Origin of the sequence: Pseudomonas sp. R25(2017) (assembly GCF_002112565.1) — a bacterium.
Classification (GTDB): Bacteria; Pseudomonadota; Gammaproteobacteria; order Pseudomonadales; family Pseudomonadaceae; genus Aquipseudomonas; species Aquipseudomonas ekonensis.
The window spans coordinates 165,927-270,791 of sequence record NZ_NEHZ01000009.1 but is presented as its reverse complement, the minus strand read 5'-3'; the positions used below and the strand labels follow the sequence as shown (position 1 = coordinate 270,791).

At 66.2% G+C, this 104,865-nt stretch carries 79 protein-coding genes, 1 tRNA gene, 1 rRNA gene and 1 pseudogene (1 of these 82 cut by a window edge); 57 read left to right on the top strand and 25 right to left on the bottom strand.

Going from position 1 to position 104,865, the window contains the following annotated elements:
* The first annotated feature begins 159 nt into the window (after positions 1-159).
* From rrf to CAG31_RS29000, 3 genes and pseudogenes are all read left to right on the top strand, one after another.
* Positions 160-275 (top strand): 5S ribosomal RNA (rrf, locus tag CAG31_RS14510).
* A 224-nt stretch (positions 276-499) separates the two neighbouring features.
* Positions 500-1,597: pseudogene (locus CAG31_RS29005) on the top strand (cache domain-containing protein); the annotation flags it as partial.
* A gap of 69 nt (positions 1,598-1,666) precedes the next feature.
* A complete protein-coding gene (locus CAG31_RS29000) occupies positions 1,667-2,452 on the top strand; it encodes a methyl-accepting chemotaxis protein (RefSeq protein ID WP_371856107.1) in 786 nt (261 codons plus the stop codon).
* Between the two features lie 127 nt (positions 2,453-2,579).
* Here the strand turns inward: CAG31_RS29000 and CAG31_RS14500 are convergent, their stop codons facing one another.
* The 5 genes from CAG31_RS14500 to CAG31_RS14480 all read right to left on the bottom strand — a co-directional run bounded on the left by CAG31_RS14500 (position 2,580) and on the right by CAG31_RS14480 (position 9,665).
* Complete coding sequence (locus CAG31_RS14500) at positions 2,580-3,047, bottom strand: SRPBCC family protein (RefSeq protein WP_085582212.1); 468 nt, start codon at positions 3,045-3,047, stop codon at positions 2,580-2,582.
* Positions 3,048-3,074: 27 nt separating this feature from the next.
* Entirely contained in the window at positions 3,075-6,488 is a 3,414-nt protein-coding gene (locus CAG31_RS14495; RefSeq protein ID WP_085582210.1) for a non-ribosomal peptide synthetase, read from the bottom strand.
* Positions 6,489-6,501: 13 nt separating this feature from the next.
* Entirely contained in the window at positions 6,502-7,431 is a 930-nt protein-coding gene (locus CAG31_RS14490; RefSeq protein WP_085582207.1) for a diiron oxygenase, read from the bottom strand.
* Positions 7,428-8,204, bottom strand: a complete 777-nt coding sequence (locus tag CAG31_RS14485) for a DUF3050 domain-containing protein (RefSeq protein ID WP_170930083.1) — start codon at positions 8,202-8,204, stop codon at positions 7,428-7,430. Before CAG31_RS14485 ends, CAG31_RS14490 begins: the two co-directional genes overlap by 4 nt.
* A gap of 750 nt (positions 8,205-8,954) precedes the next feature.
* Complete coding sequence (locus CAG31_RS14480; protein WP_085582203.1) at positions 8,955-9,665, bottom strand: GntR family transcriptional regulator; 711 nt, start codon at positions 9,663-9,665, stop codon at positions 8,955-8,957.
* Positions 9,666-9,861: 196 nt separating this feature from the next.
* Here CAG31_RS14480 and lapG point away from each other — a divergent pair, with 196 nt between their 5' ends.
* Together lapG and lapD are read left to right on the top strand one after the other, a co-directional pair.
* Entirely contained in the window at positions 9,862-10,554 is a 693-nt protein-coding gene (gene lapG / locus CAG31_RS14475; protein WP_085582201.1) for a cysteine protease LapG, read from the top strand.
* 14 nt (positions 10,555-10,568) lie between these two features.
* The gene (gene lapD / locus CAG31_RS14470) at positions 10,569-12,515 is read left to right on the top strand and encodes a cyclic di-GMP receptor LapD (RefSeq protein ID WP_085582199.1); all 1,947 of its coding nucleotides are present in this window, start codon (positions 10,569-10,571) and stop codon (positions 12,513-12,515) included.
* A gap of 78 nt (positions 12,516-12,593) precedes the next feature.
* Here lapD and CAG31_RS14465 read toward each other — a convergent pair whose 3' ends face one another.
* Entirely contained in the window at positions 12,594-12,932 is a 339-nt protein-coding gene (locus CAG31_RS14465) for a tryptophan synthase subunit beta (RefSeq protein ID WP_085582197.1), read from the bottom strand.
* A 146-nt stretch (positions 12,933-13,078) separates the two neighbouring features.
* Positions 13,079-25,111, bottom strand: coding sequence for a retention module-containing protein (locus CAG31_RS14460; protein WP_085582195.1), 12,033 nt, complete (start codon positions 25,109-25,111; stop codon positions 13,079-13,081).
* Between the two features lie 359 nt (positions 25,112-25,470).
* Between CAG31_RS14460 and CAG31_RS14455 the strand changes: the two genes are divergently transcribed.
* From CAG31_RS14455 to CAG31_RS14405, 11 genes are all read left to right on the top strand, one after another.
* Positions 25,471-26,823, top strand: a complete 1,353-nt coding sequence (locus CAG31_RS14455; RefSeq protein WP_085582193.1) for a TolC family outer membrane protein — start codon at positions 25,471-25,473, stop codon at positions 26,821-26,823.
* 34 nt (positions 26,824-26,857) lie between these two features.
* Positions 26,858-29,014 (top strand): type I secretion system permease/ATPase, encoded by a 2,157-nt coding sequence (locus CAG31_RS14450; protein ID WP_085582191.1) that lies wholly within the window; start codon positions 26,858-26,860, stop codon positions 29,012-29,014.
* Positions 29,004-30,371: an HlyD family type I secretion periplasmic adaptor subunit gene (locus CAG31_RS14445; protein ID WP_085582189.1), complete on the top strand. Its 1,368-nt coding sequence runs from the start codon at positions 29,004-29,006 to the stop codon at positions 30,369-30,371. The genes CAG31_RS14450 and CAG31_RS14445 overlap by 11 nt, the downstream gene beginning before the upstream one ends.
* A 298-nt stretch (positions 30,372-30,669) precedes the next feature.
* On the top strand, positions 30,670-31,557 hold the full coding sequence (locus tag CAG31_RS14440; RefSeq protein ID WP_085582187.1) for a TauD/TfdA family dioxygenase: 888 nt from the start codon (positions 30,670-30,672) through the stop codon (positions 31,555-31,557).
* Positions 31,558-31,575: 18 nt separating this feature from the next.
* The gene (locus CAG31_RS14435; protein ID WP_085582185.1) at positions 31,576-32,601 is read left to right on the top strand and encodes an ABC transporter substrate-binding protein; all 1,026 of its coding nucleotides are present in this window, start codon (positions 31,576-31,578) and stop codon (positions 32,599-32,601) included.
* Between the two features lie 5 nt (positions 32,602-32,606).
* The gene (locus CAG31_RS14430; RefSeq protein WP_085582183.1) at positions 32,607-33,467 is read left to right on the top strand and encodes an ABC transporter ATP-binding protein; all 861 of its coding nucleotides are present in this window, start codon (positions 32,607-32,609) and stop codon (positions 33,465-33,467) included.
* 20 nt (positions 33,468-33,487) lie between these two features.
* The gene (locus tag CAG31_RS14425; RefSeq protein WP_085582181.1) at positions 33,488-34,354 is read left to right on the top strand and encodes an ABC transporter permease; all 867 of its coding nucleotides are present in this window, start codon (positions 33,488-33,490) and stop codon (positions 34,352-34,354) included.
* Between the two features lie 182 nt (positions 34,355-34,536).
* Entirely contained in the window at positions 34,537-35,454 is a 918-nt protein-coding gene (locus tag CAG31_RS14420; protein ID WP_085582179.1) for a LysR family transcriptional regulator, read from the top strand.
* A gap of 157 nt (positions 35,455-35,611) precedes the next feature.
* The gene (locus CAG31_RS14415; protein WP_085582177.1) at positions 35,612-37,135 is read left to right on the top strand and encodes an MFS transporter; all 1,524 of its coding nucleotides are present in this window, start codon (positions 35,612-35,614) and stop codon (positions 37,133-37,135) included.
* Between the two features lie 18 nt (positions 37,136-37,153).
* Positions 37,154-38,224, top strand: a complete 1,071-nt coding sequence (locus CAG31_RS14410; RefSeq protein ID WP_085582175.1) for an HlyD family secretion protein — start codon at positions 37,154-37,156, stop codon at positions 38,222-38,224.
* Positions 38,221-39,753 carry an efflux transporter outer membrane subunit gene (locus CAG31_RS14405; RefSeq protein WP_256575529.1) on the top strand — a complete coding sequence of 511 codons (1,533 nt, stop codon included), beginning with the start codon at positions 38,221-38,223 and terminating at the stop codon, positions 39,751-39,753. The genes CAG31_RS14410 and CAG31_RS14405 overlap by 4 nt, the downstream gene beginning before the upstream one ends.
* Positions 39,754-39,844: 91 nt before the next feature.
* Here the strand turns inward: CAG31_RS14405 and CAG31_RS14400 are convergent, their stop codons facing one another.
* Positions 39,845-40,150: an XRE family transcriptional regulator gene (locus CAG31_RS14400; RefSeq protein ID WP_085582173.1), complete on the bottom strand. Its 306-nt coding sequence runs from the start codon at positions 40,148-40,150 to the stop codon at positions 39,845-39,847.
* Positions 40,143-40,508, bottom strand: coding sequence for a type II toxin-antitoxin system RelE/ParE family toxin (locus CAG31_RS14395; RefSeq protein ID WP_085582171.1), 366 nt, complete (start codon positions 40,506-40,508; stop codon positions 40,143-40,145). Before CAG31_RS14395 ends, CAG31_RS14400 begins: the two co-directional genes overlap by 8 nt.
* Positions 40,509-40,677: 169 nt before the next feature.
* Between CAG31_RS14395 and CAG31_RS14390 the strand changes: the two genes are divergently transcribed.
* Genes CAG31_RS14390 through CAG31_RS14375 form a run of 4 tightly spaced genes read left to right on the top strand, consistent with a single transcriptional unit; the run spans position 40,678 to position 45,383 of the window.
* Complete coding sequence (locus CAG31_RS14390) at positions 40,678-41,460, top strand: efflux RND transporter periplasmic adaptor subunit (protein WP_085582169.1); 783 nt, start codon at positions 40,678-40,680, stop codon at positions 41,458-41,460.
* A complete protein-coding gene (locus CAG31_RS14385; protein ID WP_085582167.1) occupies positions 41,457-42,776 on the top strand; it encodes an efflux RND transporter periplasmic adaptor subunit in 1,320 nt (439 codons plus the stop codon). Before CAG31_RS14390 ends, CAG31_RS14385 begins: the two co-directional genes overlap by 4 nt.
* Positions 42,777-44,873 carry a biotin/lipoyl-binding protein gene (locus CAG31_RS14380; RefSeq protein WP_085582165.1) on the top strand — a complete coding sequence of 699 codons (2,097 nt, stop codon included), beginning with the start codon at positions 42,777-42,779 and terminating at the stop codon, positions 44,871-44,873.
* Between the two features lie 12 nt (positions 44,874-44,885).
* A complete protein-coding gene (locus tag CAG31_RS14375; protein WP_085582163.1) occupies positions 44,886-45,383 on the top strand; it encodes a GNAT family N-acetyltransferase in 498 nt (165 codons plus the stop codon).
* 12 nt (positions 45,384-45,395) lie between these two features.
* On the opposite strand, the gene CAG31_RS14370 is transcribed toward CAG31_RS14375, so the two are convergent.
* From CAG31_RS14370 to CAG31_RS14345, 6 genes are all read right to left on the bottom strand, one after another.
* Positions 45,396-47,582: a lipase family protein gene (locus CAG31_RS14370; protein WP_085582161.1), complete on the bottom strand. Its 2,187-nt coding sequence runs from the start codon at positions 47,580-47,582 to the stop codon at positions 45,396-45,398.
* An 11-nt stretch (positions 47,583-47,593) separates the two neighbouring features.
* Complete coding sequence (locus tag CAG31_RS14365; RefSeq protein WP_085582159.1) at positions 47,594-48,367, bottom strand: hypothetical protein; 774 nt, start codon at positions 48,365-48,367, stop codon at positions 47,594-47,596.
* The gene (locus CAG31_RS14360) at positions 48,364-49,218 is read right to left on the bottom strand and encodes a DUF4123 domain-containing protein (RefSeq protein ID WP_085582157.1); all 855 of its coding nucleotides are present in this window, start codon (positions 49,216-49,218) and stop codon (positions 48,364-48,366) included. Before CAG31_RS14360 ends, CAG31_RS14365 begins: the two co-directional genes overlap by 4 nt.
* Positions 49,215-51,296 (bottom strand): type VI secretion system tip protein VgrG, encoded by a 2,082-nt coding sequence (locus CAG31_RS14355; protein WP_085582155.1) that lies wholly within the window; start codon positions 51,294-51,296, stop codon positions 49,215-49,217. The genes CAG31_RS14360 and CAG31_RS14355 overlap by 4 nt, the downstream gene beginning before the upstream one ends.
* 147 nt (positions 51,297-51,443) lie before the next feature.
* Positions 51,444-51,755, bottom strand: coding sequence for a hypothetical protein (locus CAG31_RS14350; protein WP_085582153.1), 312 nt, complete (start codon positions 51,753-51,755; stop codon positions 51,444-51,446).
* Between the two features lie 55 nt (positions 51,756-51,810).
* Positions 51,811-52,398: a phage tail protein gene (locus CAG31_RS14345; protein ID WP_085582151.1), complete on the bottom strand. Its 588-nt coding sequence runs from the start codon at positions 52,396-52,398 to the stop codon at positions 51,811-51,813.
* 233 nt (positions 52,399-52,631) lie between these two features.
* On the opposite strand from CAG31_RS14345, the gene CAG31_RS14340 reads away from it, so the two are divergent.
* The 6 genes from CAG31_RS14340 to CAG31_RS14315 all read left to right on the top strand — a co-directional run bounded on the left by CAG31_RS14340 (position 52,632) and on the right by CAG31_RS14315 (position 65,277).
* Positions 52,632-54,218 (top strand): glycosyltransferase family 39 protein, encoded by a 1,587-nt coding sequence (locus CAG31_RS14340; RefSeq protein ID WP_085582149.1) that lies wholly within the window; start codon positions 52,632-52,634, stop codon positions 54,216-54,218.
* A 149-nt stretch (positions 54,219-54,367) separates the two neighbouring features.
* Positions 54,368-55,204: a sulfotransferase gene (locus tag CAG31_RS14335; RefSeq protein ID WP_085582147.1), complete on the top strand. Its 837-nt coding sequence runs from the start codon at positions 54,368-54,370 to the stop codon at positions 55,202-55,204.
* Positions 55,205-55,256: 52 nt separating this feature from the next.
* Positions 55,257-61,940 (top strand): Ig-like domain-containing protein, encoded by a 6,684-nt coding sequence (locus tag CAG31_RS14330; RefSeq protein ID WP_085582144.1) that lies wholly within the window; start codon positions 55,257-55,259, stop codon positions 61,938-61,940.
* A 41-nt stretch (positions 61,941-61,981) separates the two neighbouring features.
* A complete protein-coding gene (locus tag CAG31_RS14325) occupies positions 61,982-63,496 on the top strand; it encodes a TolC family protein (protein WP_085582142.1) in 1,515 nt (504 codons plus the stop codon).
* A gap of 15 nt (positions 63,497-63,511) precedes the next feature.
* Complete coding sequence (locus CAG31_RS14320) at positions 63,512-64,297, top strand: aspartyl/asparaginyl beta-hydroxylase domain-containing protein (protein ID WP_085582140.1); 786 nt, start codon at positions 63,512-63,514, stop codon at positions 64,295-64,297.
* Positions 64,285-65,277 carry a sulfotransferase family protein gene (locus CAG31_RS14315; RefSeq protein WP_085582137.1) on the top strand — a complete coding sequence of 331 codons (993 nt, stop codon included), beginning with the start codon at positions 64,285-64,287 and terminating at the stop codon, positions 65,275-65,277. The genes CAG31_RS14320 and CAG31_RS14315 overlap by 13 nt, the downstream gene beginning before the upstream one ends.
* On the opposite strand, the gene CAG31_RS14310 is transcribed toward CAG31_RS14315, so the two are convergent.
* Positions 65,243-66,001 carry a slipin family protein gene (locus tag CAG31_RS14310; RefSeq protein WP_085582135.1) on the bottom strand — a complete coding sequence of 253 codons (759 nt, stop codon included), beginning with the start codon at positions 65,999-66,001 and terminating at the stop codon, positions 65,243-65,245. The two genes, CAG31_RS14315 and CAG31_RS14310, sit on opposite strands and share 35 nt — an antisense overlap.
* Before the next feature lie 2 nt (positions 66,002-66,003).
* Positions 66,004-66,534 (bottom strand): NfeD family protein, encoded by a 531-nt coding sequence (locus CAG31_RS14305; RefSeq protein ID WP_085582133.1) that lies wholly within the window; start codon positions 66,532-66,534, stop codon positions 66,004-66,006.
* 193 nt (positions 66,535-66,727) lie between these two features.
* Between CAG31_RS14305 and CAG31_RS14300 the strand changes: the two genes are divergently transcribed.
* Complete coding sequence (locus CAG31_RS14300; protein ID WP_085582131.1) at positions 66,728-67,189, top strand: aminoacyl-tRNA deacylase; 462 nt, start codon at positions 66,728-66,730, stop codon at positions 67,187-67,189.
* Positions 67,190-67,304: 115 nt separating this feature from the next.
* The gene (locus CAG31_RS14295; protein ID WP_085582129.1) at positions 67,305-67,550 is read left to right on the top strand and encodes a DUF2789 domain-containing protein; all 246 of its coding nucleotides are present in this window, start codon (positions 67,305-67,307) and stop codon (positions 67,548-67,550) included.
* A gap of 3 nt (positions 67,551-67,553) precedes the next feature.
* On the opposite strand, the gene CAG31_RS14290 is transcribed toward CAG31_RS14295, so the two are convergent.
* Together CAG31_RS14290 and CAG31_RS14285 are read right to left on the bottom strand one after the other, a co-directional pair.
* Positions 67,554-67,835: a type II toxin-antitoxin system RelE/ParE family toxin gene (locus CAG31_RS14290; RefSeq protein WP_085582127.1), complete on the bottom strand. Its 282-nt coding sequence runs from the start codon at positions 67,833-67,835 to the stop codon at positions 67,554-67,556.
* Positions 67,832-68,110, bottom strand: a complete 279-nt coding sequence (locus CAG31_RS14285) for an antitoxin of toxin-antitoxin stability system (RefSeq protein WP_085582229.1) — start codon at positions 68,108-68,110, stop codon at positions 67,832-67,834. Before CAG31_RS14285 ends, CAG31_RS14290 begins: the two co-directional genes overlap by 4 nt.
* Positions 68,111-68,298: 188 nt before the next feature.
* On the opposite strand from CAG31_RS14285, the gene CAG31_RS14280 reads away from it, so the two are divergent.
* The 11 genes from CAG31_RS14280 (at position 68,299) to pgaD (ending at position 82,379) form a co-directional block, all read left to right on the top strand.
* The gene (locus CAG31_RS14280) at positions 68,299-68,727 is read left to right on the top strand and encodes a MarR family winged helix-turn-helix transcriptional regulator (protein WP_085582227.1); all 429 of its coding nucleotides are present in this window, start codon (positions 68,299-68,301) and stop codon (positions 68,725-68,727) included.
* On the top strand, positions 68,724-70,796 hold the full coding sequence (locus tag CAG31_RS14275) for an FUSC family protein (protein WP_085582125.1): 2,073 nt from the start codon (positions 68,724-68,726) through the stop codon (positions 70,794-70,796). The genes CAG31_RS14280 and CAG31_RS14275 overlap by 4 nt, the downstream gene beginning before the upstream one ends.
* Positions 70,793-71,002 carry a DUF1656 domain-containing protein gene (locus CAG31_RS14270; RefSeq protein ID WP_085582123.1) on the top strand — a complete coding sequence of 70 codons (210 nt, stop codon included), beginning with the start codon at positions 70,793-70,795 and terminating at the stop codon, positions 71,000-71,002. Before CAG31_RS14275 ends, CAG31_RS14270 begins: the two co-directional genes overlap by 4 nt.
* Complete coding sequence (locus CAG31_RS14265; RefSeq protein ID WP_085582121.1) at positions 70,999-71,886, top strand: HlyD family secretion protein; 888 nt, start codon at positions 70,999-71,001, stop codon at positions 71,884-71,886. The genes CAG31_RS14270 and CAG31_RS14265 overlap by 4 nt, the downstream gene beginning before the upstream one ends.
* Positions 71,883-73,325, top strand: a complete 1,443-nt coding sequence (locus CAG31_RS14260) for an efflux transporter outer membrane subunit (protein WP_085582119.1) — start codon at positions 71,883-71,885, stop codon at positions 73,323-73,325. Before CAG31_RS14265 ends, CAG31_RS14260 begins: the two co-directional genes overlap by 4 nt.
* 91 nt (positions 73,326-73,416) lie before the next feature.
* A complete protein-coding gene (locus CAG31_RS14255) occupies positions 73,417-74,052 on the top strand; it encodes an NADH:ubiquinone oxidoreductase subunit N (protein WP_085582117.1) in 636 nt (211 codons plus the stop codon).
* A gap of 191 nt (positions 74,053-74,243) precedes the next feature.
* A complete protein-coding gene (locus CAG31_RS14250) occupies positions 74,244-75,749 on the top strand; it encodes a YdgA family protein (RefSeq protein ID WP_085582115.1) in 1,506 nt (501 codons plus the stop codon).
* Positions 75,750-76,001: 252 nt separating this feature from the next.
* Complete coding sequence (gene pgaA / locus CAG31_RS14245) at positions 76,002-78,482, top strand: poly-beta-1,6 N-acetyl-D-glucosamine export porin PgaA (RefSeq protein ID WP_085582114.1); 2,481 nt, start codon at positions 76,002-76,004, stop codon at positions 78,480-78,482.
* 12 nt (positions 78,483-78,494) lie between these two features.
* The gene (pgaB, locus tag CAG31_RS14240) at positions 78,495-80,492 is read left to right on the top strand and encodes a poly-beta-1,6-N-acetyl-D-glucosamine N-deacetylase PgaB (RefSeq protein WP_085582113.1); all 1,998 of its coding nucleotides are present in this window, start codon (positions 78,495-78,497) and stop codon (positions 80,490-80,492) included.
* A 1-nt stretch (position 80,493) separates the two neighbouring features.
* Positions 80,494-81,849: a poly-beta-1,6-N-acetyl-D-glucosamine synthase gene (pgaC, locus tag CAG31_RS14235; protein ID WP_085582111.1), complete on the top strand. Its 1,356-nt coding sequence runs from the start codon at positions 80,494-80,496 to the stop codon at positions 81,847-81,849.
* Complete coding sequence (pgaD, locus tag CAG31_RS14230) at positions 81,846-82,379, top strand: poly-beta-1,6-N-acetyl-D-glucosamine biosynthesis protein PgaD (RefSeq protein WP_085582109.1); 534 nt, start codon at positions 81,846-81,848, stop codon at positions 82,377-82,379. The genes pgaC and pgaD overlap by 4 nt, the downstream gene beginning before the upstream one ends.
* Here pgaD and CAG31_RS14225 read toward each other — a convergent pair.
* Positions 82,372-83,901, bottom strand: a complete 1,530-nt coding sequence (locus CAG31_RS14225; protein WP_085582107.1) for an FAD-dependent oxidoreductase — start codon at positions 83,899-83,901, stop codon at positions 82,372-82,374. The two genes, pgaD and CAG31_RS14225, sit on opposite strands and share 8 nt — an antisense overlap.
* Before the next feature lie 139 nt (positions 83,902-84,040).
* Between CAG31_RS14225 and CAG31_RS14220 the strand changes: the two genes are divergently transcribed.
* The 5 genes from CAG31_RS14220 to CAG31_RS14200 all read left to right on the top strand — a co-directional run bounded on the left by CAG31_RS14220 (position 84,041) and on the right by CAG31_RS14200 (position 87,904).
* On the top strand, positions 84,041-84,601 hold the full coding sequence (locus tag CAG31_RS14220) for a YbhB/YbcL family Raf kinase inhibitor-like protein (RefSeq protein WP_085582105.1): 561 nt from the start codon (positions 84,041-84,043) through the stop codon (positions 84,599-84,601).
* Between the two features lie 87 nt (positions 84,602-84,688).
* The gene (locus CAG31_RS14215) at positions 84,689-86,389 is read left to right on the top strand and encodes a VWA domain-containing protein (RefSeq protein WP_085582104.1); all 1,701 of its coding nucleotides are present in this window, start codon (positions 84,689-84,691) and stop codon (positions 86,387-86,389) included.
* Positions 86,390-86,418: 29 nt separating this feature from the next.
* Positions 86,419-87,000, top strand: coding sequence for an RNA polymerase sigma factor (locus tag CAG31_RS14210; protein ID WP_170930288.1), 582 nt, complete (start codon positions 86,419-86,421; stop codon positions 86,998-87,000).
* Positions 86,997-87,617, top strand: a complete 621-nt coding sequence (locus CAG31_RS14205; RefSeq protein WP_085582099.1) for a hypothetical protein — start codon at positions 86,997-86,999, stop codon at positions 87,615-87,617. Before CAG31_RS14210 ends, CAG31_RS14205 begins: the two co-directional genes overlap by 4 nt.
* Complete coding sequence (locus CAG31_RS14200; RefSeq protein ID WP_371856105.1) at positions 87,614-87,904, top strand: hypothetical protein; 291 nt, start codon at positions 87,614-87,616, stop codon at positions 87,902-87,904. The genes CAG31_RS14205 and CAG31_RS14200 overlap by 4 nt, the downstream gene beginning before the upstream one ends.
* A 76-nt stretch (positions 87,905-87,980) precedes the next feature.
* Here the strand turns inward: CAG31_RS14200 and CAG31_RS14195 are convergent.
* Positions 87,981-88,057: transfer RNA gene (locus CAG31_RS14195), tRNA-Arg, on the bottom strand.
* Positions 88,058-88,256: 199 nt separating this feature from the next.
* Between CAG31_RS14195 and CAG31_RS14190 the strand changes: the two genes are divergently transcribed.
* The 6 genes from CAG31_RS14190 to CAG31_RS14165 all read left to right on the top strand — a co-directional run bounded on the left by CAG31_RS14190 (position 88,257) and on the right by CAG31_RS14165 (position 93,921).
* Entirely contained in the window at positions 88,257-88,484 is a 228-nt protein-coding gene (locus tag CAG31_RS14190) for a RebB family R body protein (RefSeq protein WP_085582097.1), read from the top strand.
* A complete protein-coding gene (locus tag CAG31_RS14185) occupies positions 88,481-89,023 on the top strand; it encodes a hypothetical protein (protein WP_085582095.1) in 543 nt (180 codons plus the stop codon). The genes CAG31_RS14190 and CAG31_RS14185 overlap by 4 nt, the downstream gene beginning before the upstream one ends.
* Positions 89,024-89,055: 32 nt before the next feature.
* Complete coding sequence (locus CAG31_RS14180) at positions 89,056-89,340, top strand: RebB family R body protein (RefSeq protein ID WP_085582093.1); 285 nt, start codon at positions 89,056-89,058, stop codon at positions 89,338-89,340.
* A 318-nt stretch (positions 89,341-89,658) separates the two neighbouring features.
* Complete coding sequence (gene gabD / locus CAG31_RS14175) at positions 89,659-91,101, top strand: NADP-dependent succinate-semialdehyde dehydrogenase (RefSeq protein ID WP_085582091.1); 1,443 nt, start codon at positions 89,659-89,661, stop codon at positions 91,099-91,101.
* A gap of 190 nt (positions 91,102-91,291) precedes the next feature.
* Positions 91,292-92,569, top strand: coding sequence for a 4-aminobutyrate--2-oxoglutarate transaminase (gene gabT / locus CAG31_RS14170; protein WP_085582089.1), 1,278 nt, complete (start codon positions 91,292-91,294; stop codon positions 92,567-92,569).
* 140 nt (positions 92,570-92,709) lie between these two features.
* Positions 92,710-93,921: a response regulator gene (locus tag CAG31_RS14165; RefSeq protein ID WP_085582087.1), complete on the top strand. Its 1,212-nt coding sequence runs from the start codon at positions 92,710-92,712 to the stop codon at positions 93,919-93,921.
* A gap of 57 nt (positions 93,922-93,978) precedes the next feature.
* Here CAG31_RS14165 and CAG31_RS14160 read toward each other — a convergent pair whose 3' ends face one another.
* Both CAG31_RS14160 and desA read right to left on the bottom strand, forming a co-directional pair.
* Positions 93,979-94,968, bottom strand: a complete 990-nt coding sequence (locus CAG31_RS14160) for a sensor domain-containing diguanylate cyclase (protein WP_085582085.1) — start codon at positions 94,966-94,968, stop codon at positions 93,979-93,981.
* Between the two features lie 229 nt (positions 94,969-95,197).
* Positions 95,198-96,382: a delta-9 fatty acid desaturase DesA gene (desA, locus tag CAG31_RS14155; protein ID WP_085582083.1), complete on the bottom strand. Its 1,185-nt coding sequence runs from the start codon at positions 96,380-96,382 to the stop codon at positions 95,198-95,200.
* Between the two features lie 146 nt (positions 96,383-96,528).
* Between desA and dibA the strand changes: the two genes are divergently transcribed.
* From dibA to CAG31_RS14125, 6 genes are all read left to right on the top strand, one after another.
* Entirely contained in the window at positions 96,529-98,448 is a 1,920-nt protein-coding gene (gene dibA / locus CAG31_RS14150; RefSeq protein ID WP_085582081.1) for a phosphodiesterase DibA, read from the top strand.
* 259 nt (positions 98,449-98,707) lie between these two features.
* Positions 98,708-98,890, top strand: a complete 183-nt coding sequence (gene oscA / locus CAG31_RS14145; protein WP_085582079.1) for a sulfur starvation response protein OscA — start codon at positions 98,708-98,710, stop codon at positions 98,888-98,890.
* A gap of 136 nt (positions 98,891-99,026) precedes the next feature.
* The gene (locus tag CAG31_RS14140; protein WP_085582077.1) at positions 99,027-100,040 is read left to right on the top strand and encodes a sulfate ABC transporter substrate-binding protein; all 1,014 of its coding nucleotides are present in this window, start codon (positions 99,027-99,029) and stop codon (positions 100,038-100,040) included.
* A 144-nt stretch (positions 100,041-100,184) separates the two neighbouring features.
* Positions 100,185-101,003 carry a sulfate ABC transporter permease subunit CysT gene (gene cysT / locus CAG31_RS14135; protein WP_085582075.1) on the top strand — a complete coding sequence of 273 codons (819 nt, stop codon included), beginning with the start codon at positions 100,185-100,187 and terminating at the stop codon, positions 101,001-101,003.
* A 13-nt stretch (positions 101,004-101,016) separates the two neighbouring features.
* Positions 101,017-101,889: a sulfate ABC transporter permease subunit CysW gene (gene cysW / locus CAG31_RS14130; protein ID WP_085582073.1), complete on the top strand. Its 873-nt coding sequence runs from the start codon at positions 101,017-101,019 to the stop codon at positions 101,887-101,889.
* Between the two features lie 3 nt (positions 101,890-101,892).
* A complete protein-coding gene (locus CAG31_RS14125) occupies positions 101,893-102,882 on the top strand; it encodes a sulfate/molybdate ABC transporter ATP-binding protein (RefSeq protein WP_085582071.1) in 990 nt (329 codons plus the stop codon).
* A 93-nt stretch (positions 102,883-102,975) separates the two neighbouring features.
* Here CAG31_RS14125 and CAG31_RS14120 read toward each other — a convergent pair whose 3' ends face one another.
* Positions 102,976-103,500, bottom strand: coding sequence for a DUF962 domain-containing protein (locus CAG31_RS14120; protein ID WP_085582069.1), 525 nt, complete (start codon positions 103,498-103,500; stop codon positions 102,976-102,978).
* A gap of 85 nt (positions 103,501-103,585) precedes the next feature.
* Here CAG31_RS14120 and CAG31_RS14115 point away from each other — a divergent pair, with 85 nt between their 5' ends.
* Positions 103,586-104,269 carry a Crp/Fnr family transcriptional regulator gene (locus CAG31_RS14115; RefSeq protein ID WP_085582067.1) on the top strand — a complete coding sequence of 228 codons (684 nt, stop codon included), beginning with the start codon at positions 103,586-103,588 and terminating at the stop codon, positions 104,267-104,269.
* A 107-nt stretch (positions 104,270-104,376) separates the two neighbouring features.
* On the opposite strand, the gene CAG31_RS14110 is transcribed toward CAG31_RS14115, so the two are convergent.
* On the bottom strand, positions 104,377-104,865 hold the 3' portion of the coding sequence (locus CAG31_RS14110; protein ID WP_085582065.1) for an AraC family transcriptional regulator. Its footprint extends 516 nt past the window's final position; 489 of the gene's 1,005 nt are visible here — the last part of the coding sequence; the start codon falls outside the window, past its right edge; its stop codon occupies positions 104,377-104,379.

Sequence of the window (104,865 nt, the reverse complement as noted above, 5' to 3'; positions counted from 1 at the left end):
ATCGCCGATGGTAGTGTGGGGTTTCCCCATGTGAGAGTAGGTCATCGTCAAGATTAAATTCCGAAACCCCAACTGCGAAAGCGGTTGGGGTTTTGTTTTAAGTAGAAGTCACCGATTTTCGCTGACACGTTACGCTGTAACGGGTTGGCCACAGAATTTCTTGACGACCATAGAGCGTTGGAACCACCTGATCCCATCCCGAACTCAGAAGTGAAACGATGCATCGCCGATGGTAGTGTGGGGTTTCCCCATGTGAGAGTAGGTCATCGTCAAGATTAAATTCCGAAACCCCAATTGCGAAAGCAATTGGGGTTTTGTCTTTTCCGGGGCATGAAAATCCCGGACACCCGAAGATTCCGCCCTTCCGCCTGGCGGGAATCTGGCTGATATGCCATTCATTTTGTACAAAGCCCTAAGTTTTCTGCGCTCCGTGCCGAAAGACTGATGAGACATGCGTGCACCAAAGTAGAGCAGCCGCAGAAACGTTGCCTGCCAGCTAATGGAAACTGAAATCACACGGAATGTTGCATCTGGAACGCATCCCCACTTTTGGCATAAGAAGTCCCATGAAATGAATCTCAAGTTCAGCCATAAAATCCTCTTGGCCGCCTCGGGCGTCGTGGTGCTGGCGTTCGCGCTGTTCACCCTCTACAACGACTACCTGCAGCGAAACACCATTCGCCAGAACCTCCAGTCCTCCGTGCAGCAGGCCGGCGACCTGACCGCCAGCAGCGTGCAGAACTGGATGAGCGGGCGGATCCTGGTACTGGAGAACCTCGCGCAGAACGTCGCCCACCAAGGCAAGGGCGCCGACTTCCCGGGCCTGGTCGATCAGCCGGCCTTCACCTCGAACTTCCAGTTCACCTACGTCGGCCAAGCCAACGGCGTATTCACCCAGCGTCCGGACGCGAAGATGCCGGATGGCTACGATCCGCGTCAGCGCCCTTGGTACAAACAGGCCGTGGCCGCCGACAAGACCATGCTCACCCCGCCGTACATGGCTGCCGTCGGCGGCCTGGTAGTGACCATCGCCATGCCGGTGAAGAAGAACGGCGAGCTGCTCGGCGTGGTCGGTGGCGACCTGAGCCTGGAAACCCTGGTGAAGATCATCAACTCGGTGGACTTCGGCGGCATCGGCCACGCCTTCCTGGTCAGCGCCGACGGTCAGGTGATCGTCAGCCCGGACAAAGATCAGGTGATGAAGAACCTGAAGGACATCTACCCGAACTCCAGCGTGCGCATCGAGAAGGGCAACCAGAACGTGGTGCTCAACGGCCAGGAGCGCATCCTGTCGTTCACCCCGGTCAGCGGTTTGCCGAATGCCGAGTGGTACATCGGTCTGTCGATCGACCGGGACAAGGCCTACGCCGCCCTCGGTCAATTCCGCACGTCGGCGCTGATCGCGATGTTCATTGCGGTGGCGGTGATTGCCGTGCTGCTGAGCCTGCTGATCAACGTGCTGATGCGTCCGCTGATCACCATGGGCCGCGCGATGCAGGACATCGCTCAGGGTGAGGGCGACCTGACCCGCCGTCTGGTGGTGGAGAGCAAGGACGAGTTCGGCGAGTTGGGCAGTTCGTTCAACCAGTTCGTGGAGCGGATCCACGCGTCGATCTCCGAAGTCTCCTCGGCGACCCGTCATGTGCATGACCTGTCGCAGCGGGTGATGACCGCGTCCAATGCCTCTATCGTCGGCTCCGACGAGCAGAGCGCCCGCACCAACAGCGTGGCCGCGGCCATCAACCAGTTGGGCGCTGCAACCCAGGAGATCGCCCGCAACGCCGCCGACGCTTCGCAGCACGCCAGCGGCGCCAGCGAGCAGGCCGACGACGGCCGTCAGGTGGTCGAGCAGACCATTCAGGCCATGACCGAGCTGTCGCAGAAGATCAGCCTGTCGTGCGAGCAGATCGAAACCCTGAACGCCAGCACCGACAACATCGGCCACATCCTCGACGTGATCAAGGGCATCTCCCAGCAGACCAACCTGCTGGCCCTCAACGCGGCGATCGAGGCGGCCCGTGCCGGCGAGGCCGGACGCGGTTTCGCGGTGGTGGCGGACGAAGTGCGCAACCTCGCCCACCGCACCCAGGAGTCGGCGGAAGAGATCCACAAGATGATCACCTCGCTGCAGGTCGGTTCGCGTGAAGCGGTCAGCACCATGAACGCCAGTCAGGCGTCCAGCGAGCAGAGCGTGGAGGTGGCGAACCAGGCCGGCCTGCGGTTGATCAGCGTGACCAAGCGCATCGGCGAGATCGACGGCATGAACCAGTCGGTGGCTGCGGCGACCGAAGAGCAGACCGCCGTAGTGGAAACCATCAACATCGACGTCAACCAGATCAACCTGCTGAACCAGCAGAGCGTGGCCAACCTCAACGAAACGTTGAAGGATTGCGATGCACTGTCGCAGCAGGCCAACCGGCTGAAGCAACTGGTGGACAGCTTCAAGATCTGATTGCCCGGGGCTTTCGGTCAATCGCGAGCAAGCCCGCTTCCACACTGGATCTGTGCCGTACGCACAGCCTCTGTGGGAGCGGGCTTGCCCGCGAAAGCGGCGGTTCAGTCACCACCGCCATGAAGCCTTACGCAAGCAGCTTCAACACATTCCCCATCGCGTCATCGGCGAACCCCTGCACGAAGTCCTTGAACCCCGGCAGCGCCTCGGCGCCACCTGAAGCGGGTTCGGCGATGATCGTCCAGGTCGCCCGTGCCTTGCCCTCTCCCAGCGATTCCACGTTCATCGCCGCCCACAGGTTGGCCACGCCCAGGGTGTTGTAGATGGTCGTCCAGGTCATGCTCCGCGCCTGCTCGTCGCGGGAGTTGAGTTGCTCGACCACCACGTTGCCGTCCTTGAAGAACTTCTTGCGCAGTGACGACACGCCTTCGCCGGTCATCTCGATGTGCGACAGCGCCGGGATGAAGCGGTGGAAACCGGCGAAGTCGCCGACCACCGCCCACACCTGCGCGGCGTCCGCCGGCACGTGCACCGAGGACACGACGTGGCAGCCGTGGGGGTTCTTGATCAGGGTGTCGGGTTGCAGTGTGCTCATGGTGTTGCTCCTTGCTGTTGGGATGGTTCAGATGAAATTGATTTCTTTGAGGTAATCGCAGCCGCGCCGCAGCAGCGCCGGTGACTTTTCCGGGTAGCGCGCGCCCATCTGCCGCACGCCGGCGTGGGCGTTGGCGTGGCCGATCAGGGAGATGTCGCCGATGTCTTCCTCGAAACCGTTGAGGTAGAAGCCGAGCACGCCGAACAGCGCGTTGTCGGCATCGACCCGGCCCAGCTGCCGTTGCCAGTCGCTGACGCTGACCAGCGAAAACTCACGGCCGGTCTCACGGAACGACGCCACGTAGGCGTCCCAGCTCAGCGGTTCGGGGTTGTGCAGGTTGAACACCGCCCGTTCGGCCGAGTGGCGGCTGGCGTGGAAGGCGATGAAGCGGGCCAGGAAGTCCACCGGCATCAGGTCGAAGTTGAGCGCGAAGGCCGGCACCTGGCCCAGCTGGATCGAGCCTTTGAGCATCAGCATCAACCGGTTCTTGTGCGGCTGGCAGACGCCGCTTTGGCTGTTGAAGCTGATGTTGCCGGGGCGGTACAGGTTGACCCGCACCCCACGCTCGCGCGCCCGTTCGAGCAGGCGCTCTCCGACCCATTTGGACAGGTTGTAGCCGTTGCGGATGTAGATCGGCGGCGTGGGCGCGGCAGGCAGCTCCAGCACCCGGCCCTCGGCGTCGACGGTGCTGGAGGCCGACAGGGTCGAGACGAAGTTGAACACTTTCTTGCTGCGGCCTTCGCATAGCCTGAGCAGCTCGAAGATCGGTTCGACGTTGTCCGCCGCCAGCGACTCGTAATCGAGCACGTGATTGACGTTGGCGGCGTTGTGCACCAGGGCGCCGAACTCGCGGTCGAGCCGTTCGTAGTCCTCGTCGGACAGCCCCAGCTGCGGCCGAGCGATGTCCGCCGCGTACACCCGCACCCGGCTCAGGTCCAGATGCTCAAGCCGGTTTTCCCGCAGCGACTGGGCGAAGCGTTGCGCCGCCGTCTGCCCGCCGCCGTCGCGCACCAGGCACGCCACTTCGCCGGCACCCCAGCCCAGCAGCGCCTCGACGATGTGCACGCCGACAAAACTGTTGGCGCCGGTGACGATCACCTTGTGCACATCGCCCATTCGGCTGATCGGCAGGGGCTCGATGTCCAGCGTGCGTTCGGCGTCGGCCATGGCCTGGGCGCTGAGCACGGCGCTGTCGTCCGTGCCGCGCACCAGGGTGGCGAGCTTGGCGATGGTCGGCCGTTCGATGAAGCGGTTGATCGAGATGCTGCGGCCGAATTCCTCGCGCAGGCGCAGCAGCATGCGCGACAGCAAGATCGAATGGCCGCCGAGGTTGAAGAAGCTCTCGTCGGTGGAAATGTCGTCGGCCGGCAGTTCCAGCAGTTCGGCCCAGATATCCAGCAGCAGCGCTTCGTCGGCGTTGGCCGGCAGGCTTTTCGGGCCGCTGTCCTGGACGCTCACCGGCCGCTCCAGCAATGCCTTGCGGTCGACCTTGCCGTTGCTGGCGTAGGGCATGTCCGCCAGTTCAGTCCAGGCCGCCGGCTGCATGTAGTCCGGCAGGAACTGCCGGGCGTGGGCCTTGAGTGCTTCGCGGGCCTCGCCCGGTCGCTGCTCCTGCGGCTGGGCGAGGAAGGCCAGGATCCGCCGCTGGCTGTCGATCACCACCGTCACCTGGCGGTACAGCCGGCTTTCGCGCAGGCAGCGCTCGATCTCTTCCGGCTCGACCCGGAAGCCGCGGATCTTCACCTGATTGTCGCGGCGCCCGCACAGCTCGATGCCGTGCGCACCCCATTTGGCCATGTCGCCGCTGCGGTAGGCGCGCAGGGTTCGGCCGTCCGGCAAGGCCAGTGTCAGGTAGCGCTCGGCGGTCTGCTGCGGGTTGTTCAGGTAGCCCAGGCACACGCCGGGGCCGACGATGAACAGTTCGCCGACGGTCTGTTCCTCCACCGGTTGCAGGTCGTCATCGAGGATCAGCACCTGGCTGTTGGCGATCGGCCCGCCGAGGGTGCGGTTGCTGTCGCCCGGCTGCAGGGGCCGGGCCGTGATCAGCACCGTGGCTTCGGTGGGGCCGTAGAGGTTGTGCAGTGTGCCTTGGCGGGTCAGTTGCTCGATCACGAACGGTTCGCAGACGTCGCCGCCGGTCATGATCTGCCCGACGCCTTGCAGTTGCTCCAACGGCAGGATGCTCAACAGCGCCGGCGGCAGAAACGCGTGGCTCAGTTGCCGGCGACGGATCAGCGCCACCAGTTGCAGCGGATCGCGGCGCTGGTCGACGTCGGGCACCACCAGTTCGGCGCCTTCGAGCAGGGTGGGGAATATGTCGATCAGCGACGAGTCGAAGCTCAACGAGGAGAACTGCAGCACCCGGCTCTGCGCGTCGAGCCCCACGTAGTCGGCGTACCACGCGGTGAAGTGGGCGAGGTTGGCCTGGCTCAGCAGCACGCCTTTCGGGTGCCCGGTGGTGCCCGAGGTGTAGAGCGCCATGCACGGTGCCTCCAGCGCGGGGCGCTGCAGCATTAGCGGTTGCCCAAGCTGTGCGTCGGTCGGGTCGATGCCGCTGACGTCCAGCCCCGGCATCGATCCGCTGAGCGGATGCGCGCCGTCGTGCAGCAACAGCACCGCCCCGGCGTTCTCCAGGATGTACTGCTGACGCTGCAACGGGTGGCTGGGTTCGAGCGGCAAGTACACCGCGCCGCTGCCGAGAATCGCCAGGATCGAGGCGAACAGCTCGCGGCCCTTGGGCAGGCAGAGGCCGACCACCCACGGTTGCGGGCGCTGTTCGAGCAGCGGCTGCAGGCGTTGGCGGATCGCCCGGCTGTGCACGTGCAACTGGCCGTAGCTGACCGACTGCTCGGCCAGGTGCAGCGCCGGTCGCTGGGCGTGGCGGATCAGGCTCTGTTCCAGGCGCTCGATCATCGGCGCCTGCGCCTGTTGCAGCAGCGCCGGGTCGGCCGTGGCGTTGAGGCGGTGGACGTAGGCCAGCCCGTCGAGGAACGTCAGGCTTTCCACCTGCTCGAAGTCCGGCGCGTCGGCCGCCGGCGCATGCCGGAAGTACTCTGCGTCGCGGGAGAGCCGGCTGACCAGCAGGGCCACCTCATCCACGATCTGCGCCAGTGTCCGTCGGCGCAGGCTCTGACCGTTGCCGGACGGCTCGTCTGCCATGGGCACACGGCTCAGCAGCCGCGTGCCGTGCAGGCACAGCAGGTCGAGGGTCGGCAGGCCGCCGGTCCCTGCCGTGCCGATGCCCAGGCGCAGGGACAGATGGGGTGTCGGGCCGAAGTCCTGCGGCGCGCAACCGTCGTCGATCACCAGATCCGCCGCCGGTCGCGGCTGCGCATGGCCATGCTTGAGCAGAACCTGTGAATGACCGTGTTGTTCAAGTTCCTGCGCCAGGTCGGTCATGGCCTGGCTGCAGCCGATCAGCAAAATGTCGAGGCGTTTCATGACGCTCTCCTCTTCAGATCAGGTAGTCGCGCAGGGCGTGCTGCACGCAGGGCGTGTCGAGCAGCGAGCTGTTGTGGAAAAACCGCACGATGTTGCCCACCAGCGGGTGGTGGCGGTTTATCGGGAACGCCAGCCCGGCCATCTCGTCCTTGAGTGAACGGCGCACGGCAGCGCTGACCGGCAAGGCGTCGATCAGGCGCAGGTCGAAGGCCTTCTGGATGTCGTTGGTCAGGTAGTGGCCGATGAACACCGGCAGGATCTGCGCGATGCATTCGCGGTCCGCTTCGCTCGCGGTGTGCCAGTAGATGCGCACCATGCGCGCCCAGAAACTGGAGTGACGGCCCTCGTCGAGCAGGTGGTCGGCCATCAGGCCCTTGATCGACGGCTTGACCGTGTCGTCCCGGGCGAACGCCGCCACGTCGCCGGTCACGGTGTTTTCGGCGATGGCCACGCAGATCAGTTCCACCGCATCGCGCAGGTGCTCCGGCGCCAGGGCCACGGCGGCCGGAATCGCCCGGCTCAGTTCGATCTCGTCGGGCAGGCCGATGGGTTCGATGCCGGTCATGGCCACGGTCTGCTGCATGAAGTCCATCGCCACCAGCGCGTGATAGTCCTCGTCCACCACCACGGTCATGGCGTCGTAGCGGCAGGCGAACGGGAAAGCCACGGCGAAGCGGTTCTTGGCGATGTTGCGGGCGGTCTTGTCGACGATCTCAGTCTCGAAGATCACCACGTCGTTGATGAACTTGTACAGGGTCTGCACCAGGGCGAAGTCACGCTGCTCGGGGCACTCGCGCAGGAAGGTCTCGCTCAGCACCAGCGGCTGGCGGCTGAGGGGATAGATCAGGCGCTCGTCGTTCTCCACCACCCGGCGCGGGCGGGTGCGGATGGTGGCGCGGCTTTCCCAGGCGTCGGCGAAGGACTGGTAGTCGGCGGCGTTCATGGCGTCACCTCCGCCAGTGGCTCATGCAGGCTCTGGCGCAGGCCGTCCCACAGGGCGATGCGGCTTTCCACAGCGGCCAGGGCGCTGGCGTAGACTTCGGCCTCGCGCTGCGGATCGCCCTCGACCAGCCGCGCCAGCAGTTGCTCCGCCGCAGGGCCGTGGTCTTCGGAATCGACTTCGATGTGCCGCTGCAGGTAGTAACGGAAGGTCGGGGCCTGGTCGGCGCCGATGCCCCAGGCGTCGAGCATGCGCTGGAACATGGTCGGGATCACGCTCTCGCGACCGTGCAGGAACGCGGCGGCGACGCTGTGCCCCGGGGCATGCAGCGCGGTGTGCAGGGTGTCGCGGACGAACTGCGCGGCGGCCGGATCGACCTCGACGCTCTGCAGCGCCACCTCATAGCTCACGCCTTCCTGCTGCAGCGCGACGAAGCGTTCCACCGCCGTGGTGTCCGCGCCGACTTCGCGCATGGCGTCCAGGTACAGTTCGAAATGGCTGTAATGACCGTGGGCAGGTCGGTCGTCCGACTCTTCGCCGAGCACGATCTCGTTGATCAGCCGCGCGGCGTGCGGATCCCGTGGCGGCAGCCAGGGCAAGCGGGTGCAGGTCAGTTCCTGCTGCAGGCGTTTGGTCAGCGACATGAAGTCCCAGACGGCGAACACATGGGACTCCATGAACCGGCGCAACGCCGTCAGGGAGTCAATTTCGGAAAAGATCGGATGGACGCTGAGTTCGGCTTTCTTCAGGGAAAGTTGTTCTTTTGTTGGCATGATTACGAGCCTCTAGCTTATAGGGATATAGGGACTGGTCAAACAATGGCTAACAGCGGTGAATATCTTTTTCTCGGCGAGCGATAGCCTCATTCGGTTCGATGAAAGTTGAAGTTGAATATCGATCGCCTGGAGCAGGTCGACGGCGCGGGGCCTCTGTCTTTTAGGTCTCCAGGGCCTGGCTTGACGGGACACGATGGCGCCCGATTGCCCGGCACATAAAAAGCTAATACATCACAAAACAACTTAACAAGTTTATTTTTAATTATTTTAAGTTGACTGTTTTTAAAGTATGAGCAGGCCCGGTAAAACTTTTGATTTGAGTTTTACATGGGCGTAGTTGCTCCTTTCGGCAATAAATGGCCAAAATTGATTAATAAGAGTGAATGCCTCACTCGAAGCAACTTTCTAACTGGATGAATGAAGTGGTCTGAGGGGATGAAGTTGGGCTGAAACGGCGCCGTCGCTTCCTTTTCCCGTTACAAGGCTCCTTCCGTAGGTTCCTGGTGCGGGGACTGCGCCGACGGCGCGTCGCCCGTTCTTGATTCGGTTGGCGGTTCAAGGGTGCGCGTAATTCGGCGTCGCCGCTATCGTCGAAAGTGACTTGCTTGCGGTGCGAATTTCGGGCGGGTTGAAGTTGGGTGGGGAGGTTAGAGCGCAGGCGCCGAAGTGCCACGGCAATTCACCGTGGCGGGCGGGGGGATTTGTAAGCGGGTGATTCGCCGGGCCGATTGGCAGGCCCGGCGCAAGGGGTCAGCGGGCGGTCTTGCGGTTTTGCGCGGCGGAACTGGCCAGGTAACGGGTGATGACCTCGACGCCGCGGTTGAGGTGCTGCTCCAGCAGTTTCACCGCATGGTCGGTGTCGCGCTCACGCACGGCGTGCAGCAGCGCCCGGTGATCGTCCTGGGACAGCTTGCCCAGGCCCATGGCTTCGAGGTTGAAGCGCAGGAAGCGCTCCTCCTCGTTCAGGCCGTCTTCCACCAGGCGCAGCAGGCGACCGTTGGCGGCCTTGCAGTACAGCGCCATGTGGAACAGCCGGTTGAGCCGGCCGATCTCGGTGTAGTCGTGTTCAGTTTCCAGCTCATCGATGTAGCCGGCCGCACGGTCGTGATCGGCTGCCGTGAGCAGGGGCACCGACTGGCGCAGCGCCTCGGACTCCAGCAGGATCCGCAACTCGTAGGTTTCCGTGGCGTCGCCCTGGATCAGCGGCGCGACCACGGCCCCCTTGTGGGCCACCACGCTGAGCAGGCCTTGGGCTTCCAGTTGGCGCAACGCCTCGCGCACCGGCATGCGGCTGACGCCGAACAGGTCGGCCAGATCCTGCTGGCGCACGGCGGTGCCGCAAGGCAGGCGGCCGTCGAGGATCGCCGAACGCAGGGTCTCTTCGATGATCGAGCGCGCCAGATGCGCGGGAATCGGCCCGTCGACCTTGATGCTGTGCAGCGGCTTGGGCTTCTGTGTCACAACTACGCACCCTGAATGACTACGGAATTTGGATCCAAAGGACACTAGTGATTGCTCTACAGGTTGTCAAACCATGTCGAGGAATCCCGTCACCCCTTGAGTTTAGCGCGGCGGAGATGATCTCAGGGTGCCATTGTTTTTTGCTGGGCTAACCTTCACCATCAGACGCTTTCCTCCCTGCCCTGGATGCCTTGCATTGGCGGTAACTTTCGCGATTCCACGGATTGCGCGCCGGCTGGCCTGCGCGTTGCTGCTGGCCGGCGCCATGCTGGGCGGCCTGCATGCCGACTGGGACTTTTCCGCGATCAGCCGCAAGGCCACGGCGCTGTACGGGCCGCTGGGCGCCGGGCAGCAGCGCATCGATGCCTGGCAGAACCTGCTGGCCACGCAAAAGCAGGTCAGCGAGGCGGACAAGCTCAAGGTGGTGAACCTGTTCTTCAACAAGCAGATGCGCTACGTCGAGGACATCGACCTGTGGCACGAGGTCGACTACTGGGAGACGCCCATCGAAGCGCTGTGGAAGGGTGCCGGGGATTGCGAGGACTATGCAATCGCAAAGTATTTCAGCCTGCGTCACCTGGGGGTCTCCAGTGACAAATTGCGCATCACCTACGTCAAGGCCCTGCGCCAGAACCGCGCGCACATGGTGTTGACCTACTATGCCTCCCCCGACGCCATGCCCCTGGTGCTCGACAGCCTGATGGACCCGATCAGGCCGGCGGCCGAGCGGACCGATCTGCTGCCGGTCTACTCTTTCAACGCCGAGGGTCTGTACCTGCCGGGGGCCAAGGGCAACAAGAAGGTCGGTGACACCAAACGCCTGTCGCGCTGGCAGGATGTGCTGAAGAAAATGCAGGCCGAAGGATTCCCGGTCGAGACGACTAACTAGGAGCACGCGCTCAGATGTCCTTGTTCAAACAGCTGTTGATCGCTATCTGTCTGTTCCTGGTGGTCGCCTTCACCGGCAGCTTCATGGTCAGCCTGGAAAGCTCGCGCACCCAGTACGTCAACCAGTTGCGTTCCCACGCCCAGGACGCCGCCACGGCGCTGGCGCTGTCGTTGACGCCGAACATCGATGACCCGGCGATGGTCGAGCTGCTGGTCAGTTCGATTTTCGACAGCGGATACTACTCCAGCATCCGGGTGGTGGATCTGAAGACCGACAAGGCCATCGTCGAGCGCAGCGGCATTCCGGCCGTCACCAATGTGCCGGAGTGGTTCGTCAGGCTGATCGGCCTGGAGCCGGCCGGCGGCGACGCGCTGGTCAGCCGTGGCTGGGAGCAGGCGGCGCGGGTCGAGGTGGTCAGCCACCCGATGTTCGCCCTGGCCAAGCTGTGGCAGAGCGCGCTGGGCAGCCTCGGCTGGCTGCTGGTGTGCGGCGCCGTCAGTGCGGTGCTCGGCGCCTTGCTGCTGCGCCGGCAGCTGCGTCCGCTCGATTACATGGTCAAGCAGTCCCACGCCATCGCCCGCCGCGAATTCCTCAGCCTGCCGGAGCTGCCGCGTACGCCGGAGCTGCGCCGGGTGGTGCTGGCGATGAACCAGATGGTCGAGAAGCTCAAGGCGCTGTTCCAGGAGCAGGCCGAACGCAGCGAGAAACTGCGCACCGAGTCCTATCAGGACAACCTCACCGGCTTGGCCAACCGGCGCTATTTCGAGATGCAGCTCAACGCCCGGGTGAGCAACCCGGAGCAGGCCAGCTCGGGCTATCTGCTGCTGTTGCGGGTCAAGGACCTGGCCGGGCTCAACCAGCGCCTGGGCGGGCAGCGCACCGATGAATTGCTGAAGGCGGTCGGCGAGCAGCTGTCCCGCGAGTGCGCCAAGTACCCGGAAACCCAAAATCTCGTGACGCGGATCCGTGGCGGTGAATTCGCCGTGCTGGCGCCGGGCCTGACGCGCGAAGAAGCGCTGCAATTGGCGCAGAGCCTCGACAACGCCTTGAGCAGCCTGCACGCGACGGGCGCCACCGACGTGGCCGCTGTGGCCTCTATCGGCGTGGCGCCGTTCGCCCACGGCGACTCGCCGCAGGCGGTGCTCAGCCTCGGCGACCAGGCGCTGGCCCAGGCCGAAGGGCAGGGCGAGCAGAATTGGGCCTGCCTCGACCAGAGCGTGGCGGCGGAGGTCGGCGACGACCACCACGCCTGGCACCGCTTGCTCGACCAGGCGCTGAACCAGCGGCGTTTCGAGCTGTTCTTCCAGCCCGTGGTGGCGGCGCAGGACACGCAACTGGTGCTGCATTACAAAGTGCTGTCGCGCCTGCTCGACGAACAGGGCCAGACCATTCCCGCCGGCCGCTTCCTGCCGTGGCTGGAGCGCTTCGGCTGGACCGCGCGGCTGGACCGTCTGATGCTTGAGCGGGTGCTGGAGCAGATGGCCGGGCATGAGGAGTCGCTGGCGCTGAACCTGTCTTCGGCGACCCTGGCCGACCCCCAGGCGCTGAACAAGGTGTTCGAGATCCTGCGGGCCCATTCCGACCTCGGCCCGCGCCTGACCCTGGAGATCGGCGAGGAACAATTGCCGGAGCAGGCGGTGCTGGAGCAACTGACCCGACGCCTGCGCGAGCTGGGCTTCTCCCTGAGCCTGCAACGCTTCGGCGGGCGCTTCAGCATGATCGGCAACCTGGCGCGGCTGGGGCTGGCGTACCTGAAGATCGACGGCAGCTACATCCGGGCGATCGATCAGGAAGGCGACAAGCGCCTGTTCATCGAGGCGATCCAGCGGGCCGCCCACAGCATCGACCTGCCGCTGATCGCCGAGCGGGTGGAGACCGAAGGGGAGCTGTCGGTGATTCGCGAGATGGGGCTGTACGGGGTGCAGGGGCAGCTGTTCGGTGAGCCCGCGCCCTGGAAGTGAGGCTGGAGGGATTCGGCGTCCCGAAGGACGCCGTCGCCAGCAGGCTGGCTCCCACCCAACGCAAGACGAACGGCCAAGTCAGATCAGGCCGGGCTCGTCCTCATTGATCAACTGGCTCAGGCCGCCCAGCGCCTCACGGGCCTGGGAGCGGTCCATCAGTTTGGCCTGGGCCGCTTCCGGCAGGTCGGTGACGCGGATCACGCCCTTCTGGGTCAGCACCTGAATCAGGTCGTCGAGCACCCGGATCATTTCCAGGTCGCTCTGCTTGAGCTGCTTGAGGCTCTTTTCCACCGCCGCGTTGGCGAACCATTCCTGGATTTCGACATGGTCGGCCGGCAGCGTTCCCGTGGCCTCGGCGTAGGCTGCCGCCTCCACGCGGATCAACTGGCCCTGCGCATCGCGTTGCACGTAAAACATTGAGCGTCCCTCGGAAATGAACCGGCGTCGTGCTGTCAGCAGCATAGCCAACTGCACGGGAGTATGCGGTCAGACGATGAAATCGTCACGGCCAGGCTGGCGGCAAACGTGACGGCCGCCCCGAAGGGGGCGGCCGTTTCCGTTCATCAGCTGTTGTTGTGGTCGATCTTGATGGTCGGGTCGCTGCCGGCGATCAGGTTGTGGATGTTGGCGCTCGACCAGTTGTTGCCCTCCAGCTTGATCGTCACGTCGGGCGTGGCCGCCGCCGCGTCGCCGGAGTTGAACTTGCCGGCCGAGCTCACCTGCAGCGACGACACGCCGTCGACCGTGGTGATCTTCAGGAAGTTGTCGATGGTGCTGCCGCTCTCGCCCTGCAGCAGATCGCGCAGGTCGATGCGGTCGCCTTCGCTGGCCTTGAAGTCCTTGATCACGTCGTTGCCGGTGTCGCCCGCCTTCCAGACGAAGGTGTCGCCGCCGGATCCGCCGATCAGGATGTCGTTGCCCTGGCCGCCGATCAGCGTGTCGTTGCCGGTGCCGCCCAGCAGGATGTCATTGCCCTTGCCGCCGTCGAGCAGGTCGTTGCCGCCCGAGCCGAACAGGATGTCATTGCCGGCGCCGCCCAGCAGGGTGTCGTTGCCGTCGTGGGCGCCGGACACATCGAACGCCTGGTAGTGCTCGGTGATGTACTGGTGCACGTTGCTGGTGGTGACCTTGCTGACGTCCACCCCGGTCTGCTGCGCCACGAAGGCCTGCATGGCCTGGTAGCCCTCGCCGGCGATGCCGTTGAAGCTCACCAGGTCGCCGAACAGGATGTCGTTGCCGTCGCCGCCGCTGACGGTGTCGTTGCCCGGCATCGTCGCTTCGGTGTGGCCGATGATCGAGTTGGCCAGGTCCTTCGGATCGATATTGGTCTGCGGCGTCTTGTCCGAGTCGTACGGCTTCAGGTCGTTGAGGCTGACCCCGCTGTTGATGCCGATGGCTTCCACGTTCGACAGGCCGCCCAGCAGCGCGAAGGCGCTGTTGGCGTTGTCGGTGGTGGCCGACGAGGTGCTGCTGCCGCTGCCTGCCAGGTTCGACAGCTCATAGGTGCCGTCGCCCTGGGCGTGGATGGTGCCCAGGTTGCTCCAGTTCCAGTTGCCGTTCTTCAGCGTCTGCAGGACCACGCTGCCGGCGCTGTTGATGCTCAGGTAGTGGCTGCTGTCGATGTAGGTGGCGAAGCTGTCGCCCAGCTTGTAGTTGCTGGTCTTCACCACGTCATCGAGCTTCACGTTGCCGTACAGCGTCGGGTTGGTCTGCTCGCCGCTCTGGTAGTAGGTCGGCTGGCCGTCGGTGATGAAGTAGGTGAGGTTCTTCGCACCGGTGTTGGCCACCGCGTCGGCGCTCTGGAAGAAGTTGGCCGTGGCCTTGAACACGTCTTCGTAGTTGGTGCCGCCGCCGGACGACATCGAGTCCAGCACGGCCTTGAGCTGGGTCAGGGCGTTCGGGTCGTTGAGGTTCACCGACACCGACTTGTTGACCTGGGTGTCGAAGTCCACCAGGAAGATGTTCACCGTGCCCGAGTTGCTGCCCAGGCTGTTCTTGAGGGTGTTGAACACCGACGTCAGCGAGTCCTTGGCCGCGTTGATCGAGGAGGTGCTCATGCTGCCCGAGGTGTCGACCATGAACGCGATGTTGTAGTTGGTGCCCGGCACCACGGTCAGGCCGCCGATGTCGGCGACCATGATGTCGTTGCCGTCGGTGCCGGTGAAGGTATCGTCGCCGGAGGTGGCGACCACCGCGTTGTAGACCGCCGGCACCACAGTCACCGGAATGGTCGCGGTGGTGCTGGCCGAGCCGCCCACGGCCTCGGTGGAGGTCGAGGTCACGGTCAGGTTGAACTGGCCGTTGTAGTAGGTCGGCGGGGTCACGGTCAGGCTGCCCAGGTTCCAGCCGGTGACGTTGGCCTCGCCGTTGGCGGCGGTCACGGTGAAGCTGTGGCCTGCGCCGTCGCTGAGCACCGAGCCGACCGGCGCGCCGCTGATCTTCACGCTCAGGGTCTCGGAGCCGTCGGTGTCGGTCAGCGCGGTGGTGATCGCCGACAGTTTCACGGTGGTGCCTTCGGCGCCGGTGTTGAGCTTGTAGCCGTCGTAGTAGCCTTCGCCGTTGCTGCCGTGCAGGTCGGAGACGGTCACGCCGGCGTTCACCAGGTCCTGCACGCCGGTGTAGATCGGCACGCCGGCGCTGCTCAGGTCGATCGGCGCGCTGCCGTTGACCGACAGGTTGACGTCGTAGCTGCCCGGGCCGCTCTGGTTGTGGTGGTAGATGTCCAGGGTGTAGTAGCCGCTGGTGGTCGGGGTGAACGAACCGTTGAGGTTGCCGCCCGCGCCCCACGTGGTCGAGGCCACGCTCTTGCCGCCGATGGTCACCAGCAGGCTGTCGTCGCCGGTGCCGGTGAAGGTGTAGGTCTTGCCGGCTTCGAGGTAGATCAGGCCGGAGGTCTTCGACGCGGTGCCGGCGGTGACGCTGCCGTTGGACTGCACGTTGTCCACGGTGCCGCTGGAGTTAGGCGTGCCGGCGCCGTCGATCACGTTCTTCAGCGTGGTCGGGTCTGCGCCGTTGCCGCTGGTGCCCAGGCCCGACAGGCCGGTCCAGACTTCCTTGACCAGGCCGGTGGACTTCACGCTGTTGTCGGCCACGCCCAGGGTCGGCGCATCCGCCACCGGCGTGATGTCGATCTTGACGGTGCCGGTGTTGCCCAGCAGTTGGCCGTCGGTGGGCTGGAACTTGATTTGCGCGTAGTCGGCCTGATTGTTGCCCATGCCGGTGCCGCCGTAGCCGTTGACGCCCGATTCGTTGGCGTCCGGCATGAAGCGCAGCTTGCCGGCGTCGATGTCGGCCTTGCTGAAGGTCTGGTTGGTGGCGACGTCTTTCCAGGTCGAGCCGTCCAGGTACTGCAGTTTGCCCTCGCCCGGCAGCTGGGTGATCTTCACGCCCAAGCTGCTGGCCGGGCTGTCCACGTCGCTGACGCCGAAGGTCGACCAGCCGAGGATCAGCGGGGTGTCTTCGGTGCCGGTGACATTGACCGGCGCCGCCACCGGCGCATCGTTGACCGCCACCACGTTGACCGTGGTGGTCGCGGTGTTGGAGTAGTTGCCGCCGTCGGTCACTGTCACGGTGATGATGCGCGGCACGGTGCTCGGGTCTTCGCTGCCGTTGGTGAAGGTGATGTTCTTGATCTGCTGCATGTAGTCGGCCAGCGTCGCGTTGCCCGACAGGGTCAGTGTGATCGAGCCGTCCTTGCTGTTGGCGTTGATGGTGATGCCGTTGACGCTGTTGCCCAGGTTCAGCGCATCGCCCGGCTGACGGTTGGTCAGCACGATGGTCGCACCGGTCAGCATGGTGCTGTCCGGGTCGGTGATGCTGATGTCGGTGTCGGCGATCGACACGCCCGCGCCCGGGGTGTTCTCGGTGAACGTCACCTTGTAGTCGGCCCCGGTGGCGCCGCTGGAGTTGTTGGCGTCCAGGTCGATGACCGGCGGTGCGTCGTTGTCGATGATCGACGTGCTGACGCTGCCGTTGGTGGTGCTGACCGCCAGGTTCTCGAAGTTGCCGCCGGTGGCCGAGTCGATCTTGACCACGAAGTTCTCGGTGCCTTCGGTGATCTTGTCGTCGATGGTCGCGACGTTGAAGGTCGCCGTGCTGGCGCCGGCCGGGATCTTCACGGTGTACACGCCGGTGAAGTCCGAACCGTCGGCGGCGGTGCCGCTGTAGACGATCTTCAGGGTGACTTCGGTCTGCGCCGGGTGGGTCAGGCTGACGGTGTAGCTGGCGGTCTGGCCTTCGGTCACCGAGGTGCTGCCGCTGATGCTGACTTCGGTCGTGTCGATGGTGTCGGTGACACTGGTCACCGCTGGCGTGTTGCTGGTCACCAGATTCTCGAAGTTGCCGCCGGTGGCGTTGGTGATCGTCGCCTGGACGGTGCCGGCGTCTTTGTACACGTCGTCAGCTGGAGCAGGAACGGTCACCGTGCCGGTGGTTTTGCCGGCTTCGATGGTGATGGTGGCGCCGTTGCTCAACGTCACGGTCACTGGGGTGCCGGCGGCGTTGGTCAGGGTGGCGGTATAGACGATAGATCCACCCTCGGCCACGGTGCCCGTCGCGCTGAGCGTCAGGTTGGTGGTGTCGACGGTGTCGGTCACGGTGGTGCTGACCGGGGTCTTGTCGGCCACCAGGTTCTCGTAATTGCCGCCGCTGACGTTGGTGATTGCGTTGGTCAGCGGTGCATGGCCGTTGAGCGCGTCGTTAGGCGCGGTGGTGGTCACGGTGCCTGTGGTCTTGCCCACTTCGATGGTGATCGACTGGCCGTTCGCCAGGGTCACGGTGACAGGAGAACCGGTGACCGGTGCGCCGACGGTGGCGGTGTAGGTGACGGTGCCGCCTTCCGCTGCCGTGCCGGTCGCGGTGAGCTTCACGGTGGTGGTGTCGATGGTGTCCGTGACGCTGGTCACGGCTGGGGTGTTGCTGGTCACCAGGTTTTCGAAGTTACCGCCGGTGGCGTTGGTGATCGTGGCCTGTACGGTGCCGGCGTCCTTGTAGACGTCGTCGGCCGGGGCTGGGACGGTCACGGTGCCGGTGGTTTTGCCGGCTTCGATGGTGATGGTGGCGCCGTTGCTCAACGTCACGGTCACTGGGGTGCCGGCGGCGTTGGTCAGGGTGGCGGTGTACACGATCGAGCCGCCCTCGGCGACCGAGTTGGTGGCGCTCAGGGACAGGTTGGTGGTGTCGACGGTGTCGGTCACGGTGGTCGAAACCGGCGTCTTGTCTGCAACCAGGTTCTCGTAGTTGCCGCCGCTGACGTCGGTGATCGCGTTGGTGAGCGGCGCGTGGCCGTTCAATACGTCGTTCGGCGCGGTGGTGGTCACGGTGCCGGTGGTCTTGCCGACTTCGATGGTGATCGACTGTCCGTTGGACAGGGTCACGGTGACTGGCGAGCCAGTCACTGGCGCACCCACGGTGGCGGTGTAGGTGACGGTGCCGCCTTCCGCTGCCGTGCCGGTCGCAGTCAGTTTCACCGTCGTGGTGTCGATGGTGTCGGTCACTTGGGTCACGGCCGGCGTAGTGCTCGGCACCAGGTTCTCGAAGTTGCCGCCGGTGGCGTTGGTGATCGTCGCCTGAACGGTGCCGGCATCCTTGTAGACGTCATCGGCCGGCGCAGGGACGGTCACGGTGCCGGACGTCTTGCCCGCTTCAATCGTGATGGTCGCGCCGTTGCTCAGGGTCACGGTCACCGGGGTGCCCGCCGCGTTGGTCAGGGTCGCGGTGTAGGTGATCGAACCGCCCTCGGCGACCGAATTGGTGGCGCTCAGGGACAGATTCGTGGTGTCCACGGTGTCGGTGACGGTGGTCGAAACCGGCGTCTTGTCGGCGACCAGGTTCTCGTAGTTGCCGCCGGACACGTCGGTGATCGCGTTGGTCAGCGGTGCGTGGCCGTTCAACGCATCGTTCGGCGCGGTGGTGGTCACGGTGCCGGTGGTCTTGCCGACTTCGATCGTGATGGTCTGGCCGTTGGACAGGGTCACGGTGACCGGCGAACCGGTTACAGGAGCGCCTACTGTCGCGGTATAGGTGACGGTGCCGCCCTCGGCCACCGAAGTGTCCGCCGTCAGTTTCACGGTCGAAGTATCGATGGTGTCGGTGACGTCGGTCACGGCTGGTGTGGTGCTCGGCACCAGGTTCTCGAAGTTGCCGCCGGTGGCGTCCTTGATGGTCACTTCGACCTTGCCGGCGTCCTTGTAGACGTCGTCGGCAGGGGCCGGAACGGTCACGGTGCCGGACGTCTTGCCCGCTTCGATGGTGATGGTAGCGCCGTTGCTCAGGGTCACGGTCACCGGGGTGCCGGCCGGATTGGTCAGGGTCGCGGTGTACACGATCGAACCGCCTTCAGCCACGGTGCCCGTTGCGCTCAGCGTCAGGTTGGTGGTGTCCACGGTATCGGTGACGGTAGTCGAAACCGGCGTCTTGTCGGCGACCAGGTTTTCGTAGTTGCCGCCGGATACGTCGGTGATTGCGTTGGTCAACGGAGCGTGGCCGTTCAGCGCATCGTTCGGCGCAGTGGTGGTCACGGTGCCGGTGGTCTTGCCGACCTCGATGGTAATCGACTGGCCGTTGGCCAGGGTCACGGTGACAGGCGAACCGGTCACTGGCGCACCGACGGTGGCGGTGTAGGTGACGGTGCCGCCTTCGGCCGCCGACTCGGTCGCCGTCAGCTTCACGGTGGTGGTGTCGATGGTGTCCGTGACGCTGGTCACGGCCGGCGTGGTGCTCGGCACCAGGTTCTCGAAATTGCCGCCGGTGGCGTCCTTGATGGTCACTTCGACTTTGCCGGCGTCCTTGTAGACGTCATCGGCCGGAGCAGGGACGGTCACGGTGCCGGACGTCTTGCCGGCCTCGATGGTGATGGTGGCGCCGTTGCTCAGGGTCACGGTCACCGGAGTGCCGGCCGGGTTGGTCAGCGTGGCGGTATAGATGATCGAGCCGCCCTCGGCCACGGTTCCGGTGGCGCTCAGGGACAGGTGGGTGGTGTCGACAGTGTCGGTCACGGTGGTGCTGACCGGGGTCTTGTCGGCCACGAGGTTTTCGTAGTTGCCGCCGCTGACATCGGTGATCGCGTTGGTCAACGGTGCGTGACCGTTCAACGCGTCGTTCGGCGCGGTGGTGGTCACGGTGCCGGTGGTCTTGCCGACTTCAATCGTGATGCTCTGGCCGTTGGCCAGGGTCACGGTGACAGGCGAACCGGTCACTGGCGCGCCCACGGTGGCGGTGTAGGTGACGGTGCCGCCCTCAGCCGCCGACTCGGTCGCCGTCAGTTTCACCGTGGTGGTGTCGACGGTGTCGGTGACTTCGGTGACGGCCGGCGTGGTGCTTGGCACCAGGTTCTCGAAGTTGCCGCCCGTTGCATCCTTGATCGTGACCTCAACCTTGCCGGCGTCCTTGTAGACGTCGTCGGCAGGCGCCGGAACGGTCACGGTGCCGGTGGTCTTGCCGGCTTCGATGGTGATGGTGGCGCCGTTGGACAGGGTCACGGTCACCGGGGTGCCGGCCGGGTTGGTCAGGGTCGCGGTGTAGACGATCGAACCGCCCTCGGCCACGGAACCGGTGGCGCTCAGGGACAGGTTGGTGGTGTCGACGGTGTCGGTGACGGTGGTCGATACCGGGGTCTTGTCGGCGACCAGGTTCTCGTAGTTGCCGCCGCTGACGTCGGTGATCGCGTTGGTCAGCGGTGCGTGGCCGTTCAACGCATCGTTCGGCGCGGTGGTGGTCACGGTACCGGTGGTCTTGCCGACCTCGATGGTGATCGATTGGCCGTTGGCCAAAGTGACCGTCACAGGAGAGCCGGTGACCGGCGCGCCCACGGTGGCTGTGTAGGTGACGGTGCCGCCCTCAGCCGTCGACTCGGTCGCCGTCAGTTTCACGGTGGTGGTGTCGACGGTGTCGGTGACTTCGGTCACGGCCGGAACGGTGCTCGGCACCAGGTTTTCGAAGTTGCCGCCGGTGGCGTCCTTGATCGTGACCTCAACCTTGCCGGCGTCCTTGTAGACGTCGTCGGCAGGGGCCGGAACGGTCACGGTGCCGGACGTCTTGCCGGCCTCGATGGTGATGGTCGCGCCGTTGGACAGGGTCACGGTCACCGGGGTGCCCGCTGGGTTGGTCAGCGTGGCGGTGTAAACGATCGAACCGCCCTCGGCCACAGTGCCGGTGGCGCTGAGCGTCAGGTCAGTGGTGTCGACGGTGTCGGTCACAGTGGTGCTGACCGGGGTCTTGTCGGCGACCAGGTTCTCGTAGTTGCCGCCGGACACGCCGGTGATCGAGTTGGTCAGCGGTGCATTGCCGGCCAGGGCGTCGTTCGGCGCGGTGGTGGTGATCGTGCCGGTGGTCTTGCCGACTTCGATGGTGATGGTCTGGCCGTTGGCCAGGGTCACGGTCACCGGAGAACCGGTCACTGGCGCGCCGACGGTGGCGGTGTAGGTGACGGTGCCGCCTTCCGCTGCCGTTTCCGAAGCGGTTAGCTTCACGGTGGAGGTGTCGATGGTGTCGGTGACTTCGGTGACGGCCGGAACGGTGCTCGGCACGAGGTTTTCGAAGTTGCCGCCGGTGGCGTCCTTGATCGTGACCTCAACCTTGCCGGCGTCCTTGTAGACGTCGTCGGCAGGCGCGGGGACGGTCACGGTGCCGGTGGTCTTGCCGGCCTCGATGGTGATGGTCGCGCCGTTGCTCAACGTCACGGTCACCGGCGTACCTGCCGGGTTGGTCAAGGTCGCGGTATAGACGATCGAACCGCCCTCGGCCACGGTGCCGGTGGCGCTGAGCGTCAGGTCGGTGGTGTCGGCGACATCGGTCACGGTGGTGCTGACGGGGGTCTTGTCGGCCACCAGGTTCTCGTAGTTGCCACCGGAAACACCGGTGATCGCGTTGGTCAGCGGCGCGTTGCCGGCCAACGCGTCGTTCGGCGCGGTGGTGGTGACGGTGCCGGTGGTCTTGCCGACTTCGATGGTGATCGACTGGCCGTTGGACAGGGTCACGGTGACAGGCGAGCCGGTCACTGGCGCGCCGACGGTGGCGGTGTAGGTGACGGTGCCGCCCTCGGCCACCGACGTGTCGGCCGTCAGTTTCACGGTCGAGGTGTCGATGGTGTCCGTGACTTCGGTGACGGCCGGCGTGGTGCTCGGCACCAGGTTCTCGAAGTTGCCGCCGGTGGCGTCCTTGATGGTCACTTCGACTTTGCCGGCGTCTTTGTAGACGTCGTCGGCCGGCGCAGGGACGGTCACCGTGCCGGAAGTTTTGCCGGCTTCGATGGTGATGGTGGCGCCGTTGCTCAACGTCACGGTCACTGGGGTGCCCGCTGCGTTGGTCAGGGTCGCGGTGTACACGATCGAACCGCCTTCAGCCACGGTGCCCGTTGCGCTCAGCGTCAGGTTGGTGGTGTCCACGGTGTCGGTGACGGTGGTCGAAACCGGTGTCTTGTCGCCCGCGAGGTTTTCGTAGTTGCCGCCGGACACGTCGGTGATCGCGTTGGTCAGCGGCGCATGGCCGTTCAACGCGTCGTTCGGCGCAGTGGTGGTCACGGTGCCGGTGGTCTTGCCGACTTCGATGGTGATCGATTGGCCGTTCGCCAGGGTCACGGTGACCGGAGAACCCGTCACAGGCGCGCCCACGGTAGCGGTGTAGGTGACGGTGCCGCCTTCAGCCGCCGACTCGGTGGCGGTCAATTTGACGGTGGTGGTATCGACAGTGTCGGTGACGTTGGTCACGGCCGGAACGGTGCTCGGCACCAGGTTCTCGAAGTTGCCGCCCGTGGCGTCTTTGATGGTCACCTCGACCTTGCCGGCGTCCTTGTAGACGTCATCGGCCGGCGCCGGAACGGTCACGGTGCCGGACGTCTTGCCGGCCTCGATGGTGATGGTCGCGCCGTTGCTCAGCGTCACGGTGACCGGAGTGCCGGCCGGATTGGTCAGGGTTGCGGTGTAGACGATCGAACCGCCTTCGGCCACGGTGCCGGTGGCGCTGAGCGTCAGGTCGGTGGTGTCGGCGACATCGGTCACAGTAGTGCTGACCGGCGTCTTGTCGGCGACCAGGTTCTCGTAGTTGCCACCGGAAACACCGGTGATCGAGTTGGTCAGCGGCGCATTGCCGGCCAGGGCGTCGTTCGGCGCGGTGGTGGTGACGGTGCCGGTGGTCTTGCCCACTTCGATGGTGATCGATTGGCCGTTCGCCAGGGTCACGGTGACAGGCGAACCGGTCACTGGCGCACCGACGGTGGCGGTATAAGTGACAGTTCCGCCCTCGGCCACCGAAGTGTCCGCCGTCAGTTTCACGGTCGACGTGTCGATGGTGTCGGTGACTTCGGTCACGGCCGGTGTGGTGCTCGGCACCAGGTTCTCGAAGTTGCCGCCGGACGCATCCTTGATGGTCACCTCGACCTTGCCGGCGTCCTTGTAGACGTCGTCGGCAGGCGCGGGGACGGTCACGGTGCCGGACGTCTTGCCGGCCTCAATGGTGATGGTCGCGCCGTTGGACAGGGTCACGGTCACCGGGGTGCCGGCCGGATTGGTCAGGGTTGCGGTGTAGACGATCGAACCGCCTTCGGCCACGGTGCCGGTGGCGCTGAGCGTCAGGTCGGTGGTGTCGACGGTGTCGGTGACGGTGGTCGAAACCGGCGTCTTGTCGGCCACCAGGTTCTCGTAGTTGCCGCCGGAAACGTTGGTGATCGAGTTGGTCAGCGGCGCATTGCCGGCCAACGCGTCGTTCGGCGCGGTGGTGGTGACGGTGCCGGTGGTCTTGCCGACCTCGATGGTGATCGATTGGCCGTTCGCCAGGGTCACGGTCACCGGCGAACCGGTCACGGGTGCGCCCACGGTGGCGGTGTAGGTGACGGTGCCGCCCTCAGCTGCCGACTCGGTGGCGGTCAGCTTCACGGTGGTGGTATCGACAGTATCGGTGACCTCAGTGACCGCCGGAACGGTGCTCGGCACCAGGTTCTCGAAATTGCCGCCGGACGCGTCCTTGATGGTGACCTCGACCTTGCCGGCGTCCTTGTAGACGTCGTCGGCCGGGGCTGGGACGGTCACGGTTCCGGTGGTCTTGCCGGCTTCGATCGTGATGACGGCGCCGTTCGACAGGGTCACGGTGACAGGCGTCTGGGCCGCGTTGGTCAGGGTCGCGGTGTAGGTGATCTGGCCGCCCTCGGCGACTGAGCCGGTGGCCGACAGGCTCAGGCCGGTGTTGTCGATCGAGTCGGTGACGGTGGTGGTCGCCGGCGTGGTGCTCGGCACCAGGTTCTCGAAATTGCCGCCGGTGGCGCCGGTGATGGTGGTGCTGACGGTGCCGCCGTTGTTGTAGACGTCGTTCGGCGCGGTCGACACGTTGACGGTGCCGCTGGTCTTGCCGGCTTCGATGGTGATGGTCGCGCCGTTGGACAGGGTGACGGTCACCGGCGTCTGCGCCGGGTTGGTCAGGGTGGCGGTGTAGGTGATCTGGCCGCCTTCGGTGACGCTGCCGGTGGCGGTCAGCGTCAGGCCGGTGGTGTCCTTGGAGTCGACGATGGTGGTCACGGCCGGCGCCGGGTTCGGCACCAGGTTCTCGAAGTTGCCGCCGCTGGCGCCGGTGATGGTGGTGGTGACGGTGCTGCCGTTGTTGTAGACGTCGTTCGGCGCGGTCGGCACGTTGACGCTGCCGGTGGTCTGGCCGGCGCCGATGGTGATGGTCGAGCCGTTGGACAGCGTGACGGTCACCGGTGTCTGCGCCGGGTTGGTCAGGGTGGCGGTGTAGGTGATCTGCCCGCCTTCGGTGACGCTCGGCCCGGCCGTCAGGGTGACGGTGGTGGTGTCGATGGTGTCGGTGACCTGGGTGGTGGCCGGGGTGGTCGGCGTGGTCACGGTGATGCCGTTGCCGCCGGTGGTGCCGGTGACGGTCACGTCGATCTGTTTCGGGTCGTTGTAGACGGTGTCGTTCGGGGCCAGCGGCACGTTGACGGAGCCGGTGGTGGAGCCGGCCGGGATCACGATCACCGAACCGTTGGACAGGGTGACGGTCAGGTCGGTCAACGGTGCCTGGGTCACGGTCGCGGTGTACACCAGCACGCCGCCGGCTTCGGTGATGGTCGGCGTGGCGCTGAGGGTCAGGGTCGAGTCGCGCAGCGCGTTGGTGGTGGTGTCGGTGGTTTGCCCGCCGGTGGTGTTCTGGGCGGCCTGGCCGGCGCCGCCGATGCCGGCGGTCGGGAAGCCGATGGTCGGATCGACGCGGCCTGCGGTCGCATCGAGCATCACGAAGCTGTGGCCGCCGCCGGCCGCGCCGCCCGAGCCTGCGGCGCTCGGGCCTGCGGCGGTGGCTTCAAGGGCGGTGGTCGGGTCGGCGCCGGCGGCGATGGCCTGCTGCAGCTCTTCAACGGAAGGCGCCGCTTGCGCGGTGGCCTCGGCCAGGTCGGTGCTGGAGTCCGGAGCGTTGGCGCTCCACTGCGTGTCGCGGCCCAGGTCGAGAGTGCGGCCGTCGGCCAGCTCCAGGGACACCGCGCCGGCGACGCCGGTGTCGACCTGATCGCCGGCGAACAGCCGGTCGCCTTCAACGAGCACGCGGCGCACGCCTTCCGGCGACACCACGAATACCTGACCGACAATGCTTTTGACGATGGCAACAACACTGCTCATTGAAGACTCTCCGGGTGTCACGTTCAGTTGACTTCCATAGACCTGATGGTTCTTAGCCGATTCAGTCTGGACGTACTTTCAAATAAATGGGTGAAACATGTTTGACGCTGATCTGTGTCAATATTTTGGCTAGATTCTTTCGCTATTAACTTTATGCCAAACTATTGACCTTCTGGGAGCCATCCTAAACAATCGCCCCGGTAATGTCACATTGATATTTATGCGGCGACCCGTCCGTCAGCGTGTGACCCAGTTCCGGTTTTCAACTTTCCGACATACGGTCATCACGGTTGCCATCTTCCGACGCAGCACCCCCTTTTGCTGTGATTCAAGACAAGAAGTCCTGGGAAACACTCACCATGCGTTCGCACCTGTTCAAGGCTTTACCCTTCGCCCTCGCCGCCTCTTTCGCACAAGCGCAAACCCTGCCACAAGCCATGCAGCAGGCGCTGGATGTCCATCCGGAGATCCAGGCAGGGGTCAATAGTCGATTGGCTGCGGATTATCAATTAAAGGCGGCAAAAGGTGGATACCTGCCCAAGGTCGATCTGCTCGGCGGTTACGGCCGCGAAGGCACCGACAGTGTCACCACCCGCGCCAACGGGGGCGGCAACCACTGGGAGACCCTGAACCGCAGCGAGTCAAGTTTGCGTCTGTCGCAAATGGTCTTCGACGGTTTTGCGACGTCCAGCGAAGTCGGGCGTCAACAAGCCACCGTCAACTCCCGTGCCTATTCCTTGCTCGGCATTTCCGAGCGTACCGCGCTGACCGTGGCCCAGGTGTACCTGGACGTACTGACCCGCCGCGAGTTCGTGCGCCTGGCCGAGGAAAACCTCAAGAGCCACCAGCGCATCTACGACCAGATCCAGCTGCGCACCCAGCGCGGCGTCGGCAGCGGCGCCGACCTCGACCAGGCCGAGGCGCGGATGGCCCAGGCGCGCAACAACCTGATCACCGAGCAGACCAACCTCGCCGACGCCGAGACCAACTACCTCAGCGCCGTCGGCCAGATGCCCGACCAGTTGGAGCGCCCGGCGCCGTTCATGGCGATGCTGCCGGCCAACCTGAACGAAGCCCGCGCGCAGATGCTGGAGAACAGCCCGATCCTGCGGTCGGCCGAGTCCGACATCGCCGCGGCCGAGAAGCAGTACGAAACCGCCAAGTCGACCTTCTACCCGCGCTTCGACGCCGAGCTGGGCCGCACCGCCGACAACGACCTCGACGGCCAGAACGGCCACAACAACGAATGGCAGGCCATGCTGCGCATGCGCTTCAACCTCTATTCGGGCGGCAGCAACAAGGCCGACCTGGAATCCAAGGCCTACCTGTCGAACCAGGCGCTGGACATCCGCAACAACGCCCTGCGCCAACTGAACGAAGAACTGGGCCTGGCCTGGAACGCCCTGAACAACGCCAACGCCCAAGTGCCGATCGCCCAGCAGTACGTCGATCACAGCACCGCCGTGCGCACCGCCTACCAGCGCCAGTTCAGCCTCGGCGAGCGGACCCTGCTGGATCTGCTCGACAGCGAGAACGAATTGTTCACCGCTTCGCGCCGTCTGGCCGAGATCAAGAACATTCAGTTATTTACTCAATACCGAATCAAGGCGACCATGGGCGAGTTGCTCAAGAGCCAGGGAGTGGTCGCACCGATGGCGTCCGTCGTGCAGAACGACGTGAAGCCCAAGGTCCAACTGCCCGGGATGAATTGAGTTGTCCCCTTTCAATCGTTAAAGAGTGTCGAGCGTGGAATCAGAAGTCAGTCGAGTTCAACTCAGCCATGATCCACGCGCGATGCACGACGACCCGCTGCTGGACGGTCTGCTCGCCCTGTGCATGCTGCACCAGAAGCCCGCCAGCGCGGCGATGCTCACCACCGGCCTGCCGCTGCCCAAGCAGCGCCTGAGCGTCGAGCTGCTGCCCCGTGCGGCGGCCCGCGCCGGCCTGCAGGGGCGGGTGCTGCAACGCAAGCTGGAAGAGATCCCGGCCATCGCCATGCCGGCGCTGCTGCTGCTCAAGGACGGCCGCAGCGCCGTCCTGCTCGGCTGGCAGGACGACGGCCAGGCCCGGGTGCTGCTCAGCGAAAGCGACGGCGGCGAATCCCTGGTGGGCCGCGACCTGCTGGCCGACGACTACACCGGCAAGGTCTTCTTCGCCCAGCCCCAGCACAAGTTCGACGTCAACCACGGCACGCTGATTCCCCGGGCGCGCTCGTGGTTCCGCGACACCCTCAAGCGCTCGCGCTGGCTGTACGCCGACGCCATCGCCGCCAGCCTGCTGATCAACATCATCGCGATGGCCGCGCCGCTGTTCGTGATGAACGTCTACGACCGCGTGGTGCCGAACCAGGCCGAGGCGACCCTGTGGGTGCTCGCGCTGGGCATCACGGGGGCCTACCTCTTCGACCTGATCCTCAAGAGCCTGCGCAGCCTGTGCCTGGATCTGGCCGGCAAGAAAACCGACCTGATCATCTCCGCCACGCTGTTCGAGCGGATCGTCGGCATGGCCATGAAGTACCGGCCGGCGCGGGTCGGCAGCTTCGCCCAGAACATCCATGAGTTCCAGAGCCTGCGCGACTTCCTCGCCTCGCTGACCCTGACCAGCGTGATCGACCTGCCGTTCACGATCCTGATCTTCATCGTGATCGCCATCCTGGGCGGGCACCTGGTGTGGATTCCGGTGCTGGCCTTCCCGATCGCCCTGGCCATCGGCTACGCCCTGCAGAAACCGCTGGTGGCGACCATGGAGCGCACCATGGCGCTGGGCGCCGAGCGCCAGTCGAGCCTGATCGAGACCCTCGCCGGCCTCGACGCGGTGAAGGTCAACAACGCCGAGAGCGAGCGCCAGTACCAGTGGGAGCAGACCATCGGCACCCTCAGCCGCCTCGAGCTGCGGGTGAAGATGCTGTCCGGCCTGGCGATGAACATCACCCTGCTGATCCAGCAGTTGGCGGGCGTGGTCATGATCGTCTTCGGCGTGTACCAGATCATCGCCGGCAACCTGAGCATGGGCGGCCTCATCGCCTGCTACATGCTCAGCGGCCGGGCGCTCAGCCCGCTGGCGTCGCTGTCGGGCCTGCTGACCCGCTACCAGCAGGCGCGGGTGACCATGACCTCGGTCGACCAGATGATGGAGCTGCCCCAGGAGCGCAATTTCGAAGAGCGCCCGCTGAGCCGCAAGGTGCTGCAGGGCGCCATCGAGTGCCGCCAGCTCAACTTCACCTACCCGGAGCAGCAGAACCCGGCGCTCAAGGGCATCAACCTGGTGGTCCGTCCCGGCGAGAAGATCGGCATCATCGGCCGCAGCGGTTCGGGCAAGAGCTCGCTGGCCAAGCTGCTGGTGGGCCTGTACCAGCCGGACGACGGCGCCCTGCTGGTGGACGGCGTGGACATCCGCCAGATCGACGTCAGCGAGCTGCGCTACAACATCGGCTATGTGCCTCAGGACATCCAACTGCTGGCCGGCACTCTGCGCGACAACCTGATTTCCGGCGCCCGCTACGTCGAGGACGAGCTGGTGCTGCAGGCGGCCGAGCTGGCCGGCGTCCATGAGTTCGCCAGATTGCACCCCAAAGGCTACGAACTGCAGGTCGGCGAGCGCGGGCAGAACCTGTCCGGCGGCCAGCGCCAGAACGTGGCCCTGGCCCGTGCGCTGCTGCTCGACCCGCCCATCCTGCTGCTCGACGAGCCCACCAGCGCCATGGACAACACCGGCGAGGAGCGCCTCAAGCAACGTCTGGCGGCGGTGATCGAAAACAAGACCGTGGTGCTGGTGACGCACCGGGCGTCGCTGCTGTCGCTGGTGGATCGCCTGCTGGTGGTCGACCGTGGCCAGATTCTCGCCGACGGCCCGAAGGCCGCGGTGATGGAAGCGTTGAAGAAGGGGCAGATCAGTGTTGCTTAAGTCGGGTGTCAAGGAATCGATCCGCCGCTACTTCAAAGGCTCCGCGTCGTTGCAGGGCCAGCCGCTGCCGGAGGTCAACAAAGCGCTCATCGAGGACGCGCCGAGGGTGGTGCGCCTGACGATCTGGGCGATCATCGGCTTCTTCCTGTTCCTGCTGCTGTGGGCCAACTTCGCGGTCATCGACGAAGTGACCAAGGGCGACGGTAAGGCGATTCCGTCGTCGAAGATCCAGAAGATCCAGAACCTCGAGGGCGGGATCGTCTCCGAGCTGTTCGTCAAGGAAGGCCAGATCGTCGAGGCCGGCGCGCCGCTGATCCGCCTGGACGACACGCGGTTCGCCTCCAACGTCGGCGAGACCGAGGCCGACCGGCTGTCGATGCTGCTGCGGGTCGAGCGCCTGAGCGCGGAGGTCGAGGACCGTCCGCTGAACTTCCCCGAGGACGTGCTCAAGGCCGTGCCGGGCCAGGCGAAAAGCGAAGAGTCGCTGTACCTGAGCCGCCGTCAGCAGTTGCATGACGAGATCGGCGGGTTGCAGGAACAGCTGATCCAGCGCCAGCAAGAGCTGCGCGAGTTCACCTCCAAGCAGGCGCAGTACCGTCAGCAGCTGGGCCTGCAACGCCAGGAAATCAACATGTCCGAGCCGCTGGTGGCCCAGGGCGCGGTGTCGCCGGTCGAAGTGCTGCGGCTCAAGCGCGCCGAAGTGGAGACCCGCGGCCAGCTCGACGCCACCACGCTGGCGATTCCGCGGGCCGAATCGGCGATCAAGGAAGTTCAGCGCAAGATCGACGAGACCCGCGGCAAGTTCCGCAGCGAGGCGCTGACCCAGCTCAACGAGGCGCGCACCGACCTGAACAAGGCCCAGGCTACCGGCAAGGCGCTGGAGGACCGGGTCAGCCGCACGCTGGTCACTTCGCCGGTGCGGGGCATCGTCAACAAGATGCTGGTCAACACCATCGGCGGCGTGATCCAGCCGGGCAGCGACCTGGTGGAGATCGTGCCGCTGGACGACACCCTGCTGGTGGAAGCCAAGATCCGTCCGCAGGACATCGCCTTCCTGCATCCGGGGCAGGATGCGACCGTGAAGTTCACCGCCTACGACTACACCATCTACGGCGGCCTGAAGGCCAAGCTGGAGCAGATCGGCGCGGACACCATCACCGACGAAGACAAGAAAACCACCTACTACGTGATCAAGCTGCGCACCGAGCGCAGCCACCTCGGCACCGACGAGAAGCCGCTGCTGATCATTCCGGGGATGGTGGCGTCGGTGGACATCATCACCGGCAAGAAGACCGTGCTGAGCTACCTGCTCAAGCCGATCATCCGCGCGCGGGCCGAGGCCTTGCACGAGCGGTAGGCCATTGCCACAGGGGCAGCGCCCGACGCCGATCCCCTGTGGAAGCGAGCCTGCTCGAGAACGCGTCTGTCCAGGCACCGCATCCGGTGGGTCTGTGACAAGAACCGCCGCTGTCCCCAATCGCCATATCGTTATTCATTAACGGTATTTAAATTTCAATTTTTATACCGATAAAGTCACACCCCTGCGTACCTGCCGACCAATCGGCGCGCCGCACGACACGAACGAACACGCAATCCAGCGTGAGTTTCTTGATCGACGCGCGCGCCCTTGAGCGTGCCGTATGTGGGAGTGATTTATGTCCGCCGCCACCGCCTCACCCGGCATCGCGCCGCAACCCTTTGAAGTTCGCCCGTTCGCAGGCGCCGTCGGCGCCGAAATCATCGGCCTGGACCTGGCCCGTCCGGTCAGCGATCAAGACTTCGCCCGCATTCACCGCGCCCACCTCGATCACCACGTGGTGGTGTTCCGCGACCAGCGCATCACCCCGCAGCAACAGATCGACTTCAGCCGCCGCTTCGGCGTGCTGCAGATCCATGTGCTCAAGCAGTTCCTGTTGGCCGGTCACCCGGAAATCCTCATCGTCTCCAACATCGTCGAGAACGGCCAGAACGTCGGCCTGGGCGATGCCGGCAAGTTCTGGCACTCCGACCTCTCCTACAAAGAACTGCCGAGCCTGGGTTCGATGCTGCACGCCCAGGAACTGCCGTCCGAAGGCGGCGACACCTTGTTCGCCGACATGCACAAAGCCTGGGACAGCCTGCCGCAAGCGCTGCGCAACGCGGTTGAGGGCCGTTCGGCGGCGCATTCCTACACCGCCCGCTACAGCGAGACCAAATTCGAAGGCAACTGGCGCCCGACCCTGACCCCGGAGCAACTGGCCCAGGTCGCGGAAGTGGTGCACCCGGTGGTGCGCACTCACCCGGAAAACGGCCGCAAGGCGTTGTTCGTCAGCGAAGGCTTCACCACCCGCATCGTCGGCCTGCCGGAGGATGAGAGCCGACAGCTGCTGGCCGAGCTCTACGCCCACAGCGTCCTGGCGCAGAACATCTACCGCCACCGCTGGCAGCCCCACGACCTGGTGTTCTGGGACAACCGCTCGCTGATCCACCTGGCCGCCGGCTGCCCCGCGCACCTGCGCCGCAAGCTCTACCGCACCACCATCCAGGGCGACGCGCCTTTCTGAATTGCCGGAGAACCGATCATGTCCAAACGTCTTCCATTCGCGCCGCTGGCCGCCGCCATCGGCTTGGGTTTCAGCCTGATCGCCGGCAGCCTGGCGGCGCCGTCCGTGGCCCATGCCGAAGGTGAGATCCGCATCGCCGAACAGTTCGGCATCGTCTACCTGTTGCTCAACGTCGTGCGCGATCAGGGCTTGATCGAGAAGTACGGCAAGCAGGAGGGGATCGACATCAAGGTCGACTGGACACAGCTGTCCGGCGGCGCGGCGGTCAACGATGCGTTGCTGTCCGGCTCCATCGACATAGCCGGCGCCGGCGTCGGCCCGCTGCTGACCATCTGGGACCGCACCCACGGCAAGCAGAACGTCAAGGCCGTGGCTTCGTTGGGTAACTTCCCGTATTACCTCGTGAGCAACAATCCCCAGGTCAAGACCATCGCCGACTTCACCGAAAAGGACCGCATCGCGGTGCCGGCGGTCGGGGTCTCGGTGCAGTCGCGGTTCTTGCAGTACGCAGCGGCCAAGCAGTGGGGCGACAAGGAATTCAACCGCCTCGACAAGTACACCATCGCCGTTCCGCACCCGGACGCCACCGCTGCGCTGATCGCCGGCGGCACCGAGCTGACCGGGCATTTCTCCAATCCGCCGTTCCAGGACCAGGCCCTGGAGAACCCCAACGTCCACGTCGTGCTCAATTCCTATGACGTGCTCGGCCCGAACTCGCCGACCGTGCTGTTCGCCACCGAGAAATTCCGCAACGACAACCCGAAGACCTACAAGGCCTTCGTCGAAGCCCTGACCGAAGCGGCGCAGTTCGCCCAGAACGACAAGGGCGCGGCGGCGGACACTTACCTGCGCGTGACCAAGGCCAAGATCGACCGCGCTGCGCTGCTGAAGATCATCGACAACCCGCAGTTCGAGTTCAGCGTCACGCCGAAGAATACCTACCCGTTGGCCGAATTCCTCTACCGTGTCGGCGCGATCAAGAACAAGCCGGACTCGTGGAAGGATTACTTCTTCCAGGACGCCAAGCCGCTGCAGGGGAGCTGACCGCCATGAACGCCCCTTTGCAAGGCCACACGGCCAGCAACCGCGCCGCCGGCACTGAAGCGCTGCTGGCGGTCGATCAGGTCAGCCTCGAATACCGCACGCCGCAACGGGTGGTGCGGGCCACCCACCAGGTCAGTTTCGAGGTCGATCCGGCGGATCGCTTTGTCCTGCTCGGCCCCTCCGGCTGCGGCAAGTCCACGCTGCTCAAGGCGGTGGCCGGGTTCATTGCGCCGCGCGAAGGCGAGATCCGCCTGCAAGGCCGGCGCGTGGAGGCGCCGGGGCCGGACCGGATCGTGGTGTTCCAGGAATTCGATCAGCTGCCGCCGTGGAAAACCGTGAAGCAGAACGTAATGTTCCCGCTGCTGGCCTCACGCACGCTGAAGAAAAGGGAAGCGCAAGAGCGCGCCCTGCATTACCTGGAGAAGGTCGGCCTGGCGGCGTTCGCCGATGCCTATCCGCACACCCTGTCCGGCGGCATGAAGGCGCGGGTGGCGATTGCCCGGGCGCTGGCGATGCAGCCGAAGATCCTGCTGATGGACGAGCCCTTCGCCGCGCTGGATGCGCTGACCCGGCGCAAGATGCAGGAAGAGCTGTTGCGGCTCTGGGAAGAGGTGCGCTTCACGCTGCTGTTCGTCACCCACTCCATCGAGGAGGCGCTGGTGGTCGGCAACCGCATCCTGCTGCTGTCGCCGCATCCGGGCAGGGTGCGGGCCGAGGTGCACAGCCATCAGTACGATCTGCACAGTCTGGGCGGCATCGCGTTCCAGGAGTCGGCGCGGCGCATCCACCGTCTGCTGTTCGACGAAGGCCAGTCGCCGGAGACCGCGCAGGTCTTGGACTTCACCGACATCCGCATCGCCTATTGAGCGGCCAGGAGCATTGCCCGATGAACCCTTCATCTTCTTCGCGTCATGAGTTCGAAACGGTGCTGGAGCCGCTGACCCGTGTGCCGGTCGAGCGCGAACTGGCGCTCGGCCAGCGGTTGTGGCAGCAGGGTTGGCTGCGCAAGAGCATCATCCTGCTGGTGCTGGCGGTGCTTTGGGAGGCAGTCGCCCGGGTGCAGAACAACGATCTGCTGCTGCCGAGTTTCCTGCAGACCGCCCACGCCCTGTACGACGGCCTGCTCAGCGGCGAGCTGCCGGGCAAGGTGTGGATCTCCCTGCTGGTGTTGCTCAAGGGTTACCTGATCGGCATCGTGCTGGCGTTCGCCCTGACCACCCTGGCGGTCTCGACCCAACTGGGGCGCGACCTGTTGAGCACGCTGACCTCGATGTTCAACCCGCTGCCGGCCATCGCTCTGCTGCCGCTGGCGTTGCTGTGGTTCGGCCTGGGCCAGAACAGCCTGATCTTCGTGCTGGTGCATTCGGTGCTGTGGGCGCTGGCGCTGAACACCTATGCCGGTTTCCTTGGCGTGTCGGAAACCCTGCGCATGGCCGGGCGCAACTACGGTCTGAAGGGCATGCGTTTTGTGCTGTCCATCCTGATTCCGGCGGCGCTGCCGTCGATCCTCGCCGGCCTGAAGATCGGCTGGGCGTTCGCCTGGCGCACCTTGATCGCCGCTGAGCTGGTGTTCGGCGCCGCCAGCGGCAAGGGCGGCCTGGGCTGGTACATCTTCCAGAACCGCAACGAGCTGTACACCGACAAGGTGTTCGCCGGGCTTGCGGTGGTGATCCTGATCGGGTTGCTGGTGGAGAACCTGGTGTTCGATACGCTGGAGCGGGTGACCGTGAAGAAGTGGGGAATGCAACGCTAGGTGCCGGGTGCCCGGACTGGCCTCATCGCCAGCAGGCTGGCTTCCACAGGGTTCTGCTCCGATGCAAATCCATTGTGGGAGCCAGCCTGCCGGCGATGGCGTCTGTGCAACCGCCGCCGATCCTGAAGCATGTCTGCTAGCATTGCGTGGAAATCAATCCTGATCGGCCATGAGTGCTTGCGATGCAACTCCCGGACATGAACCTGCTGGTCTCCCTCGACGCCCTGCTCAACGAAGGCAGCGTGGTCGGCGCGGCGCGGCGGATGAACCTCAGCCCGGCGGCCATGAGCCGCACCCTCACGCGGATCCGCGAGGCCATCGGCGACCCGGTGCTGGTGCGTGCCGGCCGGGGCCTGGTGCCCACGCCCAAGGCGCTGGAGCTGCGCGAACAGGTGCGCGATGTGGTCGAGCGGGCCGCGCTGCTGTTCCGCTCGGCGGACACCGTGGAGCTGGGCACCTTGCGCCGGCGCTTCAGCATCCGCGCCAACGATTTTTTTGTCGGCGTCTATGGCGGCAAGCTGTTCGATACCCTCGACCGTCAGGCGCCGCACTGCGAGTTGCGCTTCGTCCCCGAGGGCGACGGCGACGATGAGGCGCTGCGCGAAGGGCGGATCGACCTGAGCGTGAGCAACACCCGCCCGGTGATGCCGGAGGTGAAGGTGCAGAACCTGTTCTCCACCCACTTCGTCGGCCTGGTGCGCGAAGACCATCCGTTGTTCGACGCTGAAATCACCGCCGAGCGCTACGCCGCGTTCTCCCACATCAGCATGTCCCGCCGGGGCATCGCCCGCGGCCCCATCGACACGGCGCTCAACGCCTTGGGGCTGGAGCGGCGGGTGGCGGTGATCGCCCCGAGCTTTCACGCCGCGATGTTCGCCTTGCCGGACTCCGACCTGATCCTGCCGGTGCCCCGGGAAGCCTTGCTGAGCGTGCGGCGGCTGGGGCTGAAGCTGCGTCCCTTTGACTTGCCGATCCCGTTGCCGACCCTGATGCTGACCCAGGCCTGGCACCCGCGCTTCGACAAGGATCCGGCCCACCGCTGGCTGCGCGAGACCCTCAAGGCGTGCTGCGACGAGACCTGGCGTGCCGCGCGGCCCTGAGCGCACCTGATCCGTAGGGGCGCCATCGCCAGCAGGCTGGCGCCCACAACGCAAACGGTTGCGTCAGATGCACTTATAAGCTGTCGATAAGTCAGTTTTCGTCAACATTAAGCCTCACTACCATGCTCCGGTATTCAATCAACCGGAGTGTGCGTTCATGACATCCCTGACGGTGCCGGCCCCTGGGGCCGCGACCGCTGCGGCGCCGGTGTTCGGAGCGCGGATCATCATCGGCCTGGTCGGTGTGCTGCTGGCGGTGCTGGTGTCGGGCCTCAACGAAATGGTGACCAAGGTCGCCCTGGCCGACATCCGCGGCGCCCTGGGCATCGGCTACGACGAAGGCACCTGGCTCGTCGCCAGCTACACCGCGACCTCGGTGGCGGCGATGGCGTTCGCGCCGTGGTGCTCGGTGACGTTTTCGCTGCAGCGTTTCACCCTGTGCGCCATCGCTGTGTTCACCCTGCTCGGTGTGCTTTGCCCGTTCGCCCCCAACTACGAAAGCCTGCTGCTGATGCGCACCCTGCAAGGGCTGGCCGGCGGCGCGTTGCCGCCGATGCTCATGACCGTGGCGCTGCGTTTCTTGCCGCCCGGCGTCAAGCTCTACGGCCTGGCCGGCTACGCGTTGACCGCCACGTTCGGCCCGGGCCTGGGCACGCCGCTGGCCGGGCTGTGGACCGAGCACGTCGGCTGGCAGTGGACGTTCTGGCAGATCATCGTGCCGTGCCTGATCGCCATGGCCGCCGTGGCCTACGGCTTGCCGCAGGATCCGCTGCGCCTGGAGCGCCTGAAGGCGTTCAACTGGAGGGGCCTGCTGCTGGGGTTTCCGGCGATCTGCATGCTGGTGATCGGGCTGCTGCAAGGCAATCGCCTGGACTGGTTCGAGTCGGACCTGATCTGCGGCCTGCTCGGCGCCGGTGCGCTGCTGCTGGTGGCGTTCCTGGTCAACGAGTGGTCGCAGCCGATCCCGTTCTTCAAATTGCAGATGCTGGGCATCCGCAACCTGTCGTTCGCCCTGCTGACCTTGGCCGGGGTGCTGGTGATCCTGCTGGCGGTGATCCTGATCCCTTCCAGCTACCTGGCCCAGGTGCAGGGTTACCGCCCGGTGCAGACCGCGCCGATCATGCTGCTGGCGGCGTTGCCGCAACTGATCGCGCTGCCGCTGGTGGCGGCGCTGTGCAACCTGCGCTGGGTCGATTGCCGCTGGGTGCTGGGGCTTGGCCTGAGCATGCTGGCGCTGTCGTGCCTGGGCGGCTCGCAGCTGACGTCGGCGTGGATCCGTGACGATTTCTACGTCCTGCAATGGCTGCAGATCTTCGGGCAGCCGATGGCGGTGCTGCCGCTGCTGATGCTCTCCACCGGCAGCATCACGCCGCTGGACGGACCGTTCGCCTCGGCCTGGTTCAACACCGTGAAAGGCCTGGCGGCGGTGATCGCCACCGGGGTGATCGAGGCGCTGACCACCGCGCGGCTGCATTTCCACTCGACGATGCTGGTGGACCGCCTCGGCAACTCGCCCCTGGCCGAACCCGACGGCGCCGGCCTCGCCCACCGCCTGCACGAGCAGGCGGTGGTGCTGACCTCCTCGGATCTTTACCTGTGCATGGCCGGCGTCGCGGTGGCGCTGATCCTGCTGATTTTCTGGCTGCCGACGCGGATCTTTCCGCCCCGTGCGCCGACCTGACTGGAACTGAAGGTTTTTATGACGACTCAAGCAAAGCAAAAACTCGCGGTCGCCGTGGCGGCCGCATTGGCCGTCGGCGTGCTGCTGCACCTGGCGGTGCCGGGCCTGTTCGGCAAACGCACCCAGCAGAACACCAACGACGCCTACGTGTCCGCCGACTACACCCTGGTGGTGCCGCGGGTGGCGGGGTTCATCAAGCAAGTGCTGGTGGAGGACAACCAGCAGGTCAAGGCCGGGCAATTGCTGGCGCTGATCGACGACCGCGACCTGCGCGCCGCCGCCGAAGCCGCCGATGCGCAGACCCAGGTCGCCCGTGCGCAACTGCAGAACGCCAAGGCCACCCTGGAGCGCCAGGCGTCGGTGATCGCCCAGGCCCAGGCCTCGGTGGTGGCGGCCAAGGCGGAAATGGCCTTCGCCCAACAAGAATTGAACCGCTACAGCCACCTGGCCGGCGTCGGGGCCGGCACCGTGCAGAACGCGCAGCAGGCGCGCACCCGCATCGATCAGGCCACGGCGCGGCTGGACACCGCCACGGCGGTGCTGGCGGCGGAACGCAAGCAGGTGGAGATTCTCACCGCCCAGCGCGATGCCGCCGACGGTGGCCTGAAACGCGCGCAGGCCGCGCTGGAGATCGCCAGCTTCGACCTCTCGTACACCCGCATCACCGCGCCGCAGGACGGCATGATCGGCGAGCGCGCCGTACGGGTCGGCGCCTACGTGACGCCGGGCAGCAAGCTGCTGGCGGTGGTGCCGCTGCAGCAGGCCTACGTGGTGGCCAACTTCCAGGAAACCCAGTTGACCGACGTGCAACCGGGGCAGGACGTGCAGGTGCGGGTCGACAGCCTGGGCGGCGAAGCCCTGAACGGGCGCGTGGAAAGCATCGCCCCGGCCACCGGCGTGACGTTCGCGGCGGTGAAGCCGGACAACGCCACCGGCAACTTCACCAAGGTGGTGCAGCGGATTCCGGTGAAGATCCTGCTGGAGCCGGGTCAGCCGTTGGCCGAGCGGCTGCGGGTGGGCATGTCGGTCGAGGCGAGCATCGACACCGACAGTTCGGTGACGGCGGTGCGTGAGGTGACCCAGCGATGATCACTGTCGACCCGGCCGGCGCCTGCGCGAACGGCCTCGCACACATCGCCCTGCGGGAGCGGGCCTCCTCGCGGATTGGCCAGTGGCCGCTACGCCTTTCGAGCGTTCTGCTCGTCGTCAGTCTCAGCGCCTGCACCGTCGGCCCGGACTTTCGCAAACCGGAGGGCGTGCAGATCGGCGAATGGGCCCAGCCCGCCCGGACCGCCCCGAGCCAAGCGGTGGCCGAGCCCCTGAGCGAACGCTGGTGGGAGGTCTTCCACGACCCGCAACTCTCGGCCCTCACCCAGCGTGCGATGAACAGCAACCTCGACCTGCAGCGCGCCGCCAGCCGTCTGCAACAGAGCCGCGCGGTCCGTCAGGCGATCACCGCCGACCGCTATCCGACCACCGCCGTCACCGGCAGCTATGGGCGCAAGCGCAACAGCGGCGAGGGCCTCAACGACCCGTCGGGGCGCAATGGCGACTCGGCCTTCAACCTGTGGGACGCCGGGTTCTCCGCCTCGTGGGAGCTCGACTTCTGGGGCCGCGTGCGCCGGGAGACCGAAGCCGCCGACGCCAATCTGGAGGTGGCGGAAAACGACCGCCGCGGCGTACTGCTGGCAGTGCTGGCCGACACCGCGCAGAACTACATCCAGCTGCGCGGCGTGCAGAACACCCGCGCCGTCACCGAACAGAACCTGGAGGTCGCCCGGCACAGCCTGAAACTGTCGCAGCTGCGCCTGAACGATGGGGTGGCCACCGACCTGGACGTCGCCGAAGCCGCTGCGCAGGTGGCCGCCATCGAGTCGCGGCTGCCGGCGCTGGAGCAGCGTCAGGCGCAGCTGATCAACGCCATCAGTCTGCTGATGGGTGAACCTCCCCAGGCCCTGTCCAAAGCGTTGTCCGCCGATGCGCCGGTGCCGCAGTCGCCGCCCCAGGTCGCCATCGGCCTGCCGTCGCAACTGGCCGAACGCCGCCCGGACATTCGTCAGGCCGAAGCCCGGCTGCATGCGGCCACCGCCAACATCGGCGTGGCCGAAGGGGATTTCTATCCGCGCATCACGCTGTCCGGCAACCTGGGCTCCCAGGCCATGCAACTGAGCGACTTCGGCTCCTGGGGCTCACGGGCCTTCGCCATCGGTCCGCAACTGAGCCTGCCGTTGTTCGACGGCGGCCGCCTGCGCGGCGTGCTGCAGCTGCGCGAAGCCCAACAGCAGGAGGCGGCGATCGCCTATCAGCAGACCGTGCTGCGCGCCTGGCATGAGATCGACGACCAACTGACGGCCTACAACGCCAGCCAGCACCGCCGCGACAGCCTGGCCGAAGCCGTGCGCCAGAACCGCATCGCCCTGCGCACCGCGCAACAGCAGTACGTCGAAGGCGTGGTCGATTTCGTCAACGTCCTCACCGTGCAGAGCGCGTTGCTGACGACGCAGGAGCAATGGGTGGAAAGCTCCGCCGGCGTGTCGCTGGCGATGGTCGGGCTGTACCGGGCGTTGGGCGGGGGGTGGGAGTCGGTGTATCCGGAGGGGGAGGCGGTGCAGCGCTGAGGCTCATGTGATCGGGCAGGAATTGCCTCACCCGAACGGGCAGCGGATGCGGAACCCGAAAGCCTCGCAGGTTCAATTGAGCCTGGAGGCCTCAACCTGCGAAGTTTTCGATTTTGATCTGCCCGTCGGGAAATGTGGCGATGATTTCGAGCTCGCCGCCCATTGCGCGGATGTAGTTGCGCAAGGTGCTGATGTACATGTCGGTCCGGCGTTCCATTTTCGAGATCGCCGCCTGATTGACGTGCAGTGTTTCGGCGAGCGTCGCCTGGCTCAAGGCTTTGGCCTGCCGCAACTCGTTGAGAGGCATTTCCTTGATGTGTTGTTCGTAGATCGATTCGGCGCGTGCCCGGGCTTCGGGTGTCATGCGCGCTTCGAGTTCGGCAAATTTCTTAGCCATCGTGATAACCCTCTTTGCGCAATGTATCGAGATGCTCGTCGTACAGTCGATCGGCGAGCGGGACATTGACCTCATACCAGCGATCCTGACCGGTTTTGTCTCCGCCGATCAACAGCAATGCGCAGCGCCTCGGATCAAATGCATACAGGATGCGGTAGGGCCGTCCGCCATGTTGGATCCGCAATTCGCGCAGATGGCCATGTCGTGATCCATTGATGGCGCTGCTGTGCGGGAAGCGCAGGCCCGGCCCGAACTGGCCCAGCAGTTTGACGCTTGCGGCCACAGAGCTCTGCTCGCTTTCCGTGAGGTCGTCCCACCAGTTGCCGAACTCGTCGGTGTATTCGATTTCCCAATTCATGGGAAGCAAATATAAGCGCCATGGAATATTCCATAAAGGTTATATTTTCGATGGCTCGACCATAGTCTGTTTCATGGGATTACGCCAGTCTTCGTCGCAATGGTGGCCTTTCGCTTGACGCTAAACCCCGCTGTCGTAGACTCCGCACATCCGACAGGGAGTAGCGGTCATGCAGCGTTTTCGTGGTTGGGTTCTCGGAATGTCCCTTGCAGCGAGTGCAGTTCAGGCGCAACCCCCCGTGCCAGACGATCCGCTGCTGGAAAACGGTGTGGCCGCCCAAGCTGCCGCCAGTGGCAGCGAGGCCCGCGGCGTGCTGCGCGCCCGCGATCAGGCGGTGCTGGCCAGCGAGCTGTCCGGGCGCATCGTCGAGCTGCCGTTCAGCGAGGGCGAGTCGTTCAAGAAGGGCGACACCCTGGCGCGGTTCGATTGTTCGGCCTATCAGGCCCAGCTCAACGCGGCGCAGGCCGCCAGCCGCGGCGCCGGCGAGGAGCTGGCGCACAACCGGCAACTGGCGGCGCTCAACTCCGTCGGGCGGTTCGAGGTGGCGCGGGCCGAGGCCAAGGTCAGCGAGACCCAGGCGCAATCCCAGGTGTATCAGGTGCAGGTCAAGCGCTGCAGCGTGATCGCGCCGTTCGACGGGCAAGTGGTGGAGCGCAAGGTGCAGCGCTATGAGAGCGTGCCGGCGGGTGCGCCGCTTCTGGACGTGGTCGACAACCGCACCCTGGAGATCCACCTGCTGGTGCCGTCGCGCTGGATGGCGCGGCTCAAGCCCGGCCAGACCTTCAGCTTCGTCCCCGATGAGACCGGCAAGCCGATCGATGCCACGGTCAAGCGCCTTGGCGCGCGAATCGATGAAGGCAGCCAGACCCTGCTGCTGGTGGCCACGCTGCCGAACGCCACCGGCCTGCTCGCCGGCATGAGCGGCACCGCACGCTTTGCGGAGCTCAATTGAACGCCCCGGCGGGGGGCGGCGCCGAGCAGGTGTTCGCCCGCTTCCTTGACCTCGAACGGCAGATCCGCGCGGCCCGCGACGTTCCACAACTGGCCTACAGCCTGGTCAATGACGGGCAGTCGCTGTTCGGCTATCGCCACGCGACACTGTTGATTGCCGGCAAGGTGCAGGCCGTCACCGGGGTCAGTGCGGTGGAGCCGAACGCGCCGTTCGTGGCGTTCGTCGAGCAGGCGGTGGCGCAGCTGTTCAAGCAGGATGTGCTGAAGCAGGCACGGGTGATTGCGCCGTCGATGGTCAGTGAGCCGATCCGGGCCGACTGGCAGAGCCTGTCGGCGCTGCAGGTGTTCTGGCTGCCGCTGATCGACCGTCACGGCGAGGTGTTCGGCGGTTTGTGGCTGGCCCGGGACGTGCCGTGGAACCCCTCCGAACAAGTCCTGCTGTCGCAACTGGGCGACACCTGCAGCCATGCCTGGCTGGCCTTGCAGCCGCGCAAGCCGTGGCGGTTGCGCTGGACGCGCAAGCGCCAGGCGGCATTGGCGGCGCTGGTGCTGCTCGGCCTGTTGGTGCCGGTGCGCCAGTCGGTGCTGGCGCCGGCCGAGGTGGTGCCGTTGGGCGGCCGCGTGGTCGCCGCGCCGCTGGACGGGGTGATCGCCGAATTCCGGGTCAAGCCCAACCAGAGCGTGAAGGCCGGCGACCTGCTGCTGCGCTTCGACAGCACGACCCTCAAGGCCCAGGCCGACGTCGCCGAGCGTGCCCTGGGCGTCGCTGAAGCCGAGCTCAAATCCAATTCCCAGCGCTCGTTCGCCGATGCCGAGTCCAGTTCCCGGGTGGATCTGCTGGCCGCCCGGGTCGAGCAGAAGCGCGCCGAGCGCGATTACGCCCGCGAACTGCTCAACCGCAGCGAAGTGCGTGCCGAGCGTGACGGCATCGCCGTGTTCGCCGACGCCGAACGCTGGACCGGCAAACCGGTGCAGACCGGCGAACGGCTGATGGAGATCGCCGACCCGAGCCAGGCCGAGCTGCGCATCGAGCTGGCGGTGGGCGACGCCATCGCGCTGGAGCCCGGCGCGCAGATTTCGCTGTTTCTCGACAGCGACCCGCTGCAACGTCACCTCGCCACCCTCGAACGCTCGGCCTACGAGGCGCAGCCCACCGCCGGCGGCCAACTGGTCTATCGGCTGGACGCCGGCTTCACCGAGGCGCCGCCGCGGATCGGCTTGCGCGGCACGGCGAAGATTTTCGGCGAGCGTGCGCCGCTGGCGCTGTACCTGCTGCGCCGGCCGTTGGCGGGCCTGCGCCAGAGCGTGGGCCTGTAAATGATCCTGCCGAGCCTGCGCGCCGACCTGCAACTGTCGCCCGCGGCGCCGGCCCTGGACGGTTCGCCGCGCTGGACATTGGCGGATCCGGTGAGCGGTCGCTACTTCAAGCTCGGCGGGGCGGCGATGCGCCTGCTGCGCCACTGGGCGCTGGGCGACGCCGAGCAAGTGCTGCGCGCGGCCAACCGTGAGCCGGGCCTGGCCCTGGACGGCGCCGAGCTTGAGCAATTGCTGACGTTCCTGCGCAGCCACGACCTGATCAGCGCCGTCGACGATCAGCAACGCGCCAGCTATCGGCTCAAGGCCTTGGCGCGACGCCAGAGCCTGTGGCAGATCCTGCTTCACCAATACCTGTTCTTTCGCATTCCGCTGTGGCGCCCGGACGCGTTCCTCAACCGCGCCTGGCCGTGGCTTGAGCGTTTTGGCCCCAGGCTTCTGCGCTATGGCCTGCCGGCGTCGCTGGGGCTCGGGGTGTTTCTGGTGTCGCGGGACTGGCAGCGTTTCGTCGGGACGTTCCCGCACCTTTTCAGCCTGGGCGGGGCGATCGCGTTCGGCGTGTCGCTGTTCTTCGCCAAGCTCTGCCACGAGTTCGGCCATGCGTTCATGGCCAAGCGTGCGGGCTGCCGGGTGCAGAGCATGGGCGTGGCGTTCATGGTGCTGCTGCCGATGTTCTACACCGACGTCAGCGACGCCTGGCGGGTCAACGACCGGCGCGCGCGGCTGCTGATCGGTGCCGGCGGGGTGCTGGCGGAACTGCTGCTGGCCTGCCTGGCGTTGCTGGCCTGGTCGCTGTTGCCCGACGGGCCGGGCCGCACGGCGGCGTTCATGCTGGCCAGCGCGACGTGGATCACCACCCTGGTGGTCAACCTCAACCCGTTCATGCGCTTTGACGGCTACTTTCTGCTCAGCGACCTGTGGGAGGTGGACAACCTGCAGGGCCGGGCGTTTGCCCTGTGCCGCTGGCGCCTGCGCGAGTTTCTTTTCGGCTACGGCGCCCCGGCGCCTGAGCCTTGGTCGCCGGCGATGCAGCGGCGTTTGCTGATCTGGGGGTACGGTTCGTGGCTATGGCGTGCGGCGTTGTTTTTCGGGATCGCGCTGGCGGTCTATCACCTGTTCTTCAAGGTGTTGGGGATCTTCCTGATGCTGGTGGAACTGGTGTGGTTCATCTTCTTGCCGATCATGCGTGAGTGGCGCCAGTGGTGGAGCCGCCGCGAACAGGCCCATGCCCCTCGGGTGCTGCTCAGCGGCCTGGCGGTGCTCGGGCTGTTGCTGCTGCTGACCGTGCCGTGGCGCAGCGCCGTGGAACTGCCGGTGATGCTGGAGGGCGGCCGCGCCAGCGCCTTGCATGCGCCGGTGGCGGCGCGGGTCAAGACGGTGAACGTGCGGGACGGGCAACAGGTGGCCCAGGGCGATGTGCTGATCGAACTGGAGTCGTCGGACCTGGATTCGCGCCAGGCCATCGTGCGCAAGGAAATCCAGATCCAGCAATTGCTCATGCGCCGTCAGGCCGGGCGCAGCGAAACCGCCGCCGACGCCGGCATCGTCGAGCAGCGGCTGGCCGAGGCCGTGGCGGACTACCGCGGCTTGAGCGCCCAGCGCGAGCGCCTGCTGCTGCGCGCGCCCCATGCCGGCACCGTGCGCGACCTGCTGCCGAACCTGGCGCCCGGCCGCTGGTTGTCCACCAAGGACGCGCTGGCCCGGGTGGTCGAGGACGGCACGCGCCTGCGTGGCTATCTGGCGGAGGCCGAGCTGTGGCGGGTCAAGCCCGGCGCCACCGGGCGGTTCATCGCCGACGATCCGATGCACCCGGCCATCGCCGTGCGGCTGGACGAAATCGACACCAACGGCGTGGCCTACGTCGATCAGGAGGCGCTGACGTCTGATCACCATGGGCCGATCGCAGTGCGCCGAGACGTGCAGCAGCGGGCCGAACCGGTGCAGGCGCAGTACGGCGCGCGCCTGGAGGCGTTGGATCGGCTGCCGATGCCGGCGCAGCCCCTGCGCGGCGTGGTGGTGCTGCAGGGCAGCGGCGAGTCGCTGCTGGGGGTGGCCTGGCGCCGGTTGGCGGCGCTGGGCGTCAGGGAAAGCGGTTTCTAGGAGGGCATGACGATGGCGGACAACACGAATGTCGCGGCGGACGGTCTGGTGGTGCGGCCTTCGCGGCCTACCGACGGGCCGTTCCTGCACAGCCTTTACCAGTCGGCGCGGCCGGACCTGCAATGGATCGACGGCGAGCAGGAGTTCGTCCAGCAGATCGTCGGCCAGCAGTTCCAGGCGCAGGAACTGGGCATGGGTGAACACTACCCCAATGCCATGCATTACGTGGTCGAAAAGCTCGGCACGGCCATCGGCTCGTTGAGCACCGATTTCGGCGCCAACGAAGTCCGCGTGCTGTACCTGGCCTTCATCCCTCAGGCCCGCGGCCAAGGCTACGGCCGCGCCGTGCTGCAAGGGGTGCAGAAGGCCGCGCAGCAGATCCGCTGCCCGGTGGCGACGGTGGTGTGGGCGAACAACCCCCATGCGCGCCAGCACTACCTGGCGCTCGGGTTTTCCGTGGAGGAGCGCTCGCCGACGGCGGAGCGGCTGGTGTGGTATCCCCAGGGCTGAGCTTGCCGGCGGCTAAATGATCGAATCGAGGTCGAGGGTGTAGGGTGCGCCGATGGTGCGGCCCGACAGCGTGGCCAGCAGCGGGTCGTCCGCCAGGCTGTCCGGCGCCATGGCCAGCTGTTCCTGCGCAAGATTCTGCGGATGGGCCTGCCAGCGCGGCAGGCTCTCGGCCAGCCGCTGCGGTTGCCCGGCGAGGGAGCCGTAGACGTCTTCGGCCTTGACCCGGCGGTGGCGCAGGGTCGCGAGGCGCTGACGGGTGCTGTCCACCCGGTCGACTTCACGGCTGAGCGCATCGATCTGCTTCTGGTGGGCGCGCACGGCGTTGTCCGGCCGCCCCGTCAGTTCGTTGCGTCGCTTGCGCAACTGCCCGGTGATGCGCTGGAGCGCCGATTCGATGTGTTCGAACTCGCGGTCGGTGACCAGCGAACGCCCCGCTTCCTGCGCCTCCTGCCAACGCCGCAAGGCCGCCCAGCACGCTGGGATGTACGCTCCGGTCATCGAATGGTGCCCGCCGTCGAGCAGTTGCTTGAGCAACGACGGCCGATCCGGCAGGCCGTGGCGCTGGCGCACCGCCACTTCGCAGGCCGCGTGCTGGGTGATGGTGTCGCAACCCGGCGCCCACAGGATCGACGACACCTGCCCCTGCCCGAACTCCACCGGCATGGCGTGGCGCAGGGCACCGTGGTGGCCGTAGGCTTCGCCCGTCCAGTTGGTGATGCCGGCGACGAACAGCGACAGGCCGACGGGCACATTGACGAACGTCAGCGCCGCCCCCGCGCCGTAGACATCGGCCTTGGTGTTCATCCAACTGCCGGGCACGCTGGGCACCGGGTCGTTGTGGTTGACCATGCGGTAATGCACCAGCTCGCCCGCGGCCTCGACGAAACGGCGGTCGCCGGCGCGGGGGGCGCCGTAGGTGTAGAGCTGGATGTCGTAGTTGAATCCGGCCCTTCGACGGAGCATTTCAGACAAGAGCAGGGTGATCGCGCCACCAAGGCTGTGGCCGCAGATGAGGAGTTTTTGGCCGACGTGGAATTTCTCGAGGTACGCCACCACGAAGTCATAGGCTTTCTGGGCGGCTTGGTAGAACCCCCGATGGACTTGCCCTTCGCCTTCCTCAAACGGCACTTGCAGCGCATCTGCGTCACGCAAGCCGTCGGGGATTTTCTCGGCGGTGCCGCGCACGGCGATCAGTATCAGTTCGTCGTTGTGGGTGATGAAGGCTTGGGTGTCGGTGCTGTCTTTATCACCGACATCATCTAGAAAGTGAACGCTGGCCGGGTGTTCCAGTTCGCCTTCCGGTGTTGGCCGGTTTTCGGCGTAAAGGATCGGGTCGAACGGTATGATTTCCAGCCGTCTGGAGTACGGCACATCTTCGTAGAGCGGGTAAAAGGCTGTGGTCTGTGCGCTATCGACTTTCCAGAGTTCTTCGCACTTGGCCAGTGCATCGCCGAACCAGTTGCCGACGCTGGGCTGAAGCGAGAACTTCAGGGTTTGTGTATCGGCGGAAGGGATTGCGGGTTGTTGGCCGAAAGGGCTGTAGCTCAAGGTCGCCATCAATGCGAGCTGGTAAAGGTTGAGCGCACAGAACGACGTGTCTGTGGACAACAGGGGGCGCAATGCCCTCAGCGGACGCACTTCAAGCACCGTGTGCCGGTTCGGCATCAGGGCGGCCCCTAGCTTGCCGTGCTCGCGCATGATGGCCGCGCACCCCGAGTCGAGGGGGAAATGGCGGATCACCTCCGGCGGCAGGTGCGAAACGTGTCTGACCAGATGCCGGACTTCTACCTGAAAGTAATCGACGCCGTCGGCCAATGCGGGCCGTTCGCGTGTGCGGGTGGAGTCCGGGTTCAGGTAGCGGGTCTTCTCGGCGCGAACCTGGAGTTCAGTAATCTTGAGTGGGTAATGCGGCCTTTCCTTGAGTCTCAAGTAGACCGCCTCCTTTCCCTCGTAGGCTTGTTCAAATAACAATGAAACAGGCCCGGCAAAATGGTTCTCTAATTTGCCGATGCCTTTTGCGTCTAAGTTACCTGCATATCTCATTCCTTCTGAGTCAGTAGCGATATAGGCCAGTCCGGCATAAGGCTCGCTCGAGCAGAACTCATCGATCAATTGAAAGCTGATCCATTTACCCCCAGTTGGACAAGCCAGCATACGGTTGCTCAAGGGATGTTCCAAATTCATCTCAAGTGATGTCATGTTGAACCTCCTTATTCCGTGCAGCCCGGATAAATGGTGCAAACGCGACCATCCGGCATTCTAAAAATGCTGAAGTCGGTGTAGTTGCCATGGCAGTAAGCCTCTTGATCTTCGTAACCGTCACCGAGGCAACGCTTCCAGCCGTTGGGCACTTTCACCCAAGTGTCTCCCCAACCCGGTTTTTCCTCCTTCGCCAACTTGACCTTCAACTTCACGGTCTTACCCGGCAATTGGTCGAGGGTATAGGCGGAGAAGGTCTTGCCCTGTTTGCGGGCGCCTTGATCGTCGGATGTCGTGCAATCAAGGATTTTCACGATGCGCCGGCTTGCGCCTGCGGTGCGAAACCACCATTCGCACTGGCTGTAGATGAAGCTTTCACCCTCTGGGTTGAAGGTGTTCTTGTAGCGCTCCTCCAGCACGTCACGAATGATGACCATGCCCTCGTCACGACCGAAATCACCGCGCTCCTTGCCATACTTCGCATAGATTTGCAGGGCGATTTTCCTGACCACCAACGGGCAGCCCTTGACGGTCTTGCGAACAGTGATTTCAGCATCGGGCCGGTAGTCCGTCCGCCACTGGCTGTTGAACACCGGTGCCAGGTTGTCGCGCCTTTCGACGGTGCAGGTCTGGCCTTTTTCAGGGACGTAATGAACCGCCGCCACATAGGCAAACCCCGGCGGCAGGTCGGCGGTGAACGTGAAGGTGTTGGGTTCCCCCGCCGCGCACCCCATGAGCATCGCCAAGCTGCCGTACACCCCGGCACCCTTGATCCAAAGCCTCATGGCGCGTCCTCCCCTGACCAGTGTCTCGACAACTGACAGACCCGCTCGAAATGCTCGTCCGGAGACTCGTCCGGCCCCGGTCGCCAATGCGGCGCGAGTTCATGGGCCGGGGCCTGCAGGCTTTGCAGCAGGAGAAACTCCAGCCGCTGCGGGGCCGTCCAGCCCCAGGCGTCGGCCAGCGCCAGCCGTGCGCGCAGCCAGGTGTGCGGATCCTCCGAGCGGGCCAGGTCGGCGTAGGCCTGAACGTGTCCGGCCAGCAGGAAGCGGTGGGCGTTGGCCAGGCGGACGTCCAGGGTCTGCTCATCAGGCAGCGGCAGTTGCAGCCACGGCGGCGAATCCGGCACGGGGTAGGTGCCCGGCGCCGGGTTGTCGACGGACTGCCAGTGCGAGCCGTGCCAATGGCACACGCTGATGGCCGGCCCCAGGTACGCCGGCAAGGCCTCGGCGGGCAGGTGCGCCAGGGCCCGGGCCAGCACCCGGGCGTCGTGGAAGCGGTACAGCGCCTGATGAGGGCGGGTGCCGACGATCAGCCGCTCCTGCCAATGCCTGACCCACCCGGGCAGCCCACCCTGATCCAGGCTGGCCAACCAGCCCCAATGGGTGTGGGGCCTGTCGAGCAAGGCGTCGAGGCGACGGTCGTCGGGCCGCTCGAAGGTGAAGACGTAGGGGCCGGCGTCGGCCAGTTCGGCCACAACGGTTTCGCCGTAGACGCTGCGGAACTGTTCGTAGCGGCTGCTCTTGAGCCAGCGCTGGCGCATGTCGCGTTCGTTCTGCGAGTCGAGGACCAGGCACAAGAGGCGGTCGGCGCGGTGCTGTTCGGCCAGCCAGGGCAGTGCGGTGGAGTTCGTCATACCGCCGCTCCCGGCACCGGGCAGGCGCCGTCGCGGCAGGCTTCGCAGATCGGGCAGAAGTCTGCCCCCAGGGCTTTGCTGGCAGCCATCAGGCCCGGTTGCGAAGGCGCCACCAACGGCGGCAGCGGCGGTGCCGGCGCTGCGTCCGCGATGCCCTCGGGCTGCAGCGGCGGCGCGTGCAGGAAGGATGCCGGTGCGCCGCCGATCTGCAGGTCGGTGCTGGCCAGGATCCCGCGATGGTCGACCAGCAGGTGCTCGCCGCCGACCCTCAGGCTGATGCTTTTTTGAGCTTCCAGAACCAGATGTTCACCGGCGCGCAGGCACAGGTGCCCGGCGGCGTCGACCGTCATGGACGCACCGATCCGGGTGTGGCTGCCGGCGCTGACGTGCAAGTGGTCGCCGGCCTCCAGACGGGTCTTGCGGTCGCCGGTGACGGTGCGGTGCTCCTCGGCCTTCAGCACGCTGATGCTGTTGCCCCGGACGGTTTCCCGGCGTTCGTGGCCGACGTCGAGACGGCTGTCGTTGGCCACCTCCTGGTGCAGGTCGCGCTGGGCGCGCAGGCGGATCAGTTCATGGCCGGCGCGATCCTCGATCATCAGCTCGCTGGAGCCGCCGCTGTCCGGAGAGCTGCGGGAACGGAACACGCTGCGGGTCTTGTGCGTCGGCAGCTCGTAGGGCGGCGGGTTGAGGTTGTTGGTCAGGCAGCCACTGATCACCGGGCGATCGGGGTCGCCGTCGAGGAACGTCACCAGCACTTCCATGCCGACCCTAGGAATGACTGTGCTGCCGTGTGCCTGGCCGGCCCAGGTCTGGGCGGTGCGCAGCCAGCAGCTGCTGTGGGCGTCCCTTCGGCCTTCGCGATCCCAGAAGAACTGCACCTTGACCCGGCCATGGCGGTCGCAGTGGATTTCCTCGCCTGGGGGACCTGTGACCACGGCGGTCTGGGTGCAGCCGATGAGCGGTTTCGGGTGGCGCAGCGGCGGGCGGTAGACCGTGTCCCACGGCGTGGCCACGAAATGGTTGCGGTAGCCCTGGCGCAGTTCGTCGGGTGCGCCTGGGGCGTCAGGGGCGGCGATGTCGCCGCCGTATTCCTCCAGCGCCTCGGGCTGCTGGCCTTCGTGGCGGATCTCGGTCAGCAGCCAAAGGTCGTTGAGACCCGGATCAGGGTGGTCGGACAGCGACAGGAAATGCCCCGGCACCAGTGCCGGCTCGTCGCTGTCTCCGGTGCAGGGGCGGTCGTCGCTGCGGTGGCGTTCCAGGGCCCTCCGGGCGAGCAGCTTGCCGTGGTCGCGTTCGGTAGGGCGGCCGGGGTATTGGTAATCCTCCAGGCCGGGCTGACGGCCCCCCTTCGGCAGGCGGGCGTCGGCTTCCTGCACGATGTGCGCCTTCTCGAAGTCGTAGGCGCGGCGGCTGGCGCTGTCGGGCCGGGTCGTGCGCCGGTCGTCGAAACGCTGGATCGCCGGCCGGTCGGCGACCAGGGCGGCGGGCCGCTTGAACGGCGTCGGCCCGGCCAGCCTGGGGAACACGGTCTGGTCGTCGCCGAACACCAGCAGGTGCCGGTCGCGGCTGTGGCGAAAGTGATAGTGCAGGCCATCTTCCTCGCACAGGCGCTGAATGAAGTGCAGGTCGGATTCCTTGTACTGCACGCAGTACTCGCGGTCCGGCAGCGCGCGGCCGATATGGAAGTGGTGGAGGTCGGCGTGGATGCCGTGCTCCCCGAGCACCTGCGCGATGATCCGGGGGACGCTCAGATGCTGGAAGATCCGCTGGTTGACGCGATGGCGCAGGTTCGCCAGCCGGGGCGTCAGGGTTACGTCGTACCGGGTCAGCCGGTGGCCGATGTCGCCGCGGGCGACCTCCAGGATCTGGCCGTGGCGGCCGGATCCGGCATTGTCGAAGGCCAGGAAGGCCTGCCGCTGCATGAGATCGGCCAGGTCGATGTCCGGCCTCGGGCTGACCAGCCGGATCTCGAAGGCGAACGGCTGGCTGACGGACTCGGTGGCGGTGAAGGACAGCACCCGGAAATCGTGTTTAAGGTCGTCGGTCGAGAAGCGGAAACGCGCGTTGGCATCGAACATCCGTTGTTCCTTGTCCTGTGGCGGAGTCGGAACAACGTAACAAGCGGAACGGCGCAATGATGTCGGACGTTTCCCAATTCATCCGGTTGAAATGCAGGGACTACAGGGCGTTGACTGGTGTCCTACAGCCCGTTCCTGCAAGGGTTTTCAGTTGAAGGAAATGCAGAAATAACCCAACTGCGGATCCCGTCCCATCGGCGGCACCCGTGATACGAAGATGTCGTCCACCCGGCCGAGCTCCGGCAGTTCCAGGGCACACAGGCCGTCGACGAAGGCGGTCGGCTCCAGGCTGTCGAACTCCAGGCTGAACGGCATGCGTTCGCTGTGGCGCAGCTTGGCCGAAGGGATTTCCTCGTAGTGCCGGATGTGGATCGCCAGGGCCGAGCCGTCCGGCAGGTGCAGGGTGCCGGTCTGCCCCAGCAGGGCCTGGAAATGGTGGTTCTGGACTGATTGCAGCATGGTTGGGCTCCGGTGACGGGAAAAACGGCCGGGGGCTTGCGCCCCCGGCGTCCTTTCAGTTGCGCGACGGGAAGATGCCGTTCAGGGCGACGCTGAAGTTCACCACCAGGAACGGGTTCATCACGCCCATCGGCTGGCTGCCGCCCGCTGGGGAGATGTCCCCGGTGACGGTGGTGGTCAGACCCTTGAGCGGCACCGGCGTGGCGCCTTGCGCGTCGGAGTAGATGTTGGCCGAGCCCGGGCCGCCGCCGGAGGCGCCGAGGTAGGCGTTGGTGGCGGTCGGGGTGGTGGCCGGGTTGCTGGCCGGCACGGCCAGCTGCAGGGCGCTGTTGGCCGTCAGACCGGTCATCGCGTGGGTGTGGTTGGGCATATTGGCGATGGTGGCGGTGACGCTTTCGACGCCGGCCACTTCGCCGATGGTGCGCGGCGTCAGGCCCAGGCCGTTGCCCTGCGACATGGGCATGCGCCCCTGCAGGTTGGGCAGCGCGAAGTTGGTCTGGCCGTTGCCGCCGTAATAGGTGCCGAGCAAGGCGAACAAGGCGTTGTACTGTGCGATCGAGAGAATCTGTCCGTTGCACCAGGCCCAGTCCCGTGGAGCGAACTGGAAGGCGAACGGCTGAATCGTACCCATGAATACTTCCATGATTCCTCATCCTTCTGTTGTGTGGTCGGCGCGCCGCGCATCGGCTCTTTTCGCCGGGCAGGTCAGGACGATCCGCCGGTTCCTTCCCGTTGCGCGGGCAGGTCACGCCAAGCCGTAGCGTAGACCCGGATCGGCAGACCTGCCGGATGTCGTCGCTATTGCGCATGGGGGGTGTCGCTGGCCTACAGTGAGCGTTCCGGGGGAATGGTTTAGGGCGGGAAAAGGGGAGGTTGATGGAAGCGCGTCGTGAAACACCGTTCGGGGACGCCCAGGAGCCGTTCGCGGCGCCCAATGCCGGCGTGCGGCGTCTGCTGCGCTGGGCCCGCGAGCATTGGCTGCTGCCGATCCTGCTGCTGGCCGCGGCGGTGCGGTTCTATGACCTCACCGCCGCCGCGGTCTGGGGCGACGAGGGCTCCAGCCTGCTGCTGGCCGCCTATCCGCTGGACGGCATCTGGCGCCATGCGGCGTTCGACGTGCATCCGCCGCTGTACTTCATGCTGCTGCACGGCTGGATCGCGCTGTTCGGCGACGGGATCTTCGCGATCCGCAGTTTCAGCGCCGTGCCCGGCATCGCCACGGTCGCGCTCGGCATGTGGCTGGTGGACCGCTTGGCCACCCGCCGCGCGGCGGTCATGGCCGGGGTGCTGCTGGCGCTGCTGCCGACGGCGGTGCGCTACAGCCAGGAAGTGCGCATGTACGCGCTGCTCGGGCTGTTGCTGGTGGCCGCCACGCTGGCGCTGGTGTGCTGGATCAAGCGCCCTCAGCGGCGCCGCTATCTGGCGGCCTACGCCCTGCTGCTCACGGCCGCGCTCTACACCCATTACTTCGCGGTGCTGGCGGCCCTGAGCCATTGGCTGTACCTGGGGCTGATCCGCTTGCAGCCCGGCCATCGCCTGCGGCACATCCAGCGGCGGGACTGGTGGCTGGCGAACCTGGCCGTCGCCGCGCTCTACCTGCCGTGGCTGCCGAACCTGTTGGGGCTGCTGCAGCACCTGGAGGCGCTCAAGGCCGGCGGGGACGTGGGCTGGGAGGATCCGGTGACGCTCTCGTCGCTGCCGTCGATGATCTGGACCTGGCTGATCCAGGACGACGGCGAACACCTGCCGCTGCCGGTGTTCTGCTCGGTGCCGCTGGCGGTGTTGGCGCTGGGCTGGGTGGCCGTGGCCCGTGACCGCAGCGTGGGGCACGGCAGCGCGCTGCTGGCGCTCTACACCGGCGTGCCGCTGCTGCTGGTGTTTGCGGTGTCCTTCATCTCACCCATGTTCATCGAGCGTTACCTGACGGCCTATGCGCTGGGCCTGCCGATGCTCGCCGCCGTGGCCGTCGACCGGCTGTACGCCGGCGCGCGCGTGCTGGCGGTGGCGGCGCTGGTGTCGTTCGCCGGGGTCGAGATGATCGGCGTGAACGCCAACGCCACGGTCGACCCCAATGACCAGTTCAGCGTCATGGTCGATCATGTCAACCGGCATTACGCCGCCGGCGACCGGATCGTCACCAGCGACATGCTCTGGTACTTGAGTTACGTCTACTACAACCGCACCGATGCCCAGGTGCGGCTGTTCACCCCGCCCGCCGCCGATGGTCGTCCGACCCGCCCGAACAGCTACGGCTTCGGCACGTTGGTGAGCGCCGACGTGTACCTGGACCGCCTCGCCGATCTGCCCGAGGGCAGCCGGCGGGTCTGGCTGATCGGCACGCTCGACGATCCGGCCGAGTTCGGCCCGTTGCCCGACGGATGGCAGCGCGTCAGCGAAGTGCATGCCGGCGGTGCCTACGCTCGCCTGTATGTGCGGCCAAGTGCCGACAAACCGGGAGGATGAGCGCTTAAACGATTCACCGGGGCAGTCATTCGCGAAACGGATGGTCAACGTCGATTTAGCTTCGATTTGATATCAAAACACCACTAGTCGAAAGGTTATTGTTGGGCTACGCTCTGTCCGACAAACGGACTTAACCATTTGGTGAAGGGATGCAGCAGTTCCACTTTATCTCCGGCTTGCCGCGATCAGGTTCGACCCTTCTTTCTGCGATCCTGCTGCAGAACCCGCGCTTTCATGCCGGCATGACCAGCCCGGTGGGCGCGCTGTTCTCAGGTGTCCTGGAGCAATGCAGCGCCGGCAGCGAGTTCGGCGCGGTGATCGACACCGACATGCGCCGCCGTTTGCTGCGCGGCCTGTTCCAGTCCTACTACGCCGACAAGGCCGACAAACCGGTGGTGTTCGACACCAACCGCCAGTGGAGCGCCCGCCTGCCGGCGATCAACGACCTGTTCCCCAACGCCAAGGTGATCGCCTGCGTGCGCAACGTCGCCTGGGTGATGGACAGCCTGGAGCGGCTGTACCGCGCCAATCCGTTCGAGAACACCAAGCTGTTCGGCGACGCCGGGGAGCGCAACACCGTCTACAGCCGCTGCGAGACCCTGGCCCAGCGCAACCGCCTGGTGGGGTTCGCCTGGGCGGCGCTCAAGGAAGCCTATTACGGCGAGCACGCCGATTCCTTGCTGATCATCGACTACGACCTGCTGACCCAGGCCCCGGAGCGGGTGCTGCGGCTGGTCTACGAGTTCATCGGCGAGCCGTGGTTCGAACACGATTTCGAGCATCTGGCCTACGACGCGCCCGAGTTCGACCAAGCCCTGGGGGTGTCCGGCCTGCACAAGGTCAAGCCCAGGGTCGCCCTGCAGTCCCGGCGCACCATCCTGCCGCCGGACCTGTTCAACCAATACGCCGATCTGTCCTTTTGGCTCGATGGCTCAGCCAGCGCCGCCAATGTCATTCGTATGAAGTCCGACGCCGCGATCAGTTGATCGCGGCGTTTTTCATTGATGTGTCACAACTGTTCGAGTCCGGGTGAGCAACATGTGGTGGAGCAAGAAACACGCGCGGGTAACCGAGGGTGCACGGACGCTGGCCGCGCCGATGATCATGTCGCTGGAGCCGCGCATGCTGTTCGACGGCGCGGTGGCGGCGACCGTCGCCGACACCGCTGCCCAGGCTGACAGCCATCCCGCCGCCGACGCCGCCAAGGCGCCGGCCGCCGACCACCCGGTCGCCAGCAAGGACACCCACGGCCAGGCCGATGCCGCGCCCGCCGCCAGCCCAGTGGCGGTGCCGGGCCAGAGCGTGGTGTTCGTCGACTCCCGGGTCAAGGACGCCGACAGCCTGCTCCAGGGCATCGCCCCCGGCACCCAGGTGGTGAAGCTCGACGCGGGCAAGGACGGCCTGCAGCAGATCGCCGACTACCTCGACCAGCACCAGGGCGTGAGTTCGGTGCAGATCATCGCCCACGGCAACGCCGGCGACCTGTGGCTGGGCAACAGCTACCTGTCGGCGGACAACGTCGCCCAGCGCAGCGCGGTGCTGGCGGAAATCGGCAAGGACATGAACGTCGGCGGCGACATCCTGATCTACGGCTGCTACACCGCCGAGGGCGACCGCGGTCTGAGCTTCGTCGATTCCCTGGCGCAATTGACCGGGCGCGACGTCGCGGCCTCGAACAACCGCACCGGCGTGGGCGGCGACTGGAACCTGGAAATCGCCACCGGCAACATCGAAAGCGCCAACGTGCTGTCGGCCAAGTCGATGAGCGAATACCAGTGGGGCCTGGCCACCTGGACCGCGACCAACAACCTCAACACCGGCGTCGGCTCGCTGCGGGCGGCGCTGGCCTCGGCGCAGAACGGCGACATCGTCACGTTCAGCTCCGGCATGACCGTGCAGCTCACCTCCGAACTGCTGATCAACAAGAACATCACCGTCGACGGCGACCTGAACAACGACGGCGTGGCCGACGTGACGCTCGACGGCCAGTACAAGACGCGAGTGGTGGAAATCGCCTCCGGCAGCACGGTGACGCTGGACGGCCTGGTGATCACCCGCGGGCTGGTGTCGGGCAACGGCGGCAACGGCGGCTACGGCGCGGCCGGCGCCATGGGCGGCGGGATCTTCAACGCCGGCGTGCTGACCCTCAGCAACGTTTCGGTCACCAGCAACGCGGCGGCCGGCGGCGGTGGTGGCGGCGGTGTCACGGGCGCATTCTACGGCGGCGGCGGTGGCGGCGGCGGTGGCATCGGCGGTCAGGGCGGCGGCCATGGCGGCAGCGCCGGCCCCGGCGTCGGTACGCTGGGCGGCGGGGCCGCCACCGCCGGCATCGGCGGCTACGGCGGCGGCTACGACGCGGTCCAGATGGGCGGCCGCGGCGGCGGCACCACCGGCGGCACCGGCGGCCTGGGCGTGTCCAACTACAGCAACGGCGGCAACGGCGGCACGGCGAGCAACGGCACCATTTCCATCGGCGGCGGCGGTGGCGGGGCCGGCTGGGACAAGGTCGGCGGGGCCGGGGGCAACGCGGCCGGCGGTATCTACAACGCTGCCAGCGGCACCCTGAAGATCGTCGGCACGTCCGTCATCAGCAACAACATCGGTGCGGGCGGCGGCGGTGGCGGCGGTGGCGGCCAGGGCAGCAACGCCAGCAACGGCGGGATCGCCGGGCGCGGCGTCGGCGCCATCTGGAACCAGGGCGGCACGGTGCTGATCACCGCCGCCAACTTCGCCGCCATCAGCGGCAACGGCGCCGGCAGCGGCGCGGGCGGCACGGCCCAGGGCGGCGGCTCGACGGGCGCGTCGCCGACGGCCTTCGCGGCGATCTTCAACAACGGCGGTACCCTCAACACCGCGTACGTGGAACCGCCGACCGCCACCATCGTGGTGTCCGACACCGCGCTGAAGATCGGCGAGACCTCGCTGGTGACCATCACCTTCAGCCGGGCGGTGACCGGTTTCACCAACGCCGACCTGACCATCGCCAACGGCACCCTGAGCGCGGTGAGCAGCGCCGACGGCGGCATCACCTGGACGGCGACCTTCACCCCGACCAACGGCATCACCGACACCACCAACCTGATCGTCCTGGACAACACCGGGGTGACGGCGGTCTCCGACGGCGCAGCAGGCGTCGGCACCACCTCGTCGAACAACTATGCCATCGACACCCAGCGGCCGACCGCGACCATCGTGCTGGCCGATTCGGCCCTGAAGGTCGGCGAAACCTCGCAGGTGACCATCACCTTCAGCGAAGCCGTGAGCGGCTTCACCAACGCCGACCTGACGATCCCCAACGGCACGCTGAGCGCGGTGAGCAGCGCCGACGGCGGCATCACCTGGACGGCGACGTTCACGCCGACCGCCAACATCACCGACACCACCAACCTGATCACCCTGGACAACACCGGCGTCGTCGACCTGTCGGGCAACGCCGGCAGCGGCACCACGGACTCGGCCAACTTCACCATCGACACCCAACGGCCGACCGCGACCATCGTCGTGACGGACACGAACCTGGCGGCCGGCGAAACCTCGCTGGTGACCATCACCTTCAGCGAAGCGGTGACCGGCTTCACCACCGCCGACCTGACCGTGGCCAACGGCACGCTGTCGGGCCTGAGCAGCAGCGACGGCGGCATCACCTGGACGGCCACGCTGACGCCGAACGCCAACATCACCGACAGCACCAACCTGGTCACCCTGGACAACACCGGCATCGCCGACCTTGCGGGCAACGCCGGCAGCGGCACCACCAACTCCAACAACTACGCCATCGACACGGCGCGCCCGACCGCCACCATCGTGGTGGCCGACAATGCGCTGAAGATCGGCGAGACCTCGCTGGTGACCATCACCTTCAGCGAGGCGGTGACCGGCTTCACCAACGCCGACCTGACCATCGCCAACGGCACCCTGAGCGCGGTGAGCAGCAGCGACGGCGGCATCACCTGGACGGCGACCTTCACGCCGACCGCCAACATCACCGACGCCACCAACGTCATCACCCTGGACAACACCGGGGTCACCGACGCGGCGGGCAACACCGGCAGCGGCACCACCGATTCGAACAACTACGCCGTCGACACCCAGCGCCCGACCGCCACCATCGTGGTCGCGAACCCGACGCTGGCCGTCGGCCAGACCTCGCTGGTGACCATCACCTTCAGCGAGGCGGTGACCGGCTTCACCAACGCCGACCTGACCATCGCCAACGGCACCCTGAGCGCGGTGAGCAGCAGCGACGGCGGCATCACCTGGACGGCGACCTTCACGCCGACCGCCAACATCACCGACGCCACCAACGTCATCACCCTGGACAACACCGGGGTCACCGACGCGGCGGGCAACACCGGCAGCGGCACCACCGATTCGAACAACTACGCCGTCGACACCCAGCGCCCGACCGCCACCATCGTGGTCGCGAACCCGACGCTGGCCGTCGGCCAGACCTCGCTGGTGACCATCACCTTCAGCGAGGCGGTGACCGGCTTCACCAACGCCGACCTGACCATCGCCAACGGCACCCTGAGCGCGGTGAGCAGCAGCGATGGCGGCATCACCTGGACGGCGACCTTCACGCCGACCGCCAATGTCACCGACGCCACCAACCTGATCACCCTGGACAACACCGGGGTCGCGGACACGTCGGGCAATGCCGGCAGCGGCACCACCGATTCGAACAACTACGCCATCGACACCCAGCGGCCGACGGCGACCATCGTCATGGCCGACAGCAACCTCGCCGCCGGCGAAACCTCGCTGGTGACCATCACCTTCAGCGAAGCGGTCACCGGGTTCACCAACGCGGACCTGACCGTCCCCAACGGCACGTTGAGCGCGGTGAGCAGCAGCGACGGCGGCATCACCTGGACGGCGACCTTCACCCCAAGCGTGGGCGTCAACGACGCCACCAACGTGATCACCCTGGCCAACACCGGCATCGCCGACCTGGCCGGCAACGCCGGCAGCGGCACCACCAACTCGGGCAACTTCACGATCAACACGCAGGTGCCGACGGCCACCATCGTGGTCGCCAACAGCAGCCTGGGGGTCGGCGGCACCTCGCTGGTGACCATCACCTTCAGCGAAGCGGTCACCGGGTTCACCAACGCGGACCTGACCGTCGCCAACGGCACCCTGAGCGCGGTGAGCAGCGCCGACGGCGGCGTCACCTGGACGGCGACGTTCACCCCGACCGCCAACGTCACCGACACCAGCAACCTGATCACCCTGGACAACACCGGCGTGCAGAACAGCGTCGGCAACGCCGGCAGCGGCACCACCGACTCGAACAACTACGCCATCGACACCCAGCGCCCGACCGCCACCATCGTGGTGGCCGACACGGCACTCGGCGTCGGCCAGACCACCACGGTGACCATCACCTTCAGCGAAGCGGTGACCGGATTCAGCCTGGCCGACCTGACCGCGGAAAACGGCACGCTCAGCGGCCTGACCACCTCGGACAACATCACCTGGACGGCCACCTTCACCCCGGCGGCGGGCATCACCGACACCACTAACCTGATCACGCTGGACAACACCGGCGTCGCCGACGTGGCGGGCAACGCCGGCAGCGGCACCACCGACTCGAACAACTACGCGGTCGACAGCCAGCGTCCGACGGCGACCATCGTCATGGCCGACACCGACCTGCGCCCGGGCGAGACCACCACGGTGACCATCACCTTCAGCGAGGCGGTGACCGGGTTCGACAACAGCGACCTCAGCATCCCCAACGGCACCCTGAGCAGCGTCACCTCAAGCGACGGCGGCATCACCTGGACGGCGACTTTCACGCCGGCCCTGGGCGTGACCGACAACACCAACCTCATCGTCCTCAACAACGCCGGCTACACCGACGTGGCGGGCAACGCCGGCCTCGGCACCACCAGCTCGGCCAACTTCACGGTGAACACCCTGGTGCCGACCGCGACCATCGTCGTCGCCGACACCGCCCTCAAGGCCGGTGAAACGTCATTGGTGACCATCACCTTCAACGAGGCGGTGAGCGGCTTCGACAACAGCGACCTGATCGTCGCCAACGGCACGTTGAGCAACGTCAGCAGCAGCGACGGCGGCATCACCTGGACGGCGACGTTCACCCCGACCGCCAACGTCACCGACACCACCAACCTGATCACCCTGAACAACGCCGGGGTGACCAACGCCTCGGGCAACAGCGGGGTCGGCACCACCGACTCCAACAACTTCGCCATCGACACCGCGCTGCCGACCGCCACCATCACGGTCGCCGACAACCGCCTGGGCATCGGCGAGACCACCACGGTGACCATCACCTTCAGCGAGGCGGTGAGCGGTTTCGACCTGTCGGACATCAGCGTCGCCAACGGCGTGCTGTCGAACCTGAGCAGCAGCGACGGCGGCGTGACCTGGACCGCCACGCTGACGCCGACCGCCGGCGTCAACGACGCGACCAACCTGATCGTGCTCGACACCGCCGGCGTGCAGGACGCGGCGGGCAACCTCGGGGCGAGCATCGCCATCTCCAACAACTACATCCTCGACGCGACCCGGCCGACGGTGAACATCGTGGTGGCCAACCCGCACCTGGGCATCGGCCAGACCACCACCGTGACCTTCACCTTCAGCGAGGCGGTGAGCAACTTCGACCTGTCGGACCTCAGCGTCACCAACGGTGACCTGAGCAACCTGAGCAGCAGCGACGGCGGCAAGACCTGGACGGCGACCTTCACGCCGACCGCGAACGTCACCGACCCGAGCAACTTCATCGCCCTCGACACCAGCAACGTCACGGACCTGGCGGGCAACGCCGGCAGCACAGTGGCGGTGTCCAACAACTACGCCCTCGACGCCGAGCGGCCCACCGCCACGGTGGTGGTGGCTAACCCGAACCTGGGCATCGGCCAGACCACCCAGGTGACCATCACCTTCAACGAGGCGGTCAGCGGCTTCGACCTGGCGGACATCAGCGTCGCCAACGGCACCCTGTCCGGCCTGAGCAGCAACGACGGCGGCAAGACCTGGACCGCGACCCTGACGCCGAACGCCAACGTCAACAGCGCCAGCAACGCGATCAGCGTCAACGCCGCCGGGGTCAGCGATCTCTCCGGCAACAGCGGCAGCGGCATCAGCCAGTCCGGCAACTACGTGATCAATACCGTGCCGCCGACGCCTCCGACGTCGCCGACCGTGGTGGTGACCCCGGATCCTGAATTCCGCAGCAGCGACCCGGTGACCGTAGCGCCGCCGCCGTACGTGCCGCTGCAACCGATCGTGTTCACCCCGCCCACCGGCAACCTCGGCTCGCCGCTGACCTTTTCGCCGCTGTTCGAGCAGCGGGTGATCGGCGACGGCATCCGTCCGCTCGGTGACATTTTCATCAACCGCGGCGCGCTGAGCCCAAGCTTCATCGCCCAGGTGTTCGGCGACAGCACCTACGGCGACGGCACCGGTCACGGTTTCCTCGGCTTCGGCGGAGGCGACGGCGGGGTGTTCGGCAGCAGCACCTTCGCCGGCCTGTTCAACCAGGCCAGCGATGCCGAGCGCGAATCGGTCAACGCCTTCGACAGCCATCCGATCAAGGGCGGCGACATTTCCCAGGGCCTGCGCGGCGTGTTCGGCGCGCCGACCCTGGGCCAGCAACTGCAGCAGTTCCAGGACAGCGAGCAGCACCGGGTCGACAGCCTGGCGGCGGCGCTCAAGCAGATCGGCGTCAGCGAAACGCCGAGCGCATAAAAACAACACACCATTTGTAGGACCCAAGGGGCGATCCAGGGATGAAGAAGAGTCAGAAGTTGTTCGGCGCCAGCCTGCTGGCGCTGGCGATCAGCGGATGTGCAGTCACCAGTGAGCCGATCGAGCGCAGCGTCAGCGAACAGCGCGCCCGAAGCGATCTGCAGAACATGTACAAGGGCCAGGAGCCGCTGCACGGCCCGCTGACCCTGCACCAGGCCATGGCCCGGGCGGTGAAGTACAATCTCGAAGGCCGGCTCAAGGTCATGGAGGAGGCGCTGGCCAAGCGGCAGCTCGACCTCGCCAGCTTCGACATGCTGCCGCGCATGGCGCTGGACGCCGGCTACGTGGGGCGCAACAACGTCAGCGCCTCCAGCAGCCAGAGCGTGCGCACCGGCACCCAGTCCCTGGAACCGTCGACCTCCCAGGACCGCGACCGCGACGTCGCCGACCTGACCATGGTCTGGAACGTGCTCGACTTCGGCGTCAGCTACATCAGCGCCAAGCAGCAGGGCGACCAGCGCCTGATCGTTCAGGAGCGCCGGCGCAAGGTGATCAACACCATCGTCCAGGACGTGCGCTCGGCCTACTGGCGGGCGATGGCCGCCGAACGCCTGCTCAAGCAGATCGATGCCTTGATGGCCCGGGTCGACACCGCCCGGCGCAACAGCCAGAGCATGAGCGACCAGCGCATCGGCGACCCGGTGCAGGCCCTCGGCTACCAACGCTCGCTGATCGAGGCGACCCGCCAGCTGGAGGAGCAGCGCCGCGCGCTGTCGCTGGCCAAGACCGAACTGGCGACCCTGATCAACCTGCCGATGGGCTCGGAGCTGACCCTGGCCACCGACGACGGCTACCAGATCCCGGAACTCAAGGTCGACCTGGCCAAACTGGAACAGGAAGCCCTGACCAACCGTCCGGAACTGCGCGAGCAGGACTACCAGACCCGCATCAGCGCCGCCGAGACCCGCAAGGCCATGTTGCGCATGCTGCCGGGGCTGGAGTTCTCCGCCGGCGGGCACTACGACAGCAACTCGTTCCTCGTAGAGCAAGGCTGGGCCGACTACGGCGTGAAAGTCACCTGGAACCTGTTCAACGTGATCTCCGCCCCGGCGGCCATCGACGTGGCCAAGGCCGGCGAAGAAGTCGCCGCCGCACGCCGTCAGGCGATGTCGGTGGCGGTGCTGGCCCAGTTGTACGTGGCCAACGCGAACTATCAGGAGGCGCTGCGCCAGTTCAAGACCAGCCAGCAGTTGTCGGAGATCGACGGCCAGATCGTCGGTCAGTTGCGCAACCGCCACCAGGCCGCCGGCATCGGCGAACTGGACCTGATCCAGGGCGAACTGAACAACCTGCAGGCCGACCTGCGCCGCGACCTGGCCTACGCCGACCTGCGCAACGCCTACGGCCAGATCTTCGCCAGCGCCGGGCTCGATCCGCTGCCGGATCAGGTGCAGTCGACCCAGGTGCAGTCGATCGCCACCGCCCTGGCCAACCGCGAAGCGGCGTGGGCCTCGGGCGACATTTCGGTGCCGGTGGCCCATGCCCCTGCGCAGTGATGCGCCCGGTGTCCCATGAGCCGGCCGGCCTACTCGCGGTTGCCGGTGGCGGTGGATCTGCCGCTGCTGCGCCAGGCGCTGGCGGCGATTGACGACAGCGCCTGGCGGGGGCATTTCAACACCGCGTACTTTGCCGGCGACTGGAGCGGCGTGGCGCTGATCTCCGCGGCGGATGCGTTCACCGAACTGTCGCCCGGCCAGGCTGCGCCGGTGCCCCGCGGGCCCTGGCTCAACGACCGCCGCTGGCGCCAGGCGCTGCGTGGCCTGCCGTTGCAGATCGTCAGCGCCCGGCTGCTTCGGCTCGGGCCGGGCGGGCAGATCCACGAACACCGCGACTACGACCTGGAAGGCCCCGAGGCGGATCTGCGCCTGCACATCCCGCTGCTCAGCCCGCCCGCCGTGGATTTCTGGCTGGACGGCCAGCGCATGCCGATGCAGGCCGGGGAGTGCTGGTTCCTCGACCTGTCGCGGCCCCACCGGGTCGACAACCGCGACAGCAGCGTTCGGGTTCATCTGGTGCTCGATTGCCGTCCCTGCCCTTGGCTTGAGCGGATGATCGGCGAAGGCCTGGCGGACACGCCGGCCCCCGGCACCGAAGACACGGCCCTGCAGCAGTTTCAGCGGCAAGTGGCGGACGATCCGGCGCTCAGCGCGACGCTGCAGGCCGTGCAGGATCCCGAGCGCTTCATCGATTGCGCCGTGGCGCTGGCCGCCGAGCGCGGCCTCGCGCTCACGCCTCAGGCCCTGCGCGCCGCGATGCGCAACGGACGGCGGACATGGAACGAACAATGGCGCGCATGAATTTCGACGGCTGGCTGCCGATCCGCATCTGGAGCGAGGCCGGGCAGTGGCAGGTGGACTGGTGCTGGTTCGGCGATGCGCCGTTGCGCCAGCCGTTTTTCCGCGATGCGGTGGACGACGCGCTGCGGCTGCCGTTCAACCAGGCCTTGCGCCGGCAGACGCCGCTGTCGGCGCTGACGGACTGGCAGGCGCACAGCCCCGGCCTTGCGCCGAACGCGTTCATCCTGCATGCCTCGCGCTGCGGTTCGACCCTGGTCAGCCAGATGCTGGCCCGGCTCGATGACCACATCGTCGTGTCCGAGCCGCCGCCCCTCGATGCCCTGCTGCGCAGCGACCTGCCGGCGCCCGAACGCCGGGCGGCCATCGCCGGGCTGCTGTCGGCCTACGGCCAGCGTCGGCGCGGCGGCGAACAGCGGCTGGTGATCAAGCTCGACGCCTGGAACATCGGCGAATGGCCGCTGCTGCGCGAATGCCACGGGCAGACGCCGTGGCTGTTCGTCTACCGCGACCCGCTGGAGATCGCCGTCTCCCATATGCGCCGTCCCGGCATGCACATGGTGGCGGGCATGCTCGGCGACTGCGTGCTGGACGACGGCCTGCCGTTCGAGGGGCGCGAAGACTTCATCGCCCGGCGCCTGGGGCGTCTGCTGGAGGCCGGGTGGGTGCATTGCCGCGATTCCGGCGGGCTGGCGGTGAACTACAGCGAATTGCCCGAGGCCATGACCGGGCACCTGGCGACGTTTTTCGGATTGAGCGCCGAGCAGTGCCTTCGGGCATCGGCGGCGACCGTGCAGCACGCGAAACAGCCGGCGCAGGTGTTCGTCGCCGACGGCGAGGACAAGCGCCGCGAAGCGTCGGCGCTGCTTCAGGCGCGGGTCGAGCACTACGCCGGGGCGCCTTACCGGGCGCTGGAGGCGTTGCGGCAGGACACGTCGTGCGCCGAGGTCAGGACGGTTTCGTCAGGTCGCTCATCCCTTTGAGCAGCTCGATCGGCAGCGGAAAGACAATCGTCGAGCTCTTGTCCCCGGCGATCGAACTCAAGGTCTGCATGTAGCGCAGCTGCATGGCGCCGGACTGGCGCCCCAGCATCTCGGCGGCCTGCATGAGCTTCTCGGAGGCCTGCAGTTCGCCTTCGGCGTGGATCACCTTGGCCCGCCGCTCCCGTTCCGCCTCGGCCTGCTTGGCGATGGCGCGCACCATCGACTCGTTGAGGTCGACGTGCTTGATCTCGACGTTGGCGACCTTGATGCCCCAGGCGTCGGTCTGGGCGTCCAGCACCTGCTGGATGTCGATGTTCAGCCGTTCCCGTTCGGCCAGCAGTTCGTCCAGCTCATGCTTGCCCAGCACCGCGCGCAGGGTGGTCTGGGCCAGTTGGCTGGTGGCCATAAGGAAGTCCTCGACCTGGATGATCGCCTTCTGCGGGTCGAGCACGCGAAAGTACAGCACCGCGTTGACCTTCACCGACACGTTGTCGCGGGTGATCACGTCCTGGGGCGGCACGTCGAGGACGATGGTGCGCAAGTCCACCCGCACCATCTGCTGCACCACGGGGATCAGCAGGATCAGTCCCGGCCCCTTGACCTGCCAGAAGCGCCCGAGCTGGAACACCACGCCCCGTTCGTACTCGCGCAGGATGCGGAACGTCGAGCCGGCCAGGGCGATGAGCAACAGCAGCAGCGCGACAAAACCGATTTGCAGACCCATGATCACTCTCCGAGCGGTGCCGCGTCAGCCGCGGCCACTTGCAGCAACAGGCCCTTGCGGCCCACCACCCGCACCGGTTGCCCGGTGTGCAGCGGCGTGGGGCTGAGCACCTGCCAGCGTTCTCCCTGCAATTGCACCCAGCCGCTGCGGGCATCGCCGGGCTCCACGACGGTGACCGCCGTCACGCTGCCGAGCAGCCCGGCGTCGCCGCTGACCGGCCGGCGCGGCCGGGTCTTGAGGGCCCGCCAGAGCAGCGCGGCCAGCAGCACCGCACTGACCAGACCCAGGCCGAGCATCATCGGCACCGGCAGGCCGACGTCACCCAGGATCAGCGCGCCGACCACGAACATGACAAGGCCGGCCAACCCGACCACACCGTAGTTGGGCAGCACGGCTTCGGCGATCATGAACGCGATGCCGAGGGTGATCAGCCACAGGCCCACCGGGTTGACCGCCGGCAGCGGGGCATCCGCCGCCAGGGCTGCTCCGCTGAGCAGCATCGACAGGGCAAGCGCACAGCAACGGGTGTTCACGTGACCCTCCGGGAGCGTCAGGGGCTTACCTACAGTCTAGTTGAGCCTGCACCTGGATGATTTTTGATCAGTCCGGGCAAGCCGCCAGTGGGCGGAAATCCCTGTGCGGGCGGCCCGGCGGACTAGACTTTGTGGACGGCAACAGCATTCATGACCGTCCGCCGCACAGCGCCGGCGGGCATCGAGGTGCATCATGCGTATGGCAAGAAAGGTGCAAAGCAGCCTGAGACAGGCGCAATGCGAATATGACATCGTCGCTCATCCGCACTCCTCCAGCAGCCTGGAAACGGCGCGGGTCGCCGGGGTGCCGGCGGAGCGGGTGGCCAAATCGGTGATCCTCGACGATCGCCACGGGCACTACCTGATGGCCGTGCTGCCGGCCAGCCATCATCTGGACCTGAGCAAAGTGCCCGATGGCGGGCAATGGCAGATCACCCGCGAAAGCAACCTGGCGCACCTGTTCGACGACTGTGAACGCGGCGCGGTGCCGCCGCTGGGCGACGCCTACGGGCTGGACATGGTCATCGACCCGCTGCTGACCCGGCAGAAAGACATCTACCTGGAGGCCGGAAACCACAACAACCTGCTGCACATGAGCATCCCTGAATTCCTCAAGGCGGTGCCCCATGCGCAGGTGCGGGAGCTGAGCGATTAGCTACCGCCCTGCTGTGCACGACGCAGGACCTGCGCAAGCGAGCCTGTCCGCGATGACGGCGGCAGGCGGGCTCCCGCAGTCTTTCCTTTGCCCGTGATTTCCGAAGGAGCCAGACATGGAAAACCCGACCCACAGCCTTTCAGCGTTGTTCAAGCAACTCGGCCTGGCCTGCGATCCGGCCGGCATCGACCAGTTCATCGCCACCCACTCCCCGCTCAAGCCGGAACTGCACCTGGCCGATGCGTTTTTCTGGAACGAGGCGCAGAAGGCCTTTCTGCGGGACGAGATTCTGGATGACGCGGATTGGGCGGAGGTGGTGGATCAGTTGGATGTGATGTTGAGAAAGGGAAGGGCCGGGTAGTCGTCACTGCGGCAATGGCCATCGTCGAGCGGTATGGATCAGCGCCAGAATCCACACCGCCTCTTGCTCGATCTGGTAAACGAGACGGTAGCTGGGATGAGGAATGATCTCGCGCGTGCCGGCGATGATGCCGACGGGGCCGATGTTCGGGTTCCGGGAGAGGCGGGACACCGCCTCGCTGAAGCGGGTGTCCATGTCTGCGGCGGCTTTTGGGTTCGCTTCGTAAAGGTAATCCCAAATCTGTGCACGATCCTGTGCGGCGGTTGGTGTCCATATAATCTTCATTCTTGACTGTCTGCCCGCCTGCGCCTTGCGGCGAATTGAGCTTCAACGTCTTCGTTCGACAGGCCGTCACGCGAGCGGACGGCATCGCGGGCGATGTCGACCTTGCGTTGCAGAAAGGCTTCGTACTCCCGTGCTTCCCGTTGTGTCCGCACAAAGTCGCGCATCATTTCCCGCACGATCTGCGAAGCAGGGCGATGGCTGGCTTCGGCCTCGGACATGAACTGTTCGCGCAATTCCGGTTCAAGCTTCATTGTGAAAACGGCTTGTTTCGACATCATGTCGTTCCTCGATTTAGGTACTGACGAAGTATATACACCGTCAGTACCAATCAAGGAGCTTCACTGCGACCAACGGATCAATTTGTTTCAAAACTTGACTGAAATTCCCCGCCAATGCCATATTGATAGTTAGCAAACTAACAGTATGTGCCTCGCCCGTGTCCGACAACCTCGACATCCTTCAGATGAACATCAGCAGTGCCATGGTGGTGGCCGCCCGTCATTGGCGCAAAATCTGCCAGACCACGCTGGTCAACTACGGCATCTCCGAAGCCTGTGCCGTCCCGCTGCTGATGATCGGGCGGCTGGGCGAAGGCGTGCGTCAGGTGCAGGTGGCGCAGGCGGCGGGGATGGAAAGCCCGTCGCTGGTGCGCCTGCTCGATCAACTGTGCCACGCCGGGTATGTCTGCCGCAGCGAAGACCCCCAGGACCGCCGCGCCAAATGCCTGAGCCTGACCGACACCGGCCGCGAGCTGGTGCAGGCGGTCGAGGCTGAACTGGTGCGCCTGCGCCATGAGGTGCTGGAAGGCATCGACCGGCGCGATCTGGAAGCTACGCTTCGGGTATTGAAGGCTTTCGAGGCGGCGAGTCCGCTGGCGGTGACCCATCCGTGAACGGCTTCTTTTCCGGCTTTCCTCCGGCCCGGGACTGGTTCTACGGGATCCGCACCTTCGCCGCCTCGATGATCGCGCTGTACATCGCTCTGCTCATGCAGATGCCGCGTCCGTACTGGGCGATGGCCACGGTGTACATCGTCTCCAGCCCGTTCCTCGGCCCCACCAGTTCCAAGGCCCTGTACCGCGCCATCGGGACGTTCCTCGGTGCGGCGGCCGCGGTGCTGTTCGTGCCGATGTTCGTCCAGAGCCCCTATGTGCTGGTGGTGGTCATCGCGCTGTGGACGGGGATCCTGCTGTTTCTCTCGCTGCACCTGCGCACCGCCAACAACTACGCCTTGATGCTCGCCGGCTACACCTTGCCGCTGATCGCCCTGCCGGTGGTGGACAACCCGTTGGCGGTGTGGGACGTGGCCGAGGCGCGCACCGAGGAGATTTTCCTCGGCATCGCCGTAGCCGCAGTGGTCGGGGCGATGTTCTGGCCGCGCCGGCTGGCCCCGGTGTTCAACGACGCGGTGGGCAAGTGGTTCGCCGACGCGACGACCTACAGCCTGCGCTTCCTCGGCCGCGACGTGCGCCCGGAAGAGATCGGCGCCCTGCGCATGGCCATGGTCGGTAGCTTCAACAGCCTCGAACTGATGATCGGCCAACTGCCCCACGAAGGCGCCCGGCCGCAGACGGTGCGCAACACCAAGGAACTGCGCGGGCGGATGATCCACTTGCTGCCGGTGATCGACGCCCTCGACGATGCGCTCTATGCCCTTGAGCGCCGCACGCCGGAGCTGGTGGAGCGTTTCGCGCCGCTGCTGACGGCCACCGGCGAGTGGCTCGGCCACAAGGACGCCGACCTCGGGCGGTGGCAAACCCTGAAGGATCGGCTCGACGCCCTGCAGCCGGATGCCGAAGCCCTGGACGACCGCAGGCAGTTGCTGTTCTCCAACGCGCTGTACCGCCTGGCCGAGTTCATCGACCTGTGGCAGGACTGCCGTTCGCTGCAGGACGCGATCCTCTGCGAGCGCCAGGACAGCTGGCGCGCGGTCTACCGGCACTGGCGCCTCGGGCGACTGACGCCGTTCCTCGACCGCGGGCTGATGCTGTATTCGGTGGCCTCGACCATCCTGGCGATCATCGTCGCGTCGGTGCTGTGGATCCTGCTGGGCTGGACCGACGGCGGCAGCGCGGTGATCCTGGCGGCGGTGTCGTGCAGCTTCTTCGCTTCGATGGACGACCCGGCGCCGCAGATCTACCGGTTCTTCTTCTGGACCGCGATGTCGGTGCTGTTCGCCAGCCTGTACCTGTTCCTGGTGTTGCCCAACCTGCACGACTTCCCGATGCTGGTGCTGGCGTTCGCCGTGCCGTTCATCTGCGTCGGCACCCTGACGGTGCAGCCGCGCTTCTACCTCGGCATGCTGCTGACGCTGGTCAACACCTCATCGTTCATCAGCATCCAGGGCGCCTACGACGCGGATTTCTTCGCCTTCGCCAACTCCAACCTGGCAGGTCCCATGGGGCTGCTGTTCGCGTTCATCTGGACGCTGGTGGCCCGGCCGTTCGGCGCTGAGCTGGCGGCCAAGCGCCTGACCCGGTTCAGCTGGAAAGACATCGTCCACATGACGGAGCCGGCGAACCTCGCCGAACACCGGCAACTGGGCGTGCAATTGCTCGACCGCCTGATGCAGCACCTGCCGCGCCTGGCGTTGACCGGGCAGGACACCGGCATCGCCCTGCGCGAAGTGCGGGTGGGGCTGAACCTGCTCGACCTGCTGGCCTACACCCCGCGGGTGCCCGGCGCGCCGCAGGCGCTGCTGGAGCAGGTGGTGGCGGAAGTCGGCGACTACTTCCGCGCCTGCCTCAAGGCCGGCGAGCGCCTGCCGGCGCCCAGCCCCTTGCTGATGACGATGGACCGCACCCGCCGTGCCCTCAGCGGCCACGGCGATGACGAAACCCGGCTGCACCTGTTGCATGCCCTCAGCGGCCTGCGCCTGGCGCTGCTGCCCGGCGTCGAGTTTCTCGGCAACGCCGAACCCGAAGAACCGTTGCCTCACGGCATCGATGGAGCCCCCCTATGATCGGTGACCTGGACATCAGCGGCATTTTCCTGCCGACCCTGCTGATTCTGATGGGCATCACGTACCTGCTGTTCCTGCTGGTGCACGGCGTGCTCACGCGCCTGCACTTCTACCGCCTGGTCTGGCACCGGGCGTTGTTCAACGTGGCGCTGTACGCCTTGCTGCTGGGCGCCGTGGATTCCCTCAGCCGATACCTGATGACATGAAAAAACCGTTTTTGACGCTCGGCCGCACCGTGCTGACCCTGTTGATCGTGACGTTCGCCGTCGTCGTCGTGTGGCGCATGGTGATGTATTACATGTTTGCGCCCTGGACCCGCGACGGGCATATCCGCGCCGACATCGTGCAGATCGCCCCGGACGTGTCCGGGCTGATCCAGCAGGTGGAAGTGAAGGACAACCAGCCGGTCAAGCGCGGCCAGGTGCTGTTCAGCATCGACCCGGACCGTTTCCGCCTGGCCCTGCGCCAGGCCAAGGCCACCGTCGCCGACCGCGAAGAGACCCTCGCCCAGGCGCAGCGCGAGGCCAAGCGCAACCGGGGCCTGGGCAATCTGGTGCCGGCCGAGCAACTGGAAGAGAGCCTGTCGAAGGTCGCCCGCGCCCAATCGGCTCTCGCCGAAGCGCTGGTGGCGGTGGACAGCGCCCAGCTCAACCTCGACCGCTCGGTGATCCGCAGCCCGGTGGACGGCTACGTCAACGACCGGGCGCCGCGCGCCCAGGAGTTCGTCACCGCCGGTCGGCCGGTGCTGTCGGTGGTCGACAGCAACTCTTTCCACATCGACGGCTATTTCGAAGAGACCAAGCTGGACGGCATCCGCGTGGGCCAGGCCGTGGACATCCGGGTGATCGGCGACCGGGCGAAGCTGCGCGGGCACGTCGAAAGCATCGTGGCCGGCATCGAGGACCGCGACCGCACCAGCGGCAGCAACCTGCTGCCCAACGTCAACCCGGCCTTCAGCTGGGTGCGGCTGGCGCAGCGCATTCCGGTGCGCATCGCGTTCGACGACGTGCCCGAGGATTTCCGCATGATCGCCGGGCGCACCGCCACGGTGTCGATCATCGAGGACGGCCGGCAGGAGTCCGCGCAATGAACCGGGCGCTGATGGTCGCCGGGCTGGGCGCGCTGCTGTCGGCCTGTCAGGTGGTCGGGCCGGACTATCACCTGCCGGGCGAAGCGGCGGTGCAGCGCCACGACCTGCAGGGCGAACTGGCGGTGGACGGCAAGCCGGTGGTGTCGGCGCCGGTGCCGGCCGACTGGTGGCGCCTGTATCAGGATCCTCGGCTCAACGAACTGGTGCAGCAGGCCATGGCCTCCAACACCGACCTGCGGGTGGCGGCGGCCAACCTGTCGCGGGCCCGGGCCCGGGTCGACGAGGCCGAGGCGGCCGGTGGCTGGAGCGGCGGGGTGAAGATGGGGGCCCAGCGCCTGCAGGAGTCCGGTGAAGCGTTCCTGCTGCCGGAAAAGGTGCCGGTGGACAACATCGGCGAGATCGCCATCAGCGCCTCTTACCAGTTCGACCTGTTCGGCAAGCTGCAACGTGGCATCGAAGCGGCCAAGGCCAGCGCCGACGCGACCCAGGCCGCCGCCGACACCGCCCGCATCACCCTGGTGGCGGATGTGGTGCGCGCCTACACCCAGGTCTGCGCCGCCAACGAAGAGCGCGAAATCGCCCAGCATTCCCTCGACCTGCAGGACCAGAGCACTCGGCTCACCCAGCGCCTGCGCGATGCCGGCCGGGGCGACGAGACCCAGGTCACCCGCTCCCAGACCCAATTGAAATCCCTGCGGGCCGACCTGCCGCGCTACGAGGCGGCGCGCCAGGCCGGGCTGTTCCGCCTGTCGATGCTGCTGGCCAAGCCGGTGGCGCAACTGCCGGCCGGCACCGCCGGGTGCGCCGAACTGCCGAAGGTCGCGCAACTGATGCCCGTCGGCGACGGCGCTGCGTTGCTCAAGCGCCGTCCCGACGTGCGCCAGGCCGAACGGCAACTGGCCGCCGCGACCGCCGGCATCGGCATCGCCACCGGCGAGCTGTACCCGGACATCAGCTTCGGTGCGACGATCGGCACCGTCGGCCTGCTGGACGACCTCGGCAAACCGTCCACCAACCGCTGGGGCTTCGGCCCTTCGTTGAGCTGGAACGTGCCGACCAACGGCGCCCGGGCGCGCATCCGCGAGGCCGAAGCGTCGACCCAGGGCGCCCTGGCGCATTTCGACGGCGTGGTGCTGAACGCCGTCCGCGAGACCCAGACCGGCCTCGCCCAGTACAGCGCACAGTTGCAGCGCCGCGAGGCGCTGGCCGATGCCGAGCAGTCGGCGAAACAGGCAGCGGAGCAGACCCACCGCTTCTACCAGGCCGGCCGCGCGTCGTTCCTCGCCGACCTGCAGGCCACCCGCACCTACACCGATGTGCGGGCGCAGCTGGCGTCGGCCAACACCCAGGTCGCCCTGAGCCAGATCGATCTGTTCCTCGCCCTGGGCGGCGGCTGGGAAAGCGGACGAACGCAAGCGTCGGGCACCGGCAAACCCTGAGGCCGTTGCTATGCTTTGAAGTGTTGGAAGGGCGCCCGGTGCAAGGCGTCCTTGCAGCGCACTGGGCTTGCGCAGGTCGGGGAAACCAATAATGAAAAACCCTTACGCTCTTGGCTTCTGGTGCGCCCTGGTAGCGCTGGTGCTGCTCTCGGCCACCTATTTCTACGGCATCATGCTGGCCCATCAGATCGACAAGGCCATGGTGTTCCTCGACAGCGCCGTGGCCTTGATCGCGGTCATGGGGATTGTGGTGGTGGCCTGGGCCCTGGTGCAGGTCCGGCGGCTGAAGCAGCGCCAGCTGGAGCAAAGCAAGGTGCTGCTGCTGATCTGGGACACCAAAGTCGCGCTGCGCCGGGTCGAGACCGTGTTCGACCGGTATTTCTGGGGCAGCTACTGGCAACCGGGGCGCACCTTCGCCGAAGTCATGGGCGAACTCACCGGCACGCCGCTGGAAAAAAGCCTGGATGCCCTGAAAAAGCAGTGCCTGGAGCTCGACAAGCAAGTCGCCAGCGACGGCTGGCACTGGCTCAACAACGCCCGCGAACTGTCCGACGTCGCCACGGCCATGGCCCGCGAACGCTATCAGCTGGACTTCTGCGACCCGCGCAACGACGGCCCCGGCGGGGCGGTGATCGACCGGGACTTCGAAGTGCTGGTGTTCACCTGGACGGCGCGGCTCAAAAGCTTCGACCATCAACTGGACGAGATCGAGGTGCAGTATTCCTGAGCCCGCCAAGGCGCCATCGAGCTCACTGCCATCCCCTCGCCATGGACACTCTTTAACCTTTAAACACTGGGCCCTCACGGGGCGCCAGTGCTAATCTGCACCGCTAAATCCAGCGGAGTCGTGCCGCGGCCCGATCACGGGTTCAAGGAAGACGACCACACTTTCAGCCACGGAAATCGATCGGGTCATTCATGAATAAATCAGCAGGCGTGCTTCTGGGAATCGTTGTTGCCATCGGCGCCATCAGCGCCGGCGGGGCGTGGTACACCGGCACCAAAATCGAAGGCGTGCTGAACAACGCCGTCGCCAACGCCAACAAGGAACTGCAGGCCGCCATGGCCGGCTCCAACGGCAGTGCGTCGCTGGAGCTGGTGTCCCTGGAGCGCCACACCTTCAGCAGCACCGCCCAGTACCGCCTCAAGGGCGAGGGCGAGATGTTCGGCGAGGCGCCGGTCGAGCTGCTGTTCACCGACCGCATCGAACACGGCCCGCTGCCGTTCTCGCGGCTGGCGTCGTTCAAATGGCTGCCGGTCATGGCCAGCAGTCACTATGAGCTGGAAAAGACCCCGCTGACGGAAAAATGGTTCGCCGCCACCAAGGGTGCCGCGCCGCTCAAGGGCGTGGTCAACATCGGCTACGACGAATCCACCACCGGCACCCTCGAACTGCTGCCGCTGGAAACGGCGCTGGACGACAAGTCGAGCCTCAAGTTCTCCGGTCTGAACATGGACATCTCCGCCAGCGCCCAGGCCCAGAAGGTCAAGGCCAACGGCTACATGGACAGCCTGCACCTGACCACCGTCGCCGAAGACGAGGCGCCGGTGCAGATCGAGCTCAGCGGCCTGACCCTGGCCAGCAACCTCACCAAGAGCACCTACGGCTACTACACCGGGGAGAACACCCTGGAGCTGACCAACAGCAAGACCACCTTCGGCGCCAAGCAGTCGGTGCTGGGCATCAAGAACTTCGAGATGAAGAACCTCACCGAAGAGACCGGCTCCAGCGCTTCGGGCCGCGCCGACTACAAGATCGGCGAGGTCACCCTCAACGACAAGAAGATCGGTTCGGCCAACCTGGCCATGAGCCTGAAGAACCTCGACATTCCGTCGACGATGTCGCTGATGCAGATCTACCAGACCAAGCTGCAGCCCTACGAGAAGGCCGCCGCCGAAGCCGCAGCCGCCGGCCTGCCGGCGCCGGAGCTGAACCTGACCCCGGCCGAAGAGGCCCAGGTCAAGGCCGACCTGCAGAAACTGCTGGCCGCAGGCCCCCAAGTGGCGCTGGAGAACCTGTCGCTCAAGACCGCCAACGGCGAAAGCCGCGCCAATCTGGTGATCGACCTGGCCAAGCCGCAGTCGATGGATCTGCCGCCGGACCAACTGGGCAAGCAACTGATCGCCCTGCTTGACCTCAACGTGCTGGTGTCCAAGCCGATGCTGGTGGACCTGATGAGCGTTCAGGCGCAGCTCGACGGCCAGACCGACGCCAAGGCCATCGTCGACCAGGCCAGCGCCGCCACCGACATGTTCGCCGGCATGGCGGTCGGTTCGCAGTTGGCGACCCTGGACGGCACCAACGTCACGACCAAGCTGCACTACGCCGCCAACCAGGTGGAGTTCAACGGCCAGAAGATGACCGTCGAGCAGTTCGTCGGCTTCCTGATGAACAAGTTCGCCGGCGTCAGCCAGGTTCAGTAACCGCTGCGCACCGCCACGGCGCCCGGCCTCTGCGCAACGCAGACGCCGGGCGTTTTGCTATCTGGCGCCTGGGTTTTCGTTCGGTAGGAAAACCGTCACTGCAATTCTGAATAATTATTGCGTTGTCGATATTGGTCTACGCTTGCGTGCAAGACTGCCTGGATAAGCTTGGCCGGGTCTGCGATTCGGCCGCCGTTACGAATGGGCAAGGAGGGCATTGCGACCCGGCTGGCCATGTAAGGATGCTGACGAATGCCGCGTATTGATGTTCCTGTATTGCATCGTGGTTTACGCCCATTGTTCCGAGTCGCGCTGTGCAGCCAGTTGCTCTGGCCGGCACTGGGGTTCGCCGATACGGCCTACGACCGAATGGTGCTCGACGCCCGGGCCGGCCACTATGCGCCCGCGCTCGATGCCCTGCGCCAGGTGCCGCCGGCCCAGGCCACCGCCGGCCAGGTCAGCGACCACCTGCAGATCGCCAGTTGGGCCGGGCTCGACGCCGAAGTGGTGCAGGTCTACGAGACCCAGGGCCGCGGCCGCACGTTGCCGGTCCAGGCGCTGACCGCCACCGCCCGGGCCTACCGCAACCTCAAGCGTTGGGATCAGGCGACCCAGGTCTACAACCAGGCCCTGGCGCTGGATCCGGGCAATGCCGACCTGCAACTGGGGTTGGCCCTGACCCAGGCCGACGCCGGCAAGCCCGACGAAGCGGTGACCCGCGCCAAGGCGCTGGTCGCGGCCAAGCCCGACGACCCCTCCCGCCGGCTCGCGCTGGGCTATGCCCTGACCCGTGCCGGCAAGCAGTACGACGCGCTGCACGAATACGATCAGGCGTTCGTCCGCGCCGGCAGCAAGCCGGAAGTCGCCCGCGAATACGTGGTGGCCCTGCAGAAGGCCCGTCTGCCGGAGCCTGCGCTGCGCCTGGCTGACCAGCGTCCGGGCCTGATCGACCCGGTCACCCGGCGTCGCCTCGAAGGCGACCTGGCCGCCGAGCGGGTGCGCCTCGCCGACCTGGCCACCCGCAGCGAGAAGGAACGCTACGTCATCGCCGACCGGGCGCTGACCGACTACGACAAGCTGCTGACCACCTGGACGCCGGACGCCAGCGCCCACGACGACGTGACCCGCTGGCGCATCGACCGCATGGGCGCGCTCCGGGCCCGGGCGCGCACGGCCGACGTCATCGGCGAATACCAGAAGCTGCAAGGCGAAGGGGTGAAGATCCCGACCTACGCCCTGCGCTGGGTGGCGGCGTCCTACCTGGACCAGCGCCAGCCGGAGATCTCCACCGACCTCTACCGTCAGGTGTTGACAGCGCCGGACGCCGATGCCGGCGACCGCCTGGAAGACACCACCGGCTTGTACTACTCGCTGCTCGAAAGCGACCGCGCCGAAGAGGCCCGCAAGGTCGCCGAGGACCTGGCCAAGTCCCAGCGGCCGCGCATCGAGCTCAAGGGCTTGCCGGTGGGCAACCCCAACGACGAATGGATGGACGCCCAGCAGCTCGCGGCGCAGGCCGGCACCTACGGTTCCGACCTGCCCCACGGCGAAGAGCGCCTGCAAACGTTGGTCGACCAGGCGCCGGGCAACATCGGCCTGCGCCTGGCCCAGGCCGACCTGTACCTGGCCCGGGACTGGCCGCGCCGCGCCGAGAACCAGCTCAAGGAAACCGAAAGCCTGGTGCCGCGGGACATGGGCCTGGAAGTCGCCCAGGCCCACACCGCCATGGACCTGCAGGAATGGCGGCAGATGGATGCGCTGACCGACGACGTGGTCGCGCGCTTCCCCGACAACCGTCAGGTGCAGCGCCTGGCCCGTCAGCGCGAAGTGCATGACATGGCCGAGCTGCGCGTCGAAAGCTACGGCGGCAAGGCTTACGGCGGCGGCAGCGGCGATGCCGGCGCGGTCAGCGGCAGCCGGGACTTCGGCATCGAAAGCACCCTGTACAGCCCGCCCATCGATGAAGACTGGCGGGTGTTCGCCGGCGTCGGCTACGCCACCGGCGACTTCACCGAAGGCACCGGCCACCACCGCTTCCAGCGCGTGGGCCTGGAGCGCCGCACCCGCGACATGACCCTGGAGGCGGAAATCTCCAACCACTCCTACGGTTTCGGCGACAAGCAGGGCGCCCGCCTGGCGATCGCCCGGGACATCGACGACCACTGGCAATACGGCGGCAGCCTCGAGTACCTCTCGGCGCAGACCCCGCTACGCGCGCTGAACAGCGGCATCAAGGCCAACGGCGGCAGCGGTTTCATCCGCTGGCGGGCCAACGAGAGCCGGGAATGGAAGCTGGCGGTCAGCCCGTCGCACTTCAGCGACGGCAACAACCGGGTCGAGGCGCTGCTCACCGGCCGCGAAGGCGTGTACAGCGCGCCGAACCTGCAGGTCGACGCCGGCCTGGAAGTGGGCACCAGCCACAACTCCAAGTCCGATGACGTGCCGTACTTCAACCCGAAGGCGGACTTGAGCGTCATGCCGCTGCTGAACGTCAACCACGTGCTCTACCACCGTTACGAAACGGTCTGGAGCCAACAGTTCCAGCTGGGCGCGGGCACCTACAGCCAGCGTGACCACGGCACCGGCGGCATGGCGCTGATCGGCTACGGCCAGCGCTACGCCTGGAACGACGTGTTCGAAGTGGGCGGCCTGTTGAGCGCGATCAACCGGCCCTACGACGGTGATCGGGAAACCGATCTGCGTCTGCTCGTCGACCTCACTTTCCGCTTCTAGAAGAGTCTGAAGATGCCTCTGATTTCGCGATTCATCCTTTTGCTGGGCGCGCTGCTGGCCAGCGCCTGCGCCCAGCAGGCCCCGGCCTTCCTGCCGCCGTCGGAGCGCCCGATGGCGGCCAGCGAAAAGCCGTGGCCGAAGAACCACGTGCTGGGCATCGCCTACCACGACGTCGAAGACCGTGACCCCGACCAGGCCGTGGTGGCGGTGCGCACCGAGCGCATGATCGAGCAACTGGCGTGGCTGCGTGAGAACGGCTACCGGCCGGTCACGGTCGATCAGATCATGGCCGCGCGCAAGGGCGGGCCGGAACTGCCGCCCAAGGCGATCCTGCTCAGCTTCGACGACGGCTATTCCAGCTTCTACACCCGCGTGCTGCCGGTGCTGCGCGCCTACAACTGGCATGCGCTGCTGGCGCCGGTCGGCACCTGGATCGACACGCCGCTCAACCAGCCGGTGGACTTCGCCGGCACCCCGCGCCAGCGCTCGGACTTCCTGACCTGGGATCAGGTGCGGGAAATCTCGCAGTCGGGGCTGGTGGAGATCGCCGCCCACACCGACGCCAACCACAAGGGCATCCTCGCCAACCCCCAGGGCAACCTGCAGCCGGCGGCGGCGACCCGGCAATACAACGCGGTCACCAAACGCTACGAGACCGAGGACGAATTCCGCGCGCGGATCCGCACCGACGTGGCCGCCATCTCCGAGAAGATCCGCAAGGTCACCGGCAAGAAACCGCGCATCTGGGTCTGGCCGTACGGCACGGCGGACGGCACCTCGCTGACGGTGGTGGGCGAGCAGGGCTACGAGATGGCCCTGACCCTCGACGACGGCCTCGACGCCCTCGACAACCTGATGAGCAGCCCGCGTTTCCTGGTGGCCTCGGATCCGGACGGCGAGCACTTCGCCAACAGCATCGTCTCGGTGCAGGCCGAATCGCCGATGCGCGTGGTGCATGTTGACCTGGACAACGTCTACGACCCGGATCCGGCGCAGCAGGACGCCAACCTCGGCAAACTGGTGCAGCGCATGGCCGACATGGGCGCCAACACGGTGTTCCTGCAGGCCTTCGCCGATCCCCAGGGCGACGGTCTGGTGCATTCGCTGTACTTCCCCAACCGCCACCTGCCGGTGCGCGCCGACCTGTTCGACCGTGTCGCCTGGCAGCTGCGCACCCGTGCCCACGTGAAGGTCTATGCGTGGATGCCGGTGCTGAGCTTCGCCCTCGACGCGAAACTGCCGCGGGTCACCCGTTGGGATCCGCAGACCGGCGCCGTGTCGGTCGATCCGGACCAGTACAAGCGCCTGTCGCCGTTCGATCCCGAGGTGCGGCGGGTCGTGGGCGAAATCTACGAGGATCTGGCGCGCCTGACTTCGGTGGACGGCATCCTCTACCACGACGATGCGGTGCTTTCGGACTTCGAGGACGCCGGCCCGCAGGCGCTCAAGGTCTACGCCGCCAACGGCCTGCCGGGCTCGATCGGCGCGCTGCGTGACGACCCGGCGACGATGCAGCGCTGGACGCGTTTCAAGAGCCGATACCTGATCGACTTCACCCAGGAACTGACCGCCAAGGTGCGGGCGATCCGCGGCCCGCAGGTGCTGACCGCGCGCAACATCTTCGCCGAACCGATGCTCAATCCGGCGAGCGAAGCGTGGTTCGCGCAGAACTTCGACGATTTCCTCGTCACCTATGACTGGACGGCGCCGATGGCCATGCCGCTCATGGAGAAACAGACCCACGCCCGCTCCGGCCCTTGGCTGGAGTCGCTGGTGGCGACCGTCAAGGCTCGCCCGGGCGCGCTCGACCGCACGGTGTTCGAGCTGCAGGGCCGGGACTGGACGAAAAAGGACCAGGCCGAAATCGACGGCGCGCAACTGGCCGAGTGGATGGGCGTGCTCAAGCGTCAGGGCGTGACCAGCTTCGGCTATTACCCGGACAACTTCCTCGAGAACCTGCCGGACCTGAAAGCCGTGCGGCCTGCGCTCTCCAACAAATGGAACCCATGACATGCTGGATAGACTGTTGGCCCTGCTTGTTCTGGCGCTCGTCCTCGGCGTACCGCTGGGGCTGATCTTCCTGGTCACCGGGCAGTTCCTGATGGACTTCGTGTTCTTCTACCCGCTGTTCATGTCCGGGCTGTGGATCTCCGGCGGCCTGTATTTCTGGCTGCACTGGGAGCGGCACTGGCCGTGGAAGGACGACACGCTGCCGCCGCCCCTGGCCGGCGAGCCGCTGATCTCGATCCTGATCCCTTGCTACAACGAGGGCGACAACGCCGCCGACACCATCCACGCGGCGCTGGCCCAGCATTACCCGAACATCGAAGTCATCGCGATCAACGACGGCTCCAAGGACAACACCGCCGAGGTGCTCGACGCCCTGGCCAAGGAAGACCCGCGCCTGCGCGTGCTGCACCTGGCGGAGAACCAGGGCAAGGCTGTGGCCTTGCGCATGGGCGCCATCGCGGCGCGCAGCGAGTACCTGGTGTGCATCGACGGCGATGCGCTGCTGGCGCCGAACACCGCGGCCTACCTGGTGGCGCCGATGCTTGACAACGCCCGGCTCGGCGCGGTCACCGGCAACCCGCGGATCCGCACCCGTTCCACCCTGGTCGGGCGGGTTCAGGTCGGCGAGTTCTCCTCGATCATCGGCCTGATCAAGCGCACCCAGCGGGTGTTCGGGCGGATCTTCACCGTGTCCGGGGTGATCGTCGCCTTCCGCCGCACGGCGCTGCACCGGGTCGGCTACTGGAGCCCGGACATGATCACCGAAGACATCGACATCAGCTGGAAGCTGCAACTGGACCACTGGAGCATCTTCTACGAGCCCCGCGCGCTGTGCTGGATCCTCATGCCCGAAACCCTGCGCGGCCTGTGGAAGCAGCGCCTGCGCTGGGCCCAGGGCGGCGCCGAAGTGCTGTTCAAGAACATCCGCGGGATCTGGCAGTACCGCCACCGCTACCTCTGGCCGCTGCTGTTCGAGTACTGCCTGTCCACCGGCTGGGCGTTCACCTTCCTGCTGTCGGTGATCTTCTGGGCGGTCGGCAAGTTCGTGGCGCTGCCGGACGCCATCGCGGTGCACCACCTGATGCCGCCGGCGTTCACCGGGCTGCTGCTGGCGTTCGTCTGCCTGGTGCAGTTCGCGGTCAGCATCGTGATCGACCGGCGCTACGAGCCGGGGCTGGGCAAGACCATGTTCTGGGTGGTCTGGTATCCGTTGGTGTTCTGGTTCATCAGCCTTTTGACCACGCTGGTCAGCTTCCCCAAAGTGCTGTTCGGCCAGCACCAGAAGCGGGCGCGCTGGGTCAGTCCCGACCGGGGCATCAAACCGGTCGGGGACGACGAAGAGGAGGTCATCAAATGAAAATCATCCGGACCCGCCAACGGCCCTTCCTGGTGGTGGTCGATGTGTTCATCACCGTGCTCGCCTGGGTCGGCCTGCTGTACCTGCTGGTGCGCGGGCTGTGGCCGCTGATCGACACCCATGGAGGCGGGCCGCGGATCGACAATTCCGCGTTCGAGGCCTTGGGCACCCTGCAGATCTACCTGTGGGTGGCGCTGGTCAACGCGGTGATCCTGATCGGCTGGGCGCGCTACCAGCAGCGCAAGAGCAAGAGCTTCGCCCAGCGCCGCCTGCCGGCGCCGGTGGTGGACGACGAAGGCTTGAGCAAAAGCTTCAAGCTGTGCGACGACCGCCTGCAGAAGCTGCGCGGCAGCGGGGTGATGACCATCCACAACGATCAGGAAGGCGACGTCAGCCATGTGGTGCCGCACTTCTGGCCGGTGACGCCCGACGAACTGCCGCCGCCGCTGGCGCCGCTGGAGCATCCCCGGGTGATCTTCCTGCACGCCGAGGACGACGACAACCGCGAGCCGAGCCACCGGATCACTTGAGCCTGCGGATCAGCCGCCAGGCTTCCTCCATCGGCAGCGGCTGCTTCATGCGTTCGGCCAGCAGGGCCATGGCCCGGTCCTCTTCGCAGGCCACGGCCGCCACCACCACGCCCTGGCTGCCGAACAGGCCGATGAAGGGCGGCTGGCCGGGGTCGCCGTTGAACCCCACCTCATCCCAGTGCGCGGCATGGCCCAGGCAATCGTAGCTCCTGCCGAAATGCCAGGTCCAGAAGTACGGCACGTCCAGGTAATGCTCCTCGCCGCCGAGCATGTTGGTCGCCGCGATCCGCGCCTGCTGCTGGGCCAGGCGCCAGTGTTCGATGCGTTCGGGCCGGCCGTTGAGCGGAAACGTGGCGATGTCGCCGATGGCCCACACGTCCCGGGCCACGCGCATGCCGTCGTCCACCCGCAGCGACAGATCCTCTTCCCGCGGCAGCGACGCAAAGGCCTCTGTGGCCGGGTGAACGCCGATCCCCGCCAGCACCAGGTCCGCCGACAGACGCAGGCCGTTGTCGAGCATCACCGCCTCGACCTTGCCGTCGCCGATGATTTCGCGCGCCTCATGCCCAGTGATGAACCTGACGCCGTTGTCCTCGTGCAGCGCCCGCACCGCGCGGCCCACGGCGTCGCCGAAGCGGGCCGCGAAGGGTACGGCGTGGTGGGCGATCACCGTCACGTCGAGGCCGAGCTGGCGCAAGGCCGAGGCGCACTCGAGGGCGATGAAACCGTCGCCGACGATCACTGCGCGCTGGCCGGGACGGGCGCTGTCCAGGATGCATTCGGCCTGAAGCCTGGAGCGCAGCACGAAGACCTGCGGCAGGTCGGCGCCGGGCAGCGTCAACCGGTTGGGCGAGCCGCCGGTGGCCAGCACGGCGGCGTCGTAGGCCAGGTCCGCGCCGTGCTTCAGGTGCAGGGTCTTCGCAGCGGTGTCGAGGGCGGTGACTTCGTCTTCGAGACGCTCGATGCGTTGCGTGCGGTAAAACCCTTCATCGCGCAGCGCCGGGGTTTCCCGGGGCGGCATTTCCCCGGCCAGCACGAATTTGCTCAGCACCGTGCGGTCGTACCCGGCGCCGGCTTCGCGGTCGACCATGACGATCCGCCCGCCGAAGCCTTTCTCCCGCAGCGCGGCGGCGCAGGCGGTGCCCCCGGCGCCCGCGCCGACGATGACGAAGGTGCGCGGGTCGTCCGCCGGCGGCGTGTGCGGATCCGCCAAGGGCTGGTCATCGACCCACACTTCGTCGCCACGCAGCTCCAGCGGGTAGCGGATGAGGCCGTCGAGGGCCGGCGGTTCGCACAGCGCGCCGTCCTCAAGGCGAAACGCGCCTTTGTGCCACGGGCAGATCAGGCGCCCATGGCAGATCGCCCCTTCGGCCAGCGGCGCCCCGGCGTGGGGGCATTCGCCCTGGAACGCGCGCAGGCTGGTTCCGGCGCGCACCAGCAGGATCTTCTGTTCGCCGACCTGCACCGGCAGGCCACGGTCTTCGGGGACATCGGCGAAACGGGCGACACGGTGCAGGGACATGATCGTGCTCCACGCAAGTGTTTCTCTTACGAGTTTGGCGCCGATTCCCAGGTTCAGCCAATTGCCACTGCCACGGCATGAACGGTACGGCTATAGTTTGCAGGCCGACGAAGGCCCAACCGCACAAGGTGCTCCCGGAATGACCCGATCGATTTCTCTCAACCCTTGGCTGGCGGCCCTTGCCGTCGCCCTTTGCGTGCAGTTGCCGGCGCAGGCCCAGGAGCGCTTCACCCTCAGCATCCCCGGCGTGTCGGACAACCGCCTGTTCACCTCGGCAGCGGCCAGCGACGCCAGCGGCTGCGGCGGCAAGAACCAGTCGCCGGCCCTGAGCTGGAACGCGGGCCCGACCGGCACCCAGAGCTACGCCATCGTCATGCACGACCCGGACGGCCAGAAGGGCCTGGGCGTCGATCACTGGATTCATTACGGCATCAAGGCCACCACCCGGCAGATCCCGGCCGGCGTCGGCGCCAAGTCGGCCCTCGAAGGCATCGGCGGCACCAACAGCAAAGGCACCACCCATTACATCGGCCCGTGCCCGCCGGTCGGTGACAGCGCCCACCACTACATCATCCAGATCTACGCCTTGGACCTGGCCCCGGACGCCTTGCCCGCCGGGCTGACCCGCGCCGAACTGATGGACAAGATCAAGGGCCACGTGCTGCGCAACAGCAGCGCGGTGCGGCGCTACCACCGCTGAAAAAAAGTTGTCCGGGGTTAACCCGAACGCGAGGGGCTGCCCGTCTCAGGGGATGAATGGATCAATTTCCGCCCGAGGTCAGCCCCCATGTCCTTTCCTTCTCTGTTCCTGCGCCCCGTCGCCGCCGCCGTGATGCTGGTCATCGCCGGCTGCGGCGCGTCCTCCACACCGGATTCCCGTACAGTGGCACCGCCGGTTCCCTCCGCCCCTCAAGTCTCCGCCCCTCAAGTCCGGGAGGAAGCGGCGATGGCGGACAGCGCGATGGCCAAGCGCAGCCTGCGCGCCGCACCGATGGCCGCTTATGCGCCGGTGCCTGCCGCAGAAAGTTATCCACAGGGCTACCGTGACGAGTACCGCGAGCAGTACCAGGCACTGGCCGACAATCCTGTCCACAGCGTCGCCGAGGCACCGGTCTCGACCTTCAGCGCCGACGTCGACACCGGCGCCTACGCCAACGTCCGCCGCCTGCTCAACCAGGGCCGCTTGCCGCCCGAAGGCGCAGTGCGCCTGGAGGAGATGGTCAATTACTTCCCCTACGCCTACGCGCTGCCCACCGACGGCTCGCCGTTCGGCGTGACCACCGAACTGGCCGCGACGCCGTGGAACCCGCACACCCGGCTGCTGCGCATCGGCATCAAGGCATCCGACCGCGCGGTGGCGGAGCTGGCCCCGGCCAACCTGGTGTTCCTGGTGGACGTCTCCGGCTCGATGGATCGCCGCGAAGGCCTGCCGATGGTCAAAGGCACCCTGAAACTGCTGGTCGATCAGTTGCGCGAGCAGGACCGGGTGTCGCTGGTGGTGTATGCCGGCGAATCGCGGGTGGTGCTGGAGCCCACGTCCGGGCGGGACAAGGCGAAGATCCGCAACGCCATCGAACAACTGACGGCGGGCGGCTCCACGGCCGGCGCCTCGGGCATCGAGCTGGCCTACCGGATGGCGCAGCAGGCGTTCATCCCCAACGGCATCAACCGCATCCTGCTGGCCACCGACGGCGACTTCAACGTCGGCGTCAGCGATTTCGACAGCCTCAAGCAAATGGCTGTGGATAAGCGCAAGACCGGCATCTCCCTGACCACCCTCGGTTTCGGTGTGGATAACTACAATGAACACCTGATGGAACAGTTGGCCGATGCCGGCGACGGCAACTACGCCTACATCGACAACCTGCGCGAGGCGCGCAAGGTGCTGGTGGACCAGTTGGGTTCGACCCTGGCCACGGTGGCGAAGAACGTCAAGCTGCAGGTGGAGTTCAATCCGGCGCAGGTCAGCGAATACCGGCTGCTGGGCTACGAGAACCGGGCCCTGAAGCGCGAAGACTTCAGCAACGACAAGGTCGATGCCGGGGAGATCGGTGCGGGGCATACGGTGACGGCGCTGTACGAAATCGTCCCGAGCGGAGAGAAGGGCTGGCTGGAGCCGTTGCGCTACGGCAAGGCCGGCGCGGCGGCGTCGCAAAAGAATGGAGAATTGGCGATGCTGCGTGTGCGTTATCAACAGCCTCAAGGTGGGAAAAGCCTGCTCATCGAACGGCCGATCGCCGACCGGGTCGCGCCGCCGAGCGAAGACCTGCGGTTCGCCGCCGCCGTCGCCGCGTTTTCCCAGCAGCTCAAGGACGGGCGCTACACCGGCGATTTCAGCCTGAAGGACACCGAAGACCTGGCCCGTGGCGCCCGTGGCGATGACCGCTTCGGCCTGCGCAACGAATTTGTGCAGCTGGTGGAACTGACCCGGAGCCTGCGCGACACCACGGCGTCGGCCCCTGAAGCCACCGAGCGACGGATTGAATAGTGAGCGGCCTGAAGGGCTTCATCAGCCAGCTGTTCGCAGCCAAGGACAGCCTTGCCGCCAGCAGTGACGAATCGCTGCTGGCGCGCTACCGCGAGGGCGACGGCGCGGCGTTCGAGATTCTGTACGCCCGCCACCGTCAGGGCCTGTACCGTTTTCTGCTGGGCCTGAGCGGCAAGCCCGAACTGGCCGAGGAGGTGTACCAGGAAACCTGGCTGAGCCTGATCCGCAGCGCCAGCCGGCCGCAGGGCCGGGCGACATTCCGCACCTGGCTGTTCCAGATCGCCCGCAACCGCTTGATCGACCACTGGCGCAAGCACGGCGCCCGCCAGCCGCTGCACGACAGCTACGACGAGCAGGCGCACGCCGTCAGCGACGAAACCACCGATCCCGAACAACTGCTGAGCCTGAGCCGCGACAGTCAGCGCCTGGAGGACGCCCTGCAGGCCTTGCCCGCCGACCAGCGCGAAGTGTTCCTGCTGCGCGCCCACGGCGACCTCGACCTGGCGCAGATCGCCAGCCTCACCGAAACACCGCTGGAAACGGTCAAGAGCCGCCTGCGCTACGCCCAGCAAAAACTGCGTCGGCTGCTGGCCGAGGAGGTACTGACATGACTGACGCCCGCCGGACACCCGAAGACCTGGTGATTGCGCACGTGCGCGAGCACCACGCTGGCGAACCGTCGCCGCACCTGGATGCATTCATCCTCGACGCCGCCCGCCGGCAGGCACCGGCCGCGAAACCGGGCCTGTGGCAGCGCTGGCTGCGGATGTGCCGTCAGCCGCGTTATCAGGTGGCGTTCGCCAGCCTGGTCGGCGTGGCGCTGATGCTGTCGATGGTGCAGCAGGCGCCCGAGCCGGTGCCGCGCTACGATTTCGCCCCCGCCGCCAAACCCGCTGCGCCGGCGGCCCGCCAGGAAGCGGCCGAATCCCGCTCCTTGGCCGCGCCGGCCGCCGCGCTGTCGGCCCCTGCGCCGGCGCCGATGGCCGAAAGGGCGGCGCCGATGGAGAGCGAAGCGCTCAGCGCCGACAGCGCCGACAGCGCTGACGAGGCCAAGGCCAGCAAGCGCGCCGCGGCCCCGGCCAACGGCCTCGACCGGCAACTGCGCGAGGTCCTGCACCTGCGCGAAGCCGGCCAGGCCCAGGCGGCGGACAGGCTGTTCAACGAACTGCACAAGCGCTATCCGGGCACTGACCTCGACGCGCGGCTCACGCAATTGCAGGAAAAATGACCGCTCCGTCCGCCAGCGATTTGGCATTGCCCCGCAAAAGCGCGCACTATCGGGGCATTGCCGATGCGCTGGAGAACACCGTGGCACCGAAAATCGACCGCATCGCCCAACTCCTCAACTGCCCGGAAAAGGGCGAGGAGATGCGGCGAGCGATTACCGAAGCCCGCAAGGAGTTTCTGCTGAACCAAGCGGAAGAGAACGTGGCTGACGAAGATGACGTTTTCGACCTGGAGGCCGGGGAAGACGAGGATGACGGGTACGACGAGTTCGACTGGACGACGGAGTAGATCCGAAACCGTCCCGTTCCGGCACCCACAAAAAAGCCCCGGACCTTGCGGTCCGGGGCTTTCTCGTTTCGATTCATGGCGCACCAGGCGGGATTCGAACCCACGACCCCTGCCTTCGGAGGGCAGTACTCTATCCAGCTGAGCTACTGGTGCAGCGGGCGACATCATACCTAGGTCGATCCGGGGCGTCCATGCCGGTTTTCAGCTTGGCGAATTGCGTTTCCGTTACCGGCCTTTTCTGCGCGCCGGCCGGCTGCAATGTCCTGCAATGAGCGCTTCTGGCGCTTTGGCGCGGCTGATCTATCGTTTTCCTGCGGCGGGCTTCCGGATGCCCATCCCCAAGGAGAAACCCATGACTACCGTCAATCCCCAAATCACCGATGCCGTCACCCAATCGAACGTACAGGTCGTGGGCTCTGCGCCGTCCACGGCCATCGCCACGCTGTCCCAGGTCGCCAGCCACGCGGTCGGCCTGGCCCTGGAGAACGCGGTCAGCCACCAGCAGGCGATGAACATCGTCGGCAACGCCACGGTGGCGGCGGCCGTGCGGCAGATCCTGGCGGTGGGAGACAAATCATGACGGACAAGGAGCAGGCCCGCAGCGCCGCCGCAGAGCCGGCAGCGGCCGACCCCGCCGCCACGGCGGCCTCGCTGCTGGAATCGCTCAACGAGCAGTTGCTCAAGCAGGTGGCCGACGGCGTCGGCAGCGAATCCCTGAACCGGCAGATCGTCGAGTCGATCAATTTGCTGAACACCCAATTGGCCACGCAGACGCCGGTGGTCTCGGCCCTCGCGTCGGAGCTGCTGGTGCGTCAGGCCAGCGGTCTGGTGGCGCAGTCGGCGGCCAGCTATTTCGACGGCGTGACCAAACTGGCCCTGGCCGCCCAGGGCGTGCTGCTGCGCAAGATGACCGAAAGCATCGTCAACGACGAGCTGGAGATCGCCAGCGAAAGCGCATTGGGAGCCCTCAACACCCACCTGTTGGTCGGCGGCGCCGCGGCGGTCGCGGCGGCCACCGGTGCCCTGGACGGCGAAGGCGTGGACCAGGCGCTTGAACGGATCAACCAGAGCATCGCCCGCTTCAGCGCCAACCTGGCCGAGCGGGCCGCCAATGCATGAGCAACCCATCGTCCAGCGAAAGGAGCCGGAACATGGCAACCGTGAATGATCAGATCACCGATGCGGTCACCCAAACCAACGTCAACGTGCTGGCCGAGGCGCCGGCGATGGCGCTGGGCAGTCTCTACCAATCCATGGCGCACTCCACCGGCATCCTGTTCGAGAATGCCGTGAACGCCCAGCAACAGCAGAACATCCTGGCCCAGGCGGCGGCCACCCAGGGCGTGATGCAGATTTACAGCCTCGACACCACGGCGGATGCCCTGGCGACCCGGAGCATCCTCCAGGATGTCGCCGCCAAGGCGCCGAAGACCTGAAACACCTGTCGCCGATACTGCAAAAGGCCCCGCCCACCGAGCGGGGCCTTTTGCTCGTTGATCCGAAAACCTCAACAAATGCGCCGTTTTTGTTCTTTTTTTCGAACGGCCTATTGTCCTTTAAACCTGTTGAACCTAGGATTCGTTTGAGATTTCAAACGCTCCTTGTCTGGATGCTGAGCCGCACACGCTACGGACCGTGCGCCATCCATGTGCTTCACCCGGTGAATGATTTCCCTGACGGCAGCCTCGAGAGGCGCCTTTCTACAATCATAATTTTGCTCCGCGCCGTGCGCGGTGCTGTTAAGGAAAGCCGACATGCAGCTTAAAGACACCCAGTTGTTCCGCCAGCAAGCCTTCATCGATGGCGCTTGGGTCGATGCGGACAACGGTCAGACGATCAAGGTCAACAACCCGGCCACGGGCGAAATCCTGGGCACCGTGCCGAAGATGGGCACCGCCGAGACCCGCCGCGCCATCGAGGCCGCCGACAAGGCGCTGCCGGCCTGGCGTGCGCTGACCGCCAAGGAGCGCGCCTCCAAGCTGCGCCGCTGGTTCGAGCTGATCATCGAGAACCAGGACGACCTGGCCCGCCTGATGACCCTCGAGCAAGGCAAGCCGCTGGCCGAAGCCAAGGGCGAAATCGTCTACGCCGCCTCGTTCATCGAGTGGTTCGCCGAGGAAGCCAAGCGCATCTACGGCGACGTGATCCCTGGCCACCAGCCAGACAAGCGCCTGATCGTGATCAAGCAGCCGATCGGCGTCACCGCCGCCATCACCCCGTGGAACTTCCCGGCGGCGATGATCACCCGCAAGGCCGGCCCGGCCCTGGCCGCCGGTTGCACCATGGTGCTCAAGCCCGCTTCGCAGACCCCGTTCTCCGCCTTCGCCCTGGCTGAACTGGCCCAGCGCGCCGGCATTCCCAAAGGCGTGTTCAGCGTGGTCACCGGCAGCGCCGGCGACATCGGCAGCGAACTGACCGGCAACCCGACCGTGCGCAAGCTGTCCTTCACCGGCTCCACCGAGATCGGTCGCCAACTGATGTCGGAATGCGCCAAGGACATCAAGAAAGTTTCCCTGGAGCTGGGCGGCAACGCGCCGTTCATCGTGTTCGACGACGCGGACCTGGATAAGGCCGTCGAAGGCGCGATCATCTCCAAGTACCGCAACAACGGCCAGACCTGCGTCTGCGCCAACCGCCTGTACATCCAGGATGCGGTCTACGACGCGTTCGCCGAGAAGCTGAAGGGCGCCGTGGCCAAGCTCAAGATCGGCAACGGTCTGGAAGAGGGCACCACCACAGGTCCCCTGATCGACGAGAAGGCCGTGGCCAAGGTGCAGGAACACATCGCCGATGCCGTGGGCAAGGGCGCGACCGTGCTGTCCGGCGGCAAGCCGATGCAAGGCAACTTCTTCGAGCCGACCATCCTGACCAACGTGTCCAAGGACGCTGCCGTGGCGAAGGAAGAGACCTTCGGCCCGCTGGCGCCGCTGTTCCGCTTCAAGGACGAAGCCGAAGTGATCGCGATGTCCAACGACACCGAGTTCGGCCTGGCCTCCTACTTCTACGCCCGCGACCTGGGCCGTGTGTTCCGTGTGGCCGAGGCCCTGGAATACGGCATGGTCGGCGTCAACACCGGGTTGATCTCCAACGAAGTCGCGCCGTTCGGCGGCATCAAGGCGTCGGGCCTGGGCCGTGAAGGCTCCAAGTACGGCATCGAGGACTACCTGGAAATCAAATACCTCTGCCTGGGCGTCTGAGACGCGCCGGCAAGGCTTTGCTCCAAGCGCAAAGGGCACGAGAGCGCTGTCCCTTTGCGTCGCTCCACAACGGAATTTTCTCTGCGGCCGGGATAGCTGCGGCAGTCGATCATCGCATGCTGCCCCAGTTGCCTCCCCGCTGCGTAATCCTTGAACCACGCCGACCGATGAGCGGCGAATGAGGAATGTAATGAGCAAGACTAACGCTGATCTGATGGCCCGCCGTGTAGCCGCTGTTCCACGTGGCGTCGGCCAGATCCACCCGATCTTCGCCGACTCCGCGAAGAACGCCACCGTGACCGACGTCGAAGGCCGCGAGTTCATCGACTTCGCCGGCGGCATCGCCGTGCTGAACACCGGCCACGTGCACCCGAAAATCATCGCCGCCGTGACCGAGCAGCTGAACAAGCTGACCCACACCTGCTTCCAGGTACTGGCCTACGAGCCTTACGTCGAACTGTGCGAGAAGATCAACGCCCGCGTGCCGGGTGACTTCGCCAAGAAAACCCTGCTGGTGACCACCGGTTCCGAAGCCGTCGAGAACGCCGTGAAGATCGCCCGTGCCGCCACCGGCCGCGCCGGCGTGATCGCCTTCACCGGCGCCTACCACGGCCGCACCATGATGACCCTGGGCCTGACCGGCAAGGTCGTGCCTTACTCCGCCGGCATGGGCCTGATGCCGGGCGGCATCTTCCGTGCGCTGTACCCGAACGAACTGCACGGCGTGAGCATCGACGACTCCATCGCCAGCATCGAGCGCATCTTCAAGAACGACGCCGAGCCGAAGGACATCGCCGCGATCATCATCGAGCCTGTGCAGGGCGAGGGTGGTTTCTACGTCGCGCCGAAAGAGTTCATGAAGCGTCTGCGCGCCCTGTGCGACCAGCACGGCATCCTGCTGATCGCTGACGAAGTGCAGACCGGCGCCGGCCGCACCGGCACCTTCTTCGCCATGGAGCAGATGGGCGTCGCCGCCGACCTGACCACCTTCGCCAAATCCATCGCCGGCGGCTTCCCGCTGGCGGGTGTGTGCGGCAAGGCCGAATACATGGACGCCATCGCACCGGGCGGCCTGGGCGGCACCTACGCCGGCAGCCCGATCGCCTGCGCCGCTGCGCTGGCGGTGATGGAAGTGTTCGAGGAAGAGAAGCTGCTGGACCGCTGCAAGGCCGTCGGCGAGCGTCTGGTGACCGGCCTCAAGGCCATCCAGGCCAAGTACCCGGTGATCGGTGAAGTCCGTGCCCTGGGCGCGATGATCGCCGTCGAGCTGTTCGAGAACGGCGACAGCCACAAGCCGAACCCGACCGCCGTAGCGGCCGTGGTGGCCAAGGCCCGTGAAAAAGGCCTGATCCTGCTGTCCTGCGGCACCTACGGCAACGTTCTGCGGGTGCTGGTGCCGCTGACCTCGCCGGACGAGCAGCTGGACAAAGGCCTGAAGATCATCGAAGAGTGCTTCGCCGAGCTGTAAGGCCGGGCACCGTGTGACCGGATCGACAAAAAACCCGCTTCGGCGGGTTTTTTGTTGCCTGGGGAACGCATCCTTCGATTCCGGGCTGTATCGAATCGCCAGCATTGGCTAAGGTTCAACCATTGCAAGGGAGGGCGAGCATGACTGCCGTCGAATTACCCGCTGTACCGAGAGTCCTGATCGCCGAGGCCGACCCCTGGTCGCGCGATCTGCTCAAGCAGGTGTTGCTGAACGTGCGCTGCGACGCGCGGCTGGACCTGTGCGCCGATGGCCAGCAGGCGATGTCGCTGCTGGGCGAAGTGCCCTACGACCTGGCCATCGTCGATTGGGAGCTGCCCGGCGTCGACGGCCTGAACGTGCTGCGCAGCGTCCGCCAGCGCAAGCGCAACCCGCCGCTGCCGTTCATCCTGATGAGCACCCGCAACGACAGCGCCAGCGTGCGCGAGGCCCTGCCGTTGGCGCCGACCGCCTATCTGACCAAGCCGCTGAACATGGAGAGCCTGACCGAGCGCCTGCAAGGCCTGCTGCTCAGCGCCGGGGAAGAAGTGTTCTGCGAAGTGCCGGCGCTGGCGCCGGGCATGACCCTGTCGGTGTTCCTGGAGCGGCGCCGCGAGCAGACCGACGGCGCGCCGCTGATGACCGATGTGCAGGTGGCGATCAAGCGCAGCCTCAATCCCGACGGGTTGGACCTGAAGCTGCTGGAGGAAGAGATCCGCACCGATCCGCAGATCACCGCCGTGCTGATCGCCGCCGCCAACAGCGCTGCCCAGCACCATGGCGCACCGGTGCAGACCCTCGCCCAGGCGCTGCACCGCTTGGGCACCGGGCAGAGCACCAACCTGATCCTGGGCCTGGCGCTCAAGCGCAGCGCCAAGCTCAGCGACCCGTACCTGGCCGATTACGCCGAACGCTATTGGGGCCTGTCGCTGCACACCGCCGAATATGCCCGGACACTGGCGCGGTTGCTCGACCTGGATCAGGAGCGCTGCTATTGCGCGGGGCTGCTGCACCGCCTCGGCGATCTGGCGCTGCTGCGCTGCCTGCAGGAGTGGAAGCAGGCCGGCGGTGCGCTGGACGAGACGGAAGAAGTGGGCGACGCGCTGGTGGCGTTCGGCGCGGCCTACGGTTCGGCGCTGCGTACCCGTTGGCGCTTGCCGCTGGAGCTGCGCGAGCTGATCGCGTCGGTCTACCAGCTCGGCGGCGGAGTGTATTCCCGAGAGGCGCTGGTGATGAACATGGCGGCGCAGATGGCTCGGCTGACCGAGCAGGAAGGCGTCGAGGAACTGGCGAAGAGCCGTACGGCGCGATTGCTCAAGATCGGCCTGCCGGAACTGACGCGGATGCGCAAATAGCCGGGTCTGGAGCAAAGTTCCTGCCGGCGGGCCGGCTCCCACAGGGCCGGAGGCGGCTCAGCCGCAGACGATCCGGTTCTTGCCCAGCCTTTTGGCCTTGTACATGGCCGCGTCCGCCCGGGCGAACAGGCTGTCGAGGCTTTCGTCGTCGACGGTCAGGCAGGTCAGGCCCTGGCTGACGGTGATGCCGTAGGCGTGTTCGCCATGCTGGAAACTCAAACGCTGGATCTCCCGCTGCAGGCGTTCGGCCACTTGCAGGGCAAAGTCCTGCGCGCATCCCGGGAATACGGCGGCGAACTCCTCGCCGCCGATGCGCCCGAACAGATCCCCGCTGCGCAGCGAGTCGCGTCCGCACTCGGCGATCCGTTGCAGGACGCTGTCGCCCTCCGGGTGGCCGTAGGTGTCGTTGATCAGTTTGAAGTCATCGATGTCCAGCAGCAGGAACGCCAGCGGCGAGCCTTGCAGGCGGGCCTGCTCGAACTCGCGGTGGGCGCATTCGAAGAAGTGGCGGCGGTTGCTGCTGCAGGTCAGCGCGTCGGTGGTGGCCAGGCGTTGCAGCTCGGTTTCCATCTGCTTCTTTTCGGTGATGTCTTCGGCGATGCCGACGATGATCACCGGCCGGCCCGGTTCTTCCTGGCGGTTGATGAAGCATTTGTCGCTGAGCCAGCGCACCTGGCCGTCGGCGGCGATGATCCGGTATTCGCGGTCCTCCACCGCGCCTTTGCGCAGCACGTCGGCGAGGCTGCGTTCGGCGTAGTCCAGGTCGTCGGGGTAGATGCTGTCGCGCCACTGGTTGTAGTCCGCCAGCAGCAGCCCGGCGGAGCGGCCGAAGATCCGCTCGTAGGCGGGGCTGACGTAGAGCACCTGACGGGTTTCCCAGTCGAAGGCCCACAACACGGCATTGACGCTGACCAGCAGCGAGCTGAACAGTTGCTCCCGTTCGCTCAGGCGGGCGACTTCGCCCTGGGCGTGCATCAGCGCCATCAGCGTTTGCGCGGCTTCGGGCCACTGGGAAGGGGATGAGCCGTTTTCATTGTTATTGACCATCGACGCGAATCTCAAAGGGTGTGCCGCCGGTTCGCAGCGGCCACAGCTGAGCCTGCCGGGGTGGCGAAGTGTCTTTGAGATGGGGGATGCGGGGCTAAGTTCCGCGCTGTTGCGGTGAGGGAGGGAGGCTCCCGCCGGGCGGTCGTGGCGAGGGGGATTCAGGGGACACCGCGTTGCCGGTCTTGCAGCGGCAAGCCCTCCTGTGAGCGAGGGCTTGCCCGGTTACCGGTCAGGCGGCTGAAGGGCGCAGCGAATAGGTTTTCAGCTGGTCGGCGAAGTCGCGCAGGGACTGGATGCCGCTGGCCTCGGCCTCATGCACCCAGTCCTTGATGGCAGCGAGCATGTCGTGGCCGTTTGCGCTGGTCTTGATCCAGATCTGCTGCAGGGCCAGGCGCTTCTCGTAGATTACCGCCAGCGCGTGGCTGTGCTCGAGCATGTTCTGGATGCGCACGTGGTGGCGGTCTTCCAGCAGGCTGGTTTCCCGGGACAGCAGGCGCTTGGCCCGGTGGAACTGGTGGCGCACCGAATGGTCGACCCGGGCCAGTTCCTGCTTGACCAGGGGAGCGATCACCAGCTTGCGGTACTGGGCCATGATCTGGAAGCGGTTGTTGAGGATCGCCATGGCGGTGTCCATGTCCAGGCTGCCCTTGCCCTTGACGCGGTGGGCGATCGGCGCGACCCGCTGCACCTTGGCCAGGCGCAGGAAGCAGAAGACCTTGATCCAGGCCCAGCCCAGGTCGAACTCCCACTTCTTCACCGACAGCTTGGCCGAATTGGGGTAGGTGTGATGGTTATTGTGCAGTTCTTCGCCGCCGATCAGGATGCCCCACGGCACCAGGTTGGTCGCGGCGTCGCGGCATTCGAAGTTGCGGTAGCCCACGGCATGGCCGAGCCCGTTGACCACGCCGGCGGCCCAGACCGGGATCCACATCATCTGGATGGCCCAGATGGTGATGCCGATGGTGCCGAACAGCAGCAGGTCGATGACGGCCATGATCGCCACGCCCAGCAGCTTATGGCGGCTGTACAGGTTGCGTTCGATCCAGTCCTCGGGGCAGTTCTTGCCGTAGATACGCAGGGTCTCGGGGTTGCGGGCCTCTTCGCGGTACAGTTCGGCGCCCTTGCGCAGCACCGTGGACAGGCCCTTGATCACCGGGCTGTGCGGGTCGTCCTCGGTTTCGCATTTGGCGTGGTGCTTGCGGTGGATCGCGGTCCACTCGCGGGTGTTCTGCGCGGTGGTCAGCCACAGCCAGAAGCGGAAGAAATGCTTGAGGCCGGCATTCAGCTCGAGGGAGCGATGGGCCGAGTAGCGGTGCAGATAGACCGTGACGCTGACGATCGTCACGTGGGTCATCAACAGGGTGACGGCCACCAGCGACCAGGCCGACAAGCCGAGAAAACCTTCGTACCACATAGCCTTTGGGGCCCTCTGTAGAGAAAAAACAGCCGCTGCATTATCACCAAGCACACAGATAAAACCAGTCGCCCTTTCAGATAAGAGTTGGCTGGATGTTTCTTGACCTATAATCCCAACTTTTTTGTAGGGACATGGACGGCCGAATGTCTGCCTCTTATCGCGATGCCTTGCGTGCAGCGCTGCTTTACCTGGTTCTGGCGGTGGTCTGGCTGCAGGGGACTGGCTACTTATTGAACAGTTTCTTCGATGATTCAGTGGCCTTGCTGCACTGGCAACTGATCAACGGTTACGTGTTCGTGGCACTCAGCGCCGGGCTGATCTTTCTCGCGCGGGCGCGGTTGTTCGAATGCCTCGGCATCGGCGCCCGGCTGCGCGAGCGTCAGGCCGACCGCGAGCGCCTGCGCCAGGCCGCCGCCGTGTTCGACTGCACTCGCGAGGGGGTGCTGGTGACGGATCGGCAGGGGCTGATCGTGCACGTCAACCGCGCCTTCATGGAAATCACCGGTTACCGGTGCGAGGAAGTGCTGGGCCGGCAGCCGAGCCTGTTCAAGTCCGGCCACCATCCGCCGGGCTTCTACCAGGCGATGTTCGCCACGCTGCAGACGAGCGGCGAGTGGAGCGGCGAGATCTGGAACCGGCGCAAGAGCGGTGAGATCTACCCGCAATGGCAGACGATCCGCGTCATCCGCGACGATCAGGGCCGGCTCAGCCATTACGTGGCGGTGTTTTCCGACATCAGCGCGATCAAGGACTCGGAACACGAACTCAAGCACCTGGCCCACCACGACCCGCTGACCGACCTGCCCAACCGCCTGCTGTTCAGCGACCGCGCCGAGCAGGCGCTGGCGTCCGCCCAGACCCACAAGCGCGGATGCGCGCTGCTGATGGTCGACCTGGATCATTTCAAGCTGATCAACGACAGCCTCAGCCACAGTGTCGGCGACCGCCTGCTCAAGGCAGTCGCCGCACGGCTGCAGGATCTGTTCGGGGCGGGCATCACCCTGGCCCGGCTCGGCGGCGACGAGTTCGCGGTGCTGGCCGAAAGCTGCCCGCAGCCTGCGCAGGCGGCGGTGCTGGCCCAGCGCATCCTGGACGGCCTCAAGGAGCCGTTCTGCCTGGAGGGCCACGAACTGTTCATCAACGCCAGCATCGGCATCAGCCTGTTCCCCAGCGATGCCCTGAGCGCCGAGCAACTGCTGCGCAACGCCGATGCGGCGCTGTTCAAGGCCAAGAGCAGCGGCCGCAACGGTTATGCGCTGTACACCGAAGAGCTGACCGCCCACGCCCAGCAGCGGGTCGAGATCGCCTTCGAACTGCGCCGCGCGCTCGAGCAGCAGGAGCTGCGGGTCTATTACCAGCCGGTGCACGACCTGCACAGCGGCCGCCTGGTGGGGGTCGAGGCGCTGGTGCGTTGGCAGCACCCGCAGCGGGGGCTGGTGTCGCCGGCGGAGTTCATCCCCATCGCCGAACGCACCGGCCTGATCGCCGACATCGACGCCTGGGTGATGCGCCAGGCCTGCCGGCAGATGTGCCAGTGGCAACAGGCGGGGGTGGCGCTGTCGTTCGTCGCGGTCAACGTGTCGTCCCGGCTGTTCGCCCGCCGCGAGCTGTACCGGCAGGTCGCGCAGGTGCTGCACGAGACCGGGCTGGATCCGGCCTGCCTTGAGCTGGAAGTCACCGAAAGCGCGGTAATGGACGATCCGGAGGTGGCGCTGGAGCAGATGCATCGCCTGCGCGAGCTGGGCATTCGCCTGGCCATCGACGACTTCGGCACCGGCTACTCGTCGCTGCTGCGGCTCAAGCGCCTGCCGGTGCAGAAGCTCAAGATCGACCAGGGGTTCGTCGCCGGCCTGCCGTGGGACGAGGACGACGGGGCGATCGTGCGGGTGATCATCGCACTGGCCCGGAGCATGGGCATGCAGGTGCACGCCGAAGGCATCGAGCAGCCCGAGCAGGCGGCGTTCCTGCTGGAGCAGGCGTGCGACCTGGGGCAGGGCTACTGGTTCGGGCGGCCGGTGCCGGCGCAGGACATCGATTGGTCCAGGGTTCCGGTCATCGGCTGACGGCCAAGCTGCGGATACTCCCGTGGCGAGGGCGCTAGCTCCCGCCCGGGTTCGGGTCTGCGGTGCAGACCAGAGGGAGCAATGGCCCTCTCCACAGGGGGCTTGGCCGCAAGCCCTTGTCCCGTCAGCTAATGTTTTAAAGTTATATAAACATTCTTAAATAGTCTTTTTAAGAATATCCAGCCCTCTCTTATATTGCTCCCACGCCGGACGCAGCGCGAGCCGCTGCCAGGCACATCCCATACAAAGGAGCAGCACCATGAGCGCATCCCTGCGTAGCGTTGACGGTCAGGACGAAAGCACCATCCTTCGCGAAATCCAGAGCGCCTTGCGCGACCTGCGTTTCGGCGCGGTGGAGATCACTGTGCACAACGCCCAAGTGGTTCAGATCGAACGCAAAGAGAAATTCCGTCTGCAGCAGCCGGGCAACAAGACCGGCTGAACCGCGATCCCGGTCTGCGCCAGCGCCTGCGGGGGATTGATGCCGGCGTCGGCGCAGACGGCGGTCTTGAACAGGCAAACCGCTTTTCGCAATCCATAAGAAAAAGCCACCACCCAGAATTCCAGGAGCTTTCCCCATGTCGTCGATTCGCCGTTACGCTTTGGCCGCCCTGGCCAGCGCTGTGTTTGCCGGTTCTGCGGTCGCCAAGGACTACGAGCTGCTCAACGTGTCGTATGACCCGACCCGTGAGCTGTATCAGGATTACAACGCCGAGTTCGTGAAGTTCTGGCAGGAGAAACATGCCGGCGACACGGTGAAGATCCAGCAGTCCCACGGCGGTTCGGGCAAGCAGGGCCGGGCGGTGATCGACGGCCTGCGCGCTGACGTGGTGACCCTGGCGCTGGCCGGCGACATCGACGAAATCGCCAAGCTGGGCAAGACCCTGCCGGCGGACTGGCAGAAGCGCCTGCCGGAGGCCAGCACGCCGTACACCTCGACCATCGTGTTCCTGGTGCGCAAGGGCAACCCCAAGGGCATCAAGGACTGGGGCGACCTGATCAAGAACGACGTGTCGGTCATCACCCCCAACCCGAAGACCTCCGGCGGCGCACGCTGGAACTTCCTCGCCGCCTGGGCCTATGGCCTGAAGGCCAACGGCGGTGACGAAGCCAAGGCCAAGGCCTACGTGCAGACCCTGTTCAAGCATGTGCCGGTGCTGGATACCGGTGCCCGTGGCTCGACCATCACCTTCGTCAACAACGGTCAGGGCGACGTGCTGCTGGCCTGGGAGAACGAAGCGTTCCTGGCGCTCAAGGAAGACGGCGGCGCCGACAAGTTCGACATCGTCGTGCCGTCGCTGTCGATCCTCGCCGAACCACCGGTGGCGGTGGTCGACAAGAACGCCGAGAAGAAGGGCAACGAGCAGATCGCCGAGGCGTACCTCAAGCACCTGTACAGCCCGGCAGGCCAGGAGATCGCGGCGAAGAACTTCTACCGTCCGCGTGACAAGGACGTGGCGGCCAAGTACGCCCAGCAGTTCCCGAAACTGGAACTGGTGACCATCGACAAGGACTTCGGCGGGTGGAAAACCGCGCAGCCGAAATTCTTCAACGACGGCGGCGTGTTCGACCAGATCTATCAGGCGCAGTAATCTGATTTGGCAGCCTGAAAAACTGTAGGAGCGAGCCTGCTCGCGAAGAGGGAGTATCAGTCAACATTCATGTCGCCTGATACTCCACTTTCGCGAGCAGGCTCGCTCCCACATTGTTAGATGTGTTTTTGACCAAGGACTTTTATGTCGCGTCGTATCTCCCCCGTCATACCCGGCTTCGGGCTGACGCTGGGCTACACCTTGGTGTACCTCAGTCTGATTGTGCTCATCCCGCTGGCGGCGATGTTCGTCCACGCCGCCCAACTCACCTGGGATCAGTTCTGGACGATCATCTCCGCCCCCCGCGTGCTGGCCGCCCTGAAGCTGAGCTTCGGCACCGCGTTGTGCGCCGCGGTCATCAACGGCGTCATCGGCACGCTGCTGGCCTGGGTGCTGGTGCGCTACAGCTTCCCCGGCCGCAAGGTGATCGACGCGATGATCGACCTGCCGTTCGCCCTGCCGACGGCGGTGGCGGGCATCGCGCTGACGGCGCTGTACACCCCCACCGGCCTGGTCGGGCAGTTCGCCGCGGACCTGGGCTTCAAGATCGCCTACACCCCCCTGGGCATCACCCTGGCGCTGACCTTCGTGACCCTGCCGTTCGTGGTGCGCACGGTGCAGCCGGTGCTGGCGGACATCCCCCGTGAGGTCGAAGAGGCCGCCGCGTGCCTGGGCGCCAAGCCCTTGCAGGTGTTCCGTCACGTGCTGCTGCCGGCGCTGCTGCCGGCCTGGCTGACCGGTTTCGCCCTGGCGTTCGCCCGGGGCGTGGGCGAGTACGGTTCGGTGATCTTCATCGCCGGCAACATGCCGATGAAGACCGAGATCCTGCCGCTGCTGATCATGGTCAAGCTCGACCAGTACGACTACACCGGCGCCACGTCCATCGGCGTGCTGATGCTGGTGGTTTCCTTTGTCCTGTTGCTGCTGATCAACCTGTTGCAGCGGCGCATCGAAACCCCATAAGGAGGCGCGAACCATGTCCCAACCGTCCATTGCGGCCGCGTCCTCGGCCAACGCCGCCCGTCGCGGCAACGCGGCAGCGCGCCGGACCCTGATCGGCCTCGGCTGGCTGATCTTTGCGCTGTTCCTGTTGCTGCCGCTGTTCATCGTGGTGTCCCAGGGCCTGAAGAACGGCATCGGTGAGTTCTTCACCGCGATCCTGGAGCCGGACGCCTTGTCGGCGCTGAAGCTCACGGTGATCGCCGTGCTGATTTCTGTGCCGCTGAACCTGGTGTTCGGCGTCAGCGCCGCCTGGTGCGTGAGCAAGTACTCGTTCCGCGGCAAGAGCATCCTGGTGACCCTGATCGACCTGCCGTTCTCGGTGTCGCCGGTGATCGCCGGCCTGGTCTACGTGCTGATGTTCGGCGCCCAGGGTCTGTTCGGGCCGTGGCTGCAGGACCACGACATCCAGATCGTGTTCGCCCTGCCGGGCATCGTGCTGGCGACGATCTTCGTCACCGTGCCGTTCGTGGCCCGCGAACTGATTCCGCTGATGCAGGAGCAAGGCACCCAGGAGGAAGAGGCCGCGCGCCTGCTCGGCGCCAACGGCTGGCAGATGTTCTGGCACGTCACCGTGCCCAACATCAAATGGGGCCTGATCTACGGCGTGGTGCTGTGCACCGCCCGGGCCATGGGCGAGTTCGGCGCGGTGTCGGTGGTGTCCGGGCACATCCGCGGGGTCACCAACACCCTGCCGCTGCACGTGGAGATCCTCTACAACGAATACAACCACGTGGCCGCGTTCGCCGTGGCGAGCCTGTTGCTGATCCTGGCGCTCTTCATCCTGCTGCTCAAGCAGTGGAGCGAAAACCGTATCAACCGCCTGCGCACCAGCGCCGCGGAGGAATAATTCATGTCGATCGAAGTGCGTAACGTCAGCAAGAACTTCAACGCGTTCAAGGCGCTGGACAACATCAGCCTGGATATCCACAGCGGCGAGCTGGTCGCCTTGCTCGGCCCGTCCGGCTGCGGCAAGACCACGCTGCTGCGCATCATCGCCGGCCTGGAGACCCCGGACCAGGGCAACATCGTGTTCCACGGCGAGGACGTTTCCGGCCACGACGTGCGCGACCGCAACGTCGGTTTCGTGTTCCAGCACTACGCCCTGTTCCGCCACATGACCGTGTTCGACAACGTCGCCTTCGGCCTGCGCATGAAGCCGAAGAACCAGCGCCCGAACGAAAGCCAGATCGCGGCCAAGGTCCATGAACTGCTGAACATGGTGCAGCTGGACTGGCTGTCGGACCGGTATCCGGAGCAGCTCTCCGGCGGCCAGCGCCAGCGGATCGCCCTGGCCCGCGCCCTGGCGGTGGAGCCCAAGGTGCTGCTGCTCGACGAGCCGTTCGGCGCCCTCGACGCCAAGGTGCGCAAGGAGCTGCGCCGCTGGCTGGCGCGCCTGCACGAGGACATCAACCTGACCTCGGTGTTCGTGACCCACGACCAGGAGGAGGCGATGGAAGTCGCCGACCGCATCGTGGTGATGAACAAGGGCGTGATCGAGCAGATCGGCTCGCCGGGCGACGTCTACGAGAACCCGGCCAGCGATTTCGTCTATCACTTCCTCGGCGACTCGAACCGCTTGCACCTGGGCGGCGACGACCACGTGCTGTTCCGTCCCCACGAAGTGTCGCTGTCGCGCCATGAGCTGGAGGATCACCACGCCGCCCAAGTGCGCGACATCCGCCCGCTGGGCGCCACCACCCGGGTGACGCTGAAGGTCGAAGGCCAGAGCGACCTGATCGAGGCCGAAGTGGTGAAGGACCACGACAGCCTGGTCGGCCTGGCCAAGGGCGAGACGCTGTTCTTCAAGCCGAAGGTCTGGCAGAAGGTCGCCAGTCTCTAAAGGCGAAAGCATCGCCAGCAGGCTGGCTCCCACAGTGAGCCGGTGTGAACACGCAGTGTGTGAGCGATCGGAATCCCTGCGGGAGCCAGCCTGCTAGATGGCCGCGCGGTTCGGATTGACCCGCACCCCGCCCACCCGCGCCTCGATCTGCTCCTTCAGCCCCTGGCGCAGGCCGAGCATGAACGCCAGCTCCACCGTCACGAACAGCGGCCCGACGATCAGCCCGGTCAGGTCATCGACGAACGCCGGTTTGCGCCCTTCGTAATGGTGGCCGACAAACTGGATCGCCCAGCCGATCACGAACATCGCCAGCCCGCTGCCCAGCCACACCAGGGTGCTCTGTTGGGCCAGCGCATGCCCGGCCCAGACCGACAGCGCCATCAGCCCGGTCATCAGCAGGCCGAGACGGAGTTCCAGGCGCAGGTAGAACCACGCCGACGCCAACGCCACCAACACCGCCGGAGAGATCCACAGGGCGCCGACCGGCCATTCGGGCCGCGACAGCAGCACCGCCACCGCCACCACGATCAGCGGGATGCCGACGAAGTGGCTGGCGATGTTGCGCGGGTCGCGGTGGTACGCGGCGTATTGACTCAAATGATCGACGAGGTTTTTCATTGTTGTTCCTCCTGTAGGGTGACCGGATCATGCCTGGGGCACGGCACCCGTTCTGTCAGGCAGGCGACAATCTTTGGGAGCGTTCATGGAAAAGGTCTGGCGCGAGCGTCTGATGCCCGGGCAGTGGTTCAGCCATCTGCCGGCGTCCTTTCAGGATAGCCTGCTGGCGGCGGCCCGGGAGCGGCGGATGGCGGCGGGGCAGCGGTTGTTCAGGCGCGGCGATCCGCCGTGCGGGCTGTACGCGGTGCTCGATGGCGCGGTGCGCATCGGTGCGGTCAGCGAGCACGGCAAGGAAGCGCTGCTGAGCCTGGTGGAGGCGCCCCACTGGTTCGGCGAGATCTGCCTGTTCGACGGCCAGCCGCGCACCCACGACGCCTATGCGGCCGGGTCGTGCACATTGCTGAACATCCCGCAGGCGACCCTGCTCAAGCTGCTCGACGAGCATCCGCTGCACTGGCGTCATCTGGCGTTGCTGATGAGCCAGAAACTGCGCCTGACCTTTATCAACCTCGAACAGCTGAGCCTGCTCCCGGCCCCGGCGCGCCTGGCCCACCGTCTGCTGATGATCGCCGAAGGCTACGGCGAGCTCGACCCGCCCCGCCGCGTGCTGCAACTGCCGCAGGAGCAACTGGCGTCGATGCTGTCGCTGTCGCGCCAGACCACCAACCAGATCCTCAAGGACCTGCAGGGGCAGGGGATCATCGGCTTGGGCTACGGCGAAATCGAGATTCTCGATGCCGAGCGGCTGAGGGCCCTGGCCACGATCTGACAAGTGCGCGGGATCACCTGTGGGAGCGATGGCGTGAGGTCTGTCACCGGCGATGTCGGATCAACGACCGCCATCGCGAGCCGGCTCGCTCCCGCCGTGTGCAGGCGTCAGCGCAACTGATCGCGGAACTGCCCCGGCGTCATCCCCGTCCAGCGCTTGAATGCGCGGCTGAAGCTGCTGGTGTCGGCGAAGCCCAGCAGGTAGCTGATTTCGCTCAGCGAGCAGTGCGGGTCGCGCAGGTGCAGCAGCGCGAGGTTCTCGCGGCTTTCGTTGAGCAGCGTGTCGAACCGGCAGCCTTCGTCCGCCAGGTGCCGCTGCAGGCTGCGCAGGCTCAGGTGCAGGGCCTGGGCGATGCGTTCGGCGCCGGGTTCGCCTTCGGGCAGTTGCTCTTCGATGGCGTCGCGCACCTTGCGCTCCCAGGTCAGCGGCTTGAGCTGGGCGAGGGTGCGGTTGAGCACCGCCTCGTTGTGCTCGGCCAGTTCCGGGTTGGCGTCGTCCAGGTGGCTGTCGAAGTCGGCGAGGGCGAACTCCAACCGGTCTTCTTCGGCGGCGAAATGCACCGGCGCACGGAACACCTTGTGCCACGGGTGGGCGTC

What these genes read in the sequence shown, in the direction of transcription:
- CAG31_RS29000 (WP_371856107.1), top strand. Translation starts at nt 1,667, where the DNA reads ATGACCGCGTCCAATGCCTCTATCGTCGGCTCCGACGAGCAGAGCGCC.
- CAG31_RS14500 (WP_085582212.1), bottom strand. Translation starts at nt 3,047, where the DNA reads ATGAGCACACTGCAACCCGACACCCTGATCAAGAACCCCCACGGCTGC.
- CAG31_RS14495 (WP_085582210.1), bottom strand. Translation starts at nt 6,488, where the DNA reads ATGAAACGCCTCGACATTTTGCTGATCGGCTGCAGCCAGGCCATGACC.
- CAG31_RS14490 (WP_085582207.1), bottom strand. Translation starts at nt 7,431, where the DNA reads ATGAACGCCGCCGACTACCAGTCCTTCGCCGACGCCTGGGAAAGCCGC.
- lapD (WP_085582199.1), top strand. Translation starts at nt 10,569, where the DNA reads ATGTCCTTGTTCAAACAGCTGTTGATCGCTATCTGTCTGTTCCTGGTG.
- CAG31_RS14465 (WP_085582197.1), bottom strand. Translation starts at nt 12,932, where the DNA reads ATGTTTTACGTGCAACGCGATGCGCAGGGCCAGTTGATCCGCGTGGAG.
- CAG31_RS14460 (WP_085582195.1), bottom strand. Translation starts at nt 25,111, where the DNA reads ATGAGCAGTGTTGTTGCCATCGTCAAAAGCATTGTCGGTCAGGTATTC.
- CAG31_RS14455 (WP_085582193.1), top strand. Translation starts at nt 25,471, where the DNA reads ATGCGTTCGCACCTGTTCAAGGCTTTACCCTTCGCCCTCGCCGCCTCT.
- CAG31_RS14440 (WP_085582187.1), top strand. Translation starts at nt 30,670, where the DNA reads ATGTCCGCCGCCACCGCCTCACCCGGCATCGCGCCGCAACCCTTTGAA.
- CAG31_RS14435 (WP_085582185.1), top strand. Translation starts at nt 31,576, where the DNA reads ATGTCCAAACGTCTTCCATTCGCGCCGCTGGCCGCCGCCATCGGCTTG.
- CAG31_RS14430 (WP_085582183.1), top strand. Translation starts at nt 32,607, where the DNA reads ATGAACGCCCCTTTGCAAGGCCACACGGCCAGCAACCGCGCCGCCGGC.
- CAG31_RS14425 (WP_085582181.1), top strand. Translation starts at nt 33,488, where the DNA reads ATGAACCCTTCATCTTCTTCGCGTCATGAGTTCGAAACGGTGCTGGAG.
- CAG31_RS14420 (WP_085582179.1), top strand. Translation starts at nt 34,537, where the DNA reads ATGCAACTCCCGGACATGAACCTGCTGGTCTCCCTCGACGCCCTGCTC.
- CAG31_RS14415 (WP_085582177.1), top strand. Translation starts at nt 35,612, where the DNA reads ATGACATCCCTGACGGTGCCGGCCCCTGGGGCCGCGACCGCTGCGGCG.
- CAG31_RS14410 (WP_085582175.1), top strand. Translation starts at nt 37,154, where the DNA reads ATGACGACTCAAGCAAAGCAAAAACTCGCGGTCGCCGTGGCGGCCGCA.
- CAG31_RS14405 (WP_256575529.1), top strand. Translation starts at nt 38,221, where the DNA reads ATGATCACTGTCGACCCGGCCGGCGCCTGCGCGAACGGCCTCGCACAC.
- CAG31_RS14400 (WP_085582173.1), bottom strand. Translation starts at nt 40,150, where the DNA reads ATGGCTAAGAAATTTGCCGAACTCGAAGCGCGCATGACACCCGAAGCC.
- CAG31_RS14395 (WP_085582171.1), bottom strand. Translation starts at nt 40,508, where the DNA reads ATGAATTGGGAAATCGAATACACCGACGAGTTCGGCAACTGGTGGGAC.
- CAG31_RS14390 (WP_085582169.1), top strand. Translation starts at nt 40,678, where the DNA reads ATGCAGCGTTTTCGTGGTTGGGTTCTCGGAATGTCCCTTGCAGCGAGT.
- CAG31_RS14380 (WP_085582165.1), top strand. Translation starts at nt 42,777, where the DNA reads ATGATCCTGCCGAGCCTGCGCGCCGACCTGCAACTGTCGCCCGCGGCG.
- CAG31_RS14375 (WP_085582163.1), top strand. Translation starts at nt 44,886, where the DNA reads ATGGCGGACAACACGAATGTCGCGGCGGACGGTCTGGTGGTGCGGCCT.
- CAG31_RS14370 (WP_085582161.1), bottom strand. Translation starts at nt 47,582, where the DNA reads ATGACATCACTTGAGATGAATTTGGAACATCCCTTGAGCAACCGTATG.
- CAG31_RS14365 (WP_085582159.1), bottom strand. Translation starts at nt 48,367, where the DNA reads ATGAGGCTTTGGATCAAGGGTGCCGGGGTGTACGGCAGCTTGGCGATG.
- CAG31_RS14360 (WP_085582157.1), bottom strand. Translation starts at nt 49,218, where the DNA reads ATGACGAACTCCACCGCACTGCCCTGGCTGGCCGAACAGCACCGCGCC.
- CAG31_RS14355 (WP_085582155.1), bottom strand. Translation starts at nt 51,296, where the DNA reads ATGTTCGATGCCAACGCGCGTTTCCGCTTCTCGACCGACGACCTTAAA.
- CAG31_RS14350 (WP_085582153.1), bottom strand. Translation starts at nt 51,755, where the DNA reads ATGCTGCAATCAGTCCAGAACCACCATTTCCAGGCCCTGCTGGGGCAG.
- CAG31_RS14345 (WP_085582151.1), bottom strand. Translation starts at nt 52,398, where the DNA reads ATGGAAGTATTCATGGGTACGATTCAGCCGTTCGCCTTCCAGTTCGCT.
- CAG31_RS14340 (WP_085582149.1), top strand. Translation starts at nt 52,632, where the DNA reads ATGGAAGCGCGTCGTGAAACACCGTTCGGGGACGCCCAGGAGCCGTTC.
- CAG31_RS14335 (WP_085582147.1), top strand. Translation starts at nt 54,368, where the DNA reads ATGCAGCAGTTCCACTTTATCTCCGGCTTGCCGCGATCAGGTTCGACC.
- CAG31_RS14330 (WP_085582144.1), top strand. Translation starts at nt 55,257, where the DNA reads ATGTGGTGGAGCAAGAAACACGCGCGGGTAACCGAGGGTGCACGGACG.
- CAG31_RS14325 (WP_085582142.1), top strand. Translation starts at nt 61,982, where the DNA reads ATGAAGAAGAGTCAGAAGTTGTTCGGCGCCAGCCTGCTGGCGCTGGCG.
- CAG31_RS14320 (WP_085582140.1), top strand. Translation starts at nt 63,512, where the DNA reads ATGAGCCGGCCGGCCTACTCGCGGTTGCCGGTGGCGGTGGATCTGCCG.
- CAG31_RS14315 (WP_085582137.1), top strand. Translation starts at nt 64,285, where the DNA reads ATGGCGCGCATGAATTTCGACGGCTGGCTGCCGATCCGCATCTGGAGC.
- CAG31_RS14310 (WP_085582135.1), bottom strand. Translation starts at nt 66,001, where the DNA reads ATGGGTCTGCAAATCGGTTTTGTCGCGCTGCTGCTGTTGCTCATCGCC.
- CAG31_RS14300 (WP_085582131.1), top strand. Translation starts at nt 66,728, where the DNA reads ATGCGTATGGCAAGAAAGGTGCAAAGCAGCCTGAGACAGGCGCAATGC.
- CAG31_RS14295 (WP_085582129.1), top strand. Translation starts at nt 67,305, where the DNA reads ATGGAAAACCCGACCCACAGCCTTTCAGCGTTGTTCAAGCAACTCGGC.
- CAG31_RS14290 (WP_085582127.1), bottom strand. Translation starts at nt 67,835, where the DNA reads ATGAAGATTATATGGACACCAACCGCCGCACAGGATCGTGCACAGATT.
- CAG31_RS14285 (WP_085582229.1), bottom strand. Translation starts at nt 68,110, where the DNA reads ATGTCGAAACAAGCCGTTTTCACAATGAAGCTTGAACCGGAATTGCGC.
- CAG31_RS14280 (WP_085582227.1), top strand. Translation starts at nt 68,299, where the DNA reads ATGAACATCAGCAGTGCCATGGTGGTGGCCGCCCGTCATTGGCGCAAA.
- CAG31_RS14270 (WP_085582123.1), top strand. Translation starts at nt 70,793, where the DNA reads ATGATCGGTGACCTGGACATCAGCGGCATTTTCCTGCCGACCCTGCTG.
- CAG31_RS14265 (WP_085582121.1), top strand. Translation starts at nt 70,999, where the DNA reads ATGAAAAAACCGTTTTTGACGCTCGGCCGCACCGTGCTGACCCTGTTG.
- CAG31_RS14260 (WP_085582119.1), top strand. Translation starts at nt 71,883, where the DNA reads ATGAACCGGGCGCTGATGGTCGCCGGGCTGGGCGCGCTGCTGTCGGCC.
- CAG31_RS14255 (WP_085582117.1), top strand. Translation starts at nt 73,417, where the DNA reads ATGAAAAACCCTTACGCTCTTGGCTTCTGGTGCGCCCTGGTAGCGCTG.
- CAG31_RS14250 (WP_085582115.1), top strand. Translation starts at nt 74,244, where the DNA reads ATGAATAAATCAGCAGGCGTGCTTCTGGGAATCGTTGTTGCCATCGGC.
- pgaA (WP_085582114.1), top strand. Translation starts at nt 76,002, where the DNA reads ATGCCGCGTATTGATGTTCCTGTATTGCATCGTGGTTTACGCCCATTG.
- pgaB (WP_085582113.1), top strand. Translation starts at nt 78,495, where the DNA reads ATGCCTCTGATTTCGCGATTCATCCTTTTGCTGGGCGCGCTGCTGGCC.
- pgaC (WP_085582111.1), top strand. Translation starts at nt 80,494, where the DNA reads ATGCTGGATAGACTGTTGGCCCTGCTTGTTCTGGCGCTCGTCCTCGGC.
- pgaD (WP_085582109.1), top strand. Translation starts at nt 81,846, where the DNA reads ATGAAAATCATCCGGACCCGCCAACGGCCCTTCCTGGTGGTGGTCGAT.
- CAG31_RS14225 (WP_085582107.1), bottom strand. Translation starts at nt 83,901, where the DNA reads ATGTCCCTGCACCGTGTCGCCCGTTTCGCCGATGTCCCCGAAGACCGT.
- CAG31_RS14220 (WP_085582105.1), top strand. Translation starts at nt 84,041, where the DNA reads ATGACCCGATCGATTTCTCTCAACCCTTGGCTGGCGGCCCTTGCCGTC.
- CAG31_RS14215 (WP_085582104.1), top strand. Translation starts at nt 84,689, where the DNA reads ATGTCCTTTCCTTCTCTGTTCCTGCGCCCCGTCGCCGCCGCCGTGATG.
- CAG31_RS14205 (WP_085582099.1), top strand. Translation starts at nt 86,997, where the DNA reads ATGACTGACGCCCGCCGGACACCCGAAGACCTGGTGATTGCGCACGTG.
- CAG31_RS14200 (WP_371856105.1), top strand. Translation starts at nt 87,614, where the DNA reads ATGACCGCTCCGTCCGCCAGCGATTTGGCATTGCCCCGCAAAAGCGCG.
- CAG31_RS14190 (WP_085582097.1), top strand. Translation starts at nt 88,257, where the DNA reads ATGACTACCGTCAATCCCCAAATCACCGATGCCGTCACCCAATCGAAC.
- CAG31_RS14185 (WP_085582095.1), top strand. Translation starts at nt 88,481, where the DNA reads ATGACGGACAAGGAGCAGGCCCGCAGCGCCGCCGCAGAGCCGGCAGCG.
- CAG31_RS14180 (WP_085582093.1), top strand. Translation starts at nt 89,056, where the DNA reads ATGGCAACCGTGAATGATCAGATCACCGATGCGGTCACCCAAACCAAC.
- gabD (WP_085582091.1), top strand. Translation starts at nt 89,659, where the DNA reads ATGCAGCTTAAAGACACCCAGTTGTTCCGCCAGCAAGCCTTCATCGAT.
- gabT (WP_085582089.1), top strand. Translation starts at nt 91,292, where the DNA reads ATGAGCAAGACTAACGCTGATCTGATGGCCCGCCGTGTAGCCGCTGTT.
- CAG31_RS14165 (WP_085582087.1), top strand. Translation starts at nt 92,710, where the DNA reads ATGACTGCCGTCGAATTACCCGCTGTACCGAGAGTCCTGATCGCCGAG.
- CAG31_RS14160 (WP_085582085.1), bottom strand. Translation starts at nt 94,968, where the DNA reads ATGGTCAATAACAATGAAAACGGCTCATCCCCTTCCCAGTGGCCCGAA.
- desA (WP_085582083.1), bottom strand. Translation starts at nt 96,382, where the DNA reads ATGTGGTACGAAGGTTTTCTCGGCTTGTCGGCCTGGTCGCTGGTGGCC.
- dibA (WP_085582081.1), top strand. Translation starts at nt 96,529, where the DNA reads ATGTCTGCCTCTTATCGCGATGCCTTGCGTGCAGCGCTGCTTTACCTG.
- oscA (WP_085582079.1), top strand. Translation starts at nt 98,708, where the DNA reads ATGAGCGCATCCCTGCGTAGCGTTGACGGTCAGGACGAAAGCACCATC.
- CAG31_RS14140 (WP_085582077.1), top strand. Translation starts at nt 99,027, where the DNA reads ATGTCGTCGATTCGCCGTTACGCTTTGGCCGCCCTGGCCAGCGCTGTG.
- cysT (WP_085582075.1), top strand. Translation starts at nt 100,185, where the DNA reads ATGTCGCGTCGTATCTCCCCCGTCATACCCGGCTTCGGGCTGACGCTG.
- cysW (WP_085582073.1), top strand. Translation starts at nt 101,017, where the DNA reads ATGTCCCAACCGTCCATTGCGGCCGCGTCCTCGGCCAACGCCGCCCGT.
- CAG31_RS14125 (WP_085582071.1), top strand. Translation starts at nt 101,893, where the DNA reads ATGTCGATCGAAGTGCGTAACGTCAGCAAGAACTTCAACGCGTTCAAG.
- CAG31_RS14120 (WP_085582069.1), bottom strand. Translation starts at nt 103,500, where the DNA reads ATGAAAAACCTCGTCGATCATTTGAGTCAATACGCCGCGTACCACCGC.
- CAG31_RS14115 (WP_085582067.1), top strand. Translation starts at nt 103,586, where the DNA reads ATGGAAAAGGTCTGGCGCGAGCGTCTGATGCCCGGGCAGTGGTTCAGC.